Source organism: Microbacterium lacusdiani (genome assembly GCF_054779895.1).
Genome location: NZ_BAAGXJ010000003.1, coordinates 283,074 through 393,121 on the forward strand (window position 1 = coordinate 283,074; position 110,048 = coordinate 393,121).

111 protein-coding genes, 4 tRNA genes and 2 pseudogenes (2 of these 117 cut by a window edge) are annotated in these 110,048 nt (G+C 72.9%); 43 read left to right on the forward strand and 74 right to left on the reverse strand.

Features of this window, described 5'->3' with window-relative positions; all coding sequences use genetic code 11:
* Positions 1-1,162, forward strand: the 3' portion of a protein-coding gene (gene treZ / locus ACYVGN_RS03445; RefSeq protein ID WP_460788788.1) for a malto-oligosyltrehalose trehalohydrolase. Its footprint begins 551 nt before the window's first position; 1,162 of the gene's 1,713 nt are visible here — the last part of the coding sequence; the start codon falls outside the window, past its left edge; its stop codon occupies positions 1,160-1,162.
* A gap of 6 nt (positions 1,163-1,168) precedes the next feature.
* Here treZ and ACYVGN_RS03450 read toward each other — a convergent pair whose 3' ends face one another.
* The 4 genes from ACYVGN_RS03450 to ACYVGN_RS03465 all read right to left on the reverse strand — a co-directional run bounded on the left by ACYVGN_RS03450 (position 1,169) and on the right by ACYVGN_RS03465 (position 3,586).
* Positions 1,169-1,669 (reverse strand): tetratricopeptide repeat protein, encoded by a 501-nt coding sequence (locus tag ACYVGN_RS03450; protein WP_055991353.1) that lies wholly within the window; start codon positions 1,667-1,669, stop codon positions 1,169-1,171.
* 72 nt (positions 1,670-1,741) lie between these two features.
* On the reverse strand, positions 1,742-3,286 hold the full coding sequence (tig, locus tag ACYVGN_RS03455; RefSeq protein WP_134745495.1) for a trigger factor: 1,545 nt from the start codon (positions 3,284-3,286) through the stop codon (positions 1,742-1,744).
* 74 nt (positions 3,287-3,360) lie between these two features.
* Positions 3,361-3,434: transfer RNA gene (locus ACYVGN_RS03460), tRNA-Pro, on the reverse strand.
* Positions 3,435-3,515: 81 nt separating this feature from the next.
* A tRNA-Gly gene (locus ACYVGN_RS03465) sits at positions 3,516-3,586 on the reverse strand.
* A 193-nt stretch (positions 3,587-3,779) separates the two neighbouring features.
* Here ACYVGN_RS03465 and ACYVGN_RS03470 point away from each other — a divergent pair.
* On the forward strand, positions 3,780-3,950 hold the full coding sequence (locus ACYVGN_RS03470; RefSeq protein WP_156377161.1) for a hypothetical protein: 171 nt from the start codon (positions 3,780-3,782) through the stop codon (positions 3,948-3,950).
* Between the two features lie 52 nt (positions 3,951-4,002).
* Positions 4,003-6,870, forward strand: a complete 2,868-nt coding sequence (locus tag ACYVGN_RS03475) for a helix-turn-helix transcriptional regulator (protein ID WP_460788791.1) — start codon at positions 4,003-4,005, stop codon at positions 6,868-6,870.
* 6 nt (positions 6,871-6,876) lie between these two features.
* Here ACYVGN_RS03475 and ACYVGN_RS03480 read toward each other — a convergent pair whose 3' ends face one another.
* On the reverse strand, positions 6,877-7,416 hold the full coding sequence (locus tag ACYVGN_RS03480; protein ID WP_055991344.1) for a gamma carbonic anhydrase family protein: 540 nt from the start codon (positions 7,414-7,416) through the stop codon (positions 6,877-6,879).
* Positions 7,417-7,526: 110 nt separating this feature from the next.
* Here ACYVGN_RS03480 and ACYVGN_RS03485 point away from each other — a divergent pair, with 110 nt between their 5' ends.
* Both ACYVGN_RS03485 and ACYVGN_RS03490 read left to right on the forward strand, forming a co-directional pair.
* Positions 7,527-7,709: a DUF1918 domain-containing protein gene (locus ACYVGN_RS03485; protein ID WP_055991341.1), complete on the forward strand. Its 183-nt coding sequence runs from the start codon at positions 7,527-7,529 to the stop codon at positions 7,707-7,709.
* 183 nt (positions 7,710-7,892) lie between these two features.
* A complete protein-coding gene (locus tag ACYVGN_RS03490) occupies positions 7,893-8,378 on the forward strand; it encodes a Dps family protein (RefSeq protein ID WP_055991338.1) in 486 nt (161 codons plus the stop codon).
* A 60-nt stretch (positions 8,379-8,438) separates the two neighbouring features.
* Here the strand turns inward: ACYVGN_RS03490 and ACYVGN_RS03495 are convergent, their stop codons facing one another.
* Genes ACYVGN_RS03495 through ACYVGN_RS03515 form a run of 5 tightly spaced genes read right to left on the reverse strand, consistent with a single transcriptional unit; the run spans position 8,439 to position 13,401 of the window.
* Positions 8,439-9,953: an amidohydrolase gene (locus ACYVGN_RS03495; protein WP_460788793.1), complete on the reverse strand. Its 1,515-nt coding sequence runs from the start codon at positions 9,951-9,953 to the stop codon at positions 8,439-8,441.
* Positions 9,950-10,612, reverse strand: a complete 663-nt coding sequence (locus ACYVGN_RS03500; RefSeq protein ID WP_460788795.1) for an FMN-binding negative transcriptional regulator — start codon at positions 10,610-10,612, stop codon at positions 9,950-9,952. Before ACYVGN_RS03500 ends, ACYVGN_RS03495 begins: the two co-directional genes overlap by 4 nt.
* Positions 10,613-10,634: 22 nt before the next feature.
* Positions 10,635-11,663, reverse strand: coding sequence for an Fpg/Nei family DNA glycosylase (locus tag ACYVGN_RS03505; protein ID WP_460788797.1), 1,029 nt, complete (start codon positions 11,661-11,663; stop codon positions 10,635-10,637).
* Positions 11,663-12,151: a ribose-5-phosphate isomerase gene (locus ACYVGN_RS03510; RefSeq protein ID WP_055991326.1), complete on the reverse strand. Its 489-nt coding sequence runs from the start codon at positions 12,149-12,151 to the stop codon at positions 11,663-11,665. Before ACYVGN_RS03510 ends, ACYVGN_RS03505 begins: the two co-directional genes overlap by 1 nt.
* 23 nt (positions 12,152-12,174) lie before the next feature.
* A complete protein-coding gene (locus ACYVGN_RS03515) occupies positions 12,175-13,401 on the reverse strand; it encodes a ferrochelatase (protein ID WP_134745492.1) in 1,227 nt (408 codons plus the stop codon).
* A gap of 141 nt (positions 13,402-13,542) precedes the next feature.
* On the opposite strand from ACYVGN_RS03515, the gene pepN reads away from it, so the two are divergent.
* The 3 genes from pepN to ACYVGN_RS03530 all read left to right on the forward strand — a co-directional run bounded on the left by pepN (position 13,543) and on the right by ACYVGN_RS03530 (position 17,778).
* Positions 13,543-16,092, forward strand: coding sequence for an aminopeptidase N (gene pepN / locus ACYVGN_RS03520; protein ID WP_460788799.1), 2,550 nt, complete (start codon positions 13,543-13,545; stop codon positions 16,090-16,092).
* Positions 16,093-16,177: 85 nt separating this feature from the next.
* The gene (locus tag ACYVGN_RS03525; protein ID WP_460788802.1) at positions 16,178-17,344 is read left to right on the forward strand and encodes a mechanosensitive ion channel family protein; all 1,167 of its coding nucleotides are present in this window, start codon (positions 16,178-16,180) and stop codon (positions 17,342-17,344) included.
* Between the two features lie 2 nt (positions 17,345-17,346).
* On the forward strand, positions 17,347-17,778 hold the full coding sequence (locus tag ACYVGN_RS03530) for a globin (protein WP_055991320.1): 432 nt from the start codon (positions 17,347-17,349) through the stop codon (positions 17,776-17,778).
* Between the two features lie 49 nt (positions 17,779-17,827).
* On the opposite strand, the gene ACYVGN_RS03535 is transcribed toward ACYVGN_RS03530, so the two are convergent.
* Positions 17,828-18,493, reverse strand: coding sequence for a hypothetical protein (locus ACYVGN_RS03535; protein ID WP_055991317.1), 666 nt, complete (start codon positions 18,491-18,493; stop codon positions 17,828-17,830).
* 38 nt (positions 18,494-18,531) lie between these two features.
* Between ACYVGN_RS03535 and ACYVGN_RS03540 the strand changes: the two genes are divergently transcribed.
* Positions 18,532-19,422 (forward strand): acyl-CoA thioesterase, encoded by an 891-nt coding sequence (locus tag ACYVGN_RS03540; RefSeq protein WP_055991314.1) that lies wholly within the window; start codon positions 18,532-18,534, stop codon positions 19,420-19,422.
* Positions 19,423-19,436: 14 nt separating this feature from the next.
* On the opposite strand, the gene sufU is transcribed toward ACYVGN_RS03540, so the two are convergent.
* The 7 genes from sufU to msrA all read right to left on the reverse strand — a co-directional run bounded on the left by sufU (position 19,437) and on the right by msrA (position 25,265).
* The gene (gene sufU / locus ACYVGN_RS03545; RefSeq protein WP_055991311.1) at positions 19,437-19,871 is read right to left on the reverse strand and encodes a Fe-S cluster assembly sulfur transfer protein SufU; all 435 of its coding nucleotides are present in this window, start codon (positions 19,869-19,871) and stop codon (positions 19,437-19,439) included.
* A complete protein-coding gene (locus tag ACYVGN_RS03550; protein WP_082543103.1) occupies positions 19,868-21,124 on the reverse strand; it encodes an aminotransferase class V-fold PLP-dependent enzyme in 1,257 nt (418 codons plus the stop codon). The genes sufU and ACYVGN_RS03550 overlap by 4 nt, the downstream gene beginning before the upstream one ends.
* A 76-nt stretch (positions 21,125-21,200) precedes the next feature.
* The gene (locus ACYVGN_RS03555) at positions 21,201-21,680 is read right to left on the reverse strand and encodes an acyl-CoA thioesterase (protein WP_460788805.1); all 480 of its coding nucleotides are present in this window, start codon (positions 21,678-21,680) and stop codon (positions 21,201-21,203) included.
* A 25-nt stretch (positions 21,681-21,705) separates the two neighbouring features.
* A complete protein-coding gene (ettA, locus tag ACYVGN_RS03560) occupies positions 21,706-23,388 on the reverse strand; it encodes an energy-dependent translational throttle protein EttA (RefSeq protein ID WP_055991305.1) in 1,683 nt (560 codons plus the stop codon).
* 80 nt (positions 23,389-23,468) lie between these two features.
* Positions 23,469-24,032: a DUF6993 domain-containing protein gene (locus ACYVGN_RS03565; RefSeq protein ID WP_460788807.1), complete on the reverse strand. Its 564-nt coding sequence runs from the start codon at positions 24,030-24,032 to the stop codon at positions 23,469-23,471.
* A gap of 31 nt (positions 24,033-24,063) precedes the next feature.
* Complete coding sequence (gene ssb / locus ACYVGN_RS03570) at positions 24,064-24,570, reverse strand: single-stranded DNA-binding protein (protein WP_460788809.1); 507 nt, start codon at positions 24,568-24,570, stop codon at positions 24,064-24,066.
* A 152-nt stretch (positions 24,571-24,722) separates the two neighbouring features.
* Complete coding sequence (msrA, locus tag ACYVGN_RS03575) at positions 24,723-25,265, reverse strand: peptide-methionine (S)-S-oxide reductase MsrA (protein WP_460788811.1); 543 nt, start codon at positions 25,263-25,265, stop codon at positions 24,723-24,725.
* A gap of 121 nt (positions 25,266-25,386) precedes the next feature.
* Between msrA and ACYVGN_RS03580 the strand changes: the two genes are divergently transcribed.
* On the forward strand, positions 25,387-25,653 hold the full coding sequence (locus ACYVGN_RS03580) for a hypothetical protein (RefSeq protein WP_460788813.1): 267 nt from the start codon (positions 25,387-25,389) through the stop codon (positions 25,651-25,653).
* Positions 25,654-25,669: 16 nt separating this feature from the next.
* Here ACYVGN_RS03580 and yczR read toward each other — a convergent pair whose 3' ends face one another.
* A complete protein-coding gene (yczR, locus tag ACYVGN_RS03585; protein ID WP_055991293.1) occupies positions 25,670-27,103 on the reverse strand; it encodes a MocR-like transcription factor YczR in 1,434 nt (477 codons plus the stop codon).
* Between the two features lie 61 nt (positions 27,104-27,164).
* Between yczR and yczE the strand changes: the two genes are divergently transcribed.
* Positions 27,165-27,818: a membrane protein YczE gene (yczE, locus tag ACYVGN_RS03590; protein WP_055991290.1), complete on the forward strand. Its 654-nt coding sequence runs from the start codon at positions 27,165-27,167 to the stop codon at positions 27,816-27,818.
* A 52-nt stretch (positions 27,819-27,870) separates the two neighbouring features.
* Here the strand turns inward: yczE and ACYVGN_RS03595 are convergent, their stop codons facing one another.
* Positions 27,871-28,452: a hypothetical protein gene (locus ACYVGN_RS03595; protein ID WP_460788815.1), complete on the reverse strand. Its 582-nt coding sequence runs from the start codon at positions 28,450-28,452 to the stop codon at positions 27,871-27,873.
* A 263-nt stretch (positions 28,453-28,715) separates the two neighbouring features.
* Between ACYVGN_RS03595 and ACYVGN_RS03600 the strand changes: the two genes are divergently transcribed.
* From ACYVGN_RS03600 to ACYVGN_RS03625, 6 genes are all read left to right on the forward strand, one after another.
* Positions 28,716-28,790: transfer RNA gene (locus tag ACYVGN_RS03600), tRNA-Arg, on the forward strand.
* 50 nt (positions 28,791-28,840) lie between these two features.
* Positions 28,841-29,467, forward strand: a complete 627-nt coding sequence (gene orn, locus ACYVGN_RS03605; protein WP_055991284.1) for an oligoribonuclease — start codon at positions 28,841-28,843, stop codon at positions 29,465-29,467.
* Positions 29,468-29,506: 39 nt separating this feature from the next.
* Positions 29,507-29,582, forward strand: a tRNA-His gene (locus ACYVGN_RS03610).
* Positions 29,583-29,604: 22 nt separating this feature from the next.
* On the forward strand, positions 29,605-29,955 hold the full coding sequence (locus ACYVGN_RS03615; RefSeq protein ID WP_055991281.1) for a metallopeptidase family protein: 351 nt from the start codon (positions 29,605-29,607) through the stop codon (positions 29,953-29,955).
* On the forward strand, positions 29,955-30,254 hold the full coding sequence (gene clpS, locus ACYVGN_RS03620; RefSeq protein ID WP_460788817.1) for an ATP-dependent Clp protease adapter ClpS: 300 nt from the start codon (positions 29,955-29,957) through the stop codon (positions 30,252-30,254). The genes ACYVGN_RS03615 and clpS overlap by 1 nt, the downstream gene beginning before the upstream one ends.
* Positions 30,251-30,733, forward strand: a complete 483-nt coding sequence (locus ACYVGN_RS03625; protein ID WP_235563009.1) for a DUF2017 family protein — start codon at positions 30,251-30,253, stop codon at positions 30,731-30,733. Before clpS ends, ACYVGN_RS03625 begins: the two co-directional genes overlap by 4 nt.
* Positions 30,734-30,740: 7 nt before the next feature.
* Here the strand turns inward: ACYVGN_RS03625 and ACYVGN_RS03630 are convergent, their stop codons facing one another.
* The 12 genes and pseudogenes from ACYVGN_RS03630 to ACYVGN_RS03685 form a co-directional block, all read right to left on the reverse strand.
* Positions 30,741-31,331 carry a nucleoside/nucleotide kinase family protein gene (locus tag ACYVGN_RS03630; RefSeq protein WP_460788819.1) on the reverse strand — a complete coding sequence of 197 codons (591 nt, stop codon included), beginning with the start codon at positions 31,329-31,331 and terminating at the stop codon, positions 30,741-30,743.
* A complete protein-coding gene (locus ACYVGN_RS03635; protein ID WP_460788821.1) occupies positions 31,315-31,635 on the reverse strand; it encodes a hypothetical protein in 321 nt (106 codons plus the stop codon). Before ACYVGN_RS03635 ends, ACYVGN_RS03630 begins: the two co-directional genes overlap by 17 nt.
* A gap of 259 nt (positions 31,636-31,894) precedes the next feature.
* Complete coding sequence (locus ACYVGN_RS03640) at positions 31,895-33,154, reverse strand: DNA polymerase IV (RefSeq protein WP_460788823.1); 1,260 nt, start codon at positions 33,152-33,154, stop codon at positions 31,895-31,897.
* 35 nt (positions 33,155-33,189) lie between these two features.
* Positions 33,190-34,389 carry a glycoside hydrolase family 3 N-terminal domain-containing protein gene (locus ACYVGN_RS03645; protein ID WP_460788824.1) on the reverse strand — a complete coding sequence of 400 codons (1,200 nt, stop codon included), beginning with the start codon at positions 34,387-34,389 and terminating at the stop codon, positions 33,190-33,192.
* A gap of 2 nt (positions 34,390-34,391) precedes the next feature.
* Positions 34,392-35,909, reverse strand: coding sequence for an Asp-tRNA(Asn)/Glu-tRNA(Gln) amidotransferase subunit GatB (gene gatB, locus ACYVGN_RS03650; protein WP_460788826.1), 1,518 nt, complete (start codon positions 35,907-35,909; stop codon positions 34,392-34,394).
* The gene (gatA, locus tag ACYVGN_RS03655; RefSeq protein WP_460788828.1) at positions 35,909-37,423 is read right to left on the reverse strand and encodes an Asp-tRNA(Asn)/Glu-tRNA(Gln) amidotransferase subunit GatA; all 1,515 of its coding nucleotides are present in this window, start codon (positions 37,421-37,423) and stop codon (positions 35,909-35,911) included. Before gatA ends, gatB begins: the two co-directional genes overlap by 1 nt.
* Positions 37,420-37,719 carry an Asp-tRNA(Asn)/Glu-tRNA(Gln) amidotransferase subunit GatC gene (gene gatC, locus ACYVGN_RS03660; protein WP_055991257.1) on the reverse strand — a complete coding sequence of 100 codons (300 nt, stop codon included), beginning with the start codon at positions 37,717-37,719 and terminating at the stop codon, positions 37,420-37,422. The genes gatA and gatC overlap by 4 nt, the downstream gene beginning before the upstream one ends.
* 9 nt (positions 37,720-37,728) lie before the next feature.
* On the reverse strand, positions 37,729-38,361 hold the full coding sequence (locus ACYVGN_RS03665) for a DUF6716 putative glycosyltransferase (protein WP_460788830.1): 633 nt from the start codon (positions 38,359-38,361) through the stop codon (positions 37,729-37,731).
* Positions 38,362-38,371: 10 nt separating this feature from the next.
* A pseudogene (locus ACYVGN_RS03670) lies at positions 38,372-38,473 on the reverse strand (hypothetical protein); the annotation flags it as partial.
* Positions 38,472-38,894, reverse strand: a pseudogene (locus ACYVGN_RS03675) (N-acetylneuraminate synthase family protein); the annotation flags it as partial. The pseudogenes ACYVGN_RS03675 and ACYVGN_RS03670, both read right to left, overlap by 2 nt.
* Positions 38,863-39,564 carry an acylneuraminate cytidylyltransferase family protein gene (locus tag ACYVGN_RS03680; RefSeq protein WP_460788832.1) on the reverse strand — a complete coding sequence of 234 codons (702 nt, stop codon included), beginning with the start codon at positions 39,562-39,564 and terminating at the stop codon, positions 38,863-38,865. The pseudogene ACYVGN_RS03675 and the gene ACYVGN_RS03680, both read right to left, overlap by 32 nt.
* Positions 39,561-39,947, reverse strand: a complete 387-nt coding sequence (locus ACYVGN_RS03685) for a hypothetical protein (protein ID WP_134746829.1) — start codon at positions 39,945-39,947, stop codon at positions 39,561-39,563. Before ACYVGN_RS03685 ends, ACYVGN_RS03680 begins: the two co-directional genes overlap by 4 nt.
* A gap of 292 nt (positions 39,948-40,239) precedes the next feature.
* Between ACYVGN_RS03685 and ACYVGN_RS03690 the strand changes: the two genes are divergently transcribed.
* Together ACYVGN_RS03690 and ACYVGN_RS03695 are read left to right on the forward strand one after the other, a co-directional pair.
* Positions 40,240-41,937, forward strand: coding sequence for a long-chain-fatty-acid--CoA ligase (locus tag ACYVGN_RS03690; protein ID WP_460788834.1), 1,698 nt, complete (start codon positions 40,240-40,242; stop codon positions 41,935-41,937).
* Positions 41,938-41,975: 38 nt separating this feature from the next.
* Positions 41,976-43,775, forward strand: coding sequence for a DEAD/DEAH box helicase (locus ACYVGN_RS03695; RefSeq protein ID WP_460788836.1), 1,800 nt, complete (start codon positions 41,976-41,978; stop codon positions 43,773-43,775).
* Positions 43,776-43,832: 57 nt separating this feature from the next.
* On the opposite strand, the gene putP is transcribed toward ACYVGN_RS03695, so the two are convergent.
* The 7 genes from putP to ACYVGN_RS03730 form a co-directional block, all read right to left on the reverse strand.
* Positions 43,833-45,329, reverse strand: coding sequence for a sodium/proline symporter PutP (gene putP / locus ACYVGN_RS03700; protein WP_460788838.1), 1,497 nt, complete (start codon positions 45,327-45,329; stop codon positions 43,833-43,835).
* Between the two features lie 102 nt (positions 45,330-45,431).
* On the reverse strand, positions 45,432-46,421 hold the full coding sequence (locus tag ACYVGN_RS03705) for an aldo/keto reductase (RefSeq protein WP_460788839.1): 990 nt from the start codon (positions 46,419-46,421) through the stop codon (positions 45,432-45,434).
* Between the two features lie 13 nt (positions 46,422-46,434).
* Positions 46,435-48,774: an NAD-dependent DNA ligase LigA gene (ligA, locus tag ACYVGN_RS03710; RefSeq protein ID WP_460788841.1), complete on the reverse strand. Its 2,340-nt coding sequence runs from the start codon at positions 48,772-48,774 to the stop codon at positions 46,435-46,437.
* A gap of 9 nt (positions 48,775-48,783) precedes the next feature.
* Positions 48,784-49,941, reverse strand: coding sequence for a tRNA 2-thiouridine(34) synthase MnmA (gene mnmA, locus ACYVGN_RS03715; protein ID WP_460788843.1), 1,158 nt, complete (start codon positions 49,939-49,941; stop codon positions 48,784-48,786).
* Positions 49,942-50,187: 246 nt separating this feature from the next.
* Positions 50,188-51,351 (reverse strand): cysteine desulfurase family protein, encoded by a 1,164-nt coding sequence (locus ACYVGN_RS03720; RefSeq protein ID WP_460788845.1) that lies wholly within the window; start codon positions 51,349-51,351, stop codon positions 50,188-50,190.
* A 10-nt stretch (positions 51,352-51,361) separates the two neighbouring features.
* Complete coding sequence (locus ACYVGN_RS03725) at positions 51,362-52,300, reverse strand: tetratricopeptide repeat protein (RefSeq protein ID WP_055991229.1); 939 nt, start codon at positions 52,298-52,300, stop codon at positions 51,362-51,364.
* Between the two features lie 36 nt (positions 52,301-52,336).
* Positions 52,337-54,205 carry a glycosyl transferase gene (locus ACYVGN_RS03730; protein ID WP_460788847.1) on the reverse strand — a complete coding sequence of 623 codons (1,869 nt, stop codon included), beginning with the start codon at positions 54,203-54,205 and terminating at the stop codon, positions 52,337-52,339.
* A gap of 233 nt (positions 54,206-54,438) precedes the next feature.
* Between ACYVGN_RS03730 and ACYVGN_RS03735 the strand changes: the two genes are divergently transcribed.
* A complete protein-coding gene (locus tag ACYVGN_RS03735; protein WP_460788849.1) occupies positions 54,439-55,488 on the forward strand; it encodes an AI-2E family transporter in 1,050 nt (349 codons plus the stop codon).
* On the opposite strand, the gene ACYVGN_RS03740 is transcribed toward ACYVGN_RS03735, so the two are convergent.
* From ACYVGN_RS03740 to rpsB, 9 genes are all read right to left on the reverse strand, one after another.
* A complete protein-coding gene (locus ACYVGN_RS03740) occupies positions 55,489-56,196 on the reverse strand; it encodes an alpha/beta hydrolase (RefSeq protein WP_055991220.1) in 708 nt (235 codons plus the stop codon). It abuts the gene before it with no gap.
* A gap of 18 nt (positions 56,197-56,214) precedes the next feature.
* On the reverse strand, positions 56,215-56,499 hold the full coding sequence (locus ACYVGN_RS03745; RefSeq protein ID WP_055991217.1) for a hypothetical protein: 285 nt from the start codon (positions 56,497-56,499) through the stop codon (positions 56,215-56,217).
* A 10-nt stretch (positions 56,500-56,509) separates the two neighbouring features.
* Entirely contained in the window at positions 56,510-57,355 is an 846-nt protein-coding gene (locus ACYVGN_RS03750; RefSeq protein WP_460788852.1) for an aggregation-promoting factor C-terminal-like domain-containing protein, read from the reverse strand.
* A gap of 92 nt (positions 57,356-57,447) precedes the next feature.
* Complete coding sequence (locus ACYVGN_RS03755; RefSeq protein ID WP_055991214.1) at positions 57,448-57,999, reverse strand: DivIVA domain-containing protein; 552 nt, start codon at positions 57,997-57,999, stop codon at positions 57,448-57,450.
* Positions 57,996-59,015, reverse strand: coding sequence for a phosphatidate cytidylyltransferase (locus ACYVGN_RS03760; RefSeq protein ID WP_460788854.1), 1,020 nt, complete (start codon positions 59,013-59,015; stop codon positions 57,996-57,998). The genes ACYVGN_RS03755 and ACYVGN_RS03760 overlap by 4 nt, the downstream gene beginning before the upstream one ends.
* A gap of 3 nt (positions 59,016-59,018) precedes the next feature.
* Positions 59,019-59,573, reverse strand: coding sequence for a ribosome recycling factor (gene frr / locus ACYVGN_RS03765; RefSeq protein WP_460789222.1), 555 nt, complete (start codon positions 59,571-59,573; stop codon positions 59,019-59,021).
* A 98-nt stretch (positions 59,574-59,671) separates the two neighbouring features.
* Entirely contained in the window at positions 59,672-60,391 is a 720-nt protein-coding gene (gene pyrH / locus ACYVGN_RS03770) for a UMP kinase (protein WP_134745163.1), read from the reverse strand.
* A gap of 120 nt (positions 60,392-60,511) precedes the next feature.
* Complete coding sequence (gene tsf / locus ACYVGN_RS03775; protein WP_055991206.1) at positions 60,512-61,339, reverse strand: translation elongation factor Ts; 828 nt, start codon at positions 61,337-61,339, stop codon at positions 60,512-60,514.
* Positions 61,340-61,387: 48 nt separating this feature from the next.
* Positions 61,388-62,215: a 30S ribosomal protein S2 gene (gene rpsB / locus ACYVGN_RS03780; RefSeq protein WP_460788856.1), complete on the reverse strand. Its 828-nt coding sequence runs from the start codon at positions 62,213-62,215 to the stop codon at positions 61,388-61,390.
* A 361-nt stretch (positions 62,216-62,576) separates the two neighbouring features.
* Between rpsB and ACYVGN_RS03785 the strand changes: the two genes are divergently transcribed.
* Positions 62,577-63,110, forward strand: coding sequence for a peptidoglycan DD-metalloendopeptidase family protein (locus ACYVGN_RS03785; RefSeq protein WP_460788858.1), 534 nt, complete (start codon positions 62,577-62,579; stop codon positions 63,108-63,110).
* A 17-nt stretch (positions 63,111-63,127) separates the two neighbouring features.
* On the opposite strand, the gene ACYVGN_RS03790 is transcribed toward ACYVGN_RS03785, so the two are convergent.
* The 12 genes from ACYVGN_RS03790 to ACYVGN_RS03845 all read right to left on the reverse strand — a co-directional run bounded on the left by ACYVGN_RS03790 (position 63,128) and on the right by ACYVGN_RS03845 (position 72,905).
* Positions 63,128-64,030: a tyrosine recombinase XerC gene (locus ACYVGN_RS03790; protein WP_460788860.1), complete on the reverse strand. Its 903-nt coding sequence runs from the start codon at positions 64,028-64,030 to the stop codon at positions 63,128-63,130.
* A complete protein-coding gene (locus ACYVGN_RS03795) occupies positions 64,021-64,761 on the reverse strand; it encodes a MetQ/NlpA family ABC transporter substrate-binding protein (RefSeq protein WP_460788861.1) in 741 nt (246 codons plus the stop codon). The genes ACYVGN_RS03790 and ACYVGN_RS03795 overlap by 10 nt, the downstream gene beginning before the upstream one ends.
* A 50-nt stretch (positions 64,762-64,811) precedes the next feature.
* Positions 64,812-65,525 carry a methionine ABC transporter permease gene (locus ACYVGN_RS03800; RefSeq protein WP_460788863.1) on the reverse strand — a complete coding sequence of 238 codons (714 nt, stop codon included), beginning with the start codon at positions 65,523-65,525 and terminating at the stop codon, positions 64,812-64,814.
* A 144-nt stretch (positions 65,526-65,669) separates the two neighbouring features.
* Complete coding sequence (locus tag ACYVGN_RS03805) at positions 65,670-66,605, reverse strand: endo-beta-N-acetylglucosaminidase H (protein ID WP_460788865.1); 936 nt, start codon at positions 66,603-66,605, stop codon at positions 65,670-65,672.
* 103 nt (positions 66,606-66,708) lie between these two features.
* Complete coding sequence (gene dprA, locus ACYVGN_RS03810) at positions 66,709-67,899, reverse strand: DNA-processing protein DprA (RefSeq protein ID WP_460788867.1); 1,191 nt, start codon at positions 67,897-67,899, stop codon at positions 66,709-66,711.
* Positions 67,896-69,419 carry a YifB family Mg chelatase-like AAA ATPase gene (locus tag ACYVGN_RS03815; RefSeq protein WP_460788869.1) on the reverse strand — a complete coding sequence of 508 codons (1,524 nt, stop codon included), beginning with the start codon at positions 69,417-69,419 and terminating at the stop codon, positions 67,896-67,898. Before ACYVGN_RS03815 ends, dprA begins: the two co-directional genes overlap by 4 nt.
* The gene (locus tag ACYVGN_RS03820) at positions 69,416-69,778 is read right to left on the reverse strand and encodes a YraN family protein (protein ID WP_055991182.1); all 363 of its coding nucleotides are present in this window, start codon (positions 69,776-69,778) and stop codon (positions 69,416-69,418) included. Before ACYVGN_RS03820 ends, ACYVGN_RS03815 begins: the two co-directional genes overlap by 4 nt.
* Positions 69,779-69,872: 94 nt before the next feature.
* Positions 69,873-70,199, reverse strand: coding sequence for a DUF2469 domain-containing protein (locus ACYVGN_RS03825; RefSeq protein WP_134745171.1), 327 nt, complete (start codon positions 70,197-70,199; stop codon positions 69,873-69,875).
* 79 nt (positions 70,200-70,278) lie between these two features.
* A complete protein-coding gene (locus ACYVGN_RS03830) occupies positions 70,279-70,950 on the reverse strand; it encodes a ribonuclease HII (RefSeq protein WP_134745172.1) in 672 nt (223 codons plus the stop codon).
* Positions 70,950-71,741: a signal peptidase I gene (lepB, locus tag ACYVGN_RS03835; protein WP_460788872.1), complete on the reverse strand. Its 792-nt coding sequence runs from the start codon at positions 71,739-71,741 to the stop codon at positions 70,950-70,952. Before lepB ends, ACYVGN_RS03830 begins: the two co-directional genes overlap by 1 nt.
* A 187-nt stretch (positions 71,742-71,928) precedes the next feature.
* On the reverse strand, positions 71,929-72,279 hold the full coding sequence (rplS, locus tag ACYVGN_RS03840; RefSeq protein WP_055991170.1) for a 50S ribosomal protein L19: 351 nt from the start codon (positions 72,277-72,279) through the stop codon (positions 71,929-71,931).
* A 197-nt stretch (positions 72,280-72,476) separates the two neighbouring features.
* Positions 72,477-72,905, reverse strand: a complete 429-nt coding sequence (locus tag ACYVGN_RS03845; protein WP_460788874.1) for an MFS transporter permease — start codon at positions 72,903-72,905, stop codon at positions 72,477-72,479.
* Between the two features lie 124 nt (positions 72,906-73,029).
* Here ACYVGN_RS03845 and map point away from each other — a divergent pair, with 124 nt between their 5' ends.
* From map to ACYVGN_RS03875, 6 genes are all read left to right on the forward strand, one after another.
* Entirely contained in the window at positions 73,030-73,803 is a 774-nt protein-coding gene (map, locus tag ACYVGN_RS03850; RefSeq protein ID WP_460788876.1) for a type I methionyl aminopeptidase, read from the forward strand.
* 311 nt (positions 73,804-74,114) lie between these two features.
* Positions 74,115-76,709, forward strand: coding sequence for a nitrite reductase large subunit NirB (nirB, locus tag ACYVGN_RS03855; RefSeq protein ID WP_460788877.1), 2,595 nt, complete (start codon positions 74,115-74,117; stop codon positions 76,707-76,709).
* Positions 76,706-77,188 (forward strand): nitrite reductase (NAD(P)H) small subunit, encoded by a 483-nt coding sequence (locus ACYVGN_RS03860; protein WP_055991161.1) that lies wholly within the window; start codon positions 76,706-76,708, stop codon positions 77,186-77,188. Before nirB ends, ACYVGN_RS03860 begins: the two co-directional genes overlap by 4 nt.
* Positions 77,189-77,193: 5 nt before the next feature.
* A complete protein-coding gene (gene cobA / locus ACYVGN_RS03865; protein WP_460789224.1) occupies positions 77,194-78,420 on the forward strand; it encodes a uroporphyrinogen-III C-methyltransferase in 1,227 nt (408 codons plus the stop codon).
* A 70-nt stretch (positions 78,421-78,490) separates the two neighbouring features.
* Positions 78,491-79,654, forward strand: a complete 1,164-nt coding sequence (locus ACYVGN_RS03870; RefSeq protein WP_460788879.1) for a uroporphyrinogen-III synthase — start codon at positions 78,491-78,493, stop codon at positions 79,652-79,654.
* Complete coding sequence (locus ACYVGN_RS03875) at positions 79,651-80,337, forward strand: sirohydrochlorin chelatase (protein ID WP_460788881.1); 687 nt, start codon at positions 79,651-79,653, stop codon at positions 80,335-80,337. Before ACYVGN_RS03870 ends, ACYVGN_RS03875 begins: the two co-directional genes overlap by 4 nt.
* A 49-nt stretch (positions 80,338-80,386) precedes the next feature.
* On the opposite strand, the gene moaA is transcribed toward ACYVGN_RS03875, so the two are convergent.
* The 4 genes from moaA to modA form a co-directional block, all read right to left on the reverse strand.
* On the reverse strand, positions 80,387-81,448 hold the full coding sequence (moaA, locus tag ACYVGN_RS03880; protein ID WP_460788883.1) for a GTP 3',8-cyclase MoaA: 1,062 nt from the start codon (positions 81,446-81,448) through the stop codon (positions 80,387-80,389).
* Between the two features lie 116 nt (positions 81,449-81,564).
* Positions 81,565-82,722, reverse strand: coding sequence for a sulfate/molybdate ABC transporter ATP-binding protein (locus ACYVGN_RS03885; RefSeq protein ID WP_460788885.1), 1,158 nt, complete (start codon positions 82,720-82,722; stop codon positions 81,565-81,567).
* Positions 82,719-83,555 carry an ABC transporter permease gene (locus ACYVGN_RS03890; RefSeq protein ID WP_134745179.1) on the reverse strand — a complete coding sequence of 279 codons (837 nt, stop codon included), beginning with the start codon at positions 83,553-83,555 and terminating at the stop codon, positions 82,719-82,721. Before ACYVGN_RS03890 ends, ACYVGN_RS03885 begins: the two co-directional genes overlap by 4 nt.
* Before the next feature lie 95 nt (positions 83,556-83,650).
* Positions 83,651-84,388 carry a molybdate ABC transporter substrate-binding protein gene (gene modA, locus ACYVGN_RS03895; protein ID WP_460788887.1) on the reverse strand — a complete coding sequence of 246 codons (738 nt, stop codon included), beginning with the start codon at positions 84,386-84,388 and terminating at the stop codon, positions 83,651-83,653.
* Between the two features lie 83 nt (positions 84,389-84,471).
* Between modA and ACYVGN_RS03900 the strand changes: the two genes are divergently transcribed.
* Genes ACYVGN_RS03900 through ACYVGN_RS03920 form a run of 5 tightly spaced genes read left to right on the forward strand, consistent with a single transcriptional unit; the run spans position 84,472 to position 87,852 of the window.
* Positions 84,472-85,626 (forward strand): ThiF family adenylyltransferase, encoded by a 1,155-nt coding sequence (locus ACYVGN_RS03900; protein ID WP_460788889.1) that lies wholly within the window; start codon positions 84,472-84,474, stop codon positions 85,624-85,626.
* Positions 85,623-86,864: a molybdopterin molybdotransferase MoeA gene (locus ACYVGN_RS03905; protein ID WP_460788891.1), complete on the forward strand. Its 1,242-nt coding sequence runs from the start codon at positions 85,623-85,625 to the stop codon at positions 86,862-86,864. Before ACYVGN_RS03900 ends, ACYVGN_RS03905 begins: the two co-directional genes overlap by 4 nt.
* The gene (gene moaC / locus ACYVGN_RS03910; protein ID WP_460788893.1) at positions 86,861-87,334 is read left to right on the forward strand and encodes a cyclic pyranopterin monophosphate synthase MoaC; all 474 of its coding nucleotides are present in this window, start codon (positions 86,861-86,863) and stop codon (positions 87,332-87,334) included. The genes ACYVGN_RS03905 and moaC overlap by 4 nt, the downstream gene beginning before the upstream one ends.
* 3 nt (positions 87,335-87,337) lie before the next feature.
* Entirely contained in the window at positions 87,338-87,622 is a 285-nt protein-coding gene (locus tag ACYVGN_RS03915; protein ID WP_055991134.1) for a DUF6457 domain-containing protein, read from the forward strand.
* Positions 87,619-87,852: a MoaD/ThiS family protein gene (locus ACYVGN_RS03920; RefSeq protein ID WP_460788895.1), complete on the forward strand. Its 234-nt coding sequence runs from the start codon at positions 87,619-87,621 to the stop codon at positions 87,850-87,852. The genes ACYVGN_RS03915 and ACYVGN_RS03920 overlap by 4 nt, the downstream gene beginning before the upstream one ends.
* A 42-nt stretch (positions 87,853-87,894) precedes the next feature.
* Here the strand turns inward: ACYVGN_RS03920 and ACYVGN_RS03925 are convergent, their stop codons facing one another.
* The 3 genes from ACYVGN_RS03925 to ACYVGN_RS03935 form a co-directional block, all read right to left on the reverse strand.
* Complete coding sequence (locus ACYVGN_RS03925; RefSeq protein ID WP_055991131.1) at positions 87,895-88,755, reverse strand: NmrA family NAD(P)-binding protein; 861 nt, start codon at positions 88,753-88,755, stop codon at positions 87,895-87,897.
* Between the two features lie 146 nt (positions 88,756-88,901).
* The gene (locus ACYVGN_RS03930) at positions 88,902-89,360 is read right to left on the reverse strand and encodes a molybdenum cofactor biosynthesis protein MoaE (RefSeq protein WP_460788897.1); all 459 of its coding nucleotides are present in this window, start codon (positions 89,358-89,360) and stop codon (positions 88,902-88,904) included.
* Positions 89,357-89,848 carry a MogA/MoaB family molybdenum cofactor biosynthesis protein gene (locus ACYVGN_RS03935; RefSeq protein ID WP_055991127.1) on the reverse strand — a complete coding sequence of 164 codons (492 nt, stop codon included), beginning with the start codon at positions 89,846-89,848 and terminating at the stop codon, positions 89,357-89,359. The genes ACYVGN_RS03930 and ACYVGN_RS03935 overlap by 4 nt, the downstream gene beginning before the upstream one ends.
* A gap of 261 nt (positions 89,849-90,109) precedes the next feature.
* On the opposite strand from ACYVGN_RS03935, the gene ACYVGN_RS03940 reads away from it, so the two are divergent.
* The 4 genes from ACYVGN_RS03940 to ACYVGN_RS03955 all read left to right on the forward strand — a co-directional run bounded on the left by ACYVGN_RS03940 (position 90,110) and on the right by ACYVGN_RS03955 (position 97,065).
* Positions 90,110-91,540: an MFS transporter gene (locus ACYVGN_RS03940; protein WP_460788898.1), complete on the forward strand. Its 1,431-nt coding sequence runs from the start codon at positions 90,110-90,112 to the stop codon at positions 91,538-91,540.
* Between the two features lie 8 nt (positions 91,541-91,548).
* Positions 91,549-93,117: an FAD-dependent oxidoreductase gene (locus ACYVGN_RS03945; RefSeq protein ID WP_460788900.1), complete on the forward strand. Its 1,569-nt coding sequence runs from the start codon at positions 91,549-91,551 to the stop codon at positions 93,115-93,117.
* A complete protein-coding gene (locus tag ACYVGN_RS03950; RefSeq protein WP_460788901.1) occupies positions 93,114-95,246 on the forward strand; it encodes a molybdopterin oxidoreductase family protein in 2,133 nt (710 codons plus the stop codon). The genes ACYVGN_RS03945 and ACYVGN_RS03950 overlap by 4 nt, the downstream gene beginning before the upstream one ends.
* A gap of 508 nt (positions 95,247-95,754) precedes the next feature.
* Entirely contained in the window at positions 95,755-97,065 is a 1,311-nt protein-coding gene (locus ACYVGN_RS03955) for an HNH endonuclease signature motif containing protein (protein WP_460788903.1), read from the forward strand.
* Positions 97,066-97,067: 2 nt separating this feature from the next.
* On the opposite strand, the gene trmD is transcribed toward ACYVGN_RS03955, so the two are convergent.
* Genes trmD through rpsP form a run of 4 tightly spaced genes read right to left on the reverse strand, consistent with a single transcriptional unit; the run spans position 97,068 to position 98,992 of the window.
* Positions 97,068-97,748, reverse strand: coding sequence for a tRNA (guanosine(37)-N1)-methyltransferase TrmD (gene trmD, locus ACYVGN_RS03960; protein WP_460788905.1), 681 nt, complete (start codon positions 97,746-97,748; stop codon positions 97,068-97,070).
* A 4-nt stretch (positions 97,749-97,752) separates the two neighbouring features.
* The gene (gene rimM, locus ACYVGN_RS03965) at positions 97,753-98,340 is read right to left on the reverse strand and encodes a ribosome maturation factor RimM (RefSeq protein WP_460788907.1); all 588 of its coding nucleotides are present in this window, start codon (positions 98,338-98,340) and stop codon (positions 97,753-97,755) included.
* Between the two features lie 2 nt (positions 98,341-98,342).
* Positions 98,343-98,573 carry an RNA-binding protein gene (locus ACYVGN_RS03970; protein ID WP_055991111.1) on the reverse strand — a complete coding sequence of 77 codons (231 nt, stop codon included), beginning with the start codon at positions 98,571-98,573 and terminating at the stop codon, positions 98,343-98,345.
* 2 nt (positions 98,574-98,575) lie between these two features.
* Entirely contained in the window at positions 98,576-98,992 is a 417-nt protein-coding gene (gene rpsP, locus ACYVGN_RS03975; protein WP_460788910.1) for a 30S ribosomal protein S16, read from the reverse strand.
* Between the two features lie 195 nt (positions 98,993-99,187).
* Here rpsP and ACYVGN_RS03980 point away from each other — a divergent pair, with 195 nt between their 5' ends.
* Positions 99,188-100,369: a glutamate--cysteine ligase gene (locus ACYVGN_RS03980; RefSeq protein ID WP_460788912.1), complete on the forward strand. Its 1,182-nt coding sequence runs from the start codon at positions 99,188-99,190 to the stop codon at positions 100,367-100,369.
* Positions 100,370-100,378: 9 nt separating this feature from the next.
* On the opposite strand, the gene ACYVGN_RS03985 is transcribed toward ACYVGN_RS03980, so the two are convergent.
* Positions 100,379-101,368, reverse strand: coding sequence for a sugar-binding transcriptional regulator (locus ACYVGN_RS03985; RefSeq protein WP_460788914.1), 990 nt, complete (start codon positions 101,366-101,368; stop codon positions 100,379-100,381).
* Between the two features lie 113 nt (positions 101,369-101,481).
* On the opposite strand from ACYVGN_RS03985, the gene ACYVGN_RS03990 reads away from it, so the two are divergent.
* From ACYVGN_RS03990 to glpK, 3 genes are all read left to right on the forward strand, one after another.
* On the forward strand, positions 101,482-103,188 hold the full coding sequence (locus ACYVGN_RS03990) for a glycerol-3-phosphate dehydrogenase/oxidase (RefSeq protein WP_460788916.1): 1,707 nt from the start codon (positions 101,482-101,484) through the stop codon (positions 103,186-103,188).
* An 83-nt stretch (positions 103,189-103,271) separates the two neighbouring features.
* Entirely contained in the window at positions 103,272-104,021 is a 750-nt protein-coding gene (locus ACYVGN_RS03995; RefSeq protein WP_134745192.1) for an MIP/aquaporin family protein, read from the forward strand.
* Between the two features lie 26 nt (positions 104,022-104,047).
* Positions 104,048-105,562, forward strand: coding sequence for a glycerol kinase GlpK (gene glpK / locus ACYVGN_RS04000; RefSeq protein ID WP_055991093.1), 1,515 nt, complete (start codon positions 104,048-104,050; stop codon positions 105,560-105,562).
* A 57-nt stretch (positions 105,563-105,619) separates the two neighbouring features.
* Here the strand turns inward: glpK and ffh are convergent, their stop codons facing one another.
* Positions 105,620-107,167 (reverse strand): signal recognition particle protein, encoded by a 1,548-nt coding sequence (gene ffh / locus ACYVGN_RS04005; protein WP_134745193.1) that lies wholly within the window; start codon positions 107,165-107,167, stop codon positions 105,620-105,622.
* Positions 107,168-107,286: 119 nt separating this feature from the next.
* Here ffh and lipB point away from each other — a divergent pair, with 119 nt between their 5' ends.
* Positions 107,287-107,952, forward strand: a complete 666-nt coding sequence (lipB, locus tag ACYVGN_RS04010) for a lipoyl(octanoyl) transferase LipB (protein ID WP_055991087.1) — start codon at positions 107,287-107,289, stop codon at positions 107,950-107,952.
* Entirely contained in the window at positions 107,949-108,941 is a 993-nt protein-coding gene (gene lipA / locus ACYVGN_RS04015; protein WP_460788918.1) for a lipoyl synthase, read from the forward strand. Before lipB ends, lipA begins: the two co-directional genes overlap by 4 nt.
* Positions 108,942-108,963: 22 nt before the next feature.
* On the opposite strand, the gene ACYVGN_RS04020 is transcribed toward lipA, so the two are convergent.
* Positions 108,964-109,524, reverse strand: a complete 561-nt coding sequence (locus ACYVGN_RS04020; RefSeq protein WP_460788920.1) for a TetR/AcrR family transcriptional regulator — start codon at positions 109,522-109,524, stop codon at positions 108,964-108,966.
* Between the two features lie 153 nt (positions 109,525-109,677).
* On the opposite strand from ACYVGN_RS04020, the gene ACYVGN_RS04025 reads away from it, so the two are divergent.
* Positions 109,678-110,048, forward strand: the 5' portion of a protein-coding gene (locus ACYVGN_RS04025; protein WP_134745196.1) for an enoyl-CoA hydratase/isomerase family protein. It continues 370 nt past the right edge of the window; 371 of the gene's 741 nt are visible here — the first part of the coding sequence; its start codon is at positions 109,678-109,680; its stop codon lies beyond the right edge, outside the window.

A 110,048-nucleotide genomic window follows, 5' to 3' on the forward strand; every position in this document is an offset into this window, starting at 1 on the left:
CCTCGGGCCCAGCGGCAACTACCTGCCGCGGTACGCGCCGTACCTGCGCGAGGACAGCGCCAACACGTGGGGCTCGTCGGTCGACCTGTCCCGCCGCGAGGTGCGCGACTACATCGTGGACAACGCGCTCATGTGGCTCCGGGACATGCACGTCGACGGCCTGCGACTGGACGCCGTGCACGCCCTGGTCGACGACTCCCCCACGCATCTGCTGCAGGAGATGGCCGAGCGGGTCGATGCGCTGAGCGCCCATCTGCGGCGCCCGCTCACGCTCATCGCCGAATCGGACATGAACGACCCGAAGCTGATCCTGCCGCGCGAGGCGGGCGGGTACGGCCTGCACGCGCAGTGGAGCGACGACTACCACCACGCCGTGCACGTCGCGCTCACGGGCGAGACCGCCGGCTACTACGCCGACTTCGAGCCGATCGAGGCGCTGGCCAAGGCCGCCACGCGCGGGTTCTTCCACGACGGCACGTGGTCGTCGTTCCGGGAGCGCCGGCACGGCCACCCGATCCCGCCCGAGACCCCGACCTGGCGCCTGGTCGCGTACGCGCAGGACCACGACCAGATCGGCAACCGCGCCACCGGCGACCGGATCTCGCAGACGCTGGACGACGACGCGCTCGCGATCGCCGCGATGCTCACCCTGGCCGGGCCGTTCACGCCCATGGTCTTCATGGGCGAGGAGTGGGCGGCTTCCACGCCGTGGCAGTTCTTCACGGCGCATCCGGAGCCGGACCTCGGTGCCGCCACGGCCAAGGGCCGCATCGCGGAGTTCGCACGGATGGGCTGGGACCCCGATGTGGTCCCCGACCCGCAGGATCCGGAGACGTTCCGGCGATCCAAGCTCGACTGGGCCGAGCCGTACCCGGAGGAGGCCGGCGACTCGCGGCACACGCGGCTGCTGGCCGTGCACCGTGAGCTCGCCGCCCTGCGTCGCCGGGAGCCGGACCTCACCGACCCGCGGTTCTCCCGCCTGAGCGCCGAGTGGAGCGAGGATCCGCGGTGGATCCGCCTGCGCCGCGGCGCGCTCGAGATCGTCGTGAACCTCGCCGACGCGCCGCTGGAGATCGGCGAGCCGCGCGAGGTGCTGTTCGCGACGCGTCCGCTCGAGGCGGGCTCCGTGCCGCCTCGGTCCGGCGCGATCATCCGCGCCTGAGCAGCCTCAGGGCTCGCGGACCTCGACGAGCTCGGCCGCGTAGGCGGTGACCGAGCGCGAGTAGCGCCCGAGGTGCGGAGCGAGCGCCGTCAGCGCGACGGACGCCGCCCGCACGGGATCGCCGCTCGAGACGAGGGCGAGGGCCGTGAACGCGGCGAGCTCGTCGCGCAGCGCGCCTCCGCGCTCCGACTCGGCGTGCAGCAATGCGAGGCTCTCGTCCACGCGGCCCAGGTTCCGCAGCGTGCTCGCCAGCTGGATGGTCGCCTGCGTCCGCCGGGAATCGTCCAGCCCCGCCTCGATCGCGCGCCGGTACAGCGGCTCCGCCTCGGTCTCGAGGCCCGCGCTGTCGCGCGCGCCGGCGCGCTCGAACAGCGCGACCGCGTCATCCGGGCCCCGTTCGGCGGCCAGTGCGTCGATGCGCGCCACGCGATCCTCATCCGTCAGCGCGGGATCCGCCCAGACCGCGTCGATCCGCCGCTGCCAGTCGTCGAAGCCGTGAGCGGTCATGGTCCTCCTCGGGGTGCGGAAAGGGGGACGGATGCCACGGCATCCGTCCCCCTCGCGGGCGTCAGTCGCGGATCACTCCGCGGCCTCGGCCTCGACCTTCTTCTTGCGCGTGGTCTTCTTGGGGGCCTCGGCCTCCTCGGCCGGGGCCTCCTCGGCGGCGGCCTTCTTGGCCGGAGCCTTCTTGGCGGGCGCCTTCTTGGCCGGAGCCTTCTCGGCCGGAGCCTCGTCGGCGTCCGCGGACTCCTCGGCCGCGGCCTTCTTGGCCGGCGCCTTCTTGGCGGGGGCCTTCTTCGCCGCGGGCTTCTCGGCGGCCTCCTCGGCGTCGACCGCCTCGTCCTCGTCCGTCGCGGCGAAGCCCGACAGGTCCACGGCCTTGCCGTTGGTGTCGACGACCTCGACCTTGCCCAGGACGATCGCGAGCGCCTTGTTGCGGGCCACGTCGCCGATGACCGCCTGCAGCTGGTTGCCCTGCTGGAGCGCCTCGATGAACTGCTGCGGCGCCATGCCGTACTGGCCCGACATCTGGATCAGGTACTGCGTGAACTCGTCCTGCGAGACCTGCACCTCGAGCTTCTCGGCGAGGGCGTCGAGCAGCATCTGCGTGCGGAACTGCTTCTCGCTGGCCTCCGCGACCTCGGCGCGGTGCGCGTCGTCCTCGAGGCGGTTCTCCTGCTCGAGGTGGTTGTGCACCTCGTCCTCGATGAGCTGCGCGGGGACCGGGATCTCCACCTTCTCGAGGAGGGTCTCGACGAGCTTGTCGCGCGCCGCCGAGCCCTGCGAGAACGCGCCACGCGACTCGACCTGCTCGCGCAGGCTGTCGCGCAGCTCGGCGATCGTGTCGAACTCGCTCGCCATCTGGGCGAAGTCGTCGTCGGCCTCGGGCAGCTCGCGCTCCTTGACGGCCTTGACCGTCACGGCCACCTCGGCCTCCTCGCCGGCGTGGTCGCCGCCGACGAGCGTCGAGCGGAACGTGGTGGCCTCGCCCGCGGTGAGCGACTCGATGGCCTCGTCGATGCCCTGGAGCAGCTCGCCCGAGCCCACCTCGTACGAGACGCCCTCGGCGCGGTCGATCTCGTTGCCGTCGATCGTGGCGACCAGGTCCAGCTCGACGAAGTCGCCCTTGGCGGCCGGGCGGTCGACCGGGATGAGCGTGCCGAAGCGGGCGCGCAGGCGGTCGAGCTCCTCGTCGAGTGCCGACTCGTCGACCTCGGTCGCGTCGACCGTGATGGTGAGGTCCTCGTAGTCGGGCAGGTCGAACTCAGGGCGCACGTCGACCTCGACGTCGACGACCAGGTCGCCCGAGAAGTCCTTCTCGCTCGGCCACTCGACGATGTCGGCCGACGGGCGGCCGAGCATCTTCAGCTCGTGCTCGGCGACGGCGGCGCGGAAGAACCCGTCGAGGCCCTCGTTGACGGCGTGCTCGATGACGGCGCCGCGGCCGATGCGCTGGTCGATGATCGGAGCCGGAACCTTGCCCTTGCGGAAGCCGGGGACCTGCACGTCGCGGGCGATGTGCTCGTAGGCGTGCTGGATGCTCGGCTTGAGCTCCTCGGGGCTGACCGTGATGTGCAGCTTCACCCGCGTCGGGCTGAGCTTCTCGACGGTGCTGTTGACCATAAGGTTTCGTTCTCCTCGTTGCGGTGCCCGCGCGCAGGCCGCGCGTCGGGCTCATAGGTCTGGGTGGCCGTATGTCGGGGCGACAGGATTTGAACCTGCGGCCTCCCGCTCCCAAAGCGGGCGCTCTACCAAGCTGAGCTACGCCCCGGGGATCCCCCGCTGGGAACACGAAACGGCCCCGTGAAGTCTAGCCGACGAAGTCGGCGGGTCTTCACGGGGCCGCGTGCGGAGGGGATGACGGGAATCGAACCCGCGTAGCCAGTTTGGAAGACTGGGGCTCTACCATTGAGCTACATCCCCGGGGCTGCCGGGCAGCGCGTTCGAGTCTAGCCGATTCCGCGCACCACCCCCGACGCTCCCGCCTTATGCGGGCGACCGGGCCCGGAGCACGAGAGATACGGCATCCTCCCGATGTCCCCGCCCCACCTCAGAGACGAGCGTGGACTCATCGGCCGCCGACAGTGCGGCCCCACCACAGGGGATGGAGCGGGAGATGCACATCGATCCGATGATCGGGATCATCCGGTACGAGGAGGACGTCCGCGCCGCCGAGCTCCGGATCGCGCGCCTGCGCGCGCTCGAGGAGCGGCGGGAGGACCGTCCGGCTTCCGGCGCGCGGCCCCGGCGGGCGCTCCACCGGCTGCTGCCGCGGCTCGGTGCCTGATCTCGTCGCCGCGGCCGGCGCCGATGTCGGCGGCCGGTGCGACCATGAAGAGGTGAGACCGCACACAGTCGATCTCGTCGCGCGCGACACCGAGCTCGCGGAGCTGGCGGCCGCCCTCTCGGAGGTCGCCGCGGGCGAGCCGCGCACGGTCGTCGTGGGCGGCGAGGCCGGCATCGGCAAGACCCGCCTCGTGACCGAGTTCCTCGAGCGCCACGCCCGCGAGGCGCGCGTGCTCGTGGGGCGTTGCGTCGACCTCGGCGGCGCCGGCGAGGCCTACACCTCGATCGCGGGTGCGCTTCGGCCGCTCGCGATCGAGCACGGCGACGAGCTGCGCGCGGTCGTCGGAGCGGGCGGTCATCGTGCGCTGCAGGGCCTGTTCCCGCAACTCGGCGACGCGGGCGCCCCGGCCGCGCCGGGCGGACTGCACGAGGCGATCGCGCTGCTGCTCGAGGCCGCGGCCGCGGATGCGCCGGTCGTGCTCGTGATCGAGGACCTGCACTGGGTCGATCCGGCGAGCCTCGCCGTGCTGCGCTTCCTCACCCGTGCACTCACGGACGCCCGCGTCCTGCTGCTGGTCTCCTTCCGCTCCGACGAGATCGGCCGCGGGCACGTCGCGCGGCCCTTCCTCGCCGAGCTCGCCCGCGACCGGCGCGCGAGGCGCGTCGAGCTGGCGCGGCTGGACCGCCGGGGCACACGGCTCCTCATGCAGGCCCTGACGGGCGCCCCGCCCGCCGAGGCCGAGGTCGACGCGCTCCTCGAGCGCACCGACGGGGTCCCCTTCTACATCGAGGAGCTGGTCGACCTCGACGGGTGCCGCGACGGCGCGCCCCAGCTCCCGGAGGGCCTTCGCGAGCTCCTGCTCGTGCGCTACGAGCGCCTGTCCGAAGAGGCCCAGCGGATCGCGCGCCACCTCGCCGTCGGGGGCGTCGAGGTGGACCACGACCTCCTGGCCGCCGTGCTCCGAGCGGAGCCCGACGACATCGAACCCGCGATCCGCGAGGCGGTGGCGTCCGGCGTGATCCTCGCGACCGAGACCGGCTACTGCTTCCGGCACGCCCTCGTGCGGGAGGCGATCCTCGACGACGTCCTGCCCGGCGAGCGGGAGCGGCTGCACGAGCGCTACGCGCTCGAGTACGAGGCCTGCGCCGGTCGCGGGCGGCCGGTCGCCGCGTCCGTCGCCCACCACTGGTCCGGCGCCCGCGACGCGCGCCGCGCGTTTCCCGCCTGGCTGCGCGCGATGCGCGAGGCGCGCACCGCGATGGGCTACGCGTCGGCGGCGCAGCACGCCGAGCGCGCGCTCTCGCTGTGGGACGTGGTCGACGATCCGGAGGCGACCGGCGGCATGTCCCGCCTCGAGCTCATGGGGCGCACGGCGACGTATCTGCGCAACGCCGGCGACGTGGAGCGTTCGCTCGCGGTGCTGAGGTCCGCTCTCGCGGAATGCCCGCCGGGCACGCTGGATCACGCGCGGCTGCTGAACAACCAGGGTCGCGGTCTCGCGCAGATCGCCAGGCCCGGGGCCGTCGAGGCGTATCGCGCGGCGCTCGCGACGCTCGACGGGCTGGCCTCGCAGCCCGGCATCGAGACCATGCGCGCGGACGTCATGATCTCGCTCGCCGGCCGGCTGATGCTGAACGGCGACGACGAGGATGCGCTCACCCTCGCGACCGAGGGCGCGGCGCTCGCGCATGCGGCGGGAGCACGGCGGCTCGAGTCCGTGGGCGTCAACATCGCCGCGCTGTGCCACGGTCATCTGGGGCGCGTACAGGAGTCGATCACGGGTCTGGAGCGGGCGCGCGAGCTCGCGGGCGAGGACGGCGCGGCGCTGCTGCGGTACTGGGTCAACGCGTCCGATCTCGCGTTCCACCTGGGCGAGTTCCCGCGGGCGCTGGACATCGCGCGCGAGGGGATGGTCGCCGCGCGCAGGCTCGGCGCGGACCGCACATCGGGCATGGTGCTCGCCTCGAACGCGGTGGACCCGCTCATGGCGCTCGGCCGCTGGGACGAGGCAGCGGAGCTGCTGGACCGGTCCCTTCAGGTCGCCCCGCCGTCGACCTCGCGCTCGTATCTGGCACGCGGGAAGGCCTGGCTGCAGCTGTGGCGGGGCGACGCCGAGGGCGCGCACGAGACCCTGCAGCGGTCGCTCGCGATGTTCGCGTCCACGGGAGCCTTCGAGCTGCAGTCGAGGCTGACCGTGAGCCACGTGTCGGCCGAGGTCGCGCTCGCGACCGACGACGTGGCCGCGGCCTGGCGCCACGCGCAGGCGCTGCTCGCCGCGGATCCCGAGCGCCTTCATCCGGGGCACGTGCCGCCCTTCGGCTGGAGCGTCGCCCGGGTCATCGCGCGCGCAGGCGAGGGCGCGGTCGACGCCGATGCGGCGGATGGTGCCCCGGCCGCCCTGCGGGCGATCCTCGACCGGTTCGCGTGGTGGCCCACCCACCCGGCCTGGCGCCCTCTCATCGAGGCCGAGCTCGCTCAGACGGCCGCAGCCTGGGACGCCGCCGCGACGGCGGCCGCGGACGAGCGGCTGCCCGTCCTCGTGCGCCCGTACAGCCGGCTGCGGCTCGCCCAGGCGCGCTTCGCCGACGCCGACCGTGCCGCGGCGCGCGAGACGCTCCAGCACGCCGTCGACGAGGCCGAGGCGCTCGGCGTGCTGGCGGTCCGCGACGCGGCCCTCGGCTTCGGACGCTCCAGCGGCCTGCTCCGCGACGGCTCACGCACTCCCGCCGACGGCCTCACCGAGCGCGAGCGTCAGGTGCTGGAGCTCGTGTCCGCCGGGCTGAGCAACCGTCAGATCGGCGAGCGGCTGTTCATCAGCGGCAAGACCGCGAGCGTCCACGTGTCGGCGATCCTGCGCAAGCTGGGCGCGTCGAACCGGGCCGAGGCCGCGCATCTCGCGCACGACCTCGTCGCGGGCTGAGACCGCTCAGCTCCCCCTCAGCGCCGAGCCGTGCCGCTCGGCGTGGGCGACGTAGCGCTCCGCGTTGGCGCGCAGGGACGAGACCTCCTCGTCCGTGAGCTCCCGGCGCACCCTCGCAGGCACGCCCGCGACCAGGGACCGCGGCGGGATCTCCGTGCCCTCGAGCACCACCGCGCCCGCCGCGACCAGGCTTCCGGCGCCGATCACCGCGCCCGAGAGCACGACGCTGCCCATGCCGATGAGCGAGCCGTCGCCGATCGTGCAGCCGTGGACGACCGCGTTGTGCCCGACCGACACATGCTCGCCGATCTCCACCGGATTCGCGGCATCCACGTGCACCGAGACGTTGTCCTGCAGGTTGCTCCCGGCCCCGATCGTGATCGACTCCACGTCCCCGCGCACCACGGCGTTGTACCAGACGCTCGCCCGGTCGCCCAGCGCGACCGCGCCGACGATGCGCGCCCCGTCCGCCACGAACGCGTCGGGGTGCAGGGCGGGCACGTCGTCGTCGAGCGGGAGGATCGAGGCGAGCGTCGAGACCGGCATGAGGCCGATGCTAGGCCCTCGTGCGCCCGAGCGCCTCCGGGCCCTTGCCTGGACCGGCCCTTCGGAGCATCGTGGAGACAGGCCCATTCGAAGAGGACGGGAGGTCGCACATGGGCGCGAAGAGCGGAGATCGACTGGTGGTCGAGGGCCACACCGCCGAGCAGCACCGCCGTGAGGCCGTGGTGCTCGAGGTGCGCGGCGCCGACGGGGAGCCGCCGTACCTGGTGCGGTGGGCGGACGGGCACGAGGGCCTGGTGTTCCCCGGCCCGGACGCGCACATCGTCCCCGCCTGAGCGAGGTGGGGCATCCATCCGGGGGCGGCAAGCGCGACGGGCGCCCACCCGAGGTATGGATAGCCTTGCTTCCCCCAGGTGAAGCGGGAATTAGCCCAGCCTTCACTTGCTTGCGGAATGCCGTGGCGTGAGTAGCGTTGGAGCTACGTAGAAGGCACCTGAGCCATCAACCGGAGGAACGTCATGAGCAAGAACCAGACCATCTCGACCACTGCCGCCGACCCGACCGTCGCCGCGGGCGCCTCGCAGTTCCTCTCTCCCGTCGTCCTGGGCCTGCAGGCACTCACCGTCAACGGCAAGCAGGCCCACTGGCACGTGCGCGGCGCGAACTTCATCGGCGTGCACGAGTTCCTCGACACCCTCGTCGAGCACGCCGGCGCCTGGGCGGACGAGGCCGCGGAGCGGATCGTCGCGCTCGGCCTCCCGATCGACGCACGACTCGAGGCCGTCGCCCAGAAGGGCGCGGGCACGGCGGTGTCCGCCGGCTTCGCGCAGTCGGGCGACGTCATCCGCGCGGTCGTCGCGGACATCGACAAGGTGATCGCCGACCTCCAGGCCGCCATCGACGGCCTGGACGAGATCGACCTCACCAGCCAGGACATCGCGATCGGCATCAAGGCGGGCCTCGAGAAGGACCGCTGGTTCCTCGTCGCCCACATCGCCGAGTAAGCCGCCTCCACGACGAAGGCCCCGGACGCGTCCGGGGCCTTCGTCGTGTGCTCGCCGCCCTCAGGCGAGGTGGGTGAGGCGCCCCGCGATCATCGTGGCGTGCACCGGCATGGTCCTCAGGTCCGGCTCCGAAGCCGTCAGCGCGTCGTGGGCGACGACCGCGAGATCCGCAAGAGCGCCCGGCTCGATGCGCGCGCCCGCCAGCGAGCCGCCGTATGTCGAGCCGGCCAGGGCCGTCGCCGGATCGAGACGCTCCTCCGGGCGCCACGGCGCCCGGCCGTCACGGGTCCGAAACACCGCGGCCGCCATCGACGCCCACGGGTCGAGCGGCGCGACCGGCGCGTCCGAGCCCAGCAGCAGGTTCGCCCCCGCATCGCGCAGGGACCGCATCGGATACGCCAAGGCGGTCTGCCCCGGCCACAGCTCGTCGGCGAGGTCGCGGTCGTCGACCGCGTGGGCCGGCTGGATGCTCGCGCCCACGTCGAGACGCGCGAACCGCGCCAGGTCGGCATGGCGCACGAGCTGCGCATGCTCGATCCGGCCGACGGCCCCCGTCGTGCCGAAGGCGTCGAGCGCGCGCGTGTTGGCGACATCCCCGATCGCGTGGATCGCGCATCCGATCCCGGCCGCGGTCGCGGCGGTCATGAGCTCCACGAGCTCGTCGTCTCCGACCGTGAGCACGCCGTGGTTGGCGGGGTCGTCGGCATAGCCGTGCGAGCACGCCGCCGTGCGCGTGCCGAGCGACCCGTCCGTGATGACCTTCAGAGGGCCGACCCGCACCAGCTCGGACGCGTCGAGGGGATCCCCGGAACGCAGGCCCAGGGAGATCGCGCGGTCGAGGTGCTGCGGGTAGATGCCGAAGTCGACGCGCAGCGCGTCGAACCCGCCGGCCAGCCGGCGACGCCACGGGTCCTCGTTCCACGTCATGTCGAGGTCCACGAGCCCGACCAGGCCGCGCCCGGCCGCCGCCTGCGCCGCGCGCGCCACGGCCGCGTCCCCGTCGGCGACCGGCACGTCGTTCAGCACCCGGGCGATCGCGAACGCCGCCTCCTCGCGCACGACGCCCACGCCGTCCGACGCGATCCCCTCGCGCCGCAGCGCGGCCGAGTTCATCCACACCGAGTGCAGGTCGAGGTTGAGCAGGTAGGTCGGCACGTCGCCCGTGACGGCGTCGAGCGCCGCGGTCGACGGCGGCTCGGGCCACAGCGCGTCGCGCATCTCGACCGCGATCCGGCGCCCGTCGGAGCGCACCGGCGCGGCTGCCGCGAGCCGCGCGGCCTCGGCGGGCGACGCGGCGTCCTTCACCGAGACCCGCTCGAGGCCGAGCGCCCACTGCAGCACGTGCACGTGGTGGTCCCACAGCCCCGGGATCAGCCACGCGCCGTCCGCGTCGAGCACCGTGCCGCGCCGGGGCAGGGCGCCCGCGGGCGCGATGTCGGCGATGATCCCGTGGGCGAGGTGCACGTCGTACCGGGCGCCGGGATCGATCGCCGCGAGGGGAAGCAGCTCGCGGCCCTCGCCTGCGATCCGGACATCCGAGATCACGTCCACGCGGGCGCCACGCGCCGCCGTCATCGGGCTTCCTCCTCGGCGCGGGCCCTCGCGGCCGCGCGCGCGTCCTGGCTCCGGCGCATCTCCTCGGCCAGCGCAGGGTTGCGGAACGGGCCGTCGCCCGCCAGCTCGCCGATGATCGTCTCCACGACCTCGTCGGGCCGGTTCTGGCTGAGCTTGCGCTTGGCGGTCACGCGCGTCGGGGTCAGGCGGAAGCCGACGGTGCCGCGCTCGAGCCGCTCGACGAAGTCGCGGTCGTTCGGACGCTCCCACATCAGCCGCGGGTCGTTGCGGCGTGACTCGAAACGAGCGACGAGCCGGTCGAGCACCGCGAGGTTCTCCTCGGTGCTCAGGATCTCGGGGACGCCGGCGAGATGCGCCGAGACGAAGTTCCATGTGGGGACCGCCGGGCCGTCGCCGTACCAGCCGGGCGAGATGTAGCCGTGCGGCCCCTGGACGACCACGAGCAGCTCCCGCTCCCCGAGCCCGTGGATCGCATCGTCGGGCCGGCCGACGTGCCCCACGATCGTGAGGTCGTCGCGCGCGTCGTCCAGGAGCACGGCGTAGTGGGAGGCCACGAGGCCCTCATCCGTGTCGCTGACGAGCGTCACCCACGGGTTCCGGTCGATCAGCCGTCTCAGCTCGCCCACATCGGTGAACGCGAAGCTCGGGTTCTGGCGCATGCGACCGATCGTACGGCGGCGCTCAGCGCTGGCAGCGCGGGCACCAGTACAGCTTGCGGGCCTGCATCTCCTCGAGCACGATCTCCGTGCCGCACACCCGGCACGGCAGCCCCGCGCGGTGGTACACCCAGTGGCGGTCGTCGCGGTGGGCCATGGCGCGCCGCCAGGCGTCCCCCTCCAGGCCGTCCATCGTCATCATCTGCCCGGTCTCGACGCCGATCCGCAGCAGGCCCGCCCAGTCGCGCCACAGCCCGCGCACGACCTCCTCGGGGATCGCCCTGCCCGGGGTGTGCGGATCGAGGTTCGCGCGGAAGAGCATCTCGGCCCGGTACACGTTCCCGATGCCGCTGACGACGGCCTGGTCCATGAGCAGCTGACCGATCGCGACGTTCCGCCGCCGCACGGCGCGCACGAACCGCTCCTCGTTCCCGACCGGGTCGCCCACGAGCGGATCCGGTCCGAGGCGCGCGATCACGGCGTCGACCTGCTCCGGGGTCTCGACCACGCACGCGGTCGGCCCGCGCAGATCGGCGCACGTGACGTCGGTCATCAGGCGGAGCCGGACCTGGCCCACGACGGGCGGCGGCCACTCGGCGTCGGGCGCCTCCAGGCCGTCGGCCTCGTCGAGCCCCTTCGTCTGCTCCGACATCCGCACGTGCACGCGGGTGCGGCGAGGGGCCCCGATGGACGCGAGCGAGTTCTCCCCCGCGTCGTCGAACACCGGGCGGTCCTCCGGCGCGGCGAGGTCCGTGCCGCGCTGGTTGGTCTGGCCCATCCGGCCGTTGGCCGCCGCGATCGTCGGGTCGACGAGGATCTCGCCCGCGAAGTCCCACGCGCCGTACAGCCCCAGGTGGACGCGCAGCCAGATCTCCTCGTCGAACTCGAGGAACATCTGCTTGCCGACCGCGCGCGCCTGCGTCGGCACGCGCCCGTCGAGCTCGGCCGCGCCCGCGGCGAAGCGTCCCTGCGGGCTGGATGCCGTGACGGGCCGGCCGACGAAATTGCGTGCGAACTGCCGCGCGATGCGATGGACGGAATGGCCCTCGGGCATCAGGCCGCGCGCGGGTCAGGCTCGAGCGTCCCGTCCGTCTCGTACGCGGCGATCTGCGCGATGCGGCGCACGTGACGCTCGTCGTTCGAGAACGGCGTCTCGATGAAGCGGTCGATGAAGCGCACCACGTCGTCGAACGAGTGCTGCCGCGCGCCGATCGCGATCACGTTGGCGTCGTTGTGCTCGCGGGCGAGCTCGGCCGTCGCGATGCTCCACACGAGCGCCGCGCGCACTCCCGCGACTTTGTTCGCGGCGATCTGCTCGCCGTTCCCGGAGCCGCCGAACACGATGCCGAGCGCGGGGACGCCCGCCGCCTGGTCGCTCACGACCGCCTGGGCCGCGCGGATGCAGAACGCCGGGTAGTCGTCGACCGGGTCGTACTCGATCGGCCCGTGGTCGACGACCTCGTGCCCCTGGGAGGCGAGGTGGTGCTGCAGCTGGGTCGAGAACTCGAGGCCGGCGTGGTCGGTCGCGATGTGGATGCGCATGGGGACGATCCTATTGACTCGAATCAGGGCAGGATGCCCGCGGCCGCGGGCTTGAATCCGGCGCGGACGTTCTCACAGCAGCCTGGACGGCAGACGTCGAACCACGGCCCCAGCGCGGTCCGGTGCGGGCGCTCGGAGACGGGTGTGCCCCGCAGACGCTCCTCCACGAGGTCGACCAGCCCTGACACGTATGCGGGGTCGACCCCGGGCGTCGGCGTCCGCACCGCGCGGATGCCCGCATCCGCCGCGGACTGCATCGCCTCGTTGTCCAGGTCCCACATGACCTCCATGTGATCGCTCACGAACCCCAGCGGCACGATGGCCACGGCTTCGGCTCCCGCGTCAGGCAGCTCGGCGATCACGTCGTTGATGTCCGGCTCGAGCCACGGCTGCGAGGCGGGGCCGGAGCGGGACTGGTAGACGAGCTTCCACGGCACGTCGGCGGCCTCCGGCAGACGCTGCGCGATGTCGGCCATGACCGCCTCCGCGACGGCCAAGTGCTGGGCAGCGTAGGCGCCGCCCTCGCCCCAGTCGACGTCGCGCGGGCCGGAACGCTCCGCGTCCTGCATCGGCACGCTGTGGGTCGAGAACAGCACGGTGATGCGCTCGGGGGCCACGCCGTCGGCGAGGAACCCACGCACGGCCGCCTCGACGCCGTCGACGAACGGCTGAACGAATCCCGGGTGATCGAAGAACTGACGGACCTTGTCGATCGTGACGCGATCGCCCAGTCCCGTCTCCGTCAGGACGCGCGCGAAGTCCTCGCGGTACTGGCGGCAGCTCGAGAACGAGCTGTAGGCGCTGGTGGCGATCGCCAGGAGGCGGCGATCGCCCGCGGCGTCCGCGGCCGTCACGGCCTCGTCGAGGAACGGCGCCCAGTTCCGGTTGCCCCAGTACACCGGGAGGTCGAGCCCGCGACGCGCGATCTCGGCCTCGAGGGCCGCCTTCAACGCTCGGTTCTGCGCGTTGATCGGGCTGACGCCGCCGAAGTGCCGGTAGTGGGTGGCGACGACCTCGAGCCGCTCGTCCGGGATGCCGCGGCCGCGGGTCACGTTGCGCAGGAACGGGATGACGTCGTCCTGCCCCTCCGGGCCGCCGAAGCTCGCGAGAAGGATCGCGTCGTACGCGACCGGCGTCTCGATGAACGGCTCCCCCGACGATGCAGCCGCCGAGGCGAACAGCGGGCCTCGCTGCTCGAGGGTCGCTGCGGTGGTCTGGGTCTCGTCGCGCTGCTCGTTCACGTGCTCCATTTTCTCACCTCTGTAGAAGTCCGGGGACGCGGCGCATCCGGCTTCCGTGAGCGCAGAGGCCCGACGACGTAGGCTTGACCAGTTGCCGCCTGCACCACGGGCGGCCGCACCCCCCGACCCAGATCCCACGGGAGCTCATCAGTGCCTGGAGAGAACCTCACCCGCATCGAAGCGCATGAGCGCCGTGCCGTCGTCGACACGCGCTCCTACGAGGTCTCGCTCGACCTCACGAAGGGCGCGGAGATCTTCGGATCGCGCAGCGTCGTGCGATTCGCGGCGACCCCCGGAGCGTCCACCTTCATCGACCTGATCGCGCGCGAGGTGCGCGAGATCACGCTGAACGGCCGCGAGCTCGACCCCGCCGCCGTCTTCCACGACTCGCGCATCCAGCTCGACCAGCTCGAGGAGGAGAACGAGCTGGTGGTGGACGCGGACTGCCTCTACACGAACACGGGCGAGGGCCTGCACCGGTTCGTCGACCCCGTCGACGACGAGGTGTACCTGTACTCGCAGTTCGAGGTGCCGGACTCGCGCCGGATGTTCGCGGTGTTCGAGCAGCCCGATCTCAAGGCGACGTTCCAGTTCACCGTCACGGCCCCCGCCGGATGGAAGGTCGTCTCCAACGCTCCGACGCCCGAGCCGATCCCCCACGACGACGGCCAGAACGCCACGTGGGGCTTCGCGCCCACGCAGCGCATCTCGTCCTACATCACGGCGCTCGTGGCGGGGCCGTACGAGGAGACCCGCTCGGAGCTCACCAACTCGGAGGGCCGGGTCATCCCCCTCGGCATCTTCGCGCGCAAGAGCCTCTGGCAGCACGTCGACGCCGACTACATCTTCGAGAAGACGCGCCAGGGCTTCGCCTACTACGAGGACAAGTTCGGCTACCCGTACCCGTTCGAGAAGTACGACCAGCTCTTCGTGCCCGAGTTCAACGCCGGTGCGATGGAGAACGCGGGCGCCGTGACGTTCACGGAGACGTACGTCTTCCGCAGCAAGGTCACCGACGCCGTCAAGGAGCGGCGCGTCGTGACGATCCTGCACGAGCTCGCGCACATGTGGTTCGGCGACCTGGTCACCATGAAGTGGTGGAACGACCTGTGGCTCAACGAGTCGTTCGCCGAGTGGGCCTCGACCATCGCCACCGCCGAGGCGACCGAGTGGACCGAGGCCTGGACGACGTTCAACGCCATGGAGAAGACCTGGGCCTACCGCCAGGACCAGCTCCCGTCCACGCACCCCGTCGTCGCGGAGATCAACGACCTCGAGGACGTCCAGGTCAACTTCGACGGCATCACGTACGCCAAGGGCGGATCGGTGCTGAAGCAGCTGGCCGCCTGGGTCGGGATCGACGCGTTCTTCTCGGGCGTCGGCGCCTACTTCGCCAAGCACGCCTTCGGCAACACCGAGCTGAGCGACCTGCTCGTCGAGCTGGAGCGGACCAGCGGGCGCGACCTGTCCGGATGGTCCGCGAAGTGGCTCGAGACCGCCGGCGTCAACACGCTGTCGCCCGTGATCGACGAGGCGGCCGACGGCACGATCTCGCGCTTCGCGATCACGCAGACCGCCCCGGCGGACTACCCGACCATCCGCCCGCACCGCCTGGGCATCGGGTTCTACGACCTCGTCGACGGCGCGCTCACGCGCACCCACCACGTCGAGCTCGATGTGGACGGGGACCTCACGGAGGTGCCCCAGCTCAAGGGCGCCCGCCGCCCGGCGCTCGTCCTGCTCAACGACGAGGACCTGGCCTACGCCAAGATCCGCCTGGACGACCGCTCCCTGGTGACGGCGATCGACCACCTGGCCGACATCGCCGACCCGCTGGCCCGGTCGCTCGTGTGGGGCGCCGCGTGGGACCAGACCCGGGACGCCGAGTCCGCAGCGGCCGACTACATCGACCTCGTGCTGCGCAACATCGGCCGCGAGACCGAGTCGACCACGATCCGCACCACGCTCGCGCAGCTGCAGCTCGCCGCGAACGCGTACGTCGCGCCCGAGGGCCGCGAGGCGGCGCGCGCGAAGGTCGCCGAGGGACTGTGGCGGCTGGCGCAGGCCGCGGAGGCCGGCAGCGACGCGCAGCTCCAGTTCGTGACGGCCTTCGCCTCCGCCGCGTCCACCCCGGCGCAGTGGGAGACCGTCCGGCAGCTCCGCTCGGGCGAGATCGCGCTCGACGGCCTCGCGATCGACACCGACCTGTCGTGGCAGCTGCTGGTCTCCCTCGCGGCCGGCGGCATCGCCGACGACGCCGCGATCGACGAGGCCCTGGCCGCCGACAACACGGCGAAGGGCGGCGAGTTCGCCGTGCAGGCGCGCGCCGCGATCCCCACCCCCGAGGCCAAGGCCGCGGCGTGGGCGTCGCTGGTCGAGCAGGACACGCTGCCGAACACGCTCGTGCGCGCCGCGTCGGTCGGCTTCGTGCACCCGGCGTCGCGGCACCTGCTGCCGGAGTACACGACGCGCTACTTCGACATGCTGCTGCCCATCTGGGAGTCGCGCTCGTACAAGATCGCCGAGTACCTGTGCGAGCTGCTCTACCCGGCGCCGCTCGCCGACGCCGAGCTCCTGACCGCGACGCGCGCCTGGCTCGCCGAGAACCCCGAGGCCCCCGCGGCGCTGCGCCGCATCGTGCTCGAGAACCTCGCGGGCGTCGAGCGCGCGCTGGCCGCCCAGGCGCGCGACGCCGAGTGATGGTCGTCTGACCCGCCTCGATCTCCCGGCGAGCCCCGGCACCGCGCACAGCGGGCGCCGGGGCTCGCCGCATACGCTGGAGGGGATGACTCCCACGATCGCCACCGACACCGCCGAAGACGTCAAGCCCTTCTCCGAGCAGGCGCTCGCGCTGCTGATCGAGATCGGCTGGAAGCTCGTCCACATCGCGGCCATCATCCTGGTGTGCGCGCTGATCGCGTGGCTGCTGCGTTCGCTGATCCGGCGCGTGGTCGACCGCATCGTCCGCGGCGCCAAGAGCCGCGCCAAGGTCGACGACACGCGTGCCCTGGAGCGCTCCCCGCTCGCCTCCGTGCGACTGGTGCAGCGCACCCGCACGCTCGGCTCCATCCTGCACAACATCGTCAACACGACGATCGTCATCATCGCGCTGATCCTGATCGTGAAGGCGATCGATCCGAACCTGCTCGGCTCGTTCGCGCTCATCAGCGCGGCGATCGGCGCGGGCCTCGGCTTCGGCGCGCAGAACATCGTCAAGGACGTGCTGAACGGCATCCTGATCGTCGCCGAGGACCAGGTCGGCATCGGCGACGTCGTCGACCTCGGGCTCGCGACCGGCGTCGTCGAGTTCGTCAGCGTCCGGATCACCCACGTGCGCGACGTGAACGGCACCCTCTGGTACGTCCGCAACGGCGAGGTCACGCGCATCGGCAACATGTCGCAGGGCTGGTCGCGCGTCGTGATCGACCTGGGCCTGCCCGCCGACGTCGACATCGACGAGGTCGAGCACGCGCTGCTCGCCACCGCGGAGGAGCTCGCGAAGGACGCGCGCTGGCGCTCCCGCATCGTCGACCACCCCGAGGTGTGGGGGCTCGAGTCCGTCGACGGGGACACGCTCAGCATCCGGCTCGTGCTGCGGGCCAAGCCCAGCGCGAAGGACGACGTCGCGCGCGAGCTCCGGATGCGCCTGCGCGACGCCGTGCACGCCCTGGGACTGGAGCTGCCGTCCCTCACGACCGTCACGCTCGAGGGCGCCGACGGCGCGCTGCGCGTGCGCGGCGCGAACCCGCCCCGCACCGAGCCCCAGCCGCTGCCGGAGCGCCCGTCGTGGCGGCCCCGGGGCAGGAACGGCGCGGGACCTGTCACGAAGCCGGCCGCCGAGGACGCCGGGGCCGACGCCCCGGTCGACGACACGGCGCCCTCCTCCGACGCCCCCGAGCTCGCGTCCGACGGCGACGGCCCGCACCCGCACGGAAAGGACACCGCGCTGTGACGATGGGAATCCGGCCCGAGGGCCACGGCGAGCACCCGTCGACCACGTTCTACGAGGCGGTGGGCGGCCACGAGACGTTCGTGAAGCTGGTGGACGTGTTCTACCGCGGCGTCGCGGAGGACCCGGTCCTCAAACCCATGTACCCCGAGGAGGACCTGGGCCCAGCCAAGGAGCGTCTCACCCTGTTCCTCGAGCAGTACTGGGGCGGCCCGACGACGTACAGCGAGAACCGCGGCCACCCGCGCCTGCGCATGCGGCACATGCCCTTCCACGTGAACCCCGACGCGCGCGACCGCTGGCTGAAGCACATGCGCAAGGCGGTCGACGAGCTCGGCCTGTCGCCGCTGCACGAGGCCACGCTCTGGGACTACCTCGAGCGCGCCGCCCAGGCCATGGTCAACACGTTCGAGCCCACACCTCCCTCCGGTCGTTGAGCGGAGCCACGAAGGAGCGGAGTCGAAACGCCTGAAGCCGCCGCCCGGGCTAGAGCGAACTCCCGGTGCGGCGCACGGGGGTGAGACCCGTGGCGGCCGGGCCGCGGGTGAGGATATGGCCGCGGTGCAGCGTCACGCGCGTCCATCGGCCCGACGACGTCACGCGCGCGTCCTCCTCGCCCCCGATGAAGCCGAGCGAGAACGCGGCGAACGCGACGCCGAGCGGCAGGCCGAGCAGCGCCTCGTCGGGGGCGCCCCAGACGTCTCCCCGGATGGCGCGGACCACGTCCTCGCCGGCGTCGGTCGGCACCCGCTCCGCGACCGCGGCGATCCCCCACTGCGCGCGGGACGCGAGCGTGGCGGCGGCGATCGTGCCGACCGGCTCCCAGCCGGCGCGCGGCGGCGCGATGCCGGCCCAGGCGGGCGCCAGCGCGGTCTCCGGCAGGCCCAGCGCGGCGGCGTCGTCGGTCTCGGAGAGCTCCGACACCACCAGGTCGCACTGGAGCTCGGGGTCGGCCGCGACGACGCGCATCCCGATCACGGTCGGGGTGCGGTCCAGAAGCCCTCGGGGCGCGAGCGCGGCCGTCGACATGGCGAGCACGCCGCCCGCCGCCTGCAGCCGCACGCCCTCGTCGCCGGTCCTCGCTGCGCGGCGCGCGAAAGTCAGGGCATCCTGGGCGGTGGGGGCGTCTGCGAGGACGAGGCGTGCGGTCACTGGATCAAGCCTAGGCGTCCGAAACCTAGACTGAGCAGGTGACAGACGCCACCCGACCGGATGCCCCCGCTGCCGACCCGATCGACGTGCTCCTCCGCGTCCTCTCGCTCGGCGAGACCGGCGCCCGCACGAGCGAGGACATCTTCACGGGCTCGTCCCACCCGATGCCCGGCGGACGGGTCTTCGGCGGCCAGGTGCTGGGCCAGTGCGTCGTCGCGGCGGGGCGGACGCTCCCCGACGATCGCGCTCCCCATTCGTTCCACGGCTACTTCCTGCGCCCCGGCGACGTGCGCAAGCCGCTCACGTTCGCCGTGGACCGGATCCACGACGGCCGATCGTTCTCGCGGCGCCGCATCCAGGCGTTCCAGGACGGCGAGCCGATCTTCTCGGGCATCGCCTCGTTCCAGGATGAAGACCCCGGCCTCGAGCACCAGCTGCCGATGCCCGACGTGCCCGGGCCCGAGGATCTGCCGGGTCCGTCCGACGTCGTGCGCGGGCGTCCGGAGGCCGCCCTCATCATCCGGGCGAACCCGATCGAGGTGCGCCACGTCGAGGGCGACATCTACCTCGAGGCCGCGGAGCGCGCGCCCCGGCAGGCGGTGTGGACGCGCCTGCGGCGGCCGATCGGGGACGACCCGCTGCTGCACCGCGCGGCGCTCGCGTATCTCACGGACTTCACGATCCAGGAGTCCGTGCTCCGCGCGCACGGGCTGTCCTGGGCGACGCCGGGCATCAAGACCGCGAGCCTCGACCACGCGATCTGGTGGCACCGCTTCGGGCGCGCCGACGAGTGGATGCTCTACGTGCAGGAGTCGCCGAGCGCGCGCGGCGGGCGCGGACTCACGCAGGGACGCCTGTACGCCCGCGACGGCGAGCTGCTCGCCACGGTGGCGCAGGAGATCATGCTGCGCGTGCCCGAGCGCGGCTGATCAGCCGCGGGACCTCACGCCTGGTTCAGGCAGGCCTCGAGCGCGACCCAGCCGAGCATCGCGCACTTGATGCGCATCACGTACTTCGCGACGCCCTGGAACGCCGCCGCGTCCTCGAGCGACTCCGGCGGCTCGCCGGCGCCACGGGAGCGCAGCATGGTGCGGAACTCCTCGATGCGCTCGAGTGCGTCCGCCTTGGGCGCGCCCGCGAGCATGTCGGCCATGACCGACGCGGACGCCATCGAGATGCTGCAGCCCTGCCCCTCCCACACGAGCTCCGAGATCCGCCCGTCGGCGTCGAGCGTGACGCCCATCGTGATCTCGTCCCCGCAGGACGGGTTGAGCTCGTGGTGCGTGTGCGCGGTCGTGGACGGGTCGCCCTTGCCGACCGGGTTGCGGGAGTGATCCAGGATCAGTTCGCGGTACAGGCTCTCGAGCTCGGCGCTCATCGGTCCGCTCCGAAGAATCCGCGCACCTCGGCGAGGGCCGCGCCAAAGCTGGCCACGTCGTCGGCGGTCGTGTACACGTAGGCGCTCGCCCGCGTGGTCGCGGCGACGCCCAGCGCGCGATGCAGCGGCTGCGCGCAGTGATGTCCGGTGCGCACGGTGATCCCCCGATCGTCCAGGAACTGGCCGACGTCGTGCGCGTGCACGCCGTCGACGACGAAGCTCACCAGGCCGGCGCGCTCGGCGCCCGCCTGCGGGCCCACGAGCCGCACGCCCGGCACGGCGAGGACGGCGTCGACGAGCAGGCCGGCCATCTCGGCCTCGTGCGCGCGGACGCGGTCCATGCCGATGCCGGAGAGGTGCTCGGCGGCCGCGCCGAAGCCGACGGCCTGCGTGACCGGCTGCGTGCCGGCCTCGAAGCGCTGCGGCGACGGCAGGAACTCGGCGTCGTCGAGCGTCACGGTGGTGATCGTGGACCCGCCGGTCCGCGCCGGGGGCAGCGCGTCGAGCAGCTCGGCGCGTCCGTACAGGGCGCCGACGCCGGTCGGGCCGAGCATCTTGTGGGCCGAGAAGGCGGCGAAGTCGACCCCGAGGGCGCCGAGGTCAAGCGGGAGGTGCGGCGCGGACTGGCACGCGTCGAGGACGGTCAGGGCACCCGCCGAGCGGGCGATCTCCACGACGTCGGCGACCGGGGCGATGTGGCCGGTCACGTTCGAGACGTGCGCGAAGGCGACGATCCGCGTGCGATCCGACACGAGGGCCGCGAGGTCGTCGACCGACCAGACGCCGTGCTCGTCGACCGGCACCGCGCGCAGGATCGCGCCCGTGCGGCGCGCGAGGCGCTGCCACGGGATGAGGTTGGCGTGGTGCTCGGCCGTGGTCACGACGATCTCGTCGCCGGGCTTCAGGGCCAGCTCGGGCGCGCCGAGCCCGGCGGACGCGTCCGACAGGCCGAGGGCGACCACGTTCAGCGCGTCGGTGGCGTTCTCGGTGAAGACGATCTCGCGCTCCCCCGCGCCGACGAACCTCGCGATCCTCTCGCGCGCGCCCTCGAACGCCCAGGTCGCCTCACCCGTCGCCATGCTGGAGCCGCGGTGCACGGCCGCGTACTCGGTGCGCGCGAAGGCGTCCTCGGCCTCGAGCACGGCGTCCGGTCGCTGGGACGTCGCCGCGGAGTCGAGGTAGACGCGGTCCGCGTGCGCGCGAAGGTACGGGTATCGCTCGCGCGCGAAGGCGTCGGCGGTGCTGATGGTCATGAGGCTCCCTGGTCGGCGAGAAGGCCGTCTTCCAGTCTCCCGCATCCTGAGGCCGCGCGGGTCGTCGCGGATGCGGTCAGCGGCGGCCGAAGGCGATCGGCTCCTCGACGTACGGCGCCCAGGCGTCGCGCACGGCCGCCGGAAGCCATGTGGGCCGGCCGCTGGCGGTGTCGACGAGCACCACCACGGCTGAGGCGCGGGCGTAGAGCTCCTGCGGCTCGCCGCCGGCGGGACTGAACACCTCGTAGCAGACCTCGGCGCTCGAGCCACCGATCCGCCCCAGCCACAGCTGCACGTCGAGCGGCTTGTGGCCGTACGGCACCGGCTTGAGGTACTCGATCTCCTGCCGTGCGATGAGGGTCGCGACGGCGCCGCCGCCCTCAAGCACGTCGGCGTCGAATACGGCCGTGGGCGCCTGGTCGGCGGGATCCTCGGACCGCCAGAAGGCGCGCAGGCGCGCCTCCTCGAGCAGCTTCAGCATCGACGTGTTGTTCACGTGCCCGAGCGCGTCGAGGTCTCCCCAGCGACGGTGGATCGGGATGTGGACGCGGGTCATGCGCGCTGCTCGAGGAGGCGGCGCATCAGTCGCGCGTCAGCTTGCGGTGCGTGGTGCGGTGCGGGCGGGCCGCCTCCGGGCCGAGGCGCTCGATCTTGTTCGCCTCGTACGACTCGAAGTTGCCCTCGAACCAGTACCACTGCGCCGGGTTCTCGTCCGTGCCCTCGTACGCCAGGATGTGCGTCGCGATGCGGTCGAGGAACCACCGGTCGTGCGTGATGACCACGGCGCAGCCCGGGAAGTCGAGCAGCGCGTTCTCGAGCGAGCTCAGGGTCTCGACGTCGAGGTCGTTGGTCGGCTCGTCGAGGAGCAGGAGATTGCCGCCCTGCTTGAGCGTGAGCGCGAGGTTCAGGCGGTTGCGCTCACCGCCCGACAGCACGCCGGCCTTCTTCTGCTGGTCCGGGCCCTTGAAGCCGAACTTCGACACGTAGGCGCGCGACGGGATCTCGGTCTTTCCGACCGTGATGATGTCCAGACCGTCCGAGACGACCTCCCACAGCGTCTTGTCGGGGTCGATGTTGGAGCGGTTCTGATCGACGTAGCTGATCTTGACCGTCTCGCCGATCTTCAGCTCGCCGCCGTCGAGCGGCTCGAGGCCCACGATCGTCTTGAACAGCGTGGTCTTGCCGACGCCGTTCGGGCCGATGATGCCGACGATGCCGTTCGGGGGGAGGTTGAAGCTGAGGTTCTCGATCAGCGTGCCGCGGCTGTCGAAGCCCTTCTTCAGGTTCTTCGCGTCGATCACCACGCTGCCGAGGCGCGGGCCGGCCGGGATCTGGATCTCCTCGAAGTCCAGCTTCCGCGTGCGCTCGGCCTCGGCCGCCATCTCCTCGTAGCGCTGCAGACGGGCCTTGGACTTCGCCTGGCGGCCCTTCGCGCTGCTGCGCACCCACTCGAGCTCCTCCTTGAGGCGCTTCTGGAGCTTGGCGTCCTTCTTGCCCTGGACCTCGAGGCGGTCGGCCTTCTTCTCGAGGTAGGTCGAGTAGTTGCCCTCGTAGGGATAGAGGCGCCCGCGGTCGACCTCGGCGATCCACTCCGCGACGTGGTCGAGGAAGTACCGGTCGTGGGTGATCGCGATGACCGCGCCCTTGTACGCCTGCAGGTGCTGCTCGAGCCACAGCACGCTCTCGGCGTCGAGGTGGTTGGTCGGCTCGTCCAGGAGCAGCAGGTCGGGCTTCTGGAGCAGCAGCTTCGCGAGCGCCACGCGGCGGCGCTCACCACCCGACAGCGGCGCGATCGCCGCGTCGGCCGGCGGCGTGCGCAGCGCGTCCATGGCCTGCTCGAGCTGCGAGTCGAGGTCCCAGCCGTCGGCCGCGTCGATCTCCTCCTGCAGCGTGCCCATCTCGGCCAGCAGCGCGTCGAAGTCGGCGTCCGGCTCGGCCATCAGCGCGGAGATCTCGTTGAAGCGGTCGACCTTCGCCTTGATGGCGATGCCGTCCTGGATGTTCTCCAGGACCGTCTTCGACTCGTCGAGCTCGGGCTCCTGCATCAGGATGCCGACGCTGTAGCCGGGGGTCAGCTTCGCCTCGCCGTTCGACGGCGTGTCGAGGCCCGCCATGATCTTGAGGATCGTGGACTTTCCGGCGCCGTTGGGACCGACCATGCCGATCTTCGCACCGGGCAGGAACGCCATCGTCACGTCGTCGAGGATGAGCTTGTCGCCCACCTTCTTGCGGGCGCGCACCATTGAGTAGATGTATTCAGCCATTTGGCTCCCAGTCTAGGGCGCTGACCCTGGACGGATGGGGCGCATGCGGCCCGCGCGGCGCCGCGGCGGCGACCCGCGGCTCACCAGTCGATGGGACGGGTCTCCCCCACCAGGCACATGGTGCCCTCCTCGAGGGCGGGCAGCACTCGCGTGACGGCCTCGCCGATGTCGGGACCGACCTGGCCGACCAGGCACTCGTCGCCCCACAGGACCGAGAACTGCAGGGACTCAGCGGGGTTGCCGACCGTGCTCAGGTCCTCGGTGACCTGCATGGCCGCCTTGTCGAATCCGGCGGCGACGAGCGCGTCGACGTAGGCACGCCCCTCGGCGCGGCGGTCCGAGGCCCACACCCGCTCGGCGACCTCGGTGAAGAGGGCCAGGTTGTCGGCGGCGGTGCCGTCGGGCACCAGTGCCGTCGGCCCCTCCGCGGGCTCCGACGGCGCGACCGATGCCGTCGCCGAGGCGGACGGCGCGGCCGGGGCCGAGACCGTCGGCGCGTCGGACCGGCCCGGGCGGGGCGCGTCGGCGGCGCACCCCGCGAGCATCGCGGCCGTCGCGAGCACCGTCGCCACGGCGCCCGCCCGGGTGCGGCCGTGCCTCGGGCGGCGGCTCGCCGTCGCGGAGGGGTCGCGTCGCGGGGTCACGCCGCCGAGTCTAGGGTGGCCGCGCGGCGGCTCAGAACGGCGTGGCGTCGGCGAGCTCGGGATCCGGAAGCGTCTCCGCCTCGGGATCGTCCGCGCCGGCGGTGGACTGCGCCGGCGCCCAGTCGTCCTGCACGCCCTCCTGCGCGCCGCTCGCGCCCTGAGCGTCCGCGGCCGCGCTGCGCGGCGCCCTGCGCTGGAAGGCCGTCGTGCCGAACCGCAGGTCGTGGCCGAGCGCGTCGGCGTCGACCTCCGCCTCCATGCCCTTGCGACCGTCGGACTCCCACGTGCGCAGGCGCAGCCGGCCCGACACGACGACGCGTTCGCCCTTGTGCAGCGACGCCGCGGCATTGTCGGCCAGCCCGCGGTACGCCGAGACGCTGTACCAGTTGGTGGCGCCGTCGACCCATGCGTTCGCCGCGCGGTCGTACCTCCGTGTGGGGCTCGCGAGCCGGAAGCGCGTCACGGCGATGCCGCTCGGCAGCGTGTTCCGCTCGGGCTCGGTCGCGATGTTGCCGGTGATCGTGATGATGTCGCCCATGGTCGTCCCTTCTCTCGCCGGAGACGTCTCCGGTCGGCCGCTGGTCGGCCTCGGGACGACTGTGACGCGACAGACGGCCCCGGATGCGGCTCCGCCCCCGTTCCGTGGGGAACGGGGGCGGATCCGACGCCTGGGGACGAGCCCCGCGATCGTCAGGCGACGTACTCCGCGAACCGGGCGCGCACCTTGTTGACCTTCGGGACGGCCACCGCCAGGCAGTAGCCCTGGTTCGGGTTCTTCGCGAAGAAGTCCTGGTGGTAGTCCTCCGCGTCGTAGAACGCGCCGAGCGGCTCGATCCGGGTGACGATCGTCCCCTCCACGTCGCCGATCGGCGCATCCCAGATCTCGGAGGCGCGCTCGCGCGCGGCCTCGAACTGCTCGCGCTGCGCGTCGTCCGCGGGGAACATCGCCGAGCGGTACTGCGTGCCGGTGTCGGCCCCCTGGTGGTTCAGCTGCCGAGGGTCGTGCATCGTGAAGAACGCGTCCAGGATGACGTCGGCCGGGATGCGCTCGGGATCGAACGTGACCTTGACCGCCTCGGCGTGACCGGTCGTGCCGGTGCACACCAGCTCGTAGCTCGGGTGAGGCACGGCTCCGCCCGTGTAGCCCGAGACGACGCTCTCGACCCCGGACAGCGCGCGATACGCCGCGTCCAGGCACCAGAAGCATCCGCCGGCCAGAACGAAGGTCTGCATGTCCAACTCCTCTCGCCGCCGAATGCGGCACATCCTTCACAACGCTACGCGTCCGCAGGTGTTCCGGGGTCCCGGCCGATGTCGGCGGCCCCCCGTACCGTCTGTCGCGAGAGGAGCACTCATGCACGACACCGCACTCGCCCCAGCCGCGCCCGTCATCCCGGTCCCCGCCCCGGCCGTCCGAGGACGCGAGACGCTCGTGCGCGCCGGCGCCGCCCTCTGGCGCGTCGTGGGGCGCGGCGGCACCGTGATCGGCCACCTGCGGGTCGTCGAGCACCCGCTCGGCACGCGGTACCGCGCGGAGAGGCTGCAGGCGGCCACCGCGCGCTTCCTCGTCGTCGGCGAGTTCTGGTCGGCCGACGAGGCGGTCGCGAGCCTGCGCGTGTGACGCGCAGCGGCGCGGCTCAGACGACGGCGTCGAGCGGAGCGGCCTCGCCGGCCTCGGCTCCCCCGTCGGCGACGTCGCGCCAGGCGTCGACCAGCATCAGCGCGGCGCGGTCGAGCACCGGCGCCGGAGCCGTGAAGGGCACGCGGATGTGGCGCTCGTGACCGCCGCCGACCGAGAACCTGGGCCCGGCTGACAGCAGCAGGCCGCGCCGCCGCGCGGCGAGCGTGAGCGCCGAGCTGCGCGGGGCGCCGAGGCCCACCCACAGGGCGACCCCGCCGGCGACCGACGGGATGTCCCATTCCGGCACCGCGGGTCCCAGCACGCGCACGAGCGCGTCGCGCCCCTCGCGCAGCAGCTGGGACCGCTGGATCAGGATGTCCCCCATGCGCGGCAGGAGCCGCTCGGCGACCGCCTGCTCGAACTCGGGCGTGCCGAGATCCGTGGTCGGCCGAGCGGCGGCGAGCCTGCGGATCATGTCGACGTCGGCGCGGATCCAGCCGATCCGCAGACCGCCCCACACCGTCTTGCCGAACGAGCCCAGCGTGATCACGCCCTCGCCCGCGTCGACGGACGCGAACGGCAGCGGCGAGATCACCCGTTCGACGCCGAGCTCCGCGGTGGTCTCGTCGACGATCACGTGGGCGCCGACCGATCGCGCGAGCTCGGCGATCCGCCCTCTCGCCTCGACCGCCATCGACTCGCCGGTGGGGTTGTGGAAGTCCGGCATGAGGTACAGGGCGGTGGGGCGCGAGCGCAGGATGGCGTGCTCCGCGCGCTCCAGATCCCACCCCTCGCCCACGGTCACCGGGACGCCGACCAGCCGCGCGCCCTGCCGCGCGAACGCCTCCGCGGCGTGCGGGTAGGTGGGCGTCTCGAGCAGCACGCGGTCGCCGCGCGCGACGAGCAGCGTGGCGACCAGCGAGATCGCGCTCTGGGCGCCGTTCGTGACCAGGATCTGCGCGGCCTCGGTGGGAAGGCCGCGCTCGGTGTAGCGCCGCGCGATCGCCTCGCGCAGCCCGCGGCGGCCGGTCACGTCGTAGCCGGGCCGGGCCATCAGGGCGGGGGCATCGCCGGCCGTCTCGGCGTACACGGCCGCGAGCCCGGGCCATGCCGCGGGACTCGCCTGCTGCAGGTCGACCATGCCCTCGTCCGCGGCGATCCGGCCGAGGTCGCGGCGGCCCAGCGGGCGCGTGATGCTGCCCGAGCCGCGGACGCTGTCGATGTGCCGGCTCGCGCGCAGGCTGCGGTATGCGGCCGCCACGGTCGTCCGGCTCACGCCGAGGCGCGACGCGAGCTCCCGCTCGGCGGGCAGCGCCGTGTGCGGCGCGATCCGGTTGTCCAGGCACAGCAGCCGGATCGCATCCGCGAGGGCCTCGTAGGCGGGCTCGCGCGTGCGCCAGGGGCCGAGCAGCGCGTCCAGCGCTCGGGCGGAGAGTCGGGAGTCGAGCATGGAGCCACCATAGCCGGATTGGCCTCTTTACCGAAGGCCAATCTCGCGGTGGACTGATGGCATGCCCGCACCCTCCGCCGACCCGTCCGCGCCGCCCCGCTCCCTCGCCCGCCGCATCGTCCAGCTCCTCGTCGGCCTCCCTCTCTACGGGGTGGGCGTGGCCCTGACCGTGGAGGCGGGCGTGGGTCTGGATCCGTGGACCGTCCTGGCGGAGGGCCTGTCCGTGCGCACCGGCATCGGCATCGGATGGGTGACGATCCTGATCGGCGCGCTCGTGCTGCTCGCCTGGATCCCGCTCCGCGAGCGGCCGGGGATGGGCACGATCCTCAACATCCTGATCGTCGGCGCGGCCCTGCAGGTGACGCTCGACCTGATGCCGCCGATCGACGCCCTGGGCTGGCGCATCGCCGCGCTGTTCGGCGGAATCGCCCTGGTCGGCCTCGCGTCGGGCCTGTACATCGGCGCGCGCTTCGGGGCCGGCCCGCGGGACGGGCTCATGACCGGCCTGCATCGCCGGGCCGGCTGGCCCGTCTGGCGCGCTCGCGCGACCGTGGAGCTCACGGTCCTGGCGCTCGGGTGGCTTCTGGGCGGCACGGTGGGCTGGGGCACGGTCGCGTTCGCGGTGCTGATCGGCCCGTGCGTGGACGTGGCGCTGCGCCTGCTCGACACGCGCGCACCCCGCGCACGCGCGAACCCCGCGCCCGTCCCTGCATGACCGGGCGAGCGCGGGGTTCGTCGCCCGCATCGAGCGGGCGTGCTCCGGTGGCTCAGTGCTCCCGGAACTCGGGGCGTGCGGACCCCGGTCGCAGGTGCGAGGTCAACGCGTTCTTGGCGATGTCCAGCGACGGATACTGACCGATCGGCGCCTCCGCGCCGCTCATGGTCACCGCCCAGGACCCGTCGTCGACCTCCCGGATCGATCCGACGGCCCCGTTCGGTCCGTACGCCACATAGAGACGCCGTGTGTGCGTCGTCATCATCGTCGACTCCTTCCGCTCGCCTCGCACGTTACGCCCGCGAACGGATGGGCGGAACCCCTTGACATCGGTGGGCGCACTCCCGCAGCGATGTCGGAGGTATGTTCTAATGTCGCGGGCATGGATCGCGAGCGGAAGTATGAACTCCAGGCGAAGCACCGGCAGCGGAATTTTCTGCGGGTGGCGAAACACCTCCAGAGTCATCCCTGCAGCGATTGCGGCGAGGCCGACATCCTCGTGCTCGAGTTCGATCACCTCCCTGGCACGGACAAGCGCTTCGACATCGCGCGCGCCGTGAGCGCGTCGACGCGCTCCTGGTCCGCCATCGAAGCTGAGATCGCCAAGTGCGAGGTCGTCTGCGCGAACTGTCATCGACGGCGCACAGCCGATCGTGCCGGTTTCCGACGGGCGCTCCTCCAGCGCTCAGGCACGCCGATCCACGACTCCGACCTAGAACCGCCGTCGCGCTTCCGGGTGCCACACGGCGGCGGCGCGCGCGGACGCCACAGATGCGAGTGCGGCCTTTGCGTGGAGCGACGCCGCGCCTACGCACGACAGTCCTACGCGGCGCGGCGGGAACGTCGGCGGACAGTCGGCACGCCTCGCCAGGAACCTCCCGCTACCCTTGACGATGACCCCCAGTAGCTCAGCTGGACCAGAGCGTCGAACTTCTAATTCGAATGTCGCAGGTTCGAATCCTGCCTGGGGGGCAGAGCGCCCGCGTCGGCGTGCGTCGGCGGCCGTCGATAGGCTGGATCGCATGGTAGGCGCCTCCGAGAACGACCGGCTCGTCTGGATCGACTGCGAGATGACGGGCCTCGACCTCGCGGTCGACGAGCTGGTCGAGATCGCGATCGTCGTGACCGACTTCGAGCTGCGGATCCTCGACCCCGGTTTCCAGGTCGTCATCAAGCCGTCGCAGGCAGCGCTCGATCACATGGGCGAGTTCGTCACGGAGATGCACCGGAAGTCGGGTCTGCTGGACGAGATCCCGGGCGGCGTGCCGCTCGAGGAGGCCGAGCGCCTCGCGCTCGAGTACATCCGCCGCTTCGCCCCCCAGGAGCGCAAGGCCCCGCTGGCCGGCAACACGATCGGCACCGACCGGATGTTCCTGGCCAAGTACATGCCCCAGGTCGACACCTACCTGCACTACCGGAACGTCGACGTCTCGAGCGTCAAGGAGCTGTCGCGGCGCTGGTTCCCGCGGGCGTACATCCACGCGCCCGCGAAGGACGGCGGCCACCGCGCACTCGCGGACATCCTGGAGTCCATCCGCGAGCTCGAGTACTACCGTCGCGCCGTGTTCGTGGCCGAGCCGGGTCCCACCAGCGACGCGGCACGCGCGATCGCTTCGTCGGTCGTTTCGTCATTTGCCTCGGACATGTGACAGAATGAAGAGGTTGTCCCCGAGACATCGGGGGCCACGGTGGCTGTAGCTCAGTTGGTAGAGCACCGCGTTGTGGTCGCGGGGGTCGCGGGTTCAAGCCCCGTCAGCCACCCCACTCACTCCTGGCGGAAGTCCTCATGATCGACATGGACGCCGACGCTTTCGAGCGGCTCGTCGTCGACGAGCTCGATCGGCTGCCCGACGACATGGTCGACGGGCTGGACAACGTCGTGTTCGTCGTCGAGGATCGCCCGGAGGACGGATCGCTCGATCTGTTCGGGCTCTACGACGGGCTCGCGCTCACCGAGCGGGATCGATACGGCATGGGCGAGCTCCCGGACCGGATCATCGTGTACCGCGAGCCGCATCTCGCCGCGTGCGAGACGGAGGACGAGCTGCGAGACGAGATCCACACGACGCTGGTGCACGAGATCGCGCACTTCTACGGGATCGACGACGAGCGCCTGCACGAGCTGGGGTGGGCGTGATGGCCGGCGCCGCGCTCCCCGACCTCCATGAGGACGTCCGGCTCCACGAGCAGGAGGCCGCCGACGTCCCCTGGCAGACCGTGGTCTGGAACGACCCGGTCAACCTCATGAGCTACGTCGTCCGCGTGTTCCGCGAGTACTTCGGGTACAGCGTCGAGCGGGCGACCCAGCTGATGCTCGCGGTCCACAATGAGGGACACGCGGTCGTCGCCGAAGGCGCCCGCGAGCAGATGGAGCTGCACGCGCAGGCCATGCACGACTACGGCCTGTGGGCCACCGTACGGAGGAGCCCCCCGTGAGCGACAGGATCGTCCTGCTGACCCTGACCCGCATCGAGGTCACGCACCTCGCCGACCTCGTGCGGCAGTTCGCGGATCTCGTGGACAGCACGCCCACGCTCCCGGATCCCGCGATCGAGCGGCTCACGCCGGACGTGTATCCCGAGGACCCGGAGGCGTCCCGCGAGTTCCGTGCCGTCACGCGGGCCGACCTGCTGCGCCGACGCGCGCACGACGCGCGCGTGGTGCTCGACGACCTCGCCCGGGTGGAGCGCGTGGAGGACGAGCTGGCGCCGGTCGACGTGTCGCTCGAGGGAGACAGCATCGAGTCCTGGCTGCGCACGCTGGCCGCCGTGCGCCTGGTGATCGCGAACCGTCTCGGCATCGTCGAGGACGATCAGGATCACGACCCGGACGACCCGCGTTACGGCGTGTACGACTGGCTCGGCTACCGCCTCGAGGGCCTCGTGCAGGCGGCCGAGCAGGGCGACACCGCCTGATCCGCCTCTAGAGCAGATCGAAGACGAGGTCTGCGAGCGCTCGGGGGTCGTGCGTCTCGATGTGGCGCGCCTCCTGAGCCGCCCAGCGGTCCCAGTGGGGCGCGTACGTGTCGCCATCGCGTTCGAGGGCGCGCGCCTTCCGCGAGGGCTCGGGCGCGTCGACCCACACGGCGACGTGCGCCAGACCGGCTGCGGCCGGAGTCAGAGCGCCGGAGCCCTCGACGATCAGCGGACGGTCCGGCGCGACCACGTGCGGCTCGGCGAACGCCTGCACGTCCCAGTCGAACCGGCGCCACCGCCCCTCGATCCCGGCGGCGTGCGGGACGAGCAGCCACTCGTGCGCGAGCCGCGTCCCCTCCTCGAGCCCGTCCCATCCGGGGTAGAGCGAGTCGAGCGCGACCAGCTGGGGCCGCTCCCCCGCGCGCGGCCACTCCGCTGAGAGCCGGGCGGCGAGCGTCGTCTTGCCGCTGCCGCTGCGCCCGTCGATCAGCACGCGCGGAGCCGCGACGTCCAGGCGCGCGACCGCGGTCGCGACCGCACGGAACGCGGCGTCGTGAGCGCTCGGGAAGGACTCTGCGGCGCTACTTCTTGAGGACACGGATGATGCGGGCCAGCACGCGCCCGGTGACCCAGATGAACGGGATCCCGACCGCCAGGAGCGACACGATGTTCGGCTCGAACGTGAGGGTGTCGCCGCGGCGCACGTACGCGCCGATGGGGGCCGAGAAGCCGCCGCCGCCCCCGCCGCCGTTGCCGGACTCATCCGACCCTCCGCCGAAGCCTGTCCAGGTCGCGGCGACCGGGACGATGCGCACGCCGTCGACGTCCTGCTGCTCGCCATAGGCGCTGTTCACGCCGATGTTCGCGGAGATCCTGCCGAGTTCGAGTGCGATGTTGGGCATGTCCCCACCGTACCCGTCGGCCGCTGCCGAGCGGGAGGCTTCGACCGTTTCGACTCCGCTTCGCTCCGCTCAACGACCGGTGGAGGTGCGGTCGCTCCGCTCAACGGCCGGGCAACGACCTCGTGCGAGCGAAGCGAGCGTGGAGCGAAGCGACTCCCGCAGCGCGTCAGCGCTGCCGCGGGGAGCGAAGCGAGCAGCCTCGCTCGCAAGGGTGCCGCTTGCGGCCCCGCAGCGTGCGAGACGCTTCTGAAAGAGGAACTCAGTCCGAGTCGGCAGGTGGGCGCGGGTGCGACGGGAGGTGCCGGCGGTCTTCACGTCCGAGGAAGGTCGCGCGCGTCACGGCGCCGCGCCCGAATCGGGCGAGCGCGTCGTCGAGCGTGCCCTCGATACGCTTCCAGTCCGCGTCGTCGTCCCACAGCGCCACGCCTCCCGCGCCCGCGGGCCGGAGGCGCTCCGCGCGCACCCCGATGAGGCGCACCGGCAGGCGCAGGTCCACGTTCGCGAGGAGGTCTCGCGACGCGTCCGCGATCCGCTGCCCCACGGCCGACGGCTCCGGCAGCGTGGCGGAGCGGGTGATCGTGGAGAAGTCCGAGAACCGCACCTTGATCGCGACACCCGCCGCCTCGAAGCCCGCGCGTCGCAGCCGGGCGGCGACGCGGTCGGAGAGCCGCAGCAGCTCGGCGCGCAGCAGCTCCACGTCGGCGACGTCGGTCTCGAACGTCTCCTCGTGTCCGATGCTCTTCTCGGTGCGCGAGGTCTCGACCTCGCGCACGTCGATGCCCCGCGCGAGCTGCGCCAGCCGCTCGGCGCCCGCATGGCCGACGATCCGCTCGAGCACGTGCGGCGGCGTGGTGCGGACGTCCTTGATCGTGCGGATCGCGCGCGACTCGAGCGCCTCGGCGGCCTTCGGCCCCACGCCCCAGATCGCGCGCACGGGCTTCGGGTCCAGGAACTCCTGGGTGCGGTCGGCCGGCACGATGAGCAGCCCGTCCGGCTTCGACATCGTCGACGCCATCTTGGCCACGTGCTTGGTGGCCGCCACGCCCACGCTCGCGGTGATCCCCACCTCGGCCGCGATCCGCTCGCGGATGAGCCGCGCGATCCTCCCCGGACTGCCCCACAGCCGCCGCGCCCCGCGGACGTCGAGGAACGCCTCGTCGATCGACAGAGGCTCGACCAGCGGGGTGAAGCTGCGGAACACGTCCATCACCTGCGCCGAGACGGCCTGGTACCGGTCGAAGTGCGGCAGCACCACGACGGCCTGCGGGCAGAGACGCAGCGCCTGCCCCATCGGCATCGCGGAGCGGACGCCGAAGCGCCGCGCCTCGTACGACGCGCTGGACACCACGGAGCGGCCGTCGGGCGCGCCGATCACGACCGGCTTGCCCCGCAGCGACGGGTCGTCGAGCACCTCCACCGACGCGTAGAAGGCGTCCATGTCGACGTGCAGGATGCCGGTGCCGGAGTCGTCGGCGTCATCGGGCGACACGATGCGCCCCGATCCGTCCGCTCGCCCCATGCGTCCATTCTCCCCGCGGGCGGGGACATCCGCGCTCAGCCGGCCGGATCGAACTCCGGGCCGTCCAGCAGGCCCGACGCGAGAACCCGCAGGGTCACGACGCGGGTCGCGGCCTCGCGCAGCCGGTCCTCCGGGATGTCACCGTCGCGGACGGCCGCGCCGATGCCGTCGGCCATGTCCCCCGCCGTGCGCGCGTTCGAGCCGGCCACCATGAGCACCAGGTCGGCGCCGGCCGCGATCGCGTCGACCGCGCTGTCCACCGGGTCGGCGTATCGCTCCTCGCCCGAGGCGAGGAGCATCCCCAGGTCGTCCGTGACCGCCACGCCCTCGAAGCCGAGGTCGTCGCGGAGGATCCGGTACCACTCCGGCGACACCGAGGCGGGCACGTCGTCCACGGCGGTGAAGCGGAGATGACCCGTCATCACGAGCTCCGCACCCGCCTCGATGCCCGACGCGAACGGCGGCGCGTGCTCGGCCCGCCACTCCTCGAGCGTCATGTCCGTCTCGGGGATCACGCTGTGCGAGTCGCCCGGCGCCGCGCCGTGGCCCGGGAAGTGCTTGAGCGTGGAGAACGCGTGCTGCCGCTCGCCCGCGACCGCGGCGGCCACGCGCTCGGACGCGGCGTCGGGGTCGCCGCCGAGGGTGCGCGGGCGGATGAACCCGCTGGTGGCGGTCCCGACGTCGGCGACGATCCCGAAGTTCACGCTGATGCCGGCGGCCTCGAGCAGCGCGCCGCGCGCGTCGAACGCCTCGCGGGTGGACTCGGGCGAGCGGCGCGCCAGCTCGGCGCCCGCGGGTCCGTCGTCCCACGCCAGGCGCGACACGACGCCGCCCTCCTGGTCCACGGCGACGAGCGGGGGCAGCGCGCCGTCCTCGCCGTCGATCCCGTCCGTCAGCCGTGCGAGGCCCCGAGGGTCCTTCGGCACGTTCGACCCCATCAGGATGAACCCGCCGAGATCGCGGTCGTCGACGTAGCGCGCCAGCGCGCCCGCGTCCGTGCCGCCCACGTGCCCCATCACGACGGCCGACGCGCGCTCCTCGGCGCTCATGGCGTCGACGATGAGCTCCGCCACCGCGGCCGCGATCTCCTCTCGCGAGGCGGGCGCCGGCTCCACCGTGGACGCGAGCGAGGTCGTGGCCACCGCGTCGGCCGGTGCGGGGGCCGCGGACACGGCGACGAGGCCGATCAGCGTGGCCGCGAGCCACGCCGACCGGCCTCGGTCGGGACGGAGCATGATCACGCCTCGGCGGCGCGCTCCAGGACGAGTTCGCGCACGCGCGCGGCGTCCGCCTGGCCCTTCATGGCCTTCATGACCGCGCCGATCACGGCGCCGGCGGCCTGCACCTTGCCGTCGCGGATCTTGGCGAGCACGTCGGGCTGCGAGGCGAGCGCCTCGTCGATCGCGGCGATCAGCGCGCCGTCGTCCGACACGACCGCGAGCCCGCGGGCGTCGACGACCTCCTGCGGCGATCCCTCGCCCGCGATGACGCCCTCGAGCACCTGGCGCGCGAGCTTGTCGGTGAGCGTCCCCGCGTCGACCAGGCCCTGCAGCTGCGCGACGTGCTCGGGCGACACCAGGTCGGCGGGCTCGCGCCCCTGCACGTTGGCGACGCGCGTGATCTCGCCCGTCCACCACTTGCGCGCGGCCTGCGGCGCCGCGCCGGCGGCGACCGTGGCCTCGACCTCGGCGAGCAGCCCGCCGTTCACGACGTCCTGGAACTCGAGGTCCGTGAAGCCCCAGTCGCCCTTCAGGCGACGGCGGCGTGCCGCGGGCGGCTCGGGCAGCGCGGCCCGCAGCTCCTCGATCAGCGCCGGCGTCGGCTCGACCGGGAGCAGGTCCGGCTCGGGGAAGTAGCGGTAGTCGTCGGCGTCGGACTTCGGGCGGCCCGGCGACGTCGTGCCGGTGTCCTCGTGCCAGTGGCGGGTCTCCTGCGTGATCGTGCCGCCGTCGGCGAGGATCGCCGCCTGGCGCTGGATCTCGTAGCGGACCGCGCGCTCCACGGAGCGCATCGAGTTGACGTTCTTCGTCTCGGTGCGGGTGCCGAGCTTCTGCTCGCCACGCGGGCGCAGCGACACGTTGGCGTCGCAGCGGATGTTGCCGCGCTCCATCCGCGCCTCGGAGATCCCGAGCGCGATCGCGATGTCGCGGATCGTCGCGAGATAGGCCTTGGCGAGCTCGGGCGCACGGTGCTCGGCGCCGAAGATCGGCTTGGTGACGATCTCGACCAGCGGCACGCCGGCGCGGTTGTAGTCGACGAGCGAGTACTCGGCGCCCTGGATGCGGCCGGTGGCGCCGCCGACGTGCGTCAGCTTACCCGCGTCCTCCTCCATGTGCGCGCGCTCGATCGGCACGACCACGATCTCGCCGTCGGAGAGCTCGACCTCGACCTGGCCCTCGAACGCGATCGGCTCGTCGTACTGGCTGATCTGGTAGTTCTTGCCGAGGTCCGGGTAGAAGTAGTTCTTCCGGGCGAAGCGGCTCGAGGGCGCGATCGAGCACCCGAGCGCGAGGCCCAGGCTGATCGAGGACCGGATGGCCTCCGCGTTCACCGTGGGCAGCGATCCCGGCAGCCCGAGGTCCACGGGCGCCACGAGCGTGTTGGGCTCGGCGTCGTGGTTGTCGGCGTGCGCGGGGTTGGCCGCGGGCGAGAACATCTTGGTCCTGGTGTTGAGCTCGACGTGCACCTCGAGCCCGATCACGGGCTCGAACAGCTCAAGCGCCTTGTCGAAGTCCATCAGCTTCGCGGTCGCCATCAACGGGCCGCTCCCTTCAACTCGGGCGCACGATCGAGCAGCAGCCCGCCCCACTCGTCCACCAGCATCGCCTCGAGCGCCGCCCCGACGCGGTAGAGGCGCGCGTCCTCGCGCGCGGGCGCGAGGAACTGGATGCCGACCGGCAGGCCGTCCTCCTCCGCGAGACCCGTCGGCACCGAGATGCCGGGCACTCCCGCGAGGTTGGCGGGGATGGTCGTCAGGTCGTTGAGGTACATCGACAGCGGGTCGTCGACCTTCTCGCCGAGCTTGAAGGCCGTGGTGGGCGCCGTCGGCGTCGCGATCACATCGACGTCGGCGAACGCCTGGTCGAAGTCGCGCTGGATGAGGGTGCGCACCTTCTGGGCGCTGCCGTAGTAGGCGTCGTAGTAGCCGGCGGACAGCGCGTACGTGCCGAGGATGATCCGGCGCTTGACCTCGGGGCCGAAGCCCGCGTCGCGCGTGGCGGACATGACGTCCTCGACCGTGCCGCCCGGCACGTCCAGCCGCAGACCGAAGCGCACCGAGTCGAACTTCGCCAGGTTGCTCGACGCCTCGGCGGGCAGGATCAGGTAGTACGCGGCGACCGCGTACTCGAAGTGCGGCGCGCTGATCTCGACGATCTCGGCGCCCTGCGCCTCCATCTTCGCGAGCGCCTGGTGGAACGACGCGGCGACGCCGGCCTGGAAGCCGCTGTCCGGAAGTTCCTTCACGACGCCGATCCGCAGGCCCTTGAGCACGTCGCCCCGAGCGCCCTCGCGGGCGGCGTCGGCGAACGACGGCCACCCGTCCGGGATGGAGGTGGCGTCGTGGATGTCGTGGCCGCCGATCACGTCGTGAAGCAGGCCGGCGTCCAGGACGGTGCGCGTCACGGGACCGACCTGGTCCAGGCTCGAGGCGAGGGCGATCGCGCCGTAGCGGCTGACGCCGCCGTAGGTCGGCTTGACGCCCACCGTGCCGGTCACGTGCGCGGGCTGGCGGATCGAGCCGCCGGTGTCGGAGCCGAGGGCGAGCGGCGCCTCGAACGCGGCCACCGCGGCGGCCGAGCCACCGCCGGAGCCGCCCGGGATGCGCTCCAGGTCCCACGGGTTGCGCGTCGGACCGTACGCGGAGTGCTCGGTCGACGAGCCCATCGCGAACTCGTCCATGTTGGTCTTGCCGAGCGGCACGAGGTCGGCCGCGCGGGAGCGGGCGACGACGGTCGCGTCGAACGGCGACATGTAGCCCTCGAGGATCTTCGAGCCCGAGGTCGACGGCATGTCGGTCGTGACGAGCACGTCCTTGATCGCGAGCGGCACGCCCGCGAGCGGGCCGAGCTCCTCGCGCGCGGCCCGGCGGCGGTCGACGTCGGCGGCGACGTCGAGCGCGCGCGTCGACACGTGCAGGAACGCGTTGACGTCGCCGTCCACGGCGGCGATGCGGTCGAGGTGGGCCTGGGTGGCCTCGACGCTCGAGACCTCGCGCGCGGCCAGCTTGGCCGCGAGGTCGGCGGCGCTCAGGCGGATCACGTCGCTCACTGCTCCTCCCCCAGGATCGCGGTCACGCGGAAGCGCGAGCCGTCGGCGTCCGGCGCGTTCTGCAGCGCCTGCGCCGTGGTCAGCGTCTCGGCGACCTCGTCGGGGCGGAAGACGTTCTGCATCGGGATCGGGTGGCTCGTCGCGGGGACGTCCGGGGTGGCCACCTGCGAGACCTTGGCGATGTTGTCGACGATCGCGTCGAGCTCGCCGGTCAGGCGGCTCACCTCCTCGTCGCTCAGCTGGATCCGGGCGAGCACACCGAGATGGCGCACGAGATCGGGGGTGATTTCAGACACCCCCCGAGTCTAGTCGGCGCGCCCCGCGCCCCACGCCCGACGGAGGCGGTGGGCGCCGATCACGGCCGCCCGCGCCGGGTGCCCGAGCGCGAGCGCGGCCGCGCCCGCGACGCTGCGGTCGTACGGCCCCAGGACGCGCTTGCGGTGCCATGCCTCGCGCAGCGGGCCGCCGCGGCGCGGCAGGGGTTCGCGGGGCGGCAGCTCGCCGGCGCGCCGCCGGCCCACCAGCTCGGCCACGACCGCGGTCCAGTCGTCGTCCTCCGACGGATGGAAGTAGTTGTCCGCGAGCCAGCCGGGATCGGGGTGGCGGAACCGCCGCGCGACGAGGTCGTCCGCGCCGCCCAGGAGTCCGCTGCCTGCGAAGACCGTGTTGATCAGCTCGTCGCTCACGCCGAACATGTCGAGCGCCAGCACCGGCACGCCGCGCGCGACGGCCTCGACGGCGGCGGTCGAGCTCACGGTCGCGCGGCCCTCCGCCGTCTCGAGCGCGCGGCCCATGGGGGCGGTCGACGTCACCAGGTTCGGGGGCACGTTCCCGAGCCTGTCGGGCAGCTCGGTGTACGGCAGATCCTCGTGGTGCGTCTGCCGCTCGCCGGCCGTGCCGCGCAGCTTGAACACCACGCGCCGCGAAGTCCGTGCCATGGAGCGCGGCGCGCTGCTGGGCCTCGCTGACCACGAGCGCACCCTCGACCACGGCCAGCTCGCGCTCCCACTCGCGCGGTGCCCGCTGCAGGAGCGCCGCGCCCCACTTCAGGTACGAGGGGGAAGCGGTCGCGGAGGGCGCCCAGCATCCGCAGGTTCGCCTCCTCCGGCTCCATGGGGTAGGTCGAGGTGGCGTGCATCAGCACGAGACGGTCCGTGCCGAGGCGCTCCACGGCGGCGTCGATCTGCTCCATCGTCGATATGCCCGTCGACAGGATGATCGGCTTGCCGGTCCCGCGCAGGGCGTCGAGCAACTCGATGTCGGTGAGGCACGCCGACGCGACCTTGTGCGCGACCACCCGGAGGTCCTCGAGGAACTCCACCGACGGCACGTCCCACGGCGAGGCGAACCAGTCCAGGCCGCGCAGCGTCGCGTGGTCGCCGATCTCGATGTACGCGTCGCGGTCGAACTCGAGGTACGTCATCGTGCCCTACGGCGTCTCACGCGGCACGTCGCGCATGTGCTCCGGCGTGCAGCCCGGCCAGCGCGCTCGCCGCGGCGAGGTCGTCCGCGGTGTCGATCTCGATCGCGGTCAGCTCGAGCACCTCGGCCACGTCGACGCGGCCGAAGAAGCGGTGGCGTGCGGCGGTGAAGCCGGCGGTGTCCATCACGTAGAACGCGCCGGTCTCGCGGTGCTGCGGGTCCCGGTCCTGCCGCCGCGGCCGGCCGCTCATGTCGTGCCCGACTCCGGTGACGCCCTCCGCCGTGCGCTGCCACAGGAACGCATGGCTCGGCACGGCCGCGAACACGCTGTCGGCCTCTCCGGCGAGCACCCGGCCGACCGCCTCGCCGAGCGCGTCGACGTCGATGAAGGGCGACGTCGCCTGCAGGAACGCCAGCACCCGCGGGTGCAGCCCGTCGGCCGCCAGCTCGTCCAGCGCGTGAACCAGCGCCGACCCGCTCGCGGCGGTGTCGCCCGAGATCCCGGCGGGGCGTCGCACGATGCGGGCGCCGGCGCCGGCCGCGACGCGGGCGATCTCGTCGTCGTCGGTCGAGACCACGACCAGGTCGATGCCGTGGGCCGCGCGCGCGGCCCGCACGGCCCGCACCACGAGCGGCACTCCGCCCACCCGGCGCAGGTTCTTGCCGGGGACGCCCTTGGACCCGCCCCGCGCGGGGATGACAGCGACGCAGCCGGTCACGCGGGCTCCCCCGCCCGGCGATCGGCCGCAGAGCGGATCGCGGCGCGCTCCCCCAGCACGAGCGGCAGCGTCGTCTGGGCGCTCGACGACAGCGTGAGCACGTCGACGTCGGCCGCCCCCGCCAGCGTGATCTCGAGCGGCAGCCCGGTCACCCGCACCTCGACGCCCGGGATGCGCGCGACGGCGTCGCGCTGGCGCGCGGTCTCGCGCCGGTGGGGCAGGTACACGGCGCCCTCGCTCCCCGCCGCCACCGCGACCCAGTCCAGGTAGGCCGCCAGCGGCATCCGGCCGTCGACCGGCAGGGCGCCGCCGAGGATCACGCGGCCGCGGATGTCGCACGGCGGCGCGCTGCGCCGGGTCCACTCGAAGCGGTGGCGTTCCACGCGCGCGCCGCGGTCGGCGAGCGCGTCCAGCCGCGAGGCGCCGAGGTCGAACGCAGCGGCGACTCCACCCAGGCCAGCGGCGCAGCGGATCGTGATGACACGTCGATCCCGTCCCTCCGTCGAGCCGCCCGGCGAGCGGGGCGGCCGTATCGGGCCACGTTCGTCCGGAGCGGTGAATGCCGCGTCGCGACCGGGTGAACCGCCGCGCGCCGGGCGGTGAACGGTCGGTTCGTCCCCACCTCCCATCCGGTCGCCGCCGATCGCCGGGGCGGGCGCTGTCTAGGCTGGGCGGGTGACCGAATACGATCCCCCTCGCCCCTGGATCACCTCGTACGCGGAGGGCGTCCCGGCCGATCTGGGCCCGATCGAGGGCTCGCTCGTCGACATCGTCGCCACGTCCGCGCGGGAGTTCCCGGATGCGCCCGCGCTGCAGTTCTTCGGCCGCACCACGAGCTACGCGCAGCTCGCCGACGCGATCGAGCGCGCGGCTGCGGGCCTGCACGCCCGCGGCGTGCGCAAGGGCGATCCGGTCGCGATCATCCTCCCCAACTGCCCGCAGCACATCGTCGCGTTCTACGCGGTGCTGCGCCTCGGCGCGGTCGTCGTGGAGCACAACCCGCTCTACACGCCCCGCGAGATGCGCAAGCAGTTCGAGGACCACGGCGCCAAGCACGCCATCGTGTGGAGCAAGGTCGCGCGCACCGTGCAGGAATTCCCCGCAGATCTCGCTGTCGACACGCTGATCTCGGTCGACGTGACGCGCGCCATGCCGCTCGCCACGCGCGCCGCCCTGCGCCTGCCGATCGCGAAGGCGCGCGAGGCACGGGCGCAGCTCACCGAGAAGGTGCGCGGCGCGATCCGCTGGGAGGAGCTGCTCTCCTCCGCGCCGCTTCCCGCCGCCCACCCGGGGCCCGCGGCCGACGACCTCGCGATCATCCAGTACACGTCCGGCACCACCGGCACGCCGAAGGGCGCGGCGCTCACGCACCGCAACCTGCTCGCGAACGCCGCCCAGTCGCGGGCCTGGGTGCCGACCATCCGGCGCGGCGACGGCGTGGTCGTGTACGCCGTGCTGCCGATGTTCCACGCCTACGGCCTCACCCTGTGCCTCACGTTCGCGATGTCGATGGGGGCGCGCCTCGTGCTGTTCCCCAAGTTCGATCCCGACATGGTGCTCGACGTCGTCAAGAAGCACCCCGCGACCTTCCTGCCCCTCGTGCCGCCCATCGCGGAGCGACTGCTGGCGCGCGCGAAGGAGCGGGGCGTGTCGCTCGCGGGCATCGAGATCGCGATCTCGGGGGCCATGGCGCTCTCCCCTGCACTGGTCGAGCCGTTCGAGGCGGAGACCGGCGGGTTCCTCGTCGAGGGCTACGGCCTCAGCGAGTGCTCCCCCGTCCTGATGGCCAATCCGGTCGCCGCGAACCGGGTCGCCGGCACCATCGGCCTGCCCCTCCCCGGGACGGAGTGCCGCGTCGTGGACCCCGACGAGCCGACGCGCGACGTCGAGCCGGGCGAGCCCGGCGAGCTGCTGGTGCGCGGCCCGCAGGTGTTCGGCGGCTACTACGGAAAGCCCGAGGAGACCGAGGCGGTGTTCGTCGACGGCTGGTTCCGCACCGGGGACATCGTGACGATCGACGAGACCGGATTCGTGCGCATCGTCGACCGGATCAAGGAGCTCATCATCACGGGCGGCTTCAACGTCGCCCCCACCGAGGTCGAGAGCGCCCTGCGGCAGCACCCGGATGTCCTGGACGCCGCGGTGGTGGGACTGGCGAGCGCGCACAGCGGCGAGGAGGTCGTGGCGGCCGTGGTGGTCGAGCCCGGGGCCGAGCTCGACGTCGAGGCCATGCGCGCGTTCGCACGCGGCATCCTCACCCCGTACAAGGTGCCCCGCCGCATCTTCGTCGTGGACGAGCTGCCGAAGTCGATGATCGGGAAGGTCCTGCGGCGCCGCGTGCGCGAGCAGCTCCAGGCGCTCGTGTCGAGCTGACCGGTTGATTCACAACCGGCAGCCGATACCGTGGCGACGTGACCCCTGACGACGCCGCCTCGCCCGAGAGCGCGACCCCTGACAGCACCGACGTCCTCCCAGGCTTCGACGACCTCGGCATCACCGGCCCCGTGCTGGCCGCGATCCGCGACCTGGGCTACGAGACGCCCTCTCCCATCCAGCGCGCCACGATCCCGACCCTGCTGAGCGGCCGCGACGTGGTCGGCATGGCGCAGACCGGCACGGGCAAGACCGCCGCATTCGCGCTGCCGATCCTCGAGCGGCTCGACGTGTCCCGCAAGACGCCGCAGGCGCTGGTGCTCGCGCCCACCCGCGAGCTGGCGCTGCAGGTCGCCGAGGCCTTCGAGGCGTACGCGACGCGCATGAAGGGCGTGCACCTGCTGCCCGTGTACGGCGGTCAGGGCTACGGCGTGCAGCTGTCGGCGCTGCGACGCGGCGTGCACATCGTGGTCGGAACGCCCGGCCGTGTGATGGACCACCTCGCGAAGGGCACGCTCGACCTCTCCGAGCTCGACTACCTCGTGCTCGACGAGGCGGACGAGATGCTCAAGATGGGCTTCGCGGAGGACGTCGAGCAGATCCTGTCGCAGACGCCGGAGGACAAGCAGGTCGCCCTGTTCTCGGCGACCATGCCCCCGCAGATCCGCCGGATCGCGCAGCAGTACCTGCGCGACCCCGAGGAGATCTCGGTCAAGTCGAAGACGGCCACGAACGCGAACATCACGCAGCGCTACCTGGTCGTCTCGTACGCGCAGAAGGTGGACGCGCTCACGCGCATCCTCGAGGTCGAGAACTTCGACGGCATGATCGTGTTCGTCCGGACGAAGAACGAGACCGAGACTCTCGCCGAGAAGCTGCGCGCACGCGGCTACTCCGCGGCCGCGATCAACGGCGACATCCCGCAGAACCTGCGCGAGCGCACGGTGAACCAGCTCAAGGAGGCCAAGCTCGACATCCTGGTCGCGACCGACGTCGCCGCGCGCGGTCTCGACGTCGAGCGCATCAGCCACGTCGTGAACTTCGACATCCCGACCGACACCGAGTCGTATGTGCACCGGATCGGCCGCACCGGTCGCGCCGGGCGCACGGGCGACGCCATCAGCTTCATCACGCCGCGCGAGCGCTACCTGCTCGGCCACATCGAGAAGGCCACGCGCCAGCAGCCCACGCAGATGCAGCTGCCGACCGCGGAGGACGTGAACACCACGCGCCTGGCCCGGTTCGACGACGCGATCACCGCGGCGCTGCAGGACACCGAGCGGCTGGACACGTACCGCGACGTGATCGCCCACTACGTCCGGAACCACGACGTGCCCGAGGCGGACGTCGCGGCCGCGCTCGCGATCGTCGCGCAGGGCGACAAGCCGCTGCTGATCGAGGCCGAGGACGACGCGCTCGCCGCGGCGGTGGCGGCGGACAACCGGCCGAAGCGCGAGCGGGCCGGCGCCGACCGCGCGGGGCGCGACGAGCGGCCCGCGCGCCGCGGGCGCGGCGACTACAAGGCGTACCGCATCGAGGTCGGCCGCCGGCACAAGGTGGAGCCGCGGCAGATCGTCGGCGCGCTCGCGAACGAGGGCGGCCTCGGCCGCGACGACTTCGGGGCCATCAACATCCGCCCCGACTTCTCGATCGTCGAACTGCCCGCGAACCTCGACCGCCGCGTGCTCGAGAAGCTGCGCGACACCCGCATCTCGGGCCGCCTGATCGAGATCAAGCCCGACCGCGGACCCGGTGCCCGCCGTGCTCCGCGCGACGGCGACCGCCGGCCGGCGCGCGACGACCGCCCGGCGCGCAAGCCGCGCCACGGCCGCGACTGAGCTCAGACGGCGACGCGCCCCGGAACCTCGTCCCGGGGCGCGTCCTCGTCTCGACGGTCAGCGCGTCGGCTCGGCGACCGGACGCTGCGTGACGATCGCGCCCGTGCGGGTGAACTCGTCCTGGATGTCCTCGTCGTGCTTCGCGGTCGCGAGGCTCACGGCGACCGCCACGAGCAGGTTGAGTGCGAATCCGGGCACGATCTCGTAGAGGCCCGTGCCGAGCAGCGGCCACGTGAACACCACGACCGCGCCGACGACCATGCCGGCCAGCGCGCCCGAGGCTGTCAGGCGTCGCCAGAACAGCGACAGCAGGATGATCGGGCCGAACGCGGCGCCGAAGCCCGCCCAGGCGAAGCCGACCAGGTCGAGGATCGTGCTCTCGGGGTTCAGGGCGAGCAGGACCGCGACGATCGAGACCACGAGCACGCACGCGCGCCCGAGGACGACGAGCGTCCGCTGCGAGGGCGTGCGCTTCGCCACCACGCGGTAGATGTCCTCGACCAGGGCCGACGACGTGACGATGAGCTGGCTCGAGATGGTCGACATGATCGCCGCGAGGACGGCCGACAGCACGAGGCCCGCCACCAGCGGGTGCATGAGCGCCTGGGCCATGACCAGGATGACCGTCTCGGGGTTGGCGAGCTCGGCCCCGGTCTCGCGGAAGAACACGATCCCCACGAAGCCCGCGGCGACCGCGCCCGCGAGGGACAGGATCATCCACGCCATGCCGATCCGGCGGGCCGTCTTGGCCTCGGCCGCGCTGCGCAGCGCCATGAAGCGCACGATGATGTGCGGCTGACCGAAGTAGCCGAGGCCCCACGCGAGCGACGAGACGATGCCGATCGCGGCGGCGCCGGTGAGCGCCTCGCCGCCCAGCATCGACACGTGGGCGGGGTCGATCGCCGCGCCGAACTCGCCGACGCCACCGACCGCGACGACGGCGATGACCGGGACGATGAGCACGGCGGCGACGATCATGAGGCCCTGCACGAAGTCGGTGAACGACGCTCCGAGGAAGCCGCCGAACAGCGTGTAGGCGAGCGTCACGCCGCCGACGAGCAGCATGCCGACGGTGTAGTCGCCGCCGAACGAGCTCTCGAAGAACACGCCGCCCGCGACCATGCCGCTCGAGATGTACAGCGTGAAGAACACGAGGATGATCACGGCCGAGACGATGCGCAGCAGGCGCGTGCGGTCGCGCAGGCGGTTCTCGAAGAAGCTCGGGATGGTGATCGAGTTCTTCGCGACCTCGGTGTAGGCCCGCAGGCGCGGCGCCACGAACTTCCAGTTCAGGTACGCGCCGACGGTCAGTCCGATCGCGATCCACGCCTCGATCAGGCCGGCGGCGTAGATGGCGCCGGGCAGGCCCATCACGAGCCAGCCGGACATGTCGGATGCTCCGGCGCTCAGCGCCGCGACGGCCGGCGGCAGGTTGCGGCCGCCGAGCATGTAGTCCTCGTGGTCCTTGGTCTTGGTGGCGGCGTAGACGCCGATGCCGATCATGGCGCCGAAGTAGATGACCAGGGCGATGATCAGCCAGGTGTGTGGGGACATGGGTGGTGCTCCTCCTCGAGCGCCCGGCGGTTCCCGGGCACGGCCGCCTACCTTAGGCGACCGCGAGCAGGTCGCGCCACTCGGCCGCTCCCCCGGCCCGGGCTACCAGCGGTCGTGCACCAGCGGGCGGATGGCCTCGTCGTAGAGGTCGCGCACGCCGTCGAGGAACGCTTCGGGAAGGGGCCCGACCTCGCCGGCCGCGGCGTTCGCCCGTGCCTGCTCCGGGTTCCGCGCCCCCGGGATCACCGTGGTCACGCCGGGCTGCTGGGCGACCCACGCGAGGGCCGCCGTCGCCGGCTCGAGCCCGGCCTCCCGGGCGAGGCCCGCGAACCGCGCCGCGGCGTCGACGCCCGTCTCGTAGTCGACGCCCGAGAACGTCTCGCCCACGTCGAACGCCTCGCCATGCCGGTTGTAGCTGCGGTGGTCGTCGGCCGCGAACGTGGTCTCGCGCGTGTACCGGCCGCTCAGCAGGCCGCTCGCGAGCGGGACGCGGGCGATGATGCCGACGCCGGCCTCGACGGCGGCGGGCAGGGCGGCGTCGAGCGGCTTGCGGCGGAAGGCGTTCAGGATGATCTGCACGCTCGCGACTCCGGGGCGCTCGATCGCCCGGAGCGCCTCGGCGACGGTCTCGACGCTCACGCCGTAGGCCGCGATCGCGCCGTCCACCACGAGAGCATCCAGGTCGTCGAAGACGCGGTCGGCCTCGTACACCTCGCTCGTGGGGCAGTGCAGCTGCACCAGGTCGAGCGTGTCGACGCCGAGGTTGCGGCGCGACCGGTCGGTCCAGGCGCGGAAGTTGTCGAGCGTCGCGTGAGCGAGGTCGGGGCGCTCCGCGCGGCGGATCATCTTGGTCGCGACGACCACGTCCGAGCCCGGGTTGCTCCGCAGCCAGCGGCCGATCAGCTGCTCGCTGCGCCCGTCGCCGTACACGTCCGCGGTGTCGAAGAACGTGACCCCCGCCTCGTGCGCCGCATCCAGCACGGCGAGGGCGTCGGCCTCGTCGACGTCGCCCCAGTCCGCCCCGAGCTGCCAGGTGCCGAGGCCGATGACGGAGACGTCGCGTCCGGTGCGTCCGAGAGTGCGCTGCTGCATACCTCGAGCGTAGTCAGGATGGGAGCGCTCCCGGGCCTTCCGTGACGAGGAGGTGGAACTGGTCAGCGTCGATGATCCGCACGCCGAGCTGCTCGGCCTTCGCGAGCTTGGATCCGGCACCGGGCCCGGCGGCCACGAAGTCGGTCTTCTTGCTCACGCTGGACGCGGCCTTGCCTCCCGCCTTGAGGATCGCCTCCTGCGCACCCTCGCGCGTGTACCCCTCGAGCGATCCGGTCGCGACGATCGTCAGCCCCTCGAGCACGCCCCCGGCGGCGGTCGCGGCGCCCGGCCCGGGGTGGCCGGGGGTCTCGAACCGCACGCCGGCCGCGCGCCAGCGCTCCACGATCTCGCGATGCCAGTCGACCGCGAACCACTCGGTCAGCGAGTCGGCGATGGTGGGGCCCACTCCCTCGACCGCGGCGAGTTCGTCGCGGCCCGCGGCCATGACGGCGTCCAGCGAGCCGAACCACGCCGCCAGGGCGCGCGCAGCGACCGGGCCGACGTGGCGGATGTTCAGCGACACGAGCAGGCGCCAGAGCTCCTTCGTCTTCGCCTTCTCGAGCTCCTCGAGGAGCTTGAGCGCCTGCGCCGACGGCTGCGGCCCCTCGATCCCCTGCTTGCGCTCGGCCGCCGTCGGATTGCGCCGGAACGGGGCTCGGCGCACGTACTCGCCGGTCTTCTCGTCGACGCGCTTCTCGCCGGTCTCGGCGTCGCGGACGACCACCTCGATGGGGACGAGCTGATCCAGTGTCAGCTCGAACAGCGCGGCCTCGGTGTGGAGCGGCGGGTCGGCCGGCGCGTCCGGCTGGGTCAGCGCGGCCGCCGTGACCTCGCCCAGCGCCTCGATGTCGAGCGCGCCGCGGGACCCGATGTGCTCGACGCGGCCCCGCACCTGCGCGGGGCAGTCCTTCGCGTTCGGGCAGCGGAGGTCGATGTCGCCCTCCTTCATGGGCCGCAGCGGCGTGCCGCACTCGGGGCACTCGGCGGGCATCACGAAGGCGCGCTCCGTGCCGTCGCGCTTCTCCACGACGGGTCCGAGCACCTCGGGGATGACGTCGCCCGCCTTGCGGAGGACGACCGTGTCGCCGATCAGCACGCCCTTGGCCTTGACGACGTCCTGGTTGTGGAGCGTGGCCTGACGCACGACGGACCCGGCGACGTGGGCGGGCTCCATGACGGCGTACGGCGTGGCCCGGCCCGTGCGCCCCACCGACACCACGATGTCCAGCAGGCGCGTGTGCACCTCCTCGGGCGGGTACTTGAACGCGATCGCCCAGCGCGGCGCACGGCTGGTGGCGCCCAGCTCGTCGTGAAGCGCGAGCTCGTCGACCTTCACGACGATGCCGTCGAGCTCGTGCTCGATCGCGTGCCGCTGCTCGCGGTAGCGCTCCACGAAGGCGAGCACCTCGTCGATGCCGTGGCACACGGCTGGGTGCGGGCTGATCGGCAGGCCCCAGTCCTTCAGCAGCGCGTAGACCTCGCTCTGCGCGGCCACGGGCGGGTCCGGCCACGCGCCGATGCCGTGCACGTACAGGCGCAGCGATCCGACGCGCGCGAGGGCAGCCTCAAGGTCGAGGCCCTGCTTCTTGTCGAGCTGCTGCCGCAGGCCGCCGCTCGCGGCGTTGCGGGGGTTGGCGAAGGCGGGGAACCGGCGTGCGGCCGCCGTGCGGGCGCGCTCCTCGTCGAACTCGCCGGCCGCCGCGCGGCGCGCGCCGAAGCGCTCGCGCGCCTCGGCGACCGCGCGGTCGCGCAGCTCCGCCTGCAGCGCGTTGAGCCGCTCGAAGGCGGCGACCGGGATGAAGACCTCGCCGCGGACCTCGACGATCGCCGGGTGGCCCTCGCCCGCCAGGCGCTCGGGGATGTCCGCGAGGCGCAGGGCGTTCTCCGTGACGAGCTCTCCCACCCGGCCGTCGCCGCGGGTGGCAGCCGACGTGAGCACGCCGTTCTCGTAGCGCAGGCTGATCGCCAGGCCGTCGATCTTGAGCTCGGTCAGCCACGCGACCTGGCGGCCCGCGGCATCCTGCGTCTTGGCGCACCAGTCGCGCAGCTCGTCGACCGTGAACACGTTGTCGAGGCTCATCATCCGCTCGGCGTGCTCGATCGTCGCGAGCGCGGTGCCCTCGGCCGCCCCCACCATCTGCGTCGGCGAGTCCTGGCCCTGCAGCTCGGGGTGCGCGCGCTCGAGCTGCTCGAGGCGTCGCATCCACCCGTCGTAGGTCGCGTCGTCGACCAGCGAGACGTCGCGGCCGTAGTAGGCGTCCTTCGCCTCGAGGATGCGGTCGGTCAGCTCGCGCGCCTCGGCGCGCGCCTCGTCGAGGGTCAGTTCGGGAAGGTCGATCTCGCCGTCAGCCACCTGCCCAGTCTATGAACGGGGTCCGACGTTCCTCCGCCGCTTGCGCCCCGCCGGGGCCGGGAGCTGGGCCGGGACGGGCGCGGCCGACACCGTGCGATCGATCGTGCACTGGCCGATCACGCGCGTGCCGTCGTAGAGCACCGCGGTCTGGCCCGGGGCGACGCCGTGCAGCGGGTCCTGCGGCGTGACGACGAGCTCGTCATCGCGCACCACGGCCGTCGCGGGCACCGGGTCGGCGTGGGCGCGGACCTGCACGTCGCATGGGAACGCCGTCGCGGCGTCCTCCGGGGCGGCCCCGGCCCACGTGTAGCGGCTGCCGGCGAGCTCGCCGATCGCGAGCGCCTCCTTGGGGCCGACCACGACGGTGTTGGAGACGGGGCGGACCTCGAGCACGAAGCGCGGCTTGCCGTCCGGCGCCGGAACGCCCAGGCGCAGGCCCTTGCGCTGGCCGATCGTGAAGGCGTGCGCGCCGTCGTGGCTCCCCACGACCGCGCCGCTGCGGTCCACGATCTCGCCCGGGGCCGTGCCCACCTGCTCGGCGAGCCAGCCGCGCGTGTCCCCGTCGGGGATGAAGCAGATGTCGTAGCTGTCGGGCTTGGAGGCGACCGCGAGCCCGCGCGCCTCGGCCTCCGCGCGGACGAGCGCCTTCGAGGGCGTGTCGCCGAGCGGGAAGTACGTGTGCGCGAGCTGCTCCGCCGTGAGCACGCCGAGCACGTACGACTGGTCCTTGGCCTCCTCGCTCGAGCGGTGCAGCTCGAGGCCGCGCTCGCCCTCGCGCAGGATCGCGTAATGGCCCGTGCAGACGGCGTCGAAGCCGAGCTCGAGCGCGCGCTCCAGCAGCGCGGCGAACTTGATCCGCTCGTTGCAGCGCATGCAGGGGTTCGGCGTGCGACCGGCCTGGTACTCGGCCACGAAGTCGTCGATCACGTCGTCGCGGAAGCGCTCGGAGAAGTCCCACACGTAGAACGGGATGCCCAGGCGGTCGGCGACGCGGCGGGCGTCCATGGCGTCCTCGATCGTGCAGCAGCCGCGGCTGCCGGTGCGCAGCGTGCCGCCCGCGCGCGACAGCGCGAGGTGCACGCCGACCACGTCGTGCCCCGCCTCGACGGCCCGCGCGGCCGCGACGGCGGAGTCCACGCCGCCGCTCATCGCCGCCAGGATCCGCATCCGTCAAGTCTACGAACCGGTCGCTGGGCGGGGGCCGGGCTCCGTTACGACCACCGGACGCGGTCCCTCACAGGCTGGATGTGACGCACGTCACCCCGTGAGGCTCCTGAGCCTGCAAACGGCCAGCCCAGCCTGTCAGCGGCCGCCCGGTGCCGAAAGCCGGACCGATGCGACGGATGGGGCGGATGGGACCCCACCAGCACGGCAGGCACCGCCCATCCGGGATCCGGAACGCGACGCGGCCGGTCAGCGGCGCGCGGCGCGCCGGTAGGCCTCCGGCAGGGCCGCGGCGATCGCGTCGACGTCGGCGGCGGTGGTCGTCCGGCCGAGCGTGATGCGGAGGACCTCGCGGGCGGCGCGCTCGTCGCGCCCCATCGCGAGCACGACGTGCGACGGCTCGGGCACCCCGGCCTGGCAGGCCGAGCCCGTCGACACGGCGATGCCCTCGCGGTCGAGCAGGTAGAGCAGCGACTCCCCCGGCGCGCCGGGCAGGTGCAGGTGGACGCTTCCCGGCAGCCGGTCGACCGGATCGCCGAGCAGCACGGCCTCGGGGATGTCGCGGCGCACGCGCGCGATGAGCTCATCGCGCATGGCGCCGAGCCGCTCCGCCTCGGCCACGCGCTCGCGCCCGGCGAGCTCGGCCGCGACGGCCAGCGCGGTCGCGCCCGCGACGTCCTGCGTCCCCGCGCGCAGCGCACGCTGCTGCCCGCCGCCGTGCTGCAGGGCGGTGAGGGAGGCCTCCCGGGAGACGACCAGGGCGCCCGTCCCCACCGGAGCGCCGACCTTGTGGCCCGAGACGCTGAGGGCCACGAGCCCCGCGGCGCCCCGCGCGTCGCCGCGCCAGCCGCGGAACGTCACCGGCACATGCCCGAAGGCGGCGACGGCGTCGAGATGCAGCGGCACGCCGCGCTCGGCGGCCCGTTCCGCGAGGGCCGCGGCGTCGTTCACCGTGCCGGCCTCGTTGCTGGCCACGAGCGCGGTGGCCAGCGCCGTGCGGTCGTCGAGCGCCGCCGCGAAACGCTCGGGCAGGATGCGCGCCGCGCCGTCGAGCGGCACGGGGACCACGCGGGCGTCCTCGTGCTCGCTCAGCCATGCGACGGCGTCGAGCGTGGCGTGGTGCTCGCCGTCGGGCAGCGCGATCGCGTCCCGACCCGCCGGGCGGGCCCACCACAGGCCCTTGAGCGCGAGGTTGATCGACTCGGTGCCGCCCGACGTGAACACGACCTCGATGGGCTGGCAGTCCAGCGCGGCCGCCAGGCGGTCGCGCGCGTCCTCGAGCAGCCTGCGGGCGGTCTGCCCCGCGCCGTGGATGGACGAGGCGTTCCCGACCGTCTCGGCCGCCGCGAGCCAGGCGTCGCGCGCCTCCGGGCGCAGCGGCGTGGTCGCGGCGTGATCGAGGTAGACGGTCATCCGGACGGGGTCAGAACAGCAGCGAGGTCAGCCGTCCGCGCGCGCGGACCACGCGCGGGTCGGCGGCGCCGACCACGCCGAAGAGCTCCACGAGCCTCTCGCGCACGGGAGCGCGCTCGTCGGCCGGCAGCGCCGCGAACAGCTCGAGCAGGCGGTCGAAGGCGTCGTCCACGTGCCCACCGGCGATGTCGAGGTCGGCGACCCGCAGCTGGGCCTCCACGTCGGTCGGCGCCGCCGCGGCGGCCTGGCGCGCGGCCTGCAGGTCCAGGCCCTTCACGCGCGACAGCAGCCGCACCTGGCCGAGGCCCGCCTGGGCCTCCTCGTCGCGCGGATTCTCCTTGAGCGCCTTCTCGTACGCGGCGATCGCGCGGTCGTAGTCGCCCACCTCGATCGCGGCGTACGCCTCGGCGTGCAGCGGCGGCAGGGGCGGCTCGGCCGGAGCCTCGTCCGCGCCGTCCACCGGCACCGTGCCGGTCACGCCGTTCTGCGCCGCGAGCTGGAGCAGCTGCGCGAAGACCTGCGCGAGCTGATCCTCCGGCACCGGGCCGGCGAACAGCGGGACGGGCTGGCCGGCGACGATCGCCACGGCCATCGGGATGGACTGCGGGCGGAACGCCTGAAGGAGCTGCGGATTGGCGTCGACGTCCACGCGGGCCAGCACGAGACGGCCGCCCTGCGCGCGCACCGCGTTCTCGAGCCCCGCGTCGACGGGGCCGCTGCGCGGCGACCACAGCGCCACGACCACGGGGACGCGGCGCGAGAGCTCGAGCACTTCCTGGAACGACTGCTCGGTGGCGTCGAAGACGACCGACGGCGCGCCGGCCGCGGCGCCCACGGGCGGCTGTCCGGCGCCGGGCGCGCCCGGGGCCGGCCGGTTCTTCAGTGCGGACAGGTCGACGGCGCCGCGCAGGGCGGCGGCGCTCAGCGGCGATGCGGCGGCGTCACTCATCGGTCACCTCTCGAGGGTTGCTCTGAGCACGAGCGATCACTCGTCCTCCTCCAGGATCTCGGCACCGCGCAGGCCCGACGCGTAGCCCAGCAGCCGGATCCTCTCGGTCGAGCCCGGTGCGGGAACCGCGAAGAAGAGCTGGTCGGTGTACGTCGTGCGCACGCCCGTGCCCGTGGTCGTCTCACCCGTCAGCGTCGAGATGGCGCGGTCGCCCTCGAGCTTGATGACGGCGTCGTCCTCGGTCGGCTTGACCGTCTCGATCTCGTCGACCGTCACGGCCACGATCGCCCCGCTGCCGAGCGTGGCCAGCGCGACCGGATCGCTGTCACCGGGCTCCTGGCCGAACTCGATCGACCCCGTCTCGGCGCCCGTCTCGTTGAAGCTCTCGAGCGTCTGGGCGCGCTTCTCCTCGACCGCGACGCGGAACGTGTCCGCCTCGAGGTCGAACAGCGAGGCGAACTCGCTCTCCTCGCCGCGGCCCAGCACGTCGGCATACGCCGCCGCGAGATCCTGCGGCGCGATCGACAGGAACGACGAGTCCGGCGGCACGACGGGCGACCCGAGCCACGACGGCGGCAGCTCGGGGACCTCCGCGGAGGCCTCCATGCTCGCGATCGTCGTGACCTTGTAGTTCGACCACGGGTCGGCCTGCGCGATCATCATGATGTTCGGCGGGGTCGCGGGGTCCTCCCCCTCGACGATCAGCATGGCCGTGCGGGGCCACTCGTCGAAAGCCTGCGGCAGCATGATGCTGACCTTCTCGCCCGCGATCGCCGCCGGAGCGGGGTGGTCCTCGACGTCCTCGCGGATGCGGTAGTTCACCTCGCGCATCGCGAGCGCGACGCCGTCCAGGCGGGTGCCGGCGAGGTCGAGGTCGCGGTTCTCGTCCGCCTCGGCGACCGTGGCCGCGATGTCCTCGACGATGCGCGCGGCCTGCACGTCCGTGAGCGCGGGAGCCTGCTGGTTCTCGGGCGTCACGACCGTGGCGCTGGGCGACGGCGTCGGGGTCGGCGTGACCTGCGGCCACACGTCGGGCGAGCAGCCGGTCACGAGCGCGGCCGTGAGGCCGAGCACCGGCAGCGACAGGAGCGCGCGGCGGTTCGCGCGGCCCTCCGCGCCCTTGTCGTCACGGGGCCCGGAGTCGCCGTCGCCTGCGGCGTCGGCATCGGGCGCGGTGTCGTCGCCGCCCTCGGTGAGCTCCTTGCGCGGCTCCGCGGGTGCCACGGCCGCGCGACGACGCCCCGCCCCGACCGCGATGGGCTCGGTCGGCGGGAGCACGGGGCCCTTGCGGCGCGGGCCGCGCGAGCGCCGGACGTGACGGATGCCCAGGATCCACAGGAGCACGCCGAGCAGCAGCAGCAGGCCGCCGGCGACGATGAGCGGTCCGGCCCAGGGCGTCGCGTTCGAGATCGGCCACACGATCGAGATGTCCGCCGGGGCCGGAGCGGCGCCGTCCGACGCGATCAGCACGCTCACGCCGTCGGGCAGCTGCAGGCGGGTGGAGAGCTCGCCCTCCGCGACGTACTCCTCGAGCCACAGGTCCGAGCCCTCGGGGTTGCGGCCCTCGAACTCCGCGTCGCCGTCGGGCTGGACGACCTCGGTGACGGCCGAGCCCTGGTCATCCAGCGTCACGTGGTTGTACGGCGCGTCGGAGAGCCACGCCTCCATGTCGGCCGTGCGCCCGTACGCGGCGTAGATCCGCTCCGTCCCGGCGACCTCGAGCGTCTGCGTGCCCGAATGGGTGCGGAACACCTCGGCGTCGATGAGGGTGTACGGCTGCTCCTCCGGGGTGTCGATCCGCACCGTGGCGGTGTCGGGCCCCAGGAACACGGTGCGCTGCGCGATCCCCGCGCCGATCAGCGCGGCTGCGAGCACGAAGGCGACGACCGCCCAGACGAAACGCACGAATCCGACTCCTCACACGACCCGCTGCTCGGGCCGGCGGGTCTCGGCACTCGACGAGTCCGCGGCACCGGGCTGATCGCCCGACGCGACAGAGCTCGTGTCCTGCCGTACGGGCGGGACATCAGATCAGACTAGCGAAACCGTCCTGAGTGTCGCCCAGGAGCAGGTCGCGGCACGGCGACGTCCCCTCATCCCCCTATCCTGACCTCACGGACACGCCCCGAGGAGGACGCTTGAAGATCCACAACCCGTTCCGGGTCGCCCTGGTCGCCACGCTCGGCGTGGGACTGGGAATCCTGCTCCTCCAGAGCGTGCAGTCGCTGTCGACGATCCTGCTGTACGTCGGCACGGCGCTGTTCATCGCGCTCGGCCTGGACCCGGTCGTGTCGTGGCTCGAGCGCAGGCGCCTGCCGCGCTGGGCGGCCGTGCTGATCACGCTCGTGGCGGTGCTGGGCCTGTTCACGGGGATCGCGCTGATCATCCTCCCCGTGCTGGTCGCGCAGGGGGGACAGCTCGTCGAGCAGATCACCCAGATCGTGAACCGAGGCACGCTGCTCGAGGATCTCCGCGTCTGGCTGCTCGGCCTGTTCCCGTCCCTGCAGATCGACGACATCTTCCAGAACGTCAACGACTGGCTGCTCGGCAACATCGACACGATCAGCGAGAGCGTCGTGGGCCTCACGTTCGGCGTCGTGAACGGCCTGTTCGGCGCGTTCATCGTGCTGATCCTCACGATCTACTTCACGGCCTCGACGCCGTCGCTCAAGCGCGCGATCTACCAGCTCGCCCCCGCCTCGAAGCGCCCGACGTTCGTCTCCCTCGGCGACCAGATCACCGACTCCGTCGGCTACTACGTCATGGGCCAGGTCAGCCTCGCGCTGATCAACGGCGTGCTCAGCATCGTGTTCCTCAACATCATCCAGGCGCCGTTCCCGGCCGTGCTCGCGGTCGTGGCCTTCCTCGGGTCGATGATCCCGCTGGTGGGCACGCTCACCGGCTCGACGATCATCACGCTGGCCTGCCTTCTGCCGGGCCTGGGCTCCCCCACGACGGCGCTGATCGCCGGCATCTACTACCTGATCTACATGCAGATCGAGGCGTACGTGCTGTCGCCGCGCATCATGAGCCGCGCGGTCTCGGTGCCCGGTGGCGTGGTCGTCGTCGCGGCCCTGGCGGGCGGCGCGCTGCTCGGCCTCCTGGGCGCCCTGATCGCGATCCCGGTCGCGGCGAGCGTCCTGATCATCTACCGCCAGGTGGTCATCCCGCGCATGAACGAGCGGTGATCAGGGCCACTCACTCGGCAGGGGGAGCGCGGCGGGGTTGACGACCCGGACGATCTCGCTCAGCACGCGGAACGTCTGCTTCTCCCCGACCCAGAGGTGCTTGCCCTCCTCGACGGGGATCAGCTCGAGATGCGGGATGAGGGAGAAGCGCTCGGCCGCCTCGGCGGGGCGCAGGTAGTCGTCGAACTCGGGGATGAGCGCGACCAGGCGACGCGGGTCGTCCCGCCACGCGCGCAGGTCGTCGTCCGTCGCGCGGTGCAGCGGCGGCGAGAGCAGGATGGCGCCCCGGACGTCGTGGCGGCGTCCGTACTTGAGGGCGAGCTCGGTGCCGAAGGACCAGCCCAGGAGCCACGGGTCCGGCAGGCCGCGCTCCGCGACGAACGCCATGGCTGCGGCCACGTCGGTCTCCTCCGCGACGCCGTCGCCGAAGGACCCCTCGCTCGTGCCGCGCGGCGACGTCGTGCCGCGCGTGTTGAAGCGCAGCACCGCCAGGTCGGCCAGCGCGGGCAGCCGCGCCGCGGCCTTGCGGATGATGTGCGAGTCCATGAATCCGCCGTGGGTCGGCAGGGGGTGCAGCGTCACCAGCGTCGCGACGGGATCGCGATCGGCGGGCAGCGAGAGCTCGCCCACGAGCGTCAGCCCGTCGCTCGTGCGCAGTTCGATGTCCTCGCGGCGTGCGGGAAGCGTCACGGCTCCACGGATCTCCATGTTCGTCCTTCCGCGGCCTCAGGCCGTCTTCCAGCAGTGCGTGTGCCAGTGCCGGCGCGCGGCCAGGTCGGCCTGCGGCCCGAGCACGCCGTCCTCGCGCCACACCACGAGGTGTGCGACGCCGAGGCCGATCTCCCCGCCGCATCCCGGGCACGTGTAGGTCTTCTCGGATCGCGCCCCGCTCACGGGCTGCACCGAGTACTCGCGACCGCGGCGGGTCTCCGTGCGGCGCCAGCCGGCGATCAGGCGATCGAGCGAGTCGTCGTCGCGGTCATCCCGGCGACGGCGGTTCGAGCGGGGCATGGCGCAGGGCCTACCACCAGTGGTTGGCGGTCCAGAACGCGTACGCGTTGGCCCAGCTGCCGTAGCGGCCCACAGCGTAGCCGTTCGCCCACGTCAGGTTCGCGACCGGGTCGTAGCCGCCGCCGGGCACCTTGCTGCACGGCAGGGCCTGGACGAGGCCGCAGGCGCCCGAGTACGGGTTCGTGGCGTTGGGGTTCCAGCCGCTCTCGCGCGACACGATGTAGTCGACGTAGCCCCAGTCGCTCTGGGCGATGCCCGCGGCGGCCATCCAGTCCCCCGGCGCGCCGCCGCCCGTGTAGAAGGGCGTCTGCCAGGTCGTGCCGGCGCTCGCGGCGGCGGGCTGCGCCTGGGACGCGGCTGCCTCCTCGGCCTCCGCCTCTGCCGCCGCGTCGGCGGCCTCCTTCTCGGCGACCAGCTCGCGGATCTCGTCGCGCGTGGCCCCCTCGGGGACGTCCACGCCGATCGAGGCGGCGTACTCCTGCCACACCTCGAGGGTGGCCTTGGGGTGCGGCTTGCCGCTCTCGTCCGCGGCCAGCTCCACGGCGTACGTGCCGTACTGCAGGCTGCCCGCGGGAGCGAAGTCGGCCGACGCCACGTAGGCCTGGGCATCTGCGGTCGCGGTCTCGTAGGCCGAGACCGGCGCACCCTCCGCCAGCGCCGCCGTCGTGGGGACGAGATACGCGGCGAGGAAGCCGAAGGCGGCGACCCCCGCGAACACGTTCAGGACGCCGCGGCGACGGCTCAGCCGTGCGGGCGCGGGCGACGAGACGCGTGCGGGCGCGGGCCTCCGGGTGGCCAGCGCACGGGCGTCGCGTCGGGAAAGCGTCGTCGTGGGGCGGTTCTGGGCAGAAGTCACAGTTCCCCGAGTCTAACCCAGCGGGGGCTGTGAATGTCACGGGGATGTCACGGGCGCAACTGCCCATGCCCGCCGCGGGGCCGGATGCGGCCTCAGCGGACCGCGAGCATCACGTCGACGACCGCGTCGAGCACGGCGTCGACCTGCTCCTCCCGGTAGCCGCCGCGCACGGGCCGGAACGCCGCGGCGCGGACCTGCTCCACCGTGACCGGGTCACCCGACTCGAAGAACCGCGTGAGCCGCTCGGCGACCGCGTCGACCTCGTCGGGGGCGTAGCCGTAGGCCAGGCGCCCCACCCGGTCGAAGCGCTCGCCGCGCGGCCGGGTCAGCCGGTCGAGGATGACCTGGGCCTCGGCGCGAGCCCGCTCGACCCATGCCTCCGGGCCGCTCTCGGCGATCGCCCGCTCCCGCTCGCGGGCCGCGAACGCGTCCTCGATGCGGGCCAGCGCCGCATCCACGGCACCCACGTCGTACCCGCCGCGCCGGAGGGGGAACGCCGTCTCGCGCACGGTGCGCGCGTCGAGCGCCGACTCGGAGCCCGCTTCGAAGGCGGCGCGCGCCTCCGCGAGGAACGCGTCGACCGCCGCGCGGTCGTAGCCCTTCTCACGTCCGCGGGCCGCGGGGAACGGCGGCGCGCCGGTCATGCGGCGGCCAGCGGGGCGAGGAGGTGGTGCAGCGCGAGCGCCGCCGTGGCGGACGGCAGGATGCTGTCGAGGCGGTCGAGCACTCCCCCGTGTCCCGGGAGCCACGAGCTCATGTCCTTGATCCCGAGGTCGCGCTTGAGCATGGACTCGCCGAGGTCGCCGACCGTCGCGGTCGCGACCAGAACGGCGCCCGCGATCAGGCCCGCCCACCACGGGATGCCCAGCATGAACTGCGCGAGCAGCGCGCCGGCGGCGAGCGACGCGACCACGGCGCCCGCGAAGCCCTCCCACGTCTTCTTCGGGCTGATGCGCGGCGCCATCGGGTGCTTCCCGAACGCGAGTCCCGCGGCGTAGGCCCCCGTGTCGGCGATCACCACGATGATGATGAACGCCAGCACCCACCACTCGCCGCCCTCCTCGCGCAGCAGCACGACGGCCATGCTGGCGAGGAACGGCACGTAGACCGTCATGAACCCGCTCGCCACGGCGTCCCGCAGCACGTCGACGTACTCGCGGCCGTCCTGGGCCGCCATCTGGGCCAGGAGGCGCCACACGACGACCAGCGCGATCGCGATGAACAGCATCGACCAGTGCAGCCACGGATCGCCGAGGAAGCCCGACACGACGAGCAGCACGGCCGCGGCGAGCTGCGGCACGAGATCGATCCTTCGTCCGCCCGCCTGCAGAGCGCGCGTCAGCTCGAACACGCCCAGCACCGCGGCGGCCAGCGCGAACAGCACGAACGTCCACTTCACGAAGATCAGCGAGGACACCGTGATCACGCCGATGCCGACGCCGATCGCGGTCGCGCGGATGAGGTCGCGCCCCGTGCGCTGCTTGATGCGCGCGTTGCGCTCTTCGAACTCGTGCTTGGCCTGCGCCACGTGCTGCTCGAACTCCGTGCGCGCGGCGCGGATGCTGGCGTGGAAGTCGGTGCCGTGCTCGGGGCGCGGGGTCGACGGCCGGGGGTGCACCGGATCCGGCGCGCCGCCCTTGCCTTCGGGAACGTCGGTCATCGATCAGACCTCGAGAAGCTCGGCCTCTTTGTGCTTGAGGGCCTCGTCGATCTTGTCGACGTGCGCCTTCGTGATGGCGTCCAGCTCCTTCTCGCCGCGCGCGATGTCGTCCTCGCCGATCTCGTCCTTCAGCGAGTCGAGGTCGTCCTTGATCTGACGGCGGATTCCGCGGATGCGCACCTTGGCGTCCTCGGCCTTGCTGCGCACGAGCTTGACGAACTCCTTGCGGCGCTCCGAGGTGAGCTCGGGCATCGTGATGCGGACGATGCTGCCGTCGTTGGTCGGGTTGGCCCCGAGGTTCGGCATGTTCCGGATGGCCTCCTCGATCGCCTTCAGCGCCGACTTGTCGTACGGCGTGACGATCAGGGTGCGGGCCTCGGGGTTGGCGAGCGCGGCCAGCTGCTGCAGCGGCGTCGGCGTGCCGTAGTAGTCCACGAGGAGCTTCTGGAACAGCTGCGGGTTCGCGCGTCCCGTGCGGACCGTCGCGAAGTCCTCCTTCGCCGCCTCGACGGCGCGGTCCATGCGGGAGGTGGCTTCTGCCAGGACATCCGCGATCACGGTGACTCCATTCATCAGGTGTTGCATCCACTTTAGTCGGCGCGGCGCGGCGCCGACGGAGACGGCGCGGCCGCGCGGTGCGGTCGCGCCGGGCGGCATCAGGCGGTGACGAGCGTGCCGATCTTCTCGCCGCGCAGGGCGCGCGTCACGTTGCCCGCGGGCTCCATGCCGAACACGCGCATGTCCATCCGGTTGTCCATGCAGAGGCTGAACGCGGTCGAGTCGACGACCTTGAGCCCCTGGACGAGCGCGTCCGAGTAGCTGACCGTGTCGAGCTTCGTGGCGGTCGGGTCGGTGCGAGGGTCGGCGGTGTAGACGCCGTCCACGCCGTTCTTGGCGACGAGCACCTCGTCGGCGCCGATCTCGAGCGCGCGCTGCGCCGCGACCGTGTCGGTCGAGAAGTACGGCAGGCCGGCGCCGGCGCCGAAGATCACGACGCGGCCCTTCTCCATGTGGCGCGCCGCCCGGCGCGGGATGTACGGCTCCGCGACCTGCGTCATCGCGATGGCCGACTGCACGCGCGTGGCGGCGCCGGCCTGCTCGAGGAAGTCCTGCAGGGCGAGGGCGTTCATGACGGTGCCCAGCATGCCCATGTAGTCGGCGCGACCGCGGTCCATGCCGCGCTGGCTCAGCTCGGCGCCGCGGAAGAAGTTGCCGCCGCCGACGACGATCGCGATCTCGACCGTGTCGGTCGCCTCGGCGATCTCGCGCGCGATCTGGCTGACGACATCCGGGTTCACACCCAGCTGGCCTCCGCCGAAAGCCTCGCCGGAGAGCTTCAGCAGGACGCGGCGTCGCCCGGTCTTCTCATCGATCACGTGTGTGTCCCTTTCGTCGCCTTCTCACGCTACCGGTAACGGCGGCAGCACCCCGGGTTCTCCCGCGTCGGGGCGCGGAAAGGGGCCCGGATCCGTGGATCCGGGCCCCTTCTCGGCTGCTTACGCGCCGACCTTGAAGCGGGCGAAGCCCGTGACCGTGATGCCGGCGGCGTCGGCCACCTGCTTGACGGTCTGCTTGTCGTCCTTCGCGTACGCCTGGTCGAGCAGGGCGACCTGCTTGAAGTAGGCGTTGAGGCGGCCCTCGACGATCTTCGGAAGGGCGGCCTCCGGCTTGCCCTCCTGGCGCGTGAGCTCGGTGACGAGCTGGCGCTCCTTCTCGACCTCGGCCTCGGGGACCTCGTCACGCGTCAGGTACGACGGGTTGGCGAACGAGATGTGCTGCGCGATGCCGCGAGCCGTCTCGGCGTCGCCGCCCGTGTAGGCCACGACCACGCCGACCTGCGGAGGCAGGTCCTTGCTGGTCTTGTGCAGGTACACCTGGAAGGCGTCGCCGGACAGCGTGCGCACGCGGCGCAGCTCGACCTTCTCGCCGATGATGGCGGCCTCGTCCGAGATCAGCTGCTCGACCGTCTGGTCGCCCGCGGGGGCGGCCAGCGCGGCCTCGGCCGAGTCGGCGCCGGCGGCGGCCGCGGCGTCCACGACCTTGTCGGCGAGCGCGATGAAGCGCTCGTTCTTCGCCACGAAGTCGGTCTCGCACGCGAGCTCGAGCAGGGTGACCTTGCCGTTCAGCTCACGCGCGACGACCAGGCCCTCGCTCGTCGAGCGGTCGGCACGCTTCGCGTTGCCCTTCGCGCCCTTGAGACGGAGGATCTCGACGGCCTTCTCGACGTCGCCGTCGGCCTCCTCGAGCGCCTTCTTGGTGTCGACCATGCCCGTGCCGAGCTGCTCGCGCAGCGCCTTGATGTCGGCGATGGTGAAGTTGGCCATGGGTTCTGGCTCCTCAGGTTCGGTGGATCCGGTTCGGATCCGGACGACTTACTTCTCGGTGGACTCGGCGGCCGGGGTGTCGGCCTCGGCGGGCGCCTCGACAGCGGCCTCGGCGGGCGCCTCGGTCGGCTGCTCGAGCAGCTCGCGCTCCCACTCGGCGAGCGGCTCGGCGTCGCCCTCGGGGTTGTGCTTCTGCTGCAGGCCCTCGGCGGCGGCGTCGGCGATGATGCGCGTCAGCAGCGAGACCGAGCGGATGGCGTCGTCGTTGCCCGGGATCGGGTACTGGAGGTCGTCGGGGTCGACGTTGGTGTCGAGGATGCCGATCACAGGGATGCCCAGCTTCTTGGCCTCGTCGATCGCGAGGTGCTCGCGCTTGGCGTCGACGACCCACAGGGCCGACGGGGTCTTGGTGAGGTTGCGGATGCCGCCCAGCGACTTGTGGAGCTTGTCCAGCTCGCGCTTCTTGAGCAGCAGCTCCTTCTTAGTGAAGCCGGTGCCGGCCGGGTCGTTGAAGTCGAGCTCCTCGAGCTCCTTCATGCGCGCGAGGCGCTTCGACACGGTCTGGAAGTTGGTCAGCAGACCGCCGAGCCAGCGCTCGTTCACGTAGGGCTGGCCGACGCGGGTCGCCTGCTCGGCGAGCACCTCCTGGGCCTGCTTCTTCGTGCCGACGAACAGCACGGTGCCGCCGCGGGCGACGGTCTCCTTGACGAAGTCGTACGCCTTGTCGATGTACGTCAGCGACTGCTGGAGGTCGATGATGTGGATGCCGCTGCGCTCCGTGAGGATGAAGCGCTTGACCTTCGGGTTCCACCGACGGGTCTGGTGTCCGAAGTGCACGCCGCTGTCGAGCAGCTGGCGGATGGTGACCACAGCCATGGTCTGTCTCCTTGTATCTGGGCACGTCCGGGCGAGCCGGCGCATGCCATTGCGGTTGATCTGCCGGCGTCGACCGGCGAGCCTGGTGCCCGGCGCACTCCCGCCCTCGTGAGAGGGACCGATGGGGGTGGATGCCGCGTCGCCCGATCCGGAGACCGGGCGCCGCTCTGGGCACGCGGAGTCATCCCGACACACGGGATGCGACCTTCAGTGTATCAGGCGCGCCCCCGCGCGCCGCGCGCAGGCGGCCCGTGTTCACCGGCCGTTCCGAGGCTCGTCCCCAGGGCTCCGGATGGCCCGGCTGTCCGCGCGGTGCCGGGCCTCGACGCCGCCGCGCATCCGTCGGCGACAGGCTGGGATCATGCGTCGTCCGATGGTGCGTCTGCTCGCGGGGCTCGCGCTCGCGCTGGCCCTGGTGGGCGGCGCGGCGGAGGCCGCGGGAGGCGCCTCGCGCGGCGTGGATCCCGAGGCGCGCATCGAGACACCGGAGCCGTGGCGCTGGCCGGTCTCGGGCGGCGTGCGGATCGTCGCCCGGTTCGTCGCGCCCGCGCATGCGTACGGCCCCGGCCACCGGGGCGTCGACGTCGCGGCGGCCGTGGGAGCGGATGCGCTCGCGCCGGCGGCCGGCGTCGTGGCGTTCTCGGGGACGGTGGTCGACCGCCCGCTGCTCACGATCGATCACGGCGGCGGGCTGGTGTCGACGCTGGAGCCGGTCGAGACCGACCTCTCCCCCGGCGACGCGGTGGCACGCGGGCAGGTCGTGGGTCGCGTCGCCGCGGGCGGCCACGCGGCGCCCGGCTCCCTGCACATCGGCGTGCGCCTGCACGGCGAGTACGTCAATCCGCTGCTGCTGCTCGGCGGCGTCCCCCGCGCCGTGCTGCTGCCCTGCTGCTGACGTGTCAGGCCCGAGCTTCAGGCACGTGGGTGAGCCAGTCGATACGCGGCGGCGAGGCGCTCGGACGAGACGTGCGTGTAGATCTGGGTCGTGCCGAGGCTGGCGTGGCCGAGCAGCTCCTGCACGGCGCGCAGGTCGGCGCCGCCGTCGAGCAGGTGGGTGGCGGCCGAGTGGCGCAGCGTGTGCGGGCCGACCGCGCTCGAGCCGACGACGGGCCCGACCTCGCGCGTGACGAGGTCGTACACCGCGCGGGGCCCCATCCGGCCTCCGCGCACGCCGAGGAACACGGCGGGACCGGCTCCCGCGCCCCGGGCCGCCAGGGCGGGGCGCCCCCGGATCAGGTAGGCGCCGAGCGCCCGCTGGGCGGGCGCGCCGAACGGCACGACGCGCTCCCTCGATCCTTTGCCGAGCACGCGCGCCGTGGCGCGGTCGAGATCCAGGTCGTCGACGTCGAGCCGGCACAGCTCCGAGACGCGGATGCCCGAGCCGTAGAGCAGCTCCAGGAGCGCGTGGTCGCGCAGCGCGACCGGGTCGCCCTCGGCGGCGGCCTGCCCCAGCCGGTCGAGCACGCCGCCCAGCGCCTCGGCCGCGGCGACGTGCGGCAGCGTCCGTCCCCGTTTCGGTGCGACGAGCCGGAGGCTGGGGTCCGCGGGCACGAGCTCCTCCTCGTGCGCCCACCGGAAGAACGCGCGTGCCGACGAGGTCCGGCGGGCGAGGGTGGAGCGCTCGTCGCCGCGCTTGGTCGCCTGCCACAGCCACTCGCGCAGGTGCTCGAGGTCGACGTCGCGCAGCTCGAGATCCCCGATCGTCGCCTGCAGATCGCGCAGGTCGTTGCGATACGCCCTCACCGTCGCGGGCGAGAGCCGGCGCACCGTCGACAGGTGCGCCGCGAACGCCTCGATCGCCCGGGTCAGCAGCACGCTTCCAGCTTCGCGCGCGGGTGGACCCACGGCCCGGCGGACGCGCCGCGGCCCGGGAGACGGATGTCCCCCGGGCCGCGGTCGATGCGCCGGCTCAGTAGCCGGCGAGAGGCAGCAGGATGCTGCGCGGCGTCTCGTTCGTGGCGAGCCACTCCTGGACGGCCGGGTCCTGGAAGGCGGCCACGAGCTTCTGGATGCTCGTTGGCCGGGTCGGAGTACAGCGAGACGGTCGCGCCCTGCGGGAGCTCGTCGACGCTCTCCCACCTGTCCGACCACAGGCCGAAGCCCCAGCGGAACACGGGGGTCGCGGCCTCGAGCTGGAAGTCCGGGTTGGCCTCGAGCACCTGGCCCAGCCAGAGCTTGTGCTGGTAGATCGTGCCGGCGACCTCGCCCTCGCTCACGGCGCGGTTCAGGGTCGTGCTGTCGGCGAGGCCGCGGAAGGCCACCTCGATGCCGTACTTGGGCGCGACCTCCTCTGCCACGAACTCGATGAGCGCGGTCTCGGTGGGCTGACCCTCGACGGTCGTGATGTAGAGCGTGGCGCCGGGCGTCTCGTTCGCCGTGGCCGTGCCGCCGAGGCGCGGGACGATCAGGACGGCCGCGATCGCGGCGGCCGCGACGACTCCGCCGACGATCCAGGGCCACTTCGGGCGGCGCTTGAGCTCGAGCTCGAGATCGGGCCCGTCGGGGGCGCCGGCGCTCGGCTTGACGAGCGTGGGGGTGTCGGTCATGGGGATGCTCCGATTTCGGGTGGGGTATTCGGGTGGGGTGGGGTGCGGGATCAGCGGGCGCGCTGCAGCAGGCGGGGCCGGCCGGCCGAGCGGGCCAGCTCCGGCGTCGCGCGACGGACGAGCCGGTCGCCGACCAGCTGGATCGCGCCGACGAACAGCACGAGCGCGATGATCGTCGCGAGCATGACCGGCTGGTCGAACCGCTGGTAGCCGTACGTGACGGCGACGTAGCCGAGACCGCCCGCGCCGATCGTGCCGGCGATCGCCGAGTAGTCGACCATCGCGATCGAGTTGATCGTGAGGCCGCCGAGCAGGATGGGCACGGCCTCGCTGAGCTGGACGCTCGTGATGATCTGGCCGTTGGAGGCGCCGGACGCGCGGGCGACCTTGACGAGGATCGGCGGGACCGCGCGGATCGCGTTCTCGACGATCCGGCTGAAGAACGCCGTGCCCGCGAGGGTCATGGGCACCACGGCCGCAGGGATGCCGATGCTCGTGCCGACGACCAGCCGAGTGAACGGGATCAGCGCCGCCATGAGCACGAGGAAGGGCAGCGATCGCCCGATGCTGATGAGCCAGCTCAGCACGCCGTGCAGCAGGCGGTTCGGGAACAGCCCGCCCTCCGACAGGTTGAACACGAGCACGCCGAGCGGGGTGCCGAGCAGGACCACGAGGAACATGACGATCGCGACCATCGCGAGCGTCTCACCCAGCGCGGGCAGCAGCAGCGCGATGATGCGCTCGAACTCCGAGGTGTCGTTCACGACGCCACCGCCTCGAGCTCGACGCGCGCGACGGCCGCATCCGAGGCTCCCGCGTTGAGCCGCTTGGGCGCGAGGCCCTCCCGCGGCATGAAGAGGCCGCCCGCCCCCGACGGGATGGGGACGGGCGGCCGGTCAGGGGGACGATCAGCCGGTGTAGACCGTGCGCTCGCCGTTCATCGCGATCGTGATCGGCGTCAGGTACGCCGACGCGTCCGCGGACGTCAGGTTGTAGGTGTTGTAAAGCCCGTACTCCTCGGCCACCGTGCGGGTCGCGAGCAGCGTCGCCGTGCCGGGATCGGTCGCCGTCAGGTTCACGGCGGCCGGAGCGAGCGCGTCCTTCCCGAGCCCGGGGACCTCCGGCACGATCCACGTGCCGTAGAGCGCGTTCCAGCTGTAGTCGATGAGCTCGCCCACCCGGATGTCCTCGTACTCGAGCGTCTCGGTGATCGGGCCGTACCAGTACAGCGAGATGATCTTGTCGGGCATCCGCGTGCGGAGCGCCTTGACCAGGTACGGGAACGACCACGCGTTGACCGTGTGGCCGAGGTCGTATCGCGCCCACTCGTCGTCGAAGTCGATGCCATCCAGCTCGTACGTGTACACGGCGTCGGCGAGCTGCGCCGCGAAGGCGTCGGCCTCCTCGTAGGTCTGGAAGTTCGCGAAGCCGACGCCGCCGTGGTTGCCGAGGATCGACAGCAGAACCTTGATGCCCTGCTTCTGCAGCGGACGGATCTCGGTGTCGACGTTCTGCAGCACGCGGGTCACGTTCTCGTTGTGGTGCAGCACGGCCCTGCCGGTGCCGTCGTTGTTGATGTTCGAGGTGAAGACGATGCCGATGTCGAACGCGTTCGCGCCGCTCTTGGCGAGCTTGTAGCGCCCGACGTTGAGCATGCTCTGATTGTTCACCTCGACGTAGCAGACCATGCCGGGGCCCAGCTTCACGGGGCGGGGCTTGTTGCCGCCCGGCGCGGCGAACGCGGCGGATCCGGCGCCGATCGACGCCGCTCCGAGGACGGATCCTGCCGCGACCGAGCCGGCGATCCGCATCATGTCGCGTCGCGAGAGTTTCTCGTCACCCACGGGTGCTCCTCCTGTTCCGGGCCGGCGTCGTTGCCCGCACGGACTTCACTTGACCGGTTCAGCTGTGGTTAGTCAAGGGCTGCTCCGCGAATCGATCGAAACGTCACCGCGACAGGCGCCATCCGTCGGCCGAGGACTCGACCCGGCCGTCGAGCTCGAGCAGGCCGAGCTCGGCCTGCACCTCGGCGAAGGACATTCCCGAGCGGCGCGCGATCTCCGCGAGATCGCGCCACGCACGCGCCGCGAGGGCGTCCAGGACGCGGATGGCCTCGGGGCGCGGGCGGTCGTCGGCGGGCGCCGCCCCGCCGGGGCCCCATTCGCCGAGGAGCTCGCGCACGTCCGCCGCGCACGTGACGCAGGTGGCGTCGAACTCGCGCAGCAGCCGATGGCAGCCGTCGGACGTCGCGCTCGTGACGGCACCGGGCACCGCGCCGAGCGGACGCCCGAGCGCAGCCGCGTGCCCGGCGGTGTTGAGCGAGCCGCTGCGCCGGCCCGCCTCGACAACGACGGTCGCGGCGCTCACGGCGGCGATCAGCCTGTTGCGCTGGAGGAACCTCCACTTGGTCGGCGTGCCGCCCGGTGCGACCTCCCCCACGATCGCGCCCCGCTCGGCGATGCGCGCGAACAGGTGCGCGTGCCCGGCCGGGTAGACCCGATCCGCGCCGCCCGCGACGAAGGCGACCGTGAGGCCGCCGGCGCCCAGCGCCGCGCGGTGCGCGACGCCGTCGATGCCGTACGCGCCGCCGGAGACGACGGCGACCCCCTCCCCCGCCAGGTCGCCCGCGAGCATCCCGGCGACGTGCTCGCCGTAGGCCGTGGACGCGCGGGCCCCGACGAGCGCCACCGAGCGGTCGAGCGCGCCGAGCGCCGCGGCGTCGCCGCGCACCCACAGCGCCACCGGGGCGTGCGCGCCGAGGTCCGCGAGCCGCTCGGGCCAGACCGCGCCCTCCGGCGCGAGCAGCGTCAGGCCCGCCCGGGCCGCATCGTGCGCCACCGCCGTGAGCAGCCGGGCGCCGAGGCGGGGTCGCCAGCGCTCGAGCTGCACGGCGAGCTCGCGCGGCTCGACGCCCGGCACGCCGGGCACGAGGCCGCCGGCCGCCGCGCGCTCGACCGCCCGCAGCGCGTCCACCGCGCCCAGCGCGGCCACGAGGGACCCGGCCACGGAGTCCCCAGGCTCGGCCAGAGCGCTCCACACCAGGCGGGCCGCGCGCACGTCCGGATCCGTCACGGTCGACAGGACCAGGCCGACGGCCTCGCGCAGGCCGCCGTCCCGCAGCACGCCGGGCTCGCTCATCCCGTCACCCCCTTCTTCAGAAACAGGGCCTGGCCGACGTCGGCCGTCGACGGCTGGTCGCGCCCGGCGAGGTCGGCGATGGTCCATGCCACGCGCAGGATGCGGTCATAGCCGCGCAGCGTGATGGCGCCGCGCTGCAGGGCCGTCTCGAGCGTGCGCCGCGCGTCCGGGGCGATGGCACGCGGCCCCTGCCGCAGCCACGCGCCCGGCACGTCGGCGTTGACCCGCCACCGTGTGCCGTGCAGCCGAGCCGCGGCGCGCTCCCGGGCCGCCGCGACCCGCTCGCGCGCCTCGGCGGTGCTCACCGGCGCGGTGCCGTCATGGTGCGACGAGGCGACGCGCTGCAGCCGCAGGTCGATGTCCATCCGGTCCAGCAGGGGCCCCGACAGCCGGGACAGGTAGCGCCGGATCACGCTGGGCGCGCAGGTGCACGCGCCTCCCCGCACGCCGTACTCGCCGCACGGGCAGGGGTTGGTCGCCAGCACGAGCTGGAACCGCGCGGGGAACTCCGCCCGGAATCCGGCGCGGTGGATCTCGATCCGGCCCTGCTCGAGCGGCTGCCGCAGCGCGTCGAGCACCCCGCCGGGCGCCTCCGCCGCCTCGTCGACGAACAGGACGCCGCGGCTCGCGCGCGCGATCGCCCCGGGTCGCGCCGTGCGCGAGCCGCCGCCGATCAGCGCGGCGATCGACGCGGAGTGGTGCGGCGCCTCGAAAGGCGGCGTGCGGTCCAGCTTCGAGACGGGCTCCCCGGCCAGCGACCGGAGCGAGGCGACCTCGAGCGCGGCGTCGTCGTCGAGCGGCGGCAGGATGCCCGGCAGGCGCCGCGCGAGCATGGTCTTCCCCGCTCCGGGAGGCCCCGACATGAGCAGGTGATGCCCGCCCGCCGCGGCCACGATCAGCGCCTCGACCGCGGCGGGCTGCCCCACGATCTCCGCCAGGTCCAGGCGCTCGGTGGCGCGCGGGCGCCGCGCCTCCCCCGGCACGGGCTCGACGTCGGGCACCTCGACGTCGGCGCCGTGCCAGCGCGCCACCTGCGCCAGGCTGACGGCCCCCAGCACCTCGACGCCGGGCACGAGCTCGGCCTCGGCGAGGTTGGCGTGCGGGACGACGAACCGGTCGAAGCCCCGCCGCGCGGCCGCGTGCACGGCCGGCAGCACGCCGGGGACCGGCCGCAGCCGCCCGTCCAGGCCGAGCTCGCCGATGTGCACCGTGCGCGCCAGGGACTCGGGCGGCATGAGACCGTCCGTCGCGAGCGCCGCGACTGCGATCGCGACGTCGAAGCCCGTTCCCTGCTTCGGCAGCCCGGCCGGCGAGAGGTTCACCGTGAGGCGCCGGTCGGGAAGCCGCATGTCGCTGTTCTCGCACGCGTTCGTGACGCGCCGGACGGCCTCGCCGAGCGCCTTGTCCGCCAGCCCGATGAGCTTGAACTCGGGCGTCTGCGCCGTCAGGTCGGCCTCGACCTCGACGAGCTCGCCGCGCAGACCCGTCAGGGCAACGGCCCACGTGCGCGCGACCCTCACCGCAGCCCCTCGAGGTGCTCGAGCGTCGCCGTGCGCGGGTCGCGCCCGATGATCGCGATGCCGTCCACCCGGATCCGGCGGCGGCGCGCGTGTCCGGGATGGGCGGCGGCCCACGCCAGCGCCAGCCGCCAGAGCCGGCCGAGCTTGCGATCGTCGATCGCCGCGAACGGATGCCCGTACGCGATCCCGCTGCGCGTCTTCACCTCGACCACCGCCAGGCGCCCAGGTCGGGCCGCGACGATGTCGATCTCGCCCGCGGGGCAGCGCCAGTTGCGGTCGAGGATCTCGTACCCGCGCTCCGTCAGATACGCGGCGGCGCGGTCCTCCCCCGCCCGGCCCAGCTCGTCCTTGCGTGCCATGCCCCGAGCGTGCCGGGGATCGCGGCGGCGCGAGCGGCCGGCGGCCGCTCAGGCGGAGATCCGGCCGTGGACGCGGCCTGTGGACGAGGGCCGGCTACTTGCCGTCGAGCGAGAGCTCCTCGGGCAGCTGGAAGTCGCGCCGCGAGAGCTCCTCGATGTTGACGTCCTTGAACGTCAGGACGCGCACCGACTTCACGAAGCGGTCGGCGCGGTAGATGTCCCACACCCAGACGTCGGTCATCGTCAGCTCGAAGTAGAAGTCGTGCTCGGTGTCGTGACGCACGACGCTGACGTCGTTGGCGAGGTAGAAGCGCCGTTCCGTCTCGATCACGTACTGGAACTGCGAGACGACGTCGCGGTACTCGCGGTAGAGCGCCAGCTCGAGTTCGCGGTCGTAGTCGTCGAAGACCTCGTCATCCATGGTGACTCCATCCTATGGCCGCGCGGGAGCGCGCCGGACCGGCCCGGAGCGCACGCCGCCGAGGCGGGCCCGGGCCCGGTCAGAACAGCGTCGGGGCGTCCGCGATCGCCCACGAGCGCCGGTGGTGCGCGCTCAGGCCGAGCTCGCGGATCGCGGCGCGGTGCGTGGGGCTGGCGTAGCCCTTGTTGCTGCACCAGTCGTAGTGCGGGTGCTCGTCGTGCAGGGCCACCATGCGGGCGTCCCTGGCGACCTTCGCGATGACCGACGCGGCCGAGGCCGATGCGCAGTCGCGGTCGGCCTTGATGACGGGCCGCACCGTGAGCCCCGCCCCGCCGGCCGGGCGCGACACGGGGGTGATGTAGTCGTGGTTGCCGTCCAGCAGCACGATGCCGGTCGCCGGGGCGAAGCCCAGCTCCTCGAGCGCCGCCAGCGCCCGCACGGCCGCGAGCCCGAGAGCGCGGATGATGCCGACCTCGTCGATCTCGTCGGCCTCGGCCCACCCGACGGCGCTGGCGCGCACCCATCCGGCGGCGCGCTCGGCCACGGCGGCCCGCTTCGGCTCGGGCACGAGCTTCGAGTCGCGCAGCCCCTCGGGCACGCGACGCCGCGCCGACGCCGCGTCGATCACCGAGGCGCCCACCGCGACCGGACCCGCCAGCGCGCCGCGCCCCACCTCGTCGCACGCGAAGACCAGCGGCGTCTCGCGCAGCAGGCGCCGCTCCAGCGACAGGGTGGGCACGGCGACGGCCATCAGCGCGACGCCTCCTCGATCGCGTCGGCGGCCCCTGGCACGCCGGCGAACACCTCGTGGTGTCCGTCGATGGGGCCGAACCGCTCGAGCGGCCAGGTCCGCAGGAACACCCGGCCCACCACGTTGTCGAGCGGCACGAATCCCTCGCCGGGCTGGTCCGTGTTGTAGCGCGAGTCCTTCGACCGGTCGCGGTTGTCGCCCAGCACCCACAGCGATCCGTCGGGCACCGTCACGTCGAACTCGACCTCGGACGCCTCGGTGTCGCCGGCGGGCAGCTTGATGTAGCCCATCTCGTCGATCGGCACGTCGTTGACCGTGATCTGGCCGAACGCGTTGCAGCAGACGACGTGGTCTCCGGGGAGACCGATGATGCGCTTGACCAGGTGGTCGTCGGAGTCGGAGGCGGACAGGCCCACGAGACTGAGCAGCCAGTCCACGCCCGTCTCGAACGGCGACCGCGGCGGCTCGGGCGTCGGGTCGAGCCAGCCGCCCGGGTCGGCGAACACGACGACGTCGCCCCGGTCGTATCCGGACCAGTCGGGCGTCAGCTCGTCGACCAGGATCCGGTCGTCGATGACGAGCGTGTCCTCCATCGACGCTGACGGGATGAAGAACGAGCGCACCACGAAGGTCTTCACGAGGAACGACACGACCACCGCGATCAGGACGATCACGAGCACGTCGCGCAGGAAGGCGAGCCAGCCGCGGCCCCGCCGCGGGGCGTGCGCCGCGGCCTCCCGCGCGTCGCGACGGTGCAGGGGCGCTGCGGAGGCGGGGGGCTCGCTGCTCATGGGTTCCTTCGACTGCCGCGCCCGGTCCGGAGCGCTCCTTCCAGGTTCGCACATCCGGACCCGTGCGACCGTCGGCCCGCCGACGATCCGCGCACGTCGCGCGCATCGCGTCGCCGCCGCCCATGCCCGGATGCACGGAACCCCGCGACCGATCGGTCGCGGGGTTCCATGGGAGTGGGACGCGGGCTCAGCCGTTGTCGCGCTTCTCCTTGATCTTCGCCTTCTTGCCGCGCAGGTTGCGCAGGTAGTACAGCTTGGCGCGGCGCACGTCACCGCGGGTAACGACCTCGATGTGGTCGATGACCGGCGAGTGCACCGGGAAGGTGCGCTCCACGCCGACCTGGAAGCTGATCTTGCGGACCGTGAAGGTCTCGCGGACGCCGTCGCCCTGGCGGCCGATCACGACACCCTGGAAGACCTGGATGCGCGAGCGCGAGCCCTCGACGATGTTGACGTGGACCTTGACGGTGTCGCCGGGGCCGAACTCGGGGATGTCGGTGCGCAGCGAGGCGGCGTCGACGGTGTCGAGGATGTGCATATCGGATCACTTCCTGCGGCCGCCACAGGTCGGCCGCGTCTGAGATGGTGGTTGTCTGCGTGTGCTGTGAGGTCGGACGACCTTCGGCTCCCCTGAGGCAGAGCGGCGAAGCGGGCACAGCGACAGCTGCACCGGCCACGGCACAAACAGCGATCTTATCAGAACCGATCGCACGCCGCGGGCCGGGCCCGGGCGCGTCAGCGCTCGTCGATGACGATGACGTTCGACGTGGAGGGGGTGCGGAGCAGCCGCGACGGCGACGCCTCGCGCCACAGCTGCCAGAGCTGCAGCCACAGGAGGCCGACGGCGGCGAGGATCGCGAGCGCCAGCGTGAGGCCGAACCAGGCCTCCACGAACAGACCGACCGCGATCGTCAGGGCGTGCCAGACCCCGAAGCCCGCGACGTCGAGCCAGGACACGGCACCCGTGCGCCGCACGGACGGGCGGGCGCGGTTCAGCAGGGTCAGCACGACCTGGCCGATCAGGACCGACGGCACGGCGATGAAGAGCACCCACAGGAAGGCCCATCCGTTCGCCCCCGACACGCCCCAGCCGATCAGCAGCCAGAGGGGCAGCACGACGGCCGCGGGCCAGAGCCAGCGGGAGAGCAGACGACGGAGGGCCATGTCCCGATGCTAGGCGCGCTCGCCCGCCGACGGGCGGGTCGGATCCCGATCCATGAGGAAGACACAGGATGCCACCGGCCGTCCAGACGGATCAGGGAGAATGGACGCGAGTGAGAGGACTCTGATGATCGAACTGCGCACCCCGGCCGAGATCGAGCGGATGCGGCCCGCGGGCCGGTTCGTCGCGGAGGTGCTCGCGACCCTGCGCGAGGAGACCAAGGTCGGCACCAACCTGCTCGCGCTCGACCGGCGCGCGCACGACATGATCCGCAGGGCGGGCGCGGAGTCCTGCTACATCGACTACCACCCGTCGTTCGGCGCCAGCCCGTTCGGCAAGGTGATCTGCACGTCGATCAACGACGCCGTGCTCCACGGCCTCCCCTTCGACTACGCGCTGCGCGACGGCGACCTCGTCACGCTCGACTTCGCGGCGTCCGTCGACGGATGGGTCGCCGACTCGGCCGTGTCGTTCGTGGTCGGCACCCCGCGCGACGAGGACCTCGCGCTGATCGACACGACCGAGCGCGCGCTGGACGCCGCGATCGCGGCGGCCACGGTCGGCAACCGGATCGGCGACATCTCGGCCGCGATCGCCGCCGTCGCCCGCGGCGAGGGCCTGAGCATCAACACGGACTTCGGCGGACACGGCGTCGGCCGCATCATGCACGGCGACCCGCACGTCCCCAACGACGGCCGCCCTGGCCGGGGCTTCCCCCTCAAGCCGGGCCTCGTGATCGCGATCGAGCCGTGGTTCCTGCAGACCACCGACGAGCTCATCACCGACCCGGACGGCTGGACGCTGCGCAGCGCGGACGGCTCGCGCGGCGCGCACTCGGAGCACACCATCGCGATCACCGAGGACGGCCCGATCGTCCTCACCGACCGCACCGGCCTCTGAGCGAGGCCCCCGCCGAGACGGCAACGCCGCCCCGAGACCGCAGCGGACCACCGCGGTCTCGTGCCGGGGATGCGGTCTCGGGCCGGGGATGCGGTCTCGGGCCGGGGATGCGGTCTCGTGCCGGGGATGCGGTCTCGGGCCGGGGATGCGGTCTCGGGCCGGGGATGACATCTCGCGCCGCGCGGAACTCACACGCGGCGCCGCCCCGACGTGAGGGAATCGTTCGCTCGGGGTAATCGAACGCCGCGCCGCGGCGAAACACGCCGTTCCTACCGTGGGAATCCACACCGTCCCCCACCGGCAGGAGCGAGATGACCGCCTCGACCGAAACACCCCGTCGCATCGTCGTCGTCGGCGCCGGCATGGTGGCGCACCGCTTCGTCGAGAGCCTGCTGAGCCGCACCGACGCCGACGTGCGCGTCACGCTGATCGGCGACGAGGGCCGCCATCCGTACGACCGCGTCGGCCTCACCGGCTTCTTCTCGGGCGCGGGCGCCGACGACCTCACGCTCGACCGCGGCGTGCTCGACGACGAGCGCCTCTCGTTCACGCCCGGCGACCCCGTCATCCGGATCGACCGCTCGGCGCGCACCGTCACGACGCGCTCGCGCGCCGAGATCGCCTACGACCGCCTGGTGCTCGCGACCGGCTCCTACGCGGCCCGTCCCGGAGCGGACGGCGCCGACCTGCCCGGCACGTTCGTGTACCGCACGCTCGACGACGTCGCGGGCATCCGCGCGTTCGTGGAGTCCCGCTCCGCCGAGCTCGGCCGGCCGCTCGCGGGCACCGTGATCGGCGGCGGCCTGCTGGGCCTGGAGGCCGCCGGCGCGCTGCAGGGCCTCGGCGTGGAGTGCACGGTCGTGCAGTCGTCGGACCGGCTCATGTCAGCGCAGCTGGACCTCGCGGGCGGCTCGACGCTGCGCCGCCTGATCGAGGCCAAGGGCATCGCTGTGCGCACCGAGAGCCGCACCACGCGCCTCGACCCGGATCGCTCGGGTCACGTCACGGGCCTCGAGTTCCGCGACGGCTCGTACGCCCGCACGGACGTCGTGATCTTCACGGTCGGCGTGCGCCCGCGCGACGAGCTGGGCCGCGAGGCGGGTCTTGAGATCGGCGCGCACGGCGGCGTCGTGATCGACGAGGGCTGCCTCACGAGCGACCCGGCCATCCTGGCGATCGGCGAGGTCGCGAGCTTCGAGGACCGCTGCGTGGGCCTGGTCGCGCCCGGCTACGCCATGGCCGAGGTCGCCGCCGACCGCCTGCTCGGCGGCGCCGCGGCGTTCCCCGGATACGACGACTCGACCAAGCTCAAGCTGTCGGGCGTCGACGTCGCAAGCTTCGGCGACGCGTTCGGCACCACGCCCGGCGCGCTGGACGTCGTCTACACCGACCCGGTCGCGGGCGTCTACAAGAAGCTCGTGCTCTCGGACGACGCCAAGACCCTGCTCGGCGGCATCCTGGTCGGCGACGCGTCGGCGTACGGCTCGCTGCGCCCGCTCGTGGGCAGCGCGCTCGGCGGGGACCCCGCCGCGTACCTGATGCCCGCCGACGGCGTCGAGGCCCCGACCGGGGACCTGCCCGACGAGGCGATCGTCTGCTCGTGCTCGAGCGTCACCGCGGGCCGGATCCGCGGCGCCGTGCACGAGGACGGCTGCATGGACGCCACCGCCGTCAAGACGTGCACCAAGGCCGGCGCCACCTGCGGATCCTGCTTCGTGGCGGTCAAGAAGATCGTCGGCAAGGAGCTGACCAAGCTCGGCCAGACCGTCAGCAACGCGATGTGCGAGCACTTCGACATGTCGCGCCGGCAGCTGTTCGACGCGATCCGCGTCTCGGAGCTCACGACGTTCAGCGCGATCATCGAGCGCTTCGGACACGGCCGCGGCTGCGACATCTGCAAGCCGGCGATCGCGAGCATCCTGTCGGGCCTGGTGGGCGCGCACGTGCTCGACGGCGAGAACGCGACGCTGCAGGACACCAACGACCACGTGATGGCCAACCTGCAGAAGGACGGCTCGTACTCGGTCGTGCCGCGCATGCCCGGCGGCGAGGTCACGCCCGAGGGACTGATCGCGGTCGGCCAGATCGCGAAGGACTTCGGCCTCTACACGAAGATCACGGGCGGCCAGCGCGTCGACATGTTCGGCGCGCGCCTCGAGCAGCTGCCGCTGATCTGGCAGCGCCTGGTGGACGCCGGCTTCGAGTCGGGCCACGCGTACGGCAAGTCGCTGCGCACCGTGAAGTCGTGCGTGGGCTCGACGTGGTGCCGCTACGGCGTGCTCGACTCGGCCGGCATGGCCGTCAAGCTCGAGCTGCGCTACCGCGGCCTGCGGGCCCCGCACAAGTTCAAGCTCGGCGTCTCGGGCTGCGCGCGCGAGTGCGCCGAGGCCCGCGGCAAGGACGTGGGCGTGATCGCCACCGAGCACGGCTGGAACATGTACGTCGGCGGTAACGGCGGCTTCACGCCCCGCCACGCGCAGCTGCTGGCCGAGGGCCTGGACGACGACGCGCTGATCACGGCGATCGACCGGTTCTTCATGTACTACATCCGCACGGCGGACCGCCTGCAGCGCACGGCCCCGTGGTTCGAGGAGCTCGAGGGCGGCATCGAGGAGCTGCGCCGCGTGATCTTCGAGGACAGCCTGGGGATCTGCGCCGACCTGGACGCGCAGATGGCGCGCCACGTCGACAACTATGAGGACGAGTGGGCCGCGACGCTGCGCGACCCCGAGAAGCTCAAGCGCTTCGCGTCGTTCGTGAACGCGCCCGACACTCCGGATCCCTCGCTCGCGTACGTGCCCGAGCGCGGCCAGGTGCGCCCCGCCTCGCCCGAGGAGCGCGAGGCCGCCGAGCGCGGAGACGGCCCCGTCCTGATCGCCGGAACCACGCTGGAGGTGCGTCGATGACGCTGGTCGCCCGTCCCGAGACAGACCGCCCGGAGACCGCGGCGCCCGCCGCCGGCTCCGCATCCGGCTGGGTGCGCGTGTGCGCCCTGAGCGACCTCGAGGTCGAGCGCGGCCGCGCGGCCCTGCTGGGCGGCGCGACGCAGGTCGCGCTGTTCCTGCTGACCGACGGCACGGTCCGCGCGGTCTCCAACTACGACCCGTACGGCGGCGCGAACGTCCTCTCGCGCGGCATCGTCGGGACGAAATCCCTCGGAAACACGGCGACGCCGTCGGGAAACACGCCTCCGGGATACTCGGACGACGACGGGGCGCGCGAGGACGTGCCCACCATCGCCTCGCCCCTCCATAAGCAGGCGTGGGACCTCCGCACCGGGATGGTCGTGGAGACCCAGGGCAAGGATGCGCGCGACATCCCCGTCTTCCCCGTCGCGGTCTCGGACGGGGACGTGTACATCAAGTGGGACGGAGCGCGATCGTGACGACCATGCTCGGGGTGTCGCTCGCCGGACGCGACGTGCTGTTCGTCGGAGGCGGCTCGGTCGCCGCCCGCCGTCTCCCCCGCCTGCTCGATGAGGGCGCGGTCGTCCGCGTCGTCGCCCCCGAGCTGTCGGACGCGACGCGCGAGCTCGTCGACCGGCACGGCATCGCCTGGGCACCGCGCCCCGTGCGCGAGGACGACGTCGACGGCGCGTGGCTCGTGCACACCGCGACCGGAAGCGCCCGCCTCGACGCCGACGTCGCGGCGTGGTGCGAGGCCCGCCGCACGTTCTGCGTGAACGCGTCGGACGGCGCACACGGATCCGCGCGGCTGACCGCCGAGACCCGCTCCGGAGACGTCGTGATCGGCGTCGCGTCGGATGCCGGCGTCGACCCGCGCCGGGCGGCACGGGTCCGCAACGCGATCGCGGCCCTCGCCGACCGCGGCGCCCTGCCGCTGCGCCGCGTGCGCGAGACGGCGCGCGGCCGCGTCGCCCTCGTCGGCGGCGGCCCGGGCCCCGTCGACCTCATGACCGTGCGCGCGCGGCGGCTGCTGGCGGAGGCGGACGTCGTGATCGCGGACCGCCTGGGTCCCGTCGACGTGCTGAGCGAGCTCGACCCCGAGGTCGAGGTCGTCGACGTCGGCAAGCGCCCCGGGCACCACCCCGTGCCGCAGGAGGCGATCAACGCACTGATCGTGGAGCACGCGCGCGCCGGACGCCGTGTCGTGCGACTCAAGGGCGGCGACCCGTTCGTGTTCGGACGCGGCGGCGAGGAGGTCACCGCGTGCCTCGAGGCCGGCGTGCCGGTCGAGGTCGTCCCCGCCCCCACGGCGGCCGTGTCGGTCCCCCAGGCCGCCGGCATCCCCGTGACGCACCGCGGCGTCTCGGGCGCCATGCACGTCGTCAACGGCCAGGCGCCGCTGACCGCATCCACGCTCGCGGCGCTCGCGGACGACGCCGTCACGACCGTGGTGCTCATGGGCGTCGCGGCACTCGAGCGCATCGTCGCGGGCGCGATGGAGGCCGGAGCGCCCGACACCCGGCCGGTGGCGATCGTCGAGAGCGGGCACACGCCGCAGCAGCGCACGACCCGAACGACGCTGGCCCGGGCGGTGGCCGACGCCCGCGCGGCGGGCGTGCGCAATCCCGCGGTGATCGTGATCGGCGAGGTCGCGCGCCTCGACCTCCTGCTGCCGGCACCGGCCGCGGCGATCGCGGGCGACGCGGCCTGACCCGACCCGGTCCGCACCCGACGGGCCGTCGCGTCACATCCGCGAAATCTCCACCCCCGACACTGAGGACGTGAACCACGTGCCGGACACCGCACCCGAACCCTCCCCCGCGGCCCGCCTGCTCTCGAACGCGCTCACCGGCTGCGCGATCCTCATCGCGGTCGACCGCCGCTCGAGCGAGCTCACGGCGGCCCTCGAGCGCCACGGCGCGACCGTGCAGCAGGCGCCCGCGCTCACGATCGAGTCGCACATCGACGACGCCACCCTGATCTCCCGCACGCGCGAGCTGATCGCCGACCCACCGGACGTCGTGGTCGCGACCACCGGCGTCGGCTTCCGGGGCTGGATCGAGGCGGCCGAGGAGGCCGGACTGGCCGACGACCTGCTCGCGGCCTTCCGCGGCGCGCAGCTGGTCGCCCGCGGCCCCAAGGCGCGCGGCGCGATCCAGCAGGCCGGGCTCACGGCCGACTGGGTCGCCGAGTCCGAGACCGCCGCCGAGCTCGGCGATTACCTCGTGGCCGAGGGCGTGTCGGGCAAGCGCATCGCCGTGCAGCATCACGGCTCCGGGGCCGACGGGCTCGACGAGCTGTTCGCATCCCACGGGGCGCAGGTCGTGAGCCTCACGGTGTACCGCTGGGGACCGCCGCCGGACCCGGCGCTCGTGCGCCGCAGCGTGCTCGCCACCGCACGCGGAGAGCTGGACGCGGTGCTGTTCACCTCGGCGCCGGGAGCGGCCGAGTGGCTGAAGGAGGCCGAGCGCGCCGGAGCGCTGGAGGACATCGGGATGCTCGCCGCGGAGCGGCAGCTCCTCATGACCGCGGTGGGGCCGATCACGGCGGAGCCGCTCGTGGCGGCCGGCATCGAGACCCTGATCGCGGAGCGCGGAAGGCTGGGCTCCCTCGTGCGGGCGGTCGTCACGTACTTCGGCGGCGGGCATGCCCCGTCCCACCTGACGCCGGCCGGGCGGCTCGAGCTGCGCAGCGCCGGCGCCGTGCTCGACGGGCGGTTCGTCCCGCTCTCCCCCACCAGCCGCGACGTCCTCGCCGCGCTGTTCCGCGCCGGAGGCGGCGTCGTGTCGCGCACCGACCTGCAGCGTGCGCTGCCCCGCTCGGGCGACAGCGCGCACGCGGTCGAGATGGCGGTCGCGCGCCTGCGAGAGGCCCTGGGCGCTTCCGACGTGGTCAAGACGGTCGTCAAGCGCGGCTACCGTCTCAATGTGGAGGATCCCGAATGACCGCGACGCCCACGCTCATCGCCTGCTCGCACGGCACCCGCTTCGCCGAGGGCCGCGACGCCGTCCACGCGCTCATCGAGCAGGTGCGCGGGCTCCTGCCCGGGGTGTCCGTCGCCGAGGCGTTCGTGGACGTGCAGGACCCATCGATCGACGACGTGGTCGCCGCGACGGACGGCCCGGCGGTGATCGTGCCGCTGCTGCTGTCGGCCGGCTTCCACACGGGCGTCGACATCGCGCGGGCGGCCGCGACGCGCGCCGACGTGACGGCGACCGCTCCTCTGGGCCCCCATCCGCTCCTGGCCGAGGTGCTGTCCGAGCGGCTCGCGGAGTCGGGGCTCGCGGACGGCGACCACGTCGTGCTCGCCGCCGCCGGTTCGTCGCGCCCCGAGGCCGCGACGGACGTCGAGGCGATGCGCGAGCTGCTCGCCGCGCTGCTCCACCGGCCCGTGACGGTCGGCTACGCGGCCGGCGCCGATCCGCGGATCCCGGCGGCGGTCGACGCCGCCCGGGCGGCCGGCGCGCCGCGCGTGGTCGCCGCCAGCTACGTGCTCGCGCCGGGCTACTTCGCCAACCTCGTGGCCGACGCGGGCGCCGACGTCGTCACCGCTCCGCTCGCCCCCGACCTCCGCGTCGCCCAGGTGATCGCCGAGCGCTACCGCGAGGGCGCCTCCGCACTGGCCTGATCCGCACTGGCCTGATCCGCGCTAGGCCGATCCGCGCTGGCCCGATCCGTCAGCCGCCGATCGCGTTCATGCCCCGCGCGGGCTGGAGGAACGACGGATCGTCGATCGCGTGGCCCGGGAGCTTGCGCAGGATGCACCCGCGCAGCATGGCGTCCAGGTCGCGGTCCAGATCGTCGGAATCGCCGCGCAGGATGGGCAGCAGGTCGAACTCGGTGGTCGAGAACAGGCAGTTGCGCAGCTGGCCGTCCGCGGTGAGCCGGAGGCGGTCGCACGCGCCGCAGAACGGCGCCGTGACCGACGCGATCACGCCGACGCGCGCAGGGCCGCCGTCGAGCAGCCACGTCTCGGCGGGCGCTCCGCCGCGCCCCGGCACGGGCGTCAGCTCCCACCGGGCGGACAGCGCGGCGAGGATCTCCTCGCGCGTCACCATCCGCTCGCGCGACCAGGTGTGGCCGGCGTCGAGCGGCATCTGCTCGATGAAGCGCAGCTGCGCGCCGTGCCCGACCGCGAACTCCACCAGGTCGACCAGCTCGTCGTCGTTCACGTCGCGCATCGCGACCGCGTTGAGCTTGAGCGGGCGCAGCCCGGATTCCGCGGCGGCGGCGATGCCGTCCAGCACGTCGTCCAGGCGGTCACGGCGCGTGAGGTCGCGGAAGCGGTCGCGACGCAGCGTGTCGATCGAGATGTTCAGGCGCGACAGCCCGGCGTCGATCAGCCCCGGGAGGGACTCACGCAGCCGGATGCCGTTGGTCGTCATCGCGATCTGCACGGGGCCGTCGGGCCCCTCGATCCGCGCGAGCCGGCGCACGACCTCGACGATGTCCGTGCGCAGCAGCGGCTCGCCGCCCGTGAGGCGGAACGTCGTGATCCCCGCCGCGGCCGCGATGCGCGCGACGCGCTCGATCTCGTCCAGGGTCAGGATGCTCGTCTTCGCGAGCCACTCGTTGCCCTGCTCCGGCATGCAGTACGTGCAGCGCAGCGAGCACCGGTCCGTGAGCGAGATCCGCAGGTCGCGGTGCACGCGCCCGAAGGTGTCGACGAGAGGGCCGGACGCGGCGAGGTCGCCGACGGGCTCCGCCCGGCGGCCGATCGCGACCGGCACCGCGGTCATGACCCTCGCCTCATCCATCCAGCCTACGGTCCGTCGGCGCACGTGGCGCCACCCGCGACATGTCCTCCCGGGCGGCGGGGGCGCGCGCCGCCGCCGCCCGCACATGCCGTGAGTCGTCAGCCCGCGGGCAGCAGGCGGACGTCCTCGGGCTCGAGCGCGAGCCGCACCGGATCGCCGGGCGCGAGCTCCAGGGCCGCGAGCTGGGCCGCGGTCACCTCCGCGACGACGTCGGGGCGCGTCGTGTGCACGCGGGCGCCTCCCGGAGTGGGCTCGAGGCGCACCACGCGGGCGAGCCAGCGCCCGGCCGGATGCGGGGCCTCGCGCGCGAGGCGGAGCGCGCCGGTCCAGGTCTCCTCGGCTGCTGCGCGCTCGACGCGCACGTCCGCCGGGCGGAACACGGCCACGACGGCGGCGCCGTCCGCCGCGCTCGCGGGCTCGGCGGTGCCGAGCCGCACGTCGCCGTCGACGCCGTCCGCGCGCCAGGCGCCGCCGTCCGCGACCCCGTGCACGCGGTTGAGCCCGGCCACGGCCGCCACGAACCCGGTTGCAGGGGCCTCGAGCACGTCGCGCACAGCCCCCTCCTGCGTCACGCGCCCGCGCTCGATCACGACGACCCGCTTGGCGAGCGCGGCGGCATCGAACGCATCGTGCGTCACGATGAGCGCGGTCGTCCGCGTGGAGGACAGCTGATCGTGCAGCACGGCGCGGATGTCCGCCGCAGTTTCTGCGTCGAGCGAGGTGAGGGGCTCGTCGAGCAGCAGCAGGCGGGGCGTCACGGCCAGCGCGCGGGCCAGCGCCACGCGCTGCTGCTGACCGCCGGAGAGCTCACGGGGGCGGTGATCGCCCGAGCCCGACAGTCCGACGCGCCACAGCCACTCGTCCGCCGCCCGGCGCGCGACGTCCTTTCGCGTGCCCCGTACGGCGAGCCCGAACGCGACGTTCTCCCGGACGGAGAGGTGCGGGAACAGCCGCGGATCCTGGCCGAGCAGGACGACGCCGCGCCGCGAGGCGGGCAGGTGCCGGCGGCGGGTGATCACGGTGCCGTCCGGCAGGCGGATGGACCCGGAAGAGAGCCGCACGTCCCCCGCCAGCGCGGCGAGCAGCGTCGACTTGCCGGCGCCGCTCGGTCCCATCACGGCGGTCACGGCGCCGTGCGGCGCGCGCAGCGCGGCGTCCAGCCGGAACGCGCCGCGGCGCACCACGACGTCGGCCTCGAGGGCCGCGTCCGCCCGATCCACGGGGTGCGTGCCGGCGGGCACGACCGCGCGGCTCATCGCACGCTCCCGGGTCGCCAGCCGCGCACGAGCAGCAGCACCGCGACGGCCGTGACGAGCAGCAGCAGCGACAGCGCCACGGCGGGACCCTGGTCGACACCGGAGCCGTTGAAGGCCGTGTAGATCGCGAGGGGCATGGTCTGCGTGACGCCGGGGCTGTTGCCCGCGAACAGCGCGGTCGCGCCGAACTCGCCGATCGCGCGCGCGAAGCAGAGTACGACGCCGGCGACCAGGCCCGGCGCCGCGAGCGGCAGCGTGACCCGCCACAGCACGTGCCAGCGCCCCGCCCCGAGCGACGCGGCGGTGCGCTCGTAGTCGACCCCGATCGAGCGGACCGAGGCCTCGACCGCGAGCACCAGGAACGGCAGCGCGACGAACACCTGGGCGATCACGACCGCCGCCGTCGTGAACGGCAGGGCCAGCCCCGCTCCGTTGAGCCACCCGCCGACCGGCCCCGTGCGCCCGAACAGGAGCAGCAGCGCGACGCCGCCCACCATGGGCGGCAGCACGAGCGGAACGGTCACCAGCACCCGCAGCACCGCTGCGATCCACGACCGCGACCGCGCGATCAGCAGCGCCAGCGGGACGCCGAGCGCCAGACACACGGCGGTCGCGATCGCGCCCGTGACGAGCGAGAGGACGAGCGCGTCGCGCGCCGCGGGGGCCGACACGTCGACCCACAGCCGGCTCCAGTCCGCGCGCGCGACGAGACCCCCGAGCGGCACGACGAGCAGCGCGAGGCCCAGGATCGCCGGGAGCGCCAGGATGCGGGGCAGGTGCCCGGCGGCGGCGTCTCTCGCGCGCGGCGGGCGCGCGCGTCGGTCATCCGTCATGGTCGTCTCCCCCGATTCGACATCCGACACCCGATCATTGCGCGGACCGCGCCGTCCGCGCACCCCGCCGCTCCCGCGCCAGCCCGCCCGCGGCGTCACGGCGCCCCGAAGCCGAGCTCGGCGAGGATCGCGCGCCCCTCGGGCCCGGCCGCGAACTCGGCGAACTCCCGCGCCGCCTCCGGGTTCGGCGCGGCGCGGAGCACCGCGATGGGATAGCGGTTCACGACCTCGTCGGCCCCGTCCGCCTCGATCGCGACGACGTCGCCGCGGAGGGCGTCCGTGCGATACACGAGCCCGGCGTCCGCCTCCCCCACCGCGATCTTCGTCACCACGCCGCCGACGTTCTGCTCGAGGCTCGCGGGCTCGACCGCGACGCCCGCGGCATCGAGGAGCCGCGCGCTCGCCGCGCCGCACGGCACGTCCTCGGCGCACAGCACGACGGTCACATCCGGGCGCGCGAGATCCTCGAGCGCTTGCACGCCCGCCGGATTCCCCGGGGGCACCGCGAGCACGAGCGTGTTCGTCGCGAGCACCGCGGGATCGTGGATCAGCGGGGCGACGCGCGCCATGGTGGCCTCGTCCGCGCTCGCGAAGACGTCGGCCGGCGCGCCCTCCTCGAGCTGCGTCGCGAGAACCTGGGATCCGTCCGAGACGATCGGCCGCACATCGACGCCGGGATGCCGCGCCTCGAACGCCTGGGCGATCTCCTCCATGGCGGGCGCGACCGACGCGGCCGCGTACACCGTCAGCGCACCGCCCTCGGGAGCCGCCGGCGCGCATCCGGGCAGCACCGCCGCGGCCGCGGCGGCCGCGAGGATCCGGGCGGCACGCACCCTCCGATCCTGGCACGCGCAGCCGGCCGCGATGCGGCGCGCGGGCCGATCCGTGGCCGCCCACGCGGCCGTAGGCTGTCGGCATGTCCCCCACCCCCGTCTCGCTGCCGCCGCTGGTCGAGCCGGTCGCCGCGCTGAGCGCCGCGGAGAGCGCACGCACCGCGCGGCACCACGTGCTCGCACCGCTCGGCGAGCTCGGACAGCGCCGGCTCGCCGCGGCCCACGTCGCGATCGTCGGCGCGGGCGGCCTCGGCTCGCCCGCCGTGCTGGCGCTCGCGGCGGCGGGGGTCGGCACGCTGACCGTGATCGACGACGACGTGGTGGAGACCTCGAACCTGCAGCGGCAGCTGCTGCACCGGATGGCCGACGTCGGCCGTCCGAAGGTCGACTCCGCCGCGCGTGCCGCCGCCGACCTCGCGCCGGAGGGGCGCGTGCGCTCCGTGCGCGAGCGCCTCACGCCCGAGAACGCCGCCCGGCTGCTGGCCGGGGCGCACGTGGTGCTGGACGGCAGCGACACGTTCGACACGCGCCTTGCGGTGGCCGAGGCGTGCGACGTGCTCGGCGTGCCGCTCGTCTGGGGCACCGTGCAGGGCTTCGACGCGCAGGTGACCGTGTTCTGGTCCGCGCCACCGGCCGGCGCGGCCGCGGTGCGGCTCTCCGACCTCTACCCGGCCGGAAGCGCCGGGGATGTCCCGACGTGCGCGCAGGTCGGCGTGCTCGGATCGCTCTGCCTGCAGGTCGGCGCGCTCATGGCGACCCAGGCCATCACGCTGATCGCGGGCATCGGCGCGCCTCTGCTGGGCCGCATCCTCGTGATCGACGGCCTGCGCGCGACGCAGCGCGAGGTGCCGCTGCGCGGACGCTCGCCCGAGGCCGCGGTCGCGGCGCCGGCCGCGTCCGGGCCAGCGCGCGTGCGGCCCGCCGAGCTCGCCGGCGCGCTCGGCTCGCCCGCCGCGCCTCTCGTGGTGGACGTCCGCGAGCCGGACGAGGTGCGGTCCGGCACGATCGCCGGCGCGCTCCACGTGCCGCTCGGCGAACTGCGCGCCGATCCGGGCGCCGCGACCGCCCGCGTGCGCGACGCGGCGGACGGGCGCCCCGTCGTGGTCGTGTGCCTCAGCGGTGTGCGCTCGGCCGAGGGGGCGGCGCTGCTCGCGGCACACGGGATCGACGCCCGGACCCTGGACGGCGGCATCCGCACCTGGCCGGAGCCCCTGGTCGAGCCGGCGGTGACGACATGACCGCGCCCGGCCCGCTCCGCACCGTGGAAGAGCAGCTCGCGGACGTGCTCGCCGCGATCCAGCCGAACGGCCCGATCACCCTGACGCTGCCGGGCGCTGTCGGGCTGACGCTCGCGGAGCCCGTGCACGCACGGGTCGACGTGCCCGTGTTCGACAACTCCGCGATGGACGGCTTCGCCGTGCGCTGCGCGGATGTCGCGCACGCGTCGGCCGACGAGCCCATCGTGCTCCGCGTCGTCGCGGATCTCCCGGCGGGATCGTCCGAAGACCCTGCGCTGGCGCCCGGCGAGGCCGTGCGCATCATGACGGGGGCGCCGGTCCCGAGCGACGCCGACGCCATCGTGCCGTTCGAGGACACGGCCGGAGGCCTCGCCGACTCGCTCGGCGACATCCGGGTGATCCGCGCTCCCCGGGCCGTCGGCGCGCACATCCGTCGTCGCGGCGAGGACCAGCCGGCGGGCAGTCTGGTGATCCCGGCCGGCGCGCGGCTCGGACCGCTCGAGCTCTCGGCCGCGGCCGCGACCGGAGTGGACCGCGTGATCGTGGCGCGGCCCCCGCGCGTCGTGGTCGTCTCCACCGGCGATGAGCTCGTGGAGCCCGGCGCCGAGCTCGAGCGCGGCCAGATCCCCGAGTCGAACTCGGTGCTGCTCGCGGGGCTCGTGCGCGCGACCGGCGCCGAGCTGCTGCGGGCCGCGTGCGTGTCCGACGACCCCGACGAGCTGCGCGCGCTGCTCGCCGAGACGAGCGAGGCGGACGTCGTGATCACGTCCGGAGGCGTCAGCGCCGGCGCGTACGAGGTCGTCCGGCACGCGCTCGAGGGCGAGATCGCCTTCACCCGGGTCGCGATGCAGCCCGGCAAGCCGCAGGCCTTCGGGCGGCTGTCGAACGGGGCGCTGCTGTTCGGGCTCCCGGGGAACCCCGTGAGCGTGGCCGTGTCGTTCGAGACCTTCGTGCGCCCCGCGCTGCTCGCGATGCAGGGCCGCGAGGACCTGCACCGCCCCGTGCTCCGTCTTCCCGCCGCGACGGGCTGGCGCACGCCCCCGGGACGCCGCCAGTACCTGCCGGCCGCGATCGACCGCTCCGACCCGGCGCGCTGGACCGTGCGGCCCGCGACCGCCGGTGGCTCGGGCTCGCACCTGGCCGCCGGTCTCGCGCGCGCCGAGGCCTACGCGGTCGTGCCCGCCGAGGTCGACGCGGTCGCCGAGGGCGACCTCGTCGATGTCATGCTGTTGCCATGAGCTTCACCCACCTCGACGCCGCCGGTCACGCCCGCATGGTCGACGTGACCGACAAGCAGCCGACCGTCCGCTCTGCGACCGCACGGGGCTTCGTGCGCGTCGCCCCCGAGACCGTGGCGGCGCTGCGCGACGGCGCAGTGCCCAAGGGCGACGTGCTGGCGGTCGCGCGGATCGCCGGCATCCAGGGCGCGAAGCGCTGCGCCGAGCTGCTGCCGCTCGCGCACGTGATCGGCGTGCACGGCGCGGCCGTCGACCTCGCGGTCGAGGACGAGGGCGTCGCGATCGAGGCCACGGTGCGCACGGCCGACCGCACGGGCGTCGAGATGGAGGCCCTGACGGCCGTCGCGATCGCGGCGCTGTCGGTCGTCGACATGGTGAAGGGCATGGATCGCTCGGCCCGCATCGAGAACGCCCGGATCGTCGCGAAGATCGGCGGGCGGAGCGGATCCTGGACGCGCGAGGAGGACTGAACGATGAGCGATCGCACGCTTCCCCCCGAGGCGCTCGACGAGTGGGCCCGCGCGGCGAGCGAGACCCTCGGGCTGTCGCCCGACGACGTCCCGGTCACGCTGATCCTCGACCTCGCACGCGACGTCGCGCACGGCGTCGCTCGCCCGGCCGCCCCGCTGACCGCGTTCCTCGCGGGTCTCGCGGCGGGCCGCGCAGGCGGCTCTCCCGACGACATCGCCCAGGCGGTCGCGGACGTCACGGAGCTCGCGCACGCGTGGCGCTCGCGCACCGGCGGGGAGCCGGCGTGAGCCGGGTCCGCTTCTTCGCCGCGGCGGAGGAGGCCGCCGGCCGCGCCGAGGAGCAGCGGACCGAGGGCACGCTCGGCGCGCTCCGCGCCGCGCTGATCGCCGAGCATCCGGCGCTCGCGGGCATTCTGCCGCGGTGCGCGGTCCTCGTCGACGGCGAGCGTCGCGACGACGACGCGCCGCTCGCCGCCGGCGCGACGGTCGACGTGCTGCCGCCGTTCGCGGGAGGCTGAGCCGGGAGGTCAGGCGGTCCGGCGGTCAGCCGGCCCCCGCGGTCAGGCAGCCGCGACCTGCGGCGCGAGCGCCTGGCGCACGGCGTCCGAGAGCGTGGTCGGGCGACGGCCGCTGAGCTCCACCAGCTCGGTGGAGTCGGTGTCGAGCGCACCGCGCGCCGCGGCCTCGTCGAGCTCCACGGCCAGCACGGCCTCGGTCTCCGTCATGCCCTGCGCGACCAGGGCGGCGCGCAGCGCGTCCCCCTGCAGCGGCCGGTAGGCCACGTCCTTGCCGGAGACGCGGGAGAGCTCGCGCGCGTACTCCTCGAGCGTGAACGGGCTTCCGCCCAGCTCGTAGACCCGCCCGGCCCACGGCGTGAGCACGGCCGCCGCGGCGGCGTCGGCGTAGTCGCGGCGATGCGCGGCGGCGATCCGGCCCGGGCCGCCCAGCACCTCGCCGCGCGCCACATGCTGCGGGGCCTGCTCCATGAACGTGTCGAGGTAGAGGCCGTTGCGGAGGAACGTCGTGGGGATGCGGGTCTGCCGCAGTGCCGCCTCGGTCTCGCGGTGCTCCTCGGCCAGGGTCAGCCCGGCGGTGTCCGCGCCAAGCATGCTCGTGTAGACGATGCACCCCACCCAGGCCCGCTCGGCGGCCGCGATCACGTTGCGGTGCTGGCCGAGACGCCGGCCGATCTCGGTGCCCGCCACGAGCATGAGCCGCTCGACGCCGCGGAAGGCGAGGTCGAGTGAGGCCGGATCGTCGTAGTCGGCCTGCCGCACGGTGACGGCGCGGTCCCGGAACCGCACCCCCTCGGGCGTGCGCGTGATGGCGACGATGTCGGTGGGCGAGACGCCGCGCTCGACGAGGGCGTCGATGATGTACGAGCCGAGCCGTCCGCTGGCTCCCGTGACTGCGATGGACATTCGGGTCCTCCGTCTCCGCCGACTCGCCTCTGAGGTCGGCTGATTCCGAGAATGCGCCGGTGCGCGACGCGAATCAACCGACACACCGCAGAAGGATTCGGCTTTCTTTCCGATCCCTCAGGAATGCATTCTCGCGGCGGGCGCGCTCAGCCGCCGAGGCCCTTCCACTCCGCCGTGCCGTCGGCCTCGATCTGCCGCTTCCAGATCGGGAGCTCGCGCTTGATGTCCTCGATGACCTCGCGGCAGGCGGCGAAGGCCTCGGCGCGGTGCGGCGCGGCGACCGCGATCACGACCGCCGCCTCGCCCACCTCCAGACGGCCGATGCGATGGCTCACGGCGACGATCGCGCCGTGGGCCTCCCCCGCGCGCAGCGCGATCGCGTGCAGCGTGGCCTCCGCGTCGGGGTGGGACGTGTACTCCAGCGCCGAGACCGCGCCGCGCGCATCCGGATCATGATCGCGCACGCGCCCCACGAACGAGGTCTCGGCGCCCATCCGCGGGTCGTCGATCGCGGCGACGTGCTCGTCCAGCCGGATCGGCGTGGCCGAGATCCGCGCGATCCGCACGGTCTCCGCCGCGAGAGCGCCCTCTGTGCCGGCGCTCAATGGTCCTCCCCGGCGAGCTGCGAGGCGGCGTGACGGGCGATCGACACCACGACGGGCATGCCGCTGCGCACGGCCGCGGGCGAGCCCGGCAGGTTCACGATGAGCGTGCCGTGCGCGACGCCCGCGACGCCGCGCGACAGCATCCCCGCGGGCTTCTCGGCCGCGCCGATCCGCCGCAGCTCCTCGGCGATGCCCGGCACCTCGCGCTGGATCACGCGCAGCGTGCCCTCGGGCGTCTGGTCCCTCGGACCGAGCCCGGTGCCGCCCGTCGTGACGATGACGCCCGCCCCGGCCGCGATCATGGCGGCCAGCGCGCGCTCGACGCTCTCGGCGCCGTCGGGAACCACCACGGCGTCGTCGCAGTCGAAGCCCGCGACGCGCAGCGCCGCGACCGCCTCGGGCCCGGACAGATCTTCGCGCTCGCCCCGCGCGGAGCGGTCGCTCACCGTGATCACCGCGGCGCGCGGCGGCTTCCCGGCATCATCCATGCCCCGAGTCTAAGGACCCCGGCGCCGGCCGGGCTCCGCTCGCCGAGACCTCTCGGCTCCCGGAGCCGCACCCTCCGGCCGGCCACCGGGGCGCGATGTTTCCGGCGTGTGACGAAGCCCTCAACCGACCTGCGCCCGGGCGGTGATCGAACGGTGATGGAGAGGTAACGGGCGCACGCGCGGCGCCGAAACACGCCCGCCCTACGGTCGGAATCGCCCCACCCGATGTCCCCCGCATCCGCTGACCTCCGAGGAGTCGCCATGGCCACGCCGCTCAGCTCCACCGCACCCAGCATCACCGCATCGGGCACCGCCCCGTCCGCCTCCGTCGAGGCGCCGCAGACCACCCTGACCTTCCGCCCCGGCCGCTGGATCGACGGCTGGAACCCCGAGGACGCCGCGTTCTGGGCGTCGCAGGGCCGTGCGATCGCCCGCCGCAACCTGGGCTGGTCGATCTTCGCCGAGTTCCTCGGCTTCATCATCTGGCAGCTCTGGAGCATCGTCGTCGTGATGCTGCCGAACGCCGGATTCACGCTCACGACCACCGAGTCGTTCTGGCTGATCTCGCTGCCCAGCCTCGTCGGCGCCACGCTGCGCTTCCCGTACACGTTCGCGGTCGCGACGTTCGGCGGCCGCAACTGGACCATCGTGTCGGCCGCGCTGCTGCTCATCCCCGCCACGGCGCTCGGCTTCGCGGTGCAGAACCCCGAGACGCCGTTCGGCGTGCTGCTGCTGATCGCCGCGCTCGGCGGCGTGGGTGGCGGCAACTTCGCCAGCTCGATGGCCAACATCACGTACTTCTTCCCGCAGCGCGAGAAGGGCTGGGCGCTCGGCCTCAACGCGGCCGGCGGCAACATCGGCACCGCGATCGCGCAGCTGCTCGTGCCCATCGCGGTCACGCTCGGCGCGGCCGGCACCTTCAACATCCAGCTCGCGGGCTGGATGTGGATCCCGCTGATCCTCGTCGCGATGTGGGGCGCGTACCGCTTCATGGACAACCTGTCCTCCGCCAAGGCGGACTTCGCGGGCGCCGCGTCCGCCCTGCGCGAGCCGCACCTGTGGATCATGGCCGTGCTGTACATCGGCACGTTCGGCTCGTTCATCGGCTTCGCGGGCGTGTTCCCCAAGCTGATCGCCGACCAGTTCCCCGAGTTCTCGACCTTCCAGGTGGCCGGGGCGTCGCTGTCGCTGGCGTTCATGGGTGCTCTCGTCGGGTCGCTGGCCCGTCCCTACGGCGGCAAGCTCGCCGACCGCTTCGGCGGGGCGCGGATGACGGTCGCGGCGTTCGGCGTCATGATCCTCGGCGCGCTGTCGCTCATCCTGACCCTGCCGCTCGGCAGCTTCTGGGTGTTCCTGGGCTGCTTCCTGCTGCTGTTCGTCGCCACGGGCATGGGCAACGGCGCGACGTACCGGATGATCCCGAGCATCTTCGCGGCGCGCGGCGCGGCGACCGCGGGCGACCCGCACGCGGTGAGCACGCAGCGCCAGGGCGCGGCGGCGCTGGGCCTGATCTCGGCGATCGGCGCCTACGGCGGCTTCGTGATCCCGCAGGTGCTGAACGCGTCGCACGCGGCGACCGGCGGCTACGTCGCGGCGTTCTGGGGCTTCGTGGCCGCCTACGCCGTGCTCATGACCATCACGGCCGTCGTGTACATCGTGCCGCGGGCCTCGCTCGCCGGTCACCGGATCTGAGGGGCCGGATGTTCCAGGACTCCCCCGCCCTCCGGGTCGTGCTCATCGGGCTCGGCCCGGTCGGCGTGCGCTTCGCGGAGGAGCTGCTCCCTGAGATCGCGACGGGACGCGTCGCGCTGACGATCGTCGGCGCCGAGATGCACGAGCCGTACAACCGCGTGCTGGTCGCGGAGTACGCCACGGGCGAGCTGGAGCGCGACGACCTCGCGATCGCCGATCTGTCCGAGCTGCGCGCCGCCGGCGCCGACGTCGTCACCGGCGTGCGCGCGACATCGCTGGATCGCGGCGCACGGGAGGTCGAGCTGAGCGACGGGCGCCGCCTCGCGTACGACCGCGTCGTGCTCGCCACGGGCGCGCGTGCGATCGTGCCGACGCTCGACGGGCTGGAGCACCTGGGACCGGACGACTCCGGCCTCGATCTCGCCCTGACCTCGGGGGTGTGCGTGCTGCGCACCCCCGAGGACGCCGAGCACGTGCGCGGCGTGGTCGCGACGGGCGGCCGCGTGGTCGTGCTGGGCGCCGGGGTGCTCGGGATCGAGCTGGCCCTTCTGCTCGCGCGCGCGGGCGCCGTCCCGCAGGTCGCGCATTTCGGCCCCATGCCGATGCCGCGTCAGCTCGACCGCGGATCGGCCTCGGTGCTCGCGGCGGCGCTCGAGACCGCCGGCGTCCACGTCGTGCCGCACACGCGCGCGGAGGCGATCATCGCGCGGGATGAAGGCGACGGCGTGCGCCGCTTCCGTGCGCTCGTGAGCTCGGACGGCCGCCGCATCGAGGGCGACCTGCTCGTGCTGTCGTGCGGCGTGCGGGCGCGCACCGAGCTCGCCGAGACGGCCGGGCTGCGCGTCGACCGCGGCGTGCTCGTCGACGCGCGCCTGCGCTCGTGGACGGACCCGGACATCCACGCGATCGGCGACTGCGCGCACGTGTTCGAGCACGGCGGCGACCCCGCGCTGCTGCACGAAGCGCACGTGCCGGGCGGGCCCAGCGGCCTGATCGGCCCCGGCTGGCGCCAGGCCGAATGGCTCGCGCGTGCGCTGCGCGCCGAGCTCGACGGCCTGGAGGCGATGCCGTTCGCGGAGGACGTGCCGGGCGTCGTGGCGCTCAAGGCGGAGCAGGTGGACCTGGTCTCGGCGGGCGACGTGTCGGCCGACCCGTTCGCCCCCGTTCCCGCGGGAGAGACCGCCCCGGGCGTGGCGATGTGGGCCGACCCGCAGCACGGCACGTACGTGAAGATGGTCAGCCGCGACGGCGTCCTCACGGGCTTCGTGTCGGTCGGGATGCCGCGCACCGCCGCGGAGCTGAGCGTTCTGTACGCGCGTGCGGGCGAGCTGCCGGCCGACCGATCCCTGCTGCTGCGCCTCGACGCGGACGAGGACCAGGGCCCGATCGCGACCGGGCGCGACGCCACGGTGTGCGTGTGCAACGGCGTCACGGCCGGGGCGATCGAGGACGCGCTCGACGATGGCTGCGAGACCGTGGCGGATGTGGGCCGGTGCACGCGCGCCGGCACCGGCTGCGGCGGCTGCCGCGCGCGGATCGCCGAGCTCATCTCGGCCCGCGAGGTGGCGCCCGCATGACGCCCGCTTCGCTGACCGACGCGCCGTCCGCCCCCGCGCAGACGGCCGCGACCCACTGCCCGTACTGCGCGCTGCAGTGCGCCATGACCCTCACGCCGACGCCCGGCGAGCGGCTGCCGGTGTCGGTCGAGGGGCGCGAGTTCCCCACGAACCGCGGCGGCCTGTGCCGCAAGGGCTGGAGCTCGAACGAGCTGCTCGCCGCGCCCGACCGGCTCACGTCCCCGCTCGTGCGCGGCGCGGACGGCGAGCTGCACCCGGCCACGTGGGGCGAGGCCCTCGACCTCATCGCGGAGCGCCTCCGCGCGATCCAGCGGGAGAGCGGCGCCGACGCGGTCGGGATCTTCGGCGGCGGCGGCCTCACGAACGAGAAGGCGTATCAGCTCGGCAAGTTCGCCCGCATCGCGCTGCGCACGTCCCGGATCGACTACAACGGCCGGTTCTGCATGTCGTCGGCCGCGGCCGCCGCGAACCGCGCGTTCGGCGTGGACCGCGGGCTGCCGTTCCCGCTCACGGACCTGGACACGGCTGAGACCATCCTGATGCTCGGCTCGAACGTGGGCGACACCATGCCGCCGTTCGTGTCGCACCTGCAGGGCGCGCGGGCGCGCGGCGGCTTGATCGTCGTGGATCCGCGTCGCAGCACGACCGCCCGGCTCACGGCGGACGGCGCGGGCCAGCACGTGCAGCCCGTGCCGGGCAGCGACCTCGCCCTCCTGCTCGGCCTGATCCACGTCGTGATCGCCGAGGGTCTCTTCGACGCTGACTACGTGAACCGACGCACACGCGGCTTCGAAGCGCTGCGCCGCTCGGTCTCGATGTGGTGGCCCGAGCGCGCCGAGCAGGTCACGGGCGTTCCGGCCGCGGCGATCCGGTCGCTCGCGCGGCGGCTGGCGGAATCCGGATCGACGTACATCCTCACGGGGCGGGGCGTCGAGCAGCACGCCGACGGCACCGACACCGCCACCGCCGCGATCAACCTCGCGCTGCTGCTGGGGCTGCCCGGCACTCCGGGCAGCGGCTACGGCACGCTGACGGGCCAGGGCAACGGGCAGGGCGGCCGCGAGCACGGTCAGAAGTCCGACCAGCTGCCGGGCTACCGCAAGATCGACGACCCGGCCGCTCGCGAGTACGTCGCGGCCGTGTGGGGCGTCGACCCCGTGATCATCCCCGGGCCCGGGATCCCCGCCGTGCAGCTGCTGCAGAGCTGCGGCCGCCCCGGCGGCGTGCGGGCGCTGCTGGTGCACGGCTCGAACGTCGTGGTGTCCTCGCCCAACGTGCAGTCGGTGCGCGACGCGCTCGCGCGCCTCGACCTGCTCGTCGTGAGCGACTTCTTCCTGTCCGAGACCGCGCGCCTGGCCCACGTCGTGCTGCCCGTGCTGCAGTGGGCCGAGGAGGACGGCACGATGACCAACCTCGAGGGCCGTGTGCTGCGCCGGCGCCGCGCCCTCGAGCCGCCCGCGGGGCCGCGCAGCGAGCTGTGGATCATGGCCGAGCTCGCCCGCCGGTTCGACGCCCCGGGCACGTGGGACCTGGATCCGTCGCTGGTGTTCGACGAGCTGGCGCGCGCTTCGGCGGGCGGGCTCGCCGACTACTCCGGCCTCAGCCACGCGACGCTGGACGCGCTCGAGGCGGAGGGCGTCGGCGCCCACTGGCCGTACCCGCCGGGAGGGATCGGCACGCCGCGGCTGTTCGCCGACCGGTTCGCGCACGCGGACGGCCGCGCACGGCTCGTGGCGGTCCGCTCCTACTCCCCCGAGACGCCGCACGGCGGCGAGCTGAGCCTCATCACCGGTCGGCTGCTCGAGCACTACCAGTCGGGCGCCCAGACCCGCCGGGTGCCGGAGCTCAACGACGCCCGTCCCGAGCTCGTGGCCCAGCTGCACCCCGCGACCGCCCGCGATCGCGGCGTCGCCGACGGCGATCTCGTGCGGCTGGAGAACCGGCGCGGCGCCGTCGAGGCCCGCGTGGGCGTGAGCTCGGACATCCGGCCCGACACCGTGTTCCTCCCGTTCCACTTCCCCGACGGCGCGAGCGCGAACCTGCTGACGAGCGACCGACTCGATCCCATCTCGTCGATGCCGGAGTTCAAGAACGCCGTGGTGACCCTGACCCGCGTGGTGACCGCGTAGGCGCGAACACCGACGCGACCGAGCACAGGATGGCCGGCCAGTAGAGGACGCCGATGCTCGCCGCGCCCACGATGCCCCACGCCACCATCAGGGACGCCGAGACGATCGTGGACGACTGCCACGCCCGCGGCGCCGCAGGCGACCGCCGCCTTCTGAAGGGTCCGCTTGGCATTCATCTCGACCTCCCGGAATGCCCGCCCACTACGCCGCGAGCGTCTGCCCGTCGAGACCGGCTCCCCCTTTCGGTCGTTGAGCGAAGCGAGCGCCAACGCCGGCCCACCCCTCCGGGCCTTGAGCGAAGCGAGCGCCAGCGCCGCCCCTACCCTGTGGTCGTTGAGCGGAGGCGCGCCAGCGCCGGAGTCGAAACGTGTCCGAACCTCCCTGCCGACCGGCCCACCGCTCGTCCACAGGGCGCCGCCCGCGAGGACTTGTCCACAGATTCGGTTTGAATCGCTGATCTGCGCTTTCCGGCCCGGTGAATGTCGGTGGCCCGGAGGAGAATCGGGCCATGACGGCACAGGCGACTTCGACCCGGTGGGTTCCCACCGCGGGCGAACGTGCCCGCATGTCGGAGCTCGTCGACGATTACCTGGAGCAGCAGGTGATCATCGCCCAGGCGAAGGCCCGGCAGGCGTGGATCCTCGCCGAGGGTCGCGCGATCGCCGAGGCCCAGACCCGCCGGGGTGGGACGGGTTCGGAGTTCGAGCACCCGCTGAGGTCCATGGCCGCCGAGTTCGCGGTCGCCGGGCGGACGTCGGACCGCACGATCCGGGCCCGGATGGAGTGGTCGGTCGACCTGGTGGACGGGTTCCCGGCCACGTTCGCCCTGTTCGAGGAGGGCCGGATCAGCGAGGCCCATGTCCGCGCGATCGTCGACGCCGGCAGTCGCCTCGAGGATGACGACGCCCGGGCGGAGTTCGAGCGGATCATCCTGCCGCGAGCGGAGAAGCTCACCGCGGGGCAGCTGGGCTCGCTGGCGCGGAAGCTCGCGGACGACATCGAGCCGCTGCCGCTGGAGGAGCGTCACGAGGAGGCGATGGCCGACCGCTCCGTGAGCGTGGCACCGCTGCCGGACGGGATGGGCGAGCTCACGTACATCGGCCCGGCGGTCACTGTGTACGCGATGCACGACCGGGCCACCCAGATGGCCCGCACGATCAACCGCACCAAGGGCGAGGGCGACGAGCGGACGTTGGATCAGATCCGGGCGGACGTGTTCGCCGAGATCACCCTCGCCGGCCTCCCCACCGCCGAGCTGATCGACCAGCACGGCGGCGACGCCCTGACGAAGATCACCGCCACCGTTCAGGTCACGGTTCCGTGGCAGTCACTGACCGGCGTCGGCGACGAGTCCGCGTTCATCGCCGGCTACGGACCCATTCCCGCCGACGCGGCCCGCCGCCTGGCCGGGGAGGCCGCCAAGTGGACGCGCCTGTTCACCGACCCCGACACCGGGTGCCTGAAGACGGTCGACACGTACACGCCCACGAAAGCGCAGCGCCGCTTCCTGGTCGCCCGGGACGAGCACTGCCGCTTCCCCGGATGCCGGCAACCCGCGATCCGGTGCGAGGACGACCACACCATCCCGTATTCGGAAGGCGGGGTCACGGACGTCCGCAACCTCGCAAACCTGTGCCGCGCCCACCACGTCCTGAAACACAACTCGAACTGGGACTTCCGCCACGGGCCCGGCGGGGTGATGGAGGTCATCAGTCCCACCGGCAGGGCCTACAAGCACAAACCCACCCCGGTCGTCCGGTTCGAAGCGTCCGCGGAGATCGCGCGCGCCGACTTCGGGAGCGACCCGCCGCCCTTCTGACGTCAGTCAGTCAGCAGGTCGGGGCGACGCTCGCGGGTGCGCTCGAGGCTCTGTTCGCGGCGCCAGGCGGCGACCGCGCCGTGGTTGCCGCTGAGCAGCACGGGCGGCACCTCCAGCCCGCGCCAGACGGCGGGCTTGGTGAAGATCGGGTATTCGAGAAGGCCGTCCTCGTGAGACTCCTCGAGCAGACTCTCGGGGTTTCCCATGAAGCCCGGCACGAGCCGCGTGACGGCCTCGATCATCGCCATGGCGGCGACCTCGCCGCCGTTGAGCACGTAGTCGCCGATGCTCACGAGGCGCACGCGGCCCCGCGACGCGTAGTGGTCGATCACGCGCTGATCGATGCCCTCGTACCGGCCGCACGCGAAAACGAGCTGCGACTCCTGCGCCAGCTCACGCGCCATCGGCTGCGAGAAGACCTCGCCCGAGGGCGTCGGAACCACCAGCACGGCGTCGTCCTGGAGGATCTCGTCGAGCGCCTCACCCCAGGGCTCCGGCTTCATGACCATGCCGGCGCCGCCGCCGTAGGGCGTGTCGTCGACCGTGCGGTGGCGGTCGTGGGTCCAGTCGCGCAGGTCGTGCACGCGCAGGTCGAGCAGGCCCTTCTCGCGGGCCTTTCCGATCAGCGAGACGTCGAGCACATCGAAGAACGCCGGGAAGATCGTGACGATGTCGATGCGCATCGGGTCAGTCCTCGAACGCGGGCGTCTCCGCCTCGGGCGTCTCGGGCTCGGGCAGCTCCTCGAACAGACCGGCGGGCGGCGTCACGACGACGCGGCCGCCCTCGATGTCGACCTCGGGCACGATGGCCGAGACGAACGGCACGAGCACCTCGTCCTCGCCGGCGCGGACCACGAGCAGGTCCTGCGCCGGGAAGTGGTCGACCCGCGCGACCTTTCCGACGACGACGCCGTCGCGCACGACGTCCAGACCCACCAGCTGGTGGTCGTACCAGGCGTCGGGCTCGGCGGGCGCGTCCTCATCCTGGTCGATCCACAGGATGGCGCGCACGAGGGTGTCGGCCGCGTTGCGGTCGTCGACGCCCTCGAAGAAGACGACGGGGTGCTGGTTCATCCAGCGGAACTCCCGCACGGTGATGGTCTTGCCGTGCCACTGCGAGTGCTCAGGCACCTGCAGGGTGAACGTCGCCCCGGGCGTGAACCGGCCGTCGGGGTCGTCGGTGTACAGCTCCAGCTTGAGCGCGCCCTTGAGGCCGTGGGCCTTGACGAGGCGGCCGACGCGAAGCTGGTTCTTGGCGGGCTTTCCTGCGGCCACGATCAGTCGTCCGCGACGTCGACGCGCACGCGACGACCGTCCGCCAGGGCCGACACGAGCGTGCGGATGGCCTTCGCGGTACGGCCGCCGCGCCCGATGACGCGCCCACGGTCGTCCGCGTGGACGTGCACTTCCAGCACGTCCCCGCGAGGCGAGGTGGACGAGTCGATGCGCACGTCGTCGGGGTGATCCACGATCCCCTTGACGAGGTGCTCGAGCGCGGCGGCCAGCACGATTACTCTGCGGCCTCGGCCTCGGCGGCCTCGGCGGCCGGAGCCTCGGCGGGCTCCTCGGCCTTCTTCTCGACCTTGGGCTTGACGACCGACTTCTTCGACGAGTCGGCCACGTAGCCGGCCTTCTCCTCGCGGGTCTTCAGGGTGCTCTTCGCATCCTTCTCACCCTTGAAGGTGCCCCAGTCGCCCGTGATCTTGAGGATGGCGCGCACCTGCTCGGTCGGCTGGGCGCCGACCGACAGCCAGTACTGCGCACGCTCCGAGTCGACCTCGATGAACGAGGGCTCCTCGGTCGGGTGGTACTTGCCGATCTCCTCGATCACACGACCGTCGCGCTTGGTGCGCGAGTCGGCCACGACGATGCGGTAGTACGGCGCACGGATCTTGCCCAGGCGCTTCAGACGGATCTTGACAGCCACGATTCTCCTGTGTGGTGTGTAAAGCGAGACGAACCAGTCGCCAGGTAGTGGGGTGCACACCGGCGGAAGCTCAAGAGGAGGACTCTGGGCGCTGGATAGAGGGTCGAGCACCCGGTCCGACCCTCCATTCTGCCAGATGACGCGGGGCCCCGCGTACAAGTTGCCCCTGGCGTGCCGGGCCAGGACACTGGGCGAATGACGATCGCGTTCGCGCCCTCCGCCCGCTCCACCGTCGGCATCGAGTGGGAGCTCATGCTGGCCGACGGCGAGACCGGCGATCTGGTCGGCCGAGCCCCGGAGATCATGCCGGCCCTCGAGGAGCTGACCGCGCTCGAGCGCCACACGGTCACGGCCGAGCTGCTGACCAACACGGTCGAGGTCACGAGCGGCGTCGGCGACACGGTGGAGGCAGCGATCCACGACATCTCGGACGCGATCCACGCTGTGCGCACGCAGACCGATCCGCGCGGCATCGAGCTGATGTGCGCCGGGAGCCACCCTTTCGCCAAGTGGTACGGGCAGACCGTCACCGACAAGAACCGCTACGCCGCGCTGATCGAGCGCACCCAGTGGTGGGGTCGCAACATGATGATCTGGGGCATCCACGTGCACGTGGGCGTCGAGGACGTGAACAAGGTGTTCCCGATCATCCACGCCCTCACCGGCTACATCCCGCACCTGCAGGCGCTGTCGGCGTCGAGCCCGTTCTGGGCCGGCGAGCGCACCGGCTACGCCTCGAACCGGGCGCTGGTGTTCCAGCAGCTGCCGACGACGGGCCTGCCGTGGCAGCTCAGGTCCTGGTCGGAGTACGAGGCGTACCTCGACGACATGACGCGCACGGGCGTGATGGCCGACGCGACCGAGGTGCGCTGGGACATCCGCCCCGCTCCGCACTGGGGGACGATCGAGGTACGCGCGTGCGACGGGATGTCGACCCTGCCGGAACTGGCGGCCGTCGCGGCCCTCGTGCAGACCCTCGTCGAGTCGTTCTCTCGCGACATCGACGAGGGCCGTGAGCTGCCCGCGCTCCAGCCCTGGTTCACGCGCGAGAACAAGTGGCGCGCCGCGCGCTACGGGCTCGACGCCGAGGTGATCGTCGACCGCGAGGGCACCCAGGTGCCGGTGCAGCAGCACCTGCTCGAGACGCTCGAGCGGCTCGAGCCGATCGCCGTCGAGCTCAAATGCGCGCGGGAGTTCACCAGCATCCGCGGTATCCTCGAGCGCGGCGCGAGCTACCAGCGGCAGATCGCGGTCGCGGAGGCCGCGGACGGCGACCTGCGGGAGGTCGCGAAGATGCTCATGCGCGAGTTCCGCAACGGCCCGACGCTGCGCGACCGCAGCAGGATCGACCCGCTCTCCGCGCCGTTCGGCATCTGAGCGCCCCGGTCAGCCGAGCTCCACGACCTCCCTCGCGAGGCCCTGGTCCATCACGACGTCGGTGACGAGCCCCGCCGCCATCGCGGCGCGCAGGCTGGCCGCCTTGTGCACGCCCGCGGCGATGCAGATGCGCCGCGGCACGCGACGCAACCGGTCCAACCCCGGGCCCGTGGTGCGGGCGTTGAGCCGGATGTCGCGCCACGAGCCGTCGGCGCGGAAGAACACCGTGGCGACGTCGCCGATCGCGCGGTCCTCGGCCAGGCTCATGTAGTCCGCGCGGTCGAGATAGCCGCCCGCGTACACGCGGCTCGGCACGTCCGCCGCGGGAGAGCCGACGCCGAACACCGCGAGATCCATCCGCGCCTGCATCTCGAGGACGCGACGGGTGCTCCGCTCCCGCCACATGGCCTCGCGCGTCGCGGGATCGTCGAAGAACGCCGGCACCGGGAACTGCTGCACGCGCGCCCCGAACGCCGCGCCGAAGCGCTGCATGATCTCGCTGGCGTACTCGATGCCCGTGGTCTGCACGTTGCCCGCGCCGTTGAGCTGCACGACCGTCACGTCGTGCAGCTCCTTGGCCGGCAGGTTCCTGCTGATCGCACTGAGCGTGGATCCCCACGCGATCCCCACGGTCATGTTGGAGTCCACGAACTGCGTCAGCAGGCGCGCGGCCGTGATCGCGACGCGCTCCAGGCGCTCGATCTCGCTCACGCTCGCCGGCATCGGCACGACGTGCGCCGCGACCCGGAACCGCGAGCGCAGCTCGCGCTCGAGCGACACCCCGCCCTCGAGCGGCGAGGTGATCCGGATGTCGACGATGCCGATGTCGCGCGCGTGACTGAGCAGGCGGGACACGGATGACCGCGACACCGCGAGCTCGGCGGCGATGGCCTCCATCGTCATGTCCTGCATGTAGTAGAGCTGCGCGGCCTTGTGCGCTGCGAGGGCCCGCCGGTCGGTCGGCGGGGTGCGCGGCACCGCCTCGATCTGGTCCACCATGAGCCCCATTCTGCACCCGCGTGCACGTTTGTGCACTCGAATTGCGCGGATGTGCGCCGGGGGCGGATGCTGGCTCCCATCGACAGAGGCAGTCGAGAGGAACGAGGTCGACGATGAACCAGCCCGATACGCAGGAGCGCCCCGAGGTCGCCGCCGTGCGAGAGACGGGGCGGGCCACGGTCCTCATCATCGGCGGCGGCATCAACGGCATCTCGACGTTCCGCGACCTCGCCCTGCAGGGAGTCGACGTCCTCCTCGTCGAGCGCGGGGACTTCGCGTCCGGCGCCTCGGCCGCGTCGAGCCACATGATCCACGGCGGCATCCGCTACCTGGAGAACGGCGAGTTCCGCCTCGTCAAGGAGTCGGTGCAGGAGCGCAACGGCCTGCTGAAGATCGCGCCCCACTACGTCAAGCCGCTGCAGACGACGATCCCGATCTACTCGACGTTCAAGGGCGTCCTCTCCGCTCCCCTGCGCTTCCTGACCCACCGGCAGGGCAAGCCGACCGAGCGCGGCGCGTTCCTGATCAAGATCGGCCTGACGATCTACGACACGTTCTCCCGCGCGGGCGGCACGGTGCCGCGCCACCGGTTCCACGGCCGGCGCCGCTCGCTCGAGGAGCTGCCCATGCTGGATCCGAAGATCAAGTACACGGCCACCTACTTCGACGCGTCGATGCACGACCCCGAGCGACTCGCGCTCGACGTCCTGATCGACGGCCTCGAGGCCCACCCCGCGACCGCGACCGGCGGCGCACGCGCCCTGAACTACGTCGAGGCGATCGGCCGGGACGAGCGCGGCGTGCTGCTGCGTGATCGCGAGACCGGCGCCGAGTTCCCGGTCGCGGCCGACGTCGTCGTGAACGCCTCCGGCCCGTGGACCGACCTCACGAACGAGGCGCTCGGCACGGGCACCGCGTTCATGGGCGGCACGAAGGGCTCCCATATCGTGCTCGACCACCCCGAGCTGCTCAAGGCGACAGGCGGCCGCGAGATCTTCTTCGAGCACTCCGACGGCCGCATCGTGCTGATCTACCCCCTCAAGGGCCGCGTGCTCGTCGGCACCACCGACATCGACGCCGACCCGCGCGAGCCCGCGGTGTGCACGGAGGCCGAGGTCGACTACTTCTTCGACCTCATCCACCACGTCTTCCCGTCGATCGCGGTCGACCGCGGCCAGATCGTGTACCGCTTCTCGGGCATCCGCCCGCTGCCGCGCCACGAGGACACCGCGCCCGGATTCGTGTCGCGCGACTACCGGATCGAGGTGGAGCGCTCCTCCGGGCGGGCCCCGCTCGTGAGCCTGGTCGGCGGCAAGTGGACGACCTTCCGCGCGCTCGGCGAGGCGCTGTCCGGCAAGGTCCTCGAGCTGCTCGGCCGCGAACGCCGCGTCAGCACCGCCGGGCGCACGATCGGCGGCGGGCGCGACTTCCCGCGCACCACCTCGGACCGCGAGGCGTGGTTCCGCCTGCACCTGGACGGCGCGGGCGACCGCGCCGCGACCCTGTTCGAGCGGTACGGCACCCGCGCGGCGGCCGTCTGGGCGCACATCCAGGAGCAGGACGACCGCCTCCTCGCCGGCGGCCGCCTCTCGACGGGTGAGCTCGACTGGATGGTCGCGCGCGAGCACGTCGTCCACCTCGCCGACGTGGTGCTGCGCCGCACGTCGCTCGCCTTCACGGGCGACGCGGACGCAGCCGTGCTCGACGAGATCGCGGATGCGCTGGCCCCGCTCCTCGGCTGGAGCGACGCGCGCCGCGACGACGAGGTGCACCAGACCCGACAGCTGCTCACGACGCGCCACGGCGTGACGCTGCCCTGAACCCCGCACCGGGGCGGATCCCCGGGTGTCCCCCTTCACGCGGCAGAGGAGCCGCGTGATGAATCCGAAAGGTCGAAGAAGACATGGATGAAGTGAATCTCGGGCTGTACTTCCTGTCGGAGGTGATCGGCACAGGCATGCTGATCCTTCTCGGCGCGGGCGTCGTGGCCAACGCGATCCTCGTGAAGGCGAAGGGCTTCGGCGGCGGCTTCCTGATGATCAACTGGGGCTGGGGTCTCGCGGTGTTCGCGGGCGTCCTCGTCTCGGTGTACTCCGGCTCGATCCTCAACCCCGCCGTCGGCATCGGCCTGCTGATCGCGGGGAACATCACCTTCCCGATGTTCCTGATCGCCACCGCCGGCGAGCTCGTCGGCGCGTTCCTGGGCGCGGTCCTCGCGTGGGCCGCCTACCGGCAGCACTTCGACGAGGAGGCCGACCCGGGCGCCAAGCTCGGCGTCTTCTCCACCGGCCCCGCCATCCGCTCGTACGGCCACAACCTGATCACCGAGATCATCGGCACGTTCGTGCTCGTGTTCGTGATCTTCGCGTTCGCCCAGTGGGGCGACGTCGAGGTCGGGACCCCCGGCGGCCTCGGTCCGCTGACCGCCCTGCCCGTCGCCCTGCTCGTGGTGGGCATCGGCGCGTCGCTCGGCGGCCCGACCGGCTACGCCATCAACCCGGCCCGCGACCTCGGCCCGCGCATCGCCCACGCCCTCCTGCCCATCAAGGGCAAGGGCTCCAGCGACTGGGGCTACTCGTGGGTGCCGGTCGTCGGCCCGCTCATCGGCGGCGCGCTCGCCGCGCTCGCCCGCCCCCTGCTCAGCCTCGGCTGAACGCCGCCCATTCGAAGGAGAATCCCATGGCTGACTACATCATCGCGATCGACCAGGGCACGACGTCGAGTCGCGCCATCGTCTTCGACAAGAAGGGCTCGATCGTCTCGGTCGGGCAGAAGGAGCACGAGCAGATCCTGCCCCAGCCCGGCTGGGTCGAGCACGACCCGCTGGAGATCTGGCGCAACGTGCAGGAGGTGATCGGCGTCGCGCTCGCGAAGGCCGATCTGACCCGCCACGACATCGCCGCGGTCGGCATCACCAACCAGCGCGAGACCGCGGTGGTGTGGGACCGCACCACCGGCAAGCCGGTGTACAACGCGATCGTCTGGCAGGACACGCGCACGCAGGGCATCGTCGACCGCCTCGCGGCGGACGGCGGAGGCGACCGCTTCAAGGACATCGTGGGCCTGCCGCTCGCGACGTACTTCTCCGGCACCAAGATCGCGTGGATCCTCGAGAACGTCGAGGGTGCGCGCGAGAAGGCCGAGGCCGGCCAGCTGATGTTCGGCACGACCGACTGCTGGGTGCTGTGGAACCTCACGGGCGGCGTCGACGGCGGCGTGCACGCCACGGACGTCACGAACGCGTCGCGCACGCTGTTCATGGACCTCGAGACGCTCGAGTGGCGCGACGACATCCTCGAGGTGTTCGGCGTGCCGCGCTCGATGATGCCCGAGATCCGCTCCTCGTCCGAGGTGTACGGCACGGCCGAGAGCTCGTCGCTGCTGCGCGAGACGCCCATCGCGGGCATCCTGGGCGACCAGCAGGCCGCGACCTTCGGCCAGGCGGCGTTCGACACCGGCGAGAGCAAGAACACCTACGGCACGGGCTGCTTCCTGATCTTCAACACGGGCGAGGAGATCGTCCACTCGAAGAACGGGCTGCTCACGACAGTCGGCTACAAGCTCGGCGACCAGCCTACGCACTACGCGCTGGAGGGGTCGATCGCCGTCACGGGATCGCTCATCCAGTGGCTGCGCGACCAGCTCGGGCTGATCGGATCGGCCCCGGAGGTCGAGGAGCTCGCCAAGTCGGTCGAGGACAACGGCGGCGTGTACATCGTGCCGGCGTTCTCGGGCCTGTTCGCCCCGTACTGGCGCCCGGAGGCGCGCGGCGCGATCGTGGGCCTCACCCGCTACGCGAACAAGGGCCACATCGCCCGGGCGGCGCTCGAGGCCGTCGCGTACCAGACGCGCGACGTGCTCGACGCGGTCAACGCCGACGCGGGCGTCGACCTGACCGAGCTCAAGGTCGACGGCGGCATGGTCGCCAACGACGCGCTGATGCAGTTCCAGGCCGACGTGCTGGGCGTGCCGGTGGTGCGCCCCGTGGTGGCGGAGACGACGGCGCTCGGCGCGGCCTACGCCGCCGGGCTCGCGGTCGGCTTCTGGGCGGGCCTCGACGACCTCCGCGCCAACTGGCAGGAGGACAAGCGCTGGGAGCCGTCGATGGAGGCCGCCGAGCGCGACCGCCAGCTGCGCCTGTGGCGCAAGGCCGTCACGAAGGCCATGGACTGGGTCGACGACGACGTGCGCTGACCCGCGGGGAGGGGGACGAACGGCCCCGGGGATCCATCCCCGGGGCCGTTCGGCGTGTCAGCCGCGACCGAACAGCTTCTGGATCTCCGCGAGATCCGCCTCGCTCGGCTTGGGGGCGCCGCCCAGGCCGAAGCCCGAGCCGGTGGGCTGCTGCGCCGCGAGGCCGGCGTTCTCGGCCGCGCGCTTGGCCGGGTTGCCCGAGCGCGAGCCGCCCTTCTTGGCCTGCTTGCCGCGCTTCGACGAGCCGCCGGGGCGGCCCATGCCGGGCACGGGGCCCATGCCGGGGATGTTCGGCATGCCGCCGCGCGCGACGGTCTTCATCATCTTGGACGCCTGCTCGAAGCGGTTGACGAGCTGGTTGACATCCGTCACGGTCATGCCCGATCCGCGCGCGATGCGGGCGCGGCGCGAGCCGTTGAGGATCTTGGTGTTCTGGCGCTCCGCCGGCGTCATCGAGCGGATGATCGCCTCGGTGCGGTCGATCTCGCGCTCGTCGAAGTCGTCGAGCTGCTGCTTCATCTGGCCCATGCCCGGCAGCATGCCGAGCATCTTCTTCATCGAGCCCATCTTCTTCAGCTGCTGCATCTGCTCGAGGAAGTCGTCCAGCGTGAACTGGTCCTTCGCGAACTTCTCGGCGACCTTCGCCGCCTGCTCCTCGTCGAAGGCCTGCTGCGCCTGCTCGATCAGGGTCAGGATGTCGCCCAGGTCGAGGATGCGGCTCGCCATGCGGTCCGGGTGGAACGGCTCGACGTCCTCGAGTCCCTCGCCCGTGGAGGCGAAGATGATCGGGCGGCCCGTGACCGATGCGACCGACAGCGCGGCGCCGCCGCGCGCGTCGCCGTCGAGCTTCGACAGCACGACGCCCGTGAAGTCGACGCCCTCCTGGAAGGCCTTGGCCGTGTTCACGGCGTCCTGACCGATCATCGCGTCGATGACGAACAGCACCTCGTCGGGGTTCGTCACCCGGCGGATGTCGGCGGCCTGCTTCATGAGCTCGGCGTCGACGCCGAGGCGGCCGGCGGTGTCGATGATGACGACGTCGTGCAGCTTCTGCTTGGCGTACTCGACGCCGTCGCGCGCGACCCGCACGGGGTCGCCGACGCCGTTGCCCGGCTCGGGGGCGTAGATCGCGGCACCGGCGCGCTCCGCGACCACCTGCAGCTGGTTCACGGCGTTGGGGCGCTGCAGGTCCGCGGCGACCAGGAGCGGGGTGTGCCCGTCCTTCTCGAGCATGCGCGCGAGCTTGCCGGCGAACGTCGTCTTACCGGAACCCTGCAGACCGGCGAGCATGATGACGGTCGGCGGGGTCTTGGCGAACTGGAGGCGGCGCTGCTGCCCGCCCAGGATGCCGACCAGCTCCTCGTTGACGATCTGCACGACCTGCTGGGCCGGGTTGAGGGCCTTGTTGACCTCGTCGCCCAGCGCGCGCTCGCGCACCTTGGCGGTGAAGTCCTTGACGACCGTGAGCGCGACGTCCGCGTCGAGCAGCGCGCGCCGGATCTCGCGGACGGTGCCGTCGACGTCGGCCGGCGAGAGCTTGCCCTTCGTGCGGAGGTTGCGGAAGGTCTCTGTGAGCCGGTCGGAGAGCGTGCCGAAGGTAGCCATGATGCTGAAGATTCTACCGGCGCGGACCCCGCCCGCCCTCGACGCCGCCTCGGACCCCCGGGGGTATTGTTGGACGCGATCCAACTATCCGAGGCCACGAGCCTCAGGGAGGACTTCCGATGCTCGACGTCGTCCAGGTCGGCCTCGCACCGGCCTACGTGCCCTATCTGGAGGGCTGGGACCTGCAGCGCAGCGTCCACGCCGACGTGCTCTCGGGCGCGCGGCCCGACACGCTGCTGCTGCTCGAGCACGAGGCCGTGTACACGGCGGGCGTGCGCACGCAGCCGGAGGACATGCCGAAGGACGGCACCCCGGTCGTGAAGGTGGACCGCGGCGGGCGCATCACGTGGCACGGCCCGGGTCAGCTGGTCGGCTATCCGATCGTGAGGCTGCGCGACTCGAAGGACACCGTCGGCCACGTCCGCCGACTCGAGCGCGCGCTGATCGCGGCGCTCTCCGAGCTCGGAGTGAAGGGCATGCAGGTCGACGGGCGCAGCGGCGTGTGGGTGCAGCCGGTGATCGGCTCCCCCGCCAAGATCGCAGCCATCGGCGTGCGCGTGCAGGCCGGCGTCACGATGCACGGCTTCGCGCTCAACTGCGACAACGCATTCGACGGGTTCGACGGCATCGTGCCGTGCGGCATCGCGGACGCCGGCGTCACGTCGGTGAGCGAGGTGCGCGGCGAGAGGATCGCGCCGCGCGACGTCGTCGACGTCGTGTCGGCCGCCTTCGTGGCGGAGTTCGCCCGCGCCGCGGCCGCGACCGGGGCGGAGGTCGCCGCGTGAGCGCCGCCGTGCCAGAGGGCCGCAAGCTGCTGCGCCTCGAGGTGCGCAACGCGCAGACCCCGATCGAGCGCAAGCCCGAGTGGATCAAGACCAAGGCCAAGATGGGCCCGGAGTACACGGCGCTGAAGTCGCTCGTGAAGGGCGAGGACCTGCACACGGTCTGCCAGGAGGCCGGCTGCCCCAACATCTACGAGTGCTGGGAGGACAAGGAGGCGACCTTCCTCATCGGCGGTTCGCAGTGCACGCGCCGATGCGACTTCTGCCAGATCGACACGGGCAAGCCCGCGGACTACGACACGGACGAGCCGCGTCGCGTGGCCGAGAGCGTGCAGCGCATGGGCCTGCGCTACGCGACCGTCACGAGCGTCGCGCGCGACGACCTGCACGACACGGGCGCCTGGCTGAACGCCGAGACCGTGCGGAAGATCCACGAGCTGAACCCGAACACGGGTGTCGAGCTGCTGGCGAACGAGCACAATGCCGACCCGGCGTTCCTGGGCCAGATCTTCGAGGCGCGTCCCGAGGTGTTCGCGCACAACGTCGAGACCGTGCCGCGGATCTTCAAGCGCATCCGCCCCGCCTTCCGCTACGAGCGCTCGCTCGACGTGATCACGCAGGCGCACCGCGCCGGGCTCATCACGAAGTCGAACCTCATCCTCGGCATGGGCGAGGAGCCGGAGGAGGTCATCGAGGCGCTGCAGGATCTGCACGACGCAGGGTGCGACATCATCACGATCACGCAGTACCTGCGTCCGACGCCCCGCCACCTGCCGGTCGCGCGCTACGTCAAGCCGCAGGAGTTCATCGAGTTCAAGGCCGAGGCCGAGCGCATCGGGTTCCTCGGCGTGCTCGCCGGCCCGCTCGTGCGCTCGTCGTACCGCGCCGGGCGCCTGTGGGCGCAGTCGATGCTGTCGAAGGGCCGCGAGATCCCGCCGCACCTGGCGCACATCGCCGCGGACGTCGACGGCGGCTTCCTGCAGGCGGTCTGATCCCTCTCACGAGGGGCCGCGCTCAGTCGACCGGGATGCTCGCGATCGCCGCGAGGGCGGCGGCGAGCGTGGCCTCGAGATCGCTGCGCCCCGGGCCCGCGAGGGCCCAGCGCTCCACGGCCGCGAGCACGGCGCCGCCGTACGCGGCGCCCGCGACGTCGGCCGCGAGCGGATCGAGCCCCCGGCGCCGCAGCGCGCGGGACACGGCCCGGCCGATGCGGGCGCGCCGCAGCGCGGCCTCGCGCTCCAGCTCGGCGACGAGCCCCATCGCCTCGGCGTTCGCGAACGCGAGCGCCAGCGCGTCGGGCGCGAGACCCACGGCCACCCGGCGCACCGCGTCGCGCACCCCGTGCTCGTCGAGATCGGATTCGAGCGCGTCGAGCCGCTCGTCCAGCCCGCCCCACAGCAGCGCGCCCTTGGAATCGACGTAGTTGAAGAAGCTCGACCGGCTCACGCCCGCACGCGCGGCGATGTCGGCGATCGACGTGGCGTCGTAGCCCTTCTCGAGGAACAGCTCGCTCGCGGCCTCGGCGAGCGTCTCGCGCGAGGACGCCTTGGGGCGGCCGGCGCGCGAGGTGCTCATGGCTTCCAGCGTAGGGCCGGGCTCAGCGGGATGACGGGCGCGCCGTTTGCGGCGCACGCCCCTTGCCGCCTATCCTGACTTCATCACCGACCGTTCGGTCAGGAATTCGCCTCCGCGACGACGCGGCGGCCCGCGCGACGAGGAGGTCACGGGGTGAGCGAGACCCTGCGCATCCAGCGGCACGACACGCACGTGACCGCGACGCTCGACCGTCCCGAGAAGCGCAACGCGATCGACCAGGACCTCGTCGACGCGCTGCACGCGCTGTGCGAGGCGCTGGAGGACGAGCCGCGCACGCTCATCCTCACGGGAGCGGGCGGGACGTTCGCGGCCGGCGCCGACATCGCGCAGCTGCGCGAGCGCCGCGCCGCCGACGCCCGCGCCGGCATCAACACGCGATGCTTCGAGCGCATCCGGCGGCTGCCCATGCCCGTGATCGCGGTGATCGACGGCTATGCGCTCGGCGGCGGAGCCGAGCTCGCGTACGCCGCGGACATCCGGATCGGAACGCCCTCGCTCAAGAT

What these genes read in the sequence shown, in the direction of transcription:
- ACYVGN_RS03755 (WP_055991214.1), bottom strand. Translation starts at nt 57,999, where the DNA reads ATGACCGGCGCGCCGCCGTTCCCCGCGGCCCGCGGACGTGAGAAGGGC.
- trmD (WP_460788905.1), bottom strand. Translation starts at nt 97,748, where the DNA reads ATGCGCATCGACATCGTCACGATCTTCCCGGCGTTCTTCGATGTGCTC.
- yczR (WP_055991293.1), bottom strand. Translation starts at nt 27,103, where the DNA reads ATGCTCGACTCCCGACTCTCCGCCCGAGCGCTGGACGCGCTGCTCGGC.
- ACYVGN_RS03955 (WP_460788903.1), top strand. Translation starts at nt 95,755, where the DNA reads ATGACGGCACAGGCGACTTCGACCCGGTGGGTTCCCACCGCGGGCGAA.
- ACYVGN_RS03550 (WP_082543103.1), bottom strand. Translation starts at nt 21,124, where the DNA reads ATGACCATCAGCACCGCCGACGCCTTCGCGCGCGAGCGATACCCGTAC.
- putP (WP_460788838.1), bottom strand. Translation starts at nt 45,329, where the DNA reads ATGTCCCCACACACCTGGCTGATCATCGCCCTGGTCATCTACTTCGGC.
- dprA (WP_460788867.1), bottom strand. Translation starts at nt 67,899, where the DNA reads ATGAGCGAGCCCGGCGTGCTGCGGGACGGCGGCCTGCGCGAGGCCGTC.
- tig (WP_134745495.1), bottom strand. Translation starts at nt 3,286, where the DNA reads ATGGTCAACAGCACCGTCGAGAAGCTCAGCCCGACGCGGGTGAAGCTG.
- yczE (WP_055991290.1), top strand. Translation starts at nt 27,165, where the DNA reads ATGCCCGCACCCTCCGCCGACCCGTCCGCGCCGCCCCGCTCCCTCGCC.
- glpK (WP_055991093.1), top strand. Translation starts at nt 104,048, where the DNA reads ATGGCTGACTACATCATCGCGATCGACCAGGGCACGACGTCGAGTCGC.
- ACYVGN_RS03860 (WP_055991161.1), top strand. Translation starts at nt 76,706, where the DNA reads ATGACGCTGGTCGCCCGTCCCGAGACAGACCGCCCGGAGACCGCGGCG.
- ACYVGN_RS03555 (WP_460788805.1), bottom strand. Translation starts at nt 21,680, where the DNA reads ATGACCCGCGTCCACATCCCGATCCACCGTCGCTGGGGAGACCTCGAC.
- ACYVGN_RS03825 (WP_134745171.1), bottom strand. Translation starts at nt 70,199, where the DNA reads ATGGATGACGAGGTCTTCGACGACTACGACCGCGAACTCGAGCTGGCG.
- nirB (WP_460788877.1), top strand. Translation starts at nt 74,115, where the DNA reads ATGACCGCCTCGACCGAAACACCCCGTCGCATCGTCGTCGTCGGCGCC.
- ACYVGN_RS04020 (WP_460788920.1), bottom strand. Translation starts at nt 109,524, where the DNA reads ATGAGCACCTCGCGCGCCGGCCGCCCCAAGGCGTCCTCGCGCGAGACG.
- ACYVGN_RS03665 (WP_460788830.1), bottom strand. Translation starts at nt 38,361, where the DNA reads ATGGCACGGACTTCGCGGCGCGTGGTGTTCAAGCTGCGCGGCACGGCC.
- clpS (WP_460788817.1), top strand. Translation starts at nt 29,955, where the DNA reads ATGGCCGGCGCCGCGCTCCCCGACCTCCATGAGGACGTCCGGCTCCAC.
- ACYVGN_RS03485 (WP_055991341.1), top strand. Translation starts at nt 7,527, where the DNA reads ATGGGCGCGAAGAGCGGAGATCGACTGGTGGTCGAGGGCCACACCGCC.
- ACYVGN_RS03500 (WP_460788795.1), bottom strand. Translation starts at nt 10,612, where the DNA reads ATGCGCCAGAACCCGAGCTTCGCGTTCACCGATGTGGGCGAGCTGAGA.
- ACYVGN_RS03725 (WP_055991229.1), bottom strand. Translation starts at nt 52,300, where the DNA reads ATGAGTGACGCCGCCGCATCGCCGCTGAGCGCCGCCGCCCTGCGCGGC.
- ACYVGN_RS03990 (WP_460788916.1), top strand. Translation starts at nt 101,482, where the DNA reads ATGAACCAGCCCGATACGCAGGAGCGCCCCGAGGTCGCCGCCGTGCGA.
- ACYVGN_RS03985 (WP_460788914.1), bottom strand. Translation starts at nt 101,368, where the DNA reads ATGGTGGACCAGATCGAGGCGGTGCCGCGCACCCCGCCGACCGACCGG.
- gatB (WP_460788826.1), bottom strand. Translation starts at nt 35,909, where the DNA reads ATGGCGACCGCGAAGCTGATGGACTTCGACAAGGCGCTTGAGCTGTTC.
- orn (WP_055991284.1), top strand. Translation starts at nt 28,841, where the DNA reads ATGGTAGGCGCCTCCGAGAACGACCGGCTCGTCTGGATCGACTGCGAG.
- ACYVGN_RS03525 (WP_460788802.1), top strand. Translation starts at nt 16,178, where the DNA reads ATGACTCCCACGATCGCCACCGACACCGCCGAAGACGTCAAGCCCTTC.
- ACYVGN_RS03760 (WP_460788854.1), bottom strand. Translation starts at nt 59,015, where the DNA reads ATGACCGACGTTCCCGAAGGCAAGGGCGGCGCGCCGGATCCGGTGCAC.
- rplS (WP_055991170.1), bottom strand. Translation starts at nt 72,279, where the DNA reads ATGCACATCCTCGACACCGTCGACGCCGCCTCGCTGCGCACCGACATC.
- ACYVGN_RS03900 (WP_460788889.1), top strand. Translation starts at nt 84,472, where the DNA reads ATGTCCCCCACCCCCGTCTCGCTGCCGCCGCTGGTCGAGCCGGTCGCC.
- ACYVGN_RS03785 (WP_460788858.1), top strand. Translation starts at nt 62,577, where the DNA reads ATGCGTCGTCCGATGGTGCGTCTGCTCGCGGGGCTCGCGCTCGCGCTG.
- ACYVGN_RS03875 (WP_460788881.1), top strand. Translation starts at nt 79,651, where the DNA reads ATGACCGCGACGCCCACGCTCATCGCCTGCTCGCACGGCACCCGCTTC.
- mnmA (WP_460788843.1), bottom strand. Translation starts at nt 49,941, where the DNA reads ATGCGGATCCTGGCGGCGATGAGCGGCGGCGTGGACTCCGCCGTCGCG.
- ACYVGN_RS03470 (WP_156377161.1), top strand. Translation starts at nt 3,780, where the DNA reads ATGCACATCGATCCGATGATCGGGATCATCCGGTACGAGGAGGACGTC.
- ettA (WP_055991305.1), bottom strand. Translation starts at nt 23,388, where the DNA reads ATGGCTGAATACATCTACTCAATGGTGCGCGCCCGCAAGAAGGTGGGC.
- ACYVGN_RS03480 (WP_055991344.1), bottom strand. Translation starts at nt 7,416, where the DNA reads ATGCCGGTCTCGACGCTCGCCTCGATCCTCCCGCTCGACGACGACGTG.
- ACYVGN_RS03640 (WP_460788823.1), bottom strand. Translation starts at nt 33,154, where the DNA reads ATGGGGCGAGCGGACGGATCGGGGCGCATCGTGTCGCCCGATGACGCC.
- map (WP_460788876.1), top strand. Translation starts at nt 73,030, where the DNA reads ATGATCGAACTGCGCACCCCGGCCGAGATCGAGCGGATGCGGCCCGCG.
- ffh (WP_134745193.1), bottom strand. Translation starts at nt 107,167, where the DNA reads ATGGCTACCTTCGGCACGCTCTCCGACCGGCTCACAGAGACCTTCCGC.
- ACYVGN_RS03450 (WP_055991353.1), bottom strand. Translation starts at nt 1,669, where the DNA reads ATGACCGCTCACGGCTTCGACGACTGGCAGCGGCGGATCGACGCGGTC.
- ACYVGN_RS03935 (WP_055991127.1), bottom strand. Translation starts at nt 89,848, where the DNA reads ATGGATGATGCCGGGAAGCCGCCGCGCGCCGCGGTGATCACGGTGAGC.
- ACYVGN_RS03890 (WP_134745179.1), bottom strand. Translation starts at nt 83,555, where the DNA reads ATGACGGATGACCGACGCGCGCGCCCGCCGCGCGCGAGAGACGCCGCC.
- ACYVGN_RS03615 (WP_055991281.1), top strand. Translation starts at nt 29,605, where the DNA reads ATGATCGACATGGACGCCGACGCTTTCGAGCGGCTCGTCGTCGACGAG.
- ACYVGN_RS03580 (WP_460788813.1), top strand. Translation starts at nt 25,387, where the DNA reads ATGCACGACACCGCACTCGCCCCAGCCGCGCCCGTCATCCCGGTCCCC.
- ACYVGN_RS03530 (WP_055991320.1), top strand. Translation starts at nt 17,347, where the DNA reads ATGGGAATCCGGCCCGAGGGCCACGGCGAGCACCCGTCGACCACGTTC.
- tsf (WP_055991206.1), bottom strand. Translation starts at nt 61,339, where the DNA reads ATGGCCAACTTCACCATCGCCGACATCAAGGCGCTGCGCGAGCAGCTC.
- lipB (WP_055991087.1), top strand. Translation starts at nt 107,287, where the DNA reads ATGCTCGACGTCGTCCAGGTCGGCCTCGCACCGGCCTACGTGCCCTAT.
- ACYVGN_RS03820 (WP_055991182.1), bottom strand. Translation starts at nt 69,778, where the DNA reads ATGGCACGCAAGGACGAGCTGGGCCGGGCGGGGGAGGACCGCGCCGCC.
- ACYVGN_RS03705 (WP_460788839.1), bottom strand. Translation starts at nt 46,421, where the DNA reads ATGCAGCAGCGCACTCTCGGACGCACCGGACGCGACGTCTCCGTCATC.
- ACYVGN_RS03995 (WP_134745192.1), top strand. Translation starts at nt 103,272, where the DNA reads ATGGATGAAGTGAATCTCGGGCTGTACTTCCTGTCGGAGGTGATCGGC.
- cobA (WP_460789224.1), top strand. Translation starts at nt 77,194, where the DNA reads ATGCTCGGGGTGTCGCTCGCCGGACGCGACGTGCTGTTCGTCGGAGGC.
- ACYVGN_RS03510 (WP_055991326.1), bottom strand. Translation starts at nt 12,151, where the DNA reads ATGCGCATCCACATCGCGACCGACCACGCCGGCCTCGAGTTCTCGACC.
- ACYVGN_RS03745 (WP_055991217.1), bottom strand. Translation starts at nt 56,499, where the DNA reads ATGCCCCGCTCGAACCGCCGTCGCCGGGATGACCGCGACGACGACTCG.
- ACYVGN_RS03885 (WP_460788885.1), bottom strand. Translation starts at nt 82,722, where the DNA reads ATGAGCCGCGCGGTCGTGCCCGCCGGCACGCACCCCGTGGATCGGGCG.
- ACYVGN_RS03940 (WP_460788898.1), top strand. Translation starts at nt 90,110, where the DNA reads ATGGCCACGCCGCTCAGCTCCACCGCACCCAGCATCACCGCATCGGGC.
- ACYVGN_RS03945 (WP_460788900.1), top strand. Translation starts at nt 91,549, where the DNA reads ATGTTCCAGGACTCCCCCGCCCTCCGGGTCGTGCTCATCGGGCTCGGC.
- ACYVGN_RS03915 (WP_055991134.1), top strand. Translation starts at nt 87,338, where the DNA reads ATGAGCGATCGCACGCTTCCCCCCGAGGCGCTCGACGAGTGGGCCCGC.
- ACYVGN_RS03925 (WP_055991131.1), bottom strand. Translation starts at nt 88,755, where the DNA reads ATGTCCATCGCAGTCACGGGAGCCAGCGGACGGCTCGGCTCGTACATC.
- ACYVGN_RS03495 (WP_460788793.1), bottom strand. Translation starts at nt 9,953, where the DNA reads ATGACGGCGGCGCGTGGCGCCCGCGTGGACGTGATCTCGGATGTCCGG.
- ACYVGN_RS03490 (WP_055991338.1), top strand. Translation starts at nt 7,893, where the DNA reads ATGAGCAAGAACCAGACCATCTCGACCACTGCCGCCGACCCGACCGTC.
- ssb (WP_460788809.1), bottom strand. Translation starts at nt 24,570, where the DNA reads ATGGGCGACATCATCACGATCACCGGCAACATCGCGACCGAGCCCGAG.
- moaA (WP_460788883.1), bottom strand. Translation starts at nt 81,448, where the DNA reads ATGACCGCGGTGCCGGTCGCGATCGGCCGCCGGGCGGAGCCCGTCGGC.
- ACYVGN_RS03635 (WP_460788821.1), bottom strand. Translation starts at nt 31,635, where the DNA reads ATGCCCAACATCGCACTCGAACTCGGCAGGATCTCCGCGAACATCGGC.
- ACYVGN_RS03795 (WP_460788861.1), bottom strand. Translation starts at nt 64,761, where the DNA reads ATGACCGACACCCCCACGCTCGTCAAGCCGAGCGCCGGCGCCCCCGAC.
- ACYVGN_RS03645 (WP_460788824.1), bottom strand. Translation starts at nt 34,389, where the DNA reads ATGCTCCGTCCCGACCGAGGCCGGTCGGCGTGGCTCGCGGCCACGCTG.
- ACYVGN_RS03740 (WP_055991220.1), bottom strand. Translation starts at nt 56,196, where the DNA reads ATGGAGATCCGTGGAGCCGTGACGCTTCCCGCACGCCGCGAGGACATC.
- ACYVGN_RS03595 (WP_460788815.1), bottom strand. Translation starts at nt 28,452, where the DNA reads ATGACAGTTCGCGCAGACGACCTCGCACTTGGCGATCTCAGCTTCGAT.
- ACYVGN_RS03905 (WP_460788891.1), top strand. Translation starts at nt 85,623, where the DNA reads ATGACCGCGCCCGGCCCGCTCCGCACCGTGGAAGAGCAGCTCGCGGAC.
- moaC (WP_460788893.1), top strand. Translation starts at nt 86,861, where the DNA reads ATGAGCTTCACCCACCTCGACGCCGCCGGTCACGCCCGCATGGTCGAC.
- sufU (WP_055991311.1), bottom strand. Translation starts at nt 19,871, where the DNA reads ATGAGCGCCGAGCTCGAGAGCCTGTACCGCGAACTGATCCTGGATCAC.
- ACYVGN_RS03505 (WP_460788797.1), bottom strand. Translation starts at nt 11,663, where the DNA reads ATGCCCGAGGGCCATTCCGTCCATCGCATCGCGCGGCAGTTCGCACGC.
- ACYVGN_RS03845 (WP_460788874.1), bottom strand. Translation starts at nt 72,905, where the DNA reads ATGGCCCTCCGTCGTCTGCTCTCCCGCTGGCTCTGGCCCGCGGCCGTC.
- msrA (WP_460788811.1), bottom strand. Translation starts at nt 25,265, where the DNA reads ATGCAGACCTTCGTTCTGGCCGGCGGATGCTTCTGGTGCCTGGACGCG.
- ACYVGN_RS03515 (WP_134745492.1), bottom strand. Translation starts at nt 13,401, where the DNA reads ATGGAGCACGTGAACGAGCAGCGCGACGAGACCCAGACCACCGCAGCG.
- ACYVGN_RS03980 (WP_460788912.1), top strand. Translation starts at nt 99,188, where the DNA reads ATGACGATCGCGTTCGCGCCCTCCGCCCGCTCCACCGTCGGCATCGAG.
- ACYVGN_RS03950 (WP_460788901.1), top strand. Translation starts at nt 93,114, where the DNA reads ATGACGCCCGCTTCGCTGACCGACGCGCCGTCCGCCCCCGCGCAGACG.
- ACYVGN_RS03830 (WP_134745172.1), bottom strand. Translation starts at nt 70,950, where the DNA reads ATGGCCGTCGCCGTGCCCACCCTGTCGCTGGAGCGGCGCCTGCTGCGC.
- ACYVGN_RS03720 (WP_460788845.1), bottom strand. Translation starts at nt 51,351, where the DNA reads ATGACCGTCTACCTCGATCACGCCGCGACCACGCCGCTGCGCCCGGAG.
- rpsB (WP_460788856.1), bottom strand. Translation starts at nt 62,215, where the DNA reads ATGGCTGTGGTCACCATCCGCCAGCTGCTCGACAGCGGCGTGCACTTC.
- lepB (WP_460788872.1), bottom strand. Translation starts at nt 71,741, where the DNA reads ATGAGCAGCGAGCCCCCCGCCTCCGCAGCGCCCCTGCACCGTCGCGAC.